The sequence below is a fragment of the Mycobacterium sp. SMC-19 genome (assembly GCF_045310815.1).
GTDB lineage: Bacteria > Actinomycetota > Actinomycetes > Mycobacteriales > Mycobacteriaceae > Mycobacterium.
Window position 1 is genome coordinate 165,040 of record NZ_JBJIAM010000002.1, and the last position, 113,868, is coordinate 278,907.

109 protein-coding genes and 1 pseudogene (2 of these 110 cut by a window edge) are annotated in these 113,868 nt (G+C 68.1%); 82 read left to right on the forward strand and 28 right to left on the reverse strand.

Going from position 1 to position 113,868, the window contains the following annotated elements; genetic code table 11:
- The 4 genes from secF to ACJH5R_RS04925 form a co-directional block, all read left to right on the forward strand.
- Window positions 1–348 carry the end of a protein translocase subunit SecF gene (gene secF / locus ACJH5R_RS04910; protein WP_406759248.1) on the forward strand. The gene continues 963 nt to the left of window position 1, outside the view, so the window shows 348 of its 1,311 coding nt (coding positions 964–1,311); its start codon lies off the left edge, out of view; it ends in the stop codon at window positions 346–348.
- 6 nt (window positions 349–354) lie between these two features.
- The gene (locus ACJH5R_RS04915; protein WP_406781412.1) at window positions 355–2,013 is read left to right on the forward strand and encodes an ABC transporter substrate-binding protein; all 1,659 of its coding nucleotides are present in this window, start codon (window positions 355–357) and stop codon (window positions 2,011–2,013) included.
- Window positions 2,010–2,552 carry an adenine phosphoribosyltransferase gene (locus ACJH5R_RS04920; protein WP_406781413.1) on the forward strand — a complete coding sequence of 181 codons (543 nt, stop codon included), beginning with the start codon at window positions 2,010–2,012 and terminating at the stop codon, window positions 2,550–2,552. Before ACJH5R_RS04915 ends, ACJH5R_RS04920 begins: the two co-directional genes overlap by 4 nt.
- Window positions 2,553–2,663: 111 nt before the next feature.
- Window positions 2,664–4,988, forward strand: coding sequence for a RelA/SpoT family protein (locus ACJH5R_RS04925; RefSeq protein ID WP_406759373.1), 2,325 nt, complete (start codon window positions 2,664–2,666; stop codon window positions 4,986–4,988).
- Window positions 4,989–5,079: 91 nt separating this feature from the next.
- On the opposite strand, the gene ACJH5R_RS04930 is transcribed toward ACJH5R_RS04925, so the two are convergent.
- On the reverse strand, window positions 5,080–5,976 hold the full coding sequence (locus ACJH5R_RS04930; protein WP_406781414.1) for a peptidylprolyl isomerase: 897 nt from the start codon (window positions 5,974–5,976) through the stop codon (window positions 5,080–5,082).
- Between the two features lie 109 nt (window positions 5,977–6,085).
- On the opposite strand from ACJH5R_RS04930, the gene ACJH5R_RS04935 reads away from it, so the two are divergent.
- The 4 genes from ACJH5R_RS04935 to ACJH5R_RS04950 all read left to right on the forward strand — a co-directional run bounded on the left by ACJH5R_RS04935 (window position 6,086) and on the right by ACJH5R_RS04950 (window position 9,643).
- Complete coding sequence (locus ACJH5R_RS04935) at window positions 6,086–6,763, forward strand: MBL fold metallo-hydrolase (protein WP_406781415.1); 678 nt, start codon at window positions 6,086–6,088, stop codon at window positions 6,761–6,763.
- On the forward strand, window positions 6,760–8,022 hold the full coding sequence (hisS, locus tag ACJH5R_RS04940) for a histidine--tRNA ligase (RefSeq protein WP_406759253.1): 1,263 nt from the start codon (window positions 6,760–6,762) through the stop codon (window positions 8,020–8,022). The genes ACJH5R_RS04935 and hisS overlap by 4 nt, the downstream gene beginning before the upstream one ends.
- An 86-nt stretch (window positions 8,023–8,108) precedes the next feature.
- A complete protein-coding gene (locus ACJH5R_RS04945) occupies window positions 8,109–9,026 on the forward strand; it encodes an endonuclease domain-containing protein (RefSeq protein ID WP_406781606.1) in 918 nt (305 codons plus the stop codon).
- Window positions 9,027–9,088: 62 nt separating this feature from the next.
- Window positions 9,089–9,643 carry a hypothetical protein gene (locus ACJH5R_RS04950; protein WP_406759254.1) on the forward strand — a complete coding sequence of 185 codons (555 nt, stop codon included), beginning with the start codon at window positions 9,089–9,091 and terminating at the stop codon, window positions 9,641–9,643.
- A 10-nt stretch (window positions 9,644–9,653) separates the two neighbouring features.
- On the opposite strand, the gene ACJH5R_RS04955 is transcribed toward ACJH5R_RS04950, so the two are convergent.
- Complete coding sequence (locus tag ACJH5R_RS04955) at window positions 9,654–9,995, reverse strand: gamma-glutamylcyclotransferase family protein (protein ID WP_406759255.1); 342 nt, start codon at window positions 9,993–9,995, stop codon at window positions 9,654–9,656.
- A complete protein-coding gene (locus tag ACJH5R_RS04960; RefSeq protein WP_406759256.1) occupies window positions 9,992–10,513 on the reverse strand; it encodes a helix-turn-helix domain-containing protein in 522 nt (173 codons plus the stop codon). The genes ACJH5R_RS04955 and ACJH5R_RS04960 overlap by 4 nt, the downstream gene beginning before the upstream one ends.
- 83 nt (window positions 10,514–10,596) lie before the next feature.
- On the opposite strand from ACJH5R_RS04960, the gene ACJH5R_RS04965 reads away from it, so the two are divergent.
- Together ACJH5R_RS04965 and ACJH5R_RS04970 are read left to right on the forward strand one after the other, a co-directional pair.
- Window positions 10,597–11,382: an aldolase gene (locus tag ACJH5R_RS04965; RefSeq protein ID WP_406759257.1), complete on the forward strand. Its 786-nt coding sequence runs from the start codon at window positions 10,597–10,599 to the stop codon at window positions 11,380–11,382.
- Between the two features lie 12 nt (window positions 11,383–11,394).
- Window positions 11,395–12,267 (forward strand): dihydrodipicolinate synthase family protein, encoded by an 873-nt coding sequence (locus ACJH5R_RS04970; protein WP_406759258.1) that lies wholly within the window; start codon window positions 11,395–11,397, stop codon window positions 12,265–12,267.
- A 7-nt stretch (window positions 12,268–12,274) separates the two neighbouring features.
- Here the strand turns inward: ACJH5R_RS04970 and ACJH5R_RS04975 are convergent, their stop codons facing one another.
- The gene (locus ACJH5R_RS04975) at window positions 12,275–13,150 is read right to left on the reverse strand and encodes a neutral zinc metallopeptidase (protein ID WP_406759259.1); all 876 of its coding nucleotides are present in this window, start codon (window positions 13,148–13,150) and stop codon (window positions 12,275–12,277) included.
- Window positions 13,151–13,642: 492 nt separating this feature from the next.
- On the opposite strand from ACJH5R_RS04975, the gene ACJH5R_RS04980 reads away from it, so the two are divergent.
- From ACJH5R_RS04980 to ACJH5R_RS04995, 4 genes are all read left to right on the forward strand, one after another.
- Window positions 13,643–13,942 carry a PE family protein gene (locus ACJH5R_RS04980; protein ID WP_406759260.1) on the forward strand — a complete coding sequence of 100 codons (300 nt, stop codon included), beginning with the start codon at window positions 13,643–13,645 and terminating at the stop codon, window positions 13,940–13,942.
- Between the two features lie 14 nt (window positions 13,943–13,956).
- Window positions 13,957–15,147, forward strand: coding sequence for a PPE family protein (locus ACJH5R_RS04985; protein WP_406759261.1), 1,191 nt, complete (start codon window positions 13,957–13,959; stop codon window positions 15,145–15,147).
- Window positions 15,148–15,229: 82 nt separating this feature from the next.
- On the forward strand, window positions 15,230–15,529 hold the full coding sequence (locus tag ACJH5R_RS04990; RefSeq protein WP_406757185.1) for a WXG100 family type VII secretion target: 300 nt from the start codon (window positions 15,230–15,232) through the stop codon (window positions 15,527–15,529).
- Window positions 15,530–15,549: 20 nt separating this feature from the next.
- Window positions 15,550–15,834: a WXG100 family type VII secretion target gene (locus tag ACJH5R_RS04995; RefSeq protein WP_047317298.1), complete on the forward strand. Its 285-nt coding sequence runs from the start codon at window positions 15,550–15,552 to the stop codon at window positions 15,832–15,834.
- Window positions 15,835–16,019: 185 nt separating this feature from the next.
- Here the strand turns inward: ACJH5R_RS04995 and ACJH5R_RS05000 are convergent, their stop codons facing one another.
- Window positions 16,020–17,117: a hypothetical protein gene (locus tag ACJH5R_RS05000; RefSeq protein WP_406759262.1), complete on the reverse strand. Its 1,098-nt coding sequence runs from the start codon at window positions 17,115–17,117 to the stop codon at window positions 16,020–16,022.
- Between the two features lie 108 nt (window positions 17,118–17,225).
- Here ACJH5R_RS05000 and aspS point away from each other — a divergent pair, with 108 nt between their 5' ends.
- Together aspS and ACJH5R_RS05010 are read left to right on the forward strand one after the other, a co-directional pair.
- Window positions 17,226–18,995, forward strand: a complete 1,770-nt coding sequence (aspS, locus tag ACJH5R_RS05005) for an aspartate--tRNA ligase (RefSeq protein ID WP_406759263.1) — start codon at window positions 17,226–17,228, stop codon at window positions 18,993–18,995.
- Window positions 18,996–19,041: 46 nt separating this feature from the next.
- Window positions 19,042–19,455: a PaaI family thioesterase gene (locus tag ACJH5R_RS05010; RefSeq protein WP_406759264.1), complete on the forward strand. Its 414-nt coding sequence runs from the start codon at window positions 19,042–19,044 to the stop codon at window positions 19,453–19,455.
- Window positions 19,456–19,458: 3 nt separating this feature from the next.
- On the opposite strand, the gene ACJH5R_RS05015 is transcribed toward ACJH5R_RS05010, so the two are convergent.
- Entirely contained in the window at window positions 19,459–19,887 is a 429-nt protein-coding gene (locus ACJH5R_RS05015) for a transglycosylase family protein (protein WP_406759265.1), read from the reverse strand.
- A 362-nt stretch (window positions 19,888–20,249) separates the two neighbouring features.
- Between ACJH5R_RS05015 and ACJH5R_RS05020 the strand changes: the two genes are divergently transcribed.
- From ACJH5R_RS05020 to ACJH5R_RS05030, 3 genes are all read left to right on the forward strand, one after another.
- Entirely contained in the window at window positions 20,250–21,092 is an 843-nt protein-coding gene (locus ACJH5R_RS05020; RefSeq protein WP_406759266.1) for a DUF3097 domain-containing protein, read from the forward strand.
- A gap of 108 nt (window positions 21,093–21,200) precedes the next feature.
- On the forward strand, window positions 21,201–22,310 hold the full coding sequence (locus ACJH5R_RS05025; RefSeq protein ID WP_406759267.1) for an NDMA-dependent alcohol dehydrogenase: 1,110 nt from the start codon (window positions 21,201–21,203) through the stop codon (window positions 22,308–22,310).
- Window positions 22,311–22,360: 50 nt separating this feature from the next.
- Window positions 22,361–23,698 (forward strand): replication-associated recombination protein A, encoded by a 1,338-nt coding sequence (locus ACJH5R_RS05030; RefSeq protein ID WP_406759268.1) that lies wholly within the window; start codon window positions 22,361–22,363, stop codon window positions 23,696–23,698.
- Between the two features lies 1 nt (window position 23,699).
- Here ACJH5R_RS05030 and ACJH5R_RS05035 read toward each other — a convergent pair whose 3' ends face one another.
- On the reverse strand, window positions 23,700–24,755 hold the full coding sequence (locus ACJH5R_RS05035; RefSeq protein ID WP_406781416.1) for a histidine phosphatase family protein: 1,056 nt from the start codon (window positions 24,753–24,755) through the stop codon (window positions 23,700–23,702).
- A gap of 135 nt (window positions 24,756–24,890) precedes the next feature.
- Window positions 24,891–25,550, reverse strand: a complete 660-nt coding sequence (locus ACJH5R_RS05040) for a GntR family transcriptional regulator (protein ID WP_406759270.1) — start codon at window positions 25,548–25,550, stop codon at window positions 24,891–24,893.
- Window positions 25,551–25,618: 68 nt separating this feature from the next.
- Here ACJH5R_RS05040 and ACJH5R_RS05045 point away from each other — a divergent pair, with 68 nt between their 5' ends.
- From ACJH5R_RS05045 to aroQ, 14 genes and pseudogenes are all read left to right on the forward strand, one after another.
- Window positions 25,619–26,974, forward strand: a complete 1,356-nt coding sequence (locus ACJH5R_RS05045) for an LLM class flavin-dependent oxidoreductase (RefSeq protein ID WP_406759271.1) — start codon at window positions 25,619–25,621, stop codon at window positions 26,972–26,974.
- A gap of 8 nt (window positions 26,975–26,982) precedes the next feature.
- A complete protein-coding gene (locus ACJH5R_RS05050; protein ID WP_406759375.1) occupies window positions 26,983–28,167 on the forward strand; it encodes a CaiB/BaiF CoA transferase family protein in 1,185 nt (394 codons plus the stop codon).
- Window positions 28,168–28,192: 25 nt separating this feature from the next.
- On the forward strand, window positions 28,193–29,098 hold the full coding sequence (locus ACJH5R_RS05055; protein WP_406781417.1) for an HpcH/HpaI aldolase/citrate lyase family protein: 906 nt from the start codon (window positions 28,193–28,195) through the stop codon (window positions 29,096–29,098).
- Between the two features lie 37 nt (window positions 29,099–29,135).
- Entirely contained in the window at window positions 29,136–29,534 is a 399-nt protein-coding gene (locus ACJH5R_RS05060) for a secondary thiamine-phosphate synthase enzyme YjbQ (protein ID WP_406759376.1), read from the forward strand.
- Window positions 29,535–29,618: 84 nt separating this feature from the next.
- Window positions 29,619–32,321 (forward strand): alanine--tRNA ligase, encoded by a 2,703-nt coding sequence (gene alaS / locus ACJH5R_RS05065; protein ID WP_406759273.1) that lies wholly within the window; start codon window positions 29,619–29,621, stop codon window positions 32,319–32,321.
- The gene (ruvX, locus tag ACJH5R_RS05070; protein WP_406759274.1) at window positions 32,318–32,851 is read left to right on the forward strand and encodes a Holliday junction resolvase RuvX; all 534 of its coding nucleotides are present in this window, start codon (window positions 32,318–32,320) and stop codon (window positions 32,849–32,851) included. Before alaS ends, ruvX begins: the two co-directional genes overlap by 4 nt.
- A 76-nt stretch (window positions 32,852–32,927) precedes the next feature.
- Window positions 32,928–34,118 carry an endolytic transglycosylase MltG gene (gene mltG / locus ACJH5R_RS05075; RefSeq protein WP_406759275.1) on the forward strand — a complete coding sequence of 397 codons (1,191 nt, stop codon included), beginning with the start codon at window positions 32,928–32,930 and terminating at the stop codon, window positions 34,116–34,118.
- Window positions 34,096–34,932, forward strand: a complete 837-nt coding sequence (locus ACJH5R_RS05080; RefSeq protein ID WP_406759276.1) for a shikimate dehydrogenase — start codon at window positions 34,096–34,098, stop codon at window positions 34,930–34,932. The genes mltG and ACJH5R_RS05080 overlap by 23 nt, the downstream gene beginning before the upstream one ends.
- Window positions 34,933–34,951: 19 nt before the next feature.
- Window positions 34,952–35,380, forward strand: coding sequence for a prepilin peptidase (locus ACJH5R_RS05085; RefSeq protein ID WP_406759377.1), 429 nt, complete (start codon window positions 34,952–34,954; stop codon window positions 35,378–35,380).
- Between the two features lie 185 nt (window positions 35,381–35,565).
- The gene (locus ACJH5R_RS05090) at window positions 35,566–35,949 is read left to right on the forward strand and encodes a hypothetical protein (RefSeq protein WP_406759277.1); all 384 of its coding nucleotides are present in this window, start codon (window positions 35,566–35,568) and stop codon (window positions 35,947–35,949) included.
- A 123-nt stretch (window positions 35,950–36,072) separates the two neighbouring features.
- Complete coding sequence (aroC, locus tag ACJH5R_RS05095) at window positions 36,073–37,290, forward strand: chorismate synthase (RefSeq protein WP_406759278.1); 1,218 nt, start codon at window positions 36,073–36,075, stop codon at window positions 37,288–37,290.
- 3 nt (window positions 37,291–37,293) lie between these two features.
- A pseudogene (locus ACJH5R_RS05100) lies at window positions 37,294–37,809 on the forward strand (shikimate kinase); the annotation flags it as partial.
- 101 nt (window positions 37,810–37,910) lie between these two features.
- Window positions 37,911–39,017 (forward strand): 3-dehydroquinate synthase, encoded by a 1,107-nt coding sequence (gene aroB / locus ACJH5R_RS05105; RefSeq protein ID WP_406759279.1) that lies wholly within the window; start codon window positions 37,911–37,913, stop codon window positions 39,015–39,017.
- Window positions 39,014–39,463 (forward strand): type II 3-dehydroquinate dehydratase, encoded by a 450-nt coding sequence (aroQ, locus tag ACJH5R_RS05110; RefSeq protein ID WP_406759280.1) that lies wholly within the window; start codon window positions 39,014–39,016, stop codon window positions 39,461–39,463. Before aroB ends, aroQ begins: the two co-directional genes overlap by 4 nt.
- On the opposite strand, the gene ACJH5R_RS05115 is transcribed toward aroQ, so the two are convergent.
- Entirely contained in the window at window positions 39,424–40,146 is a 723-nt protein-coding gene (locus ACJH5R_RS05115; protein WP_406759281.1) for a B-4DMT family transporter, read from the reverse strand. The genes aroQ and ACJH5R_RS05115 overlap by 40 nt on opposite strands.
- A 33-nt stretch (window positions 40,147–40,179) precedes the next feature.
- On the opposite strand from ACJH5R_RS05115, the gene ACJH5R_RS05120 reads away from it, so the two are divergent.
- The 13 genes from ACJH5R_RS05120 to ACJH5R_RS05180 all read left to right on the forward strand — a co-directional run bounded on the left by ACJH5R_RS05120 (window position 40,180) and on the right by ACJH5R_RS05180 (window position 54,450).
- On the forward strand, window positions 40,180–41,283 hold the full coding sequence (locus ACJH5R_RS05120; RefSeq protein ID WP_406759282.1) for a M24 family metallopeptidase: 1,104 nt from the start codon (window positions 40,180–40,182) through the stop codon (window positions 41,281–41,283).
- A 15-nt stretch (window positions 41,284–41,298) separates the two neighbouring features.
- A complete protein-coding gene (gene efp, locus ACJH5R_RS05125) occupies window positions 41,299–41,862 on the forward strand; it encodes an elongation factor P (RefSeq protein WP_024442176.1) in 564 nt (187 codons plus the stop codon).
- 2 nt (window positions 41,863–41,864) lie between these two features.
- Window positions 41,865–42,386: a transcription antitermination factor NusB gene (gene nusB, locus ACJH5R_RS05130; RefSeq protein ID WP_406759283.1), complete on the forward strand. Its 522-nt coding sequence runs from the start codon at window positions 41,865–41,867 to the stop codon at window positions 42,384–42,386.
- Window positions 42,387–42,473: 87 nt separating this feature from the next.
- Window positions 42,474–45,212 (forward strand): aminotransferase class I/II-fold pyridoxal phosphate-dependent enzyme, encoded by a 2,739-nt coding sequence (locus tag ACJH5R_RS05135; protein ID WP_406781418.1) that lies wholly within the window; start codon window positions 42,474–42,476, stop codon window positions 45,210–45,212.
- 171 nt (window positions 45,213–45,383) lie between these two features.
- Complete coding sequence (locus ACJH5R_RS05140) at window positions 45,384–46,124, forward strand: GntR family transcriptional regulator (protein ID WP_406781419.1); 741 nt, start codon at window positions 45,384–45,386, stop codon at window positions 46,122–46,124.
- The gene (locus ACJH5R_RS05145; RefSeq protein WP_406759286.1) at window positions 46,121–46,348 is read left to right on the forward strand and encodes a ferredoxin family protein; all 228 of its coding nucleotides are present in this window, start codon (window positions 46,121–46,123) and stop codon (window positions 46,346–46,348) included. The genes ACJH5R_RS05140 and ACJH5R_RS05145 overlap by 4 nt, the downstream gene beginning before the upstream one ends.
- Window positions 46,349–46,372: 24 nt before the next feature.
- Window positions 46,373–47,734 (forward strand): ABC transporter substrate-binding protein, encoded by a 1,362-nt coding sequence (locus ACJH5R_RS05150; protein WP_406781420.1) that lies wholly within the window; start codon window positions 46,373–46,375, stop codon window positions 47,732–47,734.
- Complete coding sequence (locus ACJH5R_RS05155; protein WP_406781421.1) at window positions 47,731–48,579, forward strand: ABC transporter permease; 849 nt, start codon at window positions 47,731–47,733, stop codon at window positions 48,577–48,579. Before ACJH5R_RS05150 ends, ACJH5R_RS05155 begins: the two co-directional genes overlap by 4 nt.
- Window positions 48,576–49,307: an ABC transporter ATP-binding protein gene (locus tag ACJH5R_RS05160; protein ID WP_406781422.1), complete on the forward strand. Its 732-nt coding sequence runs from the start codon at window positions 48,576–48,578 to the stop codon at window positions 49,305–49,307. The genes ACJH5R_RS05155 and ACJH5R_RS05160 overlap by 4 nt, the downstream gene beginning before the upstream one ends.
- Entirely contained in the window at window positions 49,304–52,015 is a 2,712-nt protein-coding gene (locus tag ACJH5R_RS05165; RefSeq protein WP_406781423.1) for a fumarate reductase/succinate dehydrogenase flavoprotein subunit, read from the forward strand. The genes ACJH5R_RS05160 and ACJH5R_RS05165 overlap by 4 nt, the downstream gene beginning before the upstream one ends.
- A 6-nt stretch (window positions 52,016–52,021) precedes the next feature.
- On the forward strand, window positions 52,022–52,600 hold the full coding sequence (locus tag ACJH5R_RS05170) for a TetR/AcrR family transcriptional regulator (RefSeq protein ID WP_406781424.1): 579 nt from the start codon (window positions 52,022–52,024) through the stop codon (window positions 52,598–52,600).
- Between the two features lie 42 nt (window positions 52,601–52,642).
- Window positions 52,643–53,794 carry an acyl-CoA dehydrogenase family protein gene (locus tag ACJH5R_RS05175; protein ID WP_406781607.1) on the forward strand — a complete coding sequence of 384 codons (1,152 nt, stop codon included), beginning with the start codon at window positions 52,643–52,645 and terminating at the stop codon, window positions 53,792–53,794.
- A 17-nt stretch (window positions 53,795–53,811) separates the two neighbouring features.
- Complete coding sequence (locus ACJH5R_RS05180; protein ID WP_406781425.1) at window positions 53,812–54,450, forward strand: FMN-dependent NADH-azoreductase; 639 nt, start codon at window positions 53,812–53,814, stop codon at window positions 54,448–54,450.
- Window positions 54,451–54,560: 110 nt separating this feature from the next.
- On the opposite strand, the gene ACJH5R_RS05185 is transcribed toward ACJH5R_RS05180, so the two are convergent.
- The gene (locus ACJH5R_RS05185; protein WP_406781426.1) at window positions 54,561–55,763 is read right to left on the reverse strand and encodes a serine hydrolase domain-containing protein; all 1,203 of its coding nucleotides are present in this window, start codon (window positions 55,761–55,763) and stop codon (window positions 54,561–54,563) included.
- Between the two features lie 207 nt (window positions 55,764–55,970).
- Between ACJH5R_RS05185 and pyrR the strand changes: the two genes are divergently transcribed.
- The 7 genes from pyrR to pyrF are packed head-to-tail and all read left to right on the forward strand — an operon-like array spanning window position 55,971 to window position 64,619.
- Window positions 55,971–56,543 carry a bifunctional pyr operon transcriptional regulator/uracil phosphoribosyltransferase PyrR gene (gene pyrR, locus ACJH5R_RS05190; RefSeq protein WP_406781427.1) on the forward strand — a complete coding sequence of 191 codons (573 nt, stop codon included), beginning with the start codon at window positions 55,971–55,973 and terminating at the stop codon, window positions 56,541–56,543.
- On the forward strand, window positions 56,540–57,511 hold the full coding sequence (locus ACJH5R_RS05195) for an aspartate carbamoyltransferase catalytic subunit (protein WP_406759295.1): 972 nt from the start codon (window positions 56,540–56,542) through the stop codon (window positions 57,509–57,511). The genes pyrR and ACJH5R_RS05195 overlap by 4 nt, the downstream gene beginning before the upstream one ends.
- Window positions 57,508–58,800 carry a dihydroorotase gene (locus tag ACJH5R_RS05200; protein ID WP_406759296.1) on the forward strand — a complete coding sequence of 431 codons (1,293 nt, stop codon included), beginning with the start codon at window positions 57,508–57,510 and terminating at the stop codon, window positions 58,798–58,800. Before ACJH5R_RS05195 ends, ACJH5R_RS05200 begins: the two co-directional genes overlap by 4 nt.
- A complete protein-coding gene (locus tag ACJH5R_RS05205) occupies window positions 58,797–59,324 on the forward strand; it encodes a transporter (RefSeq protein WP_406759297.1) in 528 nt (175 codons plus the stop codon). Before ACJH5R_RS05200 ends, ACJH5R_RS05205 begins: the two co-directional genes overlap by 4 nt.
- Window positions 59,321–60,442, forward strand: a complete 1,122-nt coding sequence (carA, locus tag ACJH5R_RS05210; protein ID WP_406781428.1) for a glutamine-hydrolyzing carbamoyl-phosphate synthase small subunit — start codon at window positions 59,321–59,323, stop codon at window positions 60,440–60,442. The genes ACJH5R_RS05205 and carA overlap by 4 nt, the downstream gene beginning before the upstream one ends.
- Window positions 60,442–63,783 (forward strand): carbamoyl-phosphate synthase large subunit, encoded by a 3,342-nt coding sequence (carB, locus tag ACJH5R_RS05215; protein ID WP_406781429.1) that lies wholly within the window; start codon window positions 60,442–60,444, stop codon window positions 63,781–63,783. The genes carA and carB overlap by 1 nt, the downstream gene beginning before the upstream one ends.
- 2 nt (window positions 63,784–63,785) lie before the next feature.
- On the forward strand, window positions 63,786–64,619 hold the full coding sequence (gene pyrF, locus ACJH5R_RS05220) for an orotidine-5'-phosphate decarboxylase (protein ID WP_406781608.1): 834 nt from the start codon (window positions 63,786–63,788) through the stop codon (window positions 64,617–64,619).
- A gap of 62 nt (window positions 64,620–64,681) precedes the next feature.
- On the opposite strand, the gene ACJH5R_RS05225 is transcribed toward pyrF, so the two are convergent.
- Window positions 64,682–65,116 carry a hypothetical protein gene (locus tag ACJH5R_RS05225; RefSeq protein WP_406781430.1) on the reverse strand — a complete coding sequence of 145 codons (435 nt, stop codon included), beginning with the start codon at window positions 65,114–65,116 and terminating at the stop codon, window positions 64,682–64,684.
- 773 nt (window positions 65,117–65,889) lie between these two features.
- Between ACJH5R_RS05225 and mihF the strand changes: the two genes are divergently transcribed.
- The 7 genes from mihF (at window position 65,890) to metK (ending at window position 71,946) form a co-directional block, all read left to right on the forward strand.
- Complete coding sequence (gene mihF, locus ACJH5R_RS05230) at window positions 65,890–66,207, forward strand: integration host factor, actinobacterial type (protein WP_003932123.1); 318 nt, start codon at window positions 65,890–65,892, stop codon at window positions 66,205–66,207.
- A 7-nt stretch (window positions 66,208–66,214) separates the two neighbouring features.
- Window positions 66,215–66,817, forward strand: a complete 603-nt coding sequence (gene gmk / locus ACJH5R_RS05235; RefSeq protein WP_406781431.1) for a guanylate kinase — start codon at window positions 66,215–66,217, stop codon at window positions 66,815–66,817.
- 94 nt (window positions 66,818–66,911) lie between these two features.
- Window positions 66,912–67,205 carry a DNA-directed RNA polymerase subunit omega gene (gene rpoZ / locus ACJH5R_RS05240; RefSeq protein ID WP_406781609.1) on the forward strand — a complete coding sequence of 98 codons (294 nt, stop codon included), beginning with the start codon at window positions 66,912–66,914 and terminating at the stop codon, window positions 67,203–67,205.
- Between the two features lie 28 nt (window positions 67,206–67,233).
- Window positions 67,234–68,481, forward strand: coding sequence for a bifunctional phosphopantothenoylcysteine decarboxylase/phosphopantothenate--cysteine ligase CoaBC (gene coaBC, locus ACJH5R_RS05245; protein ID WP_406759302.1), 1,248 nt, complete (start codon window positions 67,234–67,236; stop codon window positions 68,479–68,481).
- A gap of 83 nt (window positions 68,482–68,564) precedes the next feature.
- Entirely contained in the window at window positions 68,565–69,923 is a 1,359-nt protein-coding gene (hpnE, locus tag ACJH5R_RS05250; protein ID WP_406759303.1) for a hydroxysqualene dehydroxylase HpnE, read from the forward strand.
- Between the two features lie 26 nt (window positions 69,924–69,949).
- Complete coding sequence (locus tag ACJH5R_RS05255) at window positions 69,950–70,534, forward strand: TetR/AcrR family transcriptional regulator (protein WP_406781610.1); 585 nt, start codon at window positions 69,950–69,952, stop codon at window positions 70,532–70,534.
- A gap of 200 nt (window positions 70,535–70,734) precedes the next feature.
- A complete protein-coding gene (gene metK / locus ACJH5R_RS05260; protein WP_406759304.1) occupies window positions 70,735–71,946 on the forward strand; it encodes a methionine adenosyltransferase in 1,212 nt (403 codons plus the stop codon).
- An 80-nt stretch (window positions 71,947–72,026) separates the two neighbouring features.
- Here the strand turns inward: metK and ACJH5R_RS05265 are convergent, their stop codons facing one another.
- From ACJH5R_RS05265 to ACJH5R_RS05275, 3 genes are all read right to left on the reverse strand, one after another.
- A complete protein-coding gene (locus ACJH5R_RS05265; RefSeq protein ID WP_406781432.1) occupies window positions 72,027–73,631 on the reverse strand; it encodes a flavin-containing monooxygenase in 1,605 nt (534 codons plus the stop codon).
- Window positions 73,632–73,700: 69 nt separating this feature from the next.
- Window positions 73,701–74,087, reverse strand: coding sequence for a VOC family protein (locus ACJH5R_RS05270; RefSeq protein ID WP_406781433.1), 387 nt, complete (start codon window positions 74,085–74,087; stop codon window positions 73,701–73,703).
- A gap of 4 nt (window positions 74,088–74,091) precedes the next feature.
- Complete coding sequence (locus tag ACJH5R_RS05275) at window positions 74,092–75,018, reverse strand: alpha/beta hydrolase (RefSeq protein WP_406781434.1); 927 nt, start codon at window positions 75,016–75,018, stop codon at window positions 74,092–74,094.
- On the opposite strand from ACJH5R_RS05275, the gene ACJH5R_RS05280 reads away from it, so the two are divergent.
- The gene (locus ACJH5R_RS05280; protein WP_406781611.1) at window positions 75,017–75,739 is read left to right on the forward strand and encodes a lysoplasmalogenase; all 723 of its coding nucleotides are present in this window, start codon (window positions 75,017–75,019) and stop codon (window positions 75,737–75,739) included. The two genes, ACJH5R_RS05275 and ACJH5R_RS05280, sit on opposite strands and share 2 nt — an antisense overlap.
- A 13-nt stretch (window positions 75,740–75,752) precedes the next feature.
- Here the strand turns inward: ACJH5R_RS05280 and ACJH5R_RS05285 are convergent, their stop codons facing one another.
- Complete coding sequence (locus ACJH5R_RS05285) at window positions 75,753–77,108, reverse strand: DUF4226 domain-containing protein (protein ID WP_406781435.1); 1,356 nt, start codon at window positions 77,106–77,108, stop codon at window positions 75,753–75,755.
- A gap of 158 nt (window positions 77,109–77,266) precedes the next feature.
- On the opposite strand from ACJH5R_RS05285, the gene ACJH5R_RS05290 reads away from it, so the two are divergent.
- On the forward strand, window positions 77,267–79,210 hold the full coding sequence (locus ACJH5R_RS05290) for a primosomal protein N' (RefSeq protein WP_406781612.1): 1,944 nt from the start codon (window positions 77,267–77,269) through the stop codon (window positions 79,208–79,210).
- A gap of 19 nt (window positions 79,211–79,229) precedes the next feature.
- Here the strand turns inward: ACJH5R_RS05290 and ACJH5R_RS05295 are convergent, their stop codons facing one another.
- Complete coding sequence (locus tag ACJH5R_RS05295) at window positions 79,230–80,114, reverse strand: DUF732 domain-containing protein (protein ID WP_406781436.1); 885 nt, start codon at window positions 80,112–80,114, stop codon at window positions 79,230–79,232.
- A gap of 498 nt (window positions 80,115–80,612) precedes the next feature.
- Between ACJH5R_RS05295 and ACJH5R_RS05300 the strand changes: the two genes are divergently transcribed.
- Entirely contained in the window at window positions 80,613–81,497 is an 885-nt protein-coding gene (locus tag ACJH5R_RS05300; RefSeq protein ID WP_406781437.1) for a universal stress protein, read from the forward strand.
- A 60-nt stretch (window positions 81,498–81,557) separates the two neighbouring features.
- A complete protein-coding gene (locus ACJH5R_RS05305) occupies window positions 81,558–83,075 on the forward strand; it encodes an AAA family ATPase (RefSeq protein ID WP_406781613.1) in 1,518 nt (505 codons plus the stop codon).
- On the opposite strand, the gene ACJH5R_RS05310 is transcribed toward ACJH5R_RS05305, so the two are convergent.
- Both ACJH5R_RS05310 and ACJH5R_RS05315 read right to left on the reverse strand, forming a co-directional pair.
- Window positions 83,064–83,558, reverse strand: a complete 495-nt coding sequence (locus ACJH5R_RS05310) for a MarR family transcriptional regulator (RefSeq protein ID WP_406781438.1) — start codon at window positions 83,556–83,558, stop codon at window positions 83,064–83,066. The genes ACJH5R_RS05305 and ACJH5R_RS05310 overlap by 12 nt on opposite strands.
- Before the next feature lie 174 nt (window positions 83,559–83,732).
- Complete coding sequence (locus tag ACJH5R_RS05315; RefSeq protein ID WP_406759312.1) at window positions 83,733–84,551, reverse strand: class I SAM-dependent methyltransferase; 819 nt, start codon at window positions 84,549–84,551, stop codon at window positions 83,733–83,735.
- Window positions 84,552–84,805: 254 nt separating this feature from the next.
- On the opposite strand from ACJH5R_RS05315, the gene fmt reads away from it, so the two are divergent.
- Genes fmt through ribD form a run of 4 tightly spaced genes read left to right on the forward strand, consistent with a single transcriptional unit; the run spans window position 84,806 to window position 88,851 of the window.
- Window positions 84,806–85,738, forward strand: coding sequence for a methionyl-tRNA formyltransferase (gene fmt / locus ACJH5R_RS05320; RefSeq protein WP_406781439.1), 933 nt, complete (start codon window positions 84,806–84,808; stop codon window positions 85,736–85,738).
- Entirely contained in the window at window positions 85,735–87,141 is a 1,407-nt protein-coding gene (locus ACJH5R_RS05325; RefSeq protein ID WP_406781440.1) for an RsmB/NOP family class I SAM-dependent RNA methyltransferase, read from the forward strand. The genes fmt and ACJH5R_RS05325 overlap by 4 nt, the downstream gene beginning before the upstream one ends.
- 4 nt (window positions 87,142–87,145) lie before the next feature.
- Window positions 87,146–87,823, forward strand: coding sequence for a ribulose-phosphate 3-epimerase (rpe, locus tag ACJH5R_RS05330; protein WP_308483312.1), 678 nt, complete (start codon window positions 87,146–87,148; stop codon window positions 87,821–87,823).
- Window positions 87,820–88,851: a bifunctional diaminohydroxyphosphoribosylaminopyrimidine deaminase/5-amino-6-(5-phosphoribosylamino)uracil reductase RibD gene (gene ribD / locus ACJH5R_RS05335; protein WP_406781441.1), complete on the forward strand. Its 1,032-nt coding sequence runs from the start codon at window positions 87,820–87,822 to the stop codon at window positions 88,849–88,851. Before rpe ends, ribD begins: the two co-directional genes overlap by 4 nt.
- A 12-nt stretch (window positions 88,852–88,863) precedes the next feature.
- On the opposite strand, the gene ACJH5R_RS05340 is transcribed toward ribD, so the two are convergent.
- A complete protein-coding gene (locus ACJH5R_RS05340; RefSeq protein WP_406781442.1) occupies window positions 88,864–90,402 on the reverse strand; it encodes an MFS transporter in 1,539 nt (512 codons plus the stop codon).
- The gene (locus ACJH5R_RS05345; RefSeq protein ID WP_406759317.1) at window positions 90,402–91,100 is read right to left on the reverse strand and encodes an LppX_LprAFG lipoprotein; all 699 of its coding nucleotides are present in this window, start codon (window positions 91,098–91,100) and stop codon (window positions 90,402–90,404) included. Before ACJH5R_RS05345 ends, ACJH5R_RS05340 begins: the two co-directional genes overlap by 1 nt.
- Window positions 91,101–91,152: 52 nt before the next feature.
- Between ACJH5R_RS05345 and ACJH5R_RS05350 the strand changes: the two genes are divergently transcribed.
- The 8 genes from ACJH5R_RS05350 to whiA all read left to right on the forward strand — a co-directional run bounded on the left by ACJH5R_RS05350 (window position 91,153) and on the right by whiA (window position 99,039).
- The gene (locus ACJH5R_RS05350; protein WP_406759318.1) at window positions 91,153–91,761 is read left to right on the forward strand and encodes a riboflavin synthase; all 609 of its coding nucleotides are present in this window, start codon (window positions 91,153–91,155) and stop codon (window positions 91,759–91,761) included.
- A gap of 96 nt (window positions 91,762–91,857) precedes the next feature.
- On the forward strand, window positions 91,858–93,135 hold the full coding sequence (locus ACJH5R_RS05355) for a bifunctional 3,4-dihydroxy-2-butanone-4-phosphate synthase/GTP cyclohydrolase II (RefSeq protein WP_406759319.1): 1,278 nt from the start codon (window positions 91,858–91,860) through the stop codon (window positions 93,133–93,135).
- Complete coding sequence (gene ribH / locus ACJH5R_RS05360) at window positions 93,136–93,618, forward strand: 6,7-dimethyl-8-ribityllumazine synthase (protein WP_406759320.1); 483 nt, start codon at window positions 93,136–93,138, stop codon at window positions 93,616–93,618.
- 47 nt (window positions 93,619–93,665) lie between these two features.
- Window positions 93,666–94,088 (forward strand): PH domain-containing protein, encoded by a 423-nt coding sequence (locus ACJH5R_RS05365; protein WP_406759321.1) that lies wholly within the window; start codon window positions 93,666–93,668, stop codon window positions 94,086–94,088.
- A 10-nt stretch (window positions 94,089–94,098) separates the two neighbouring features.
- A complete protein-coding gene (uvrC, locus tag ACJH5R_RS05370; RefSeq protein ID WP_406759322.1) occupies window positions 94,099–96,057 on the forward strand; it encodes an excinuclease ABC subunit UvrC in 1,959 nt (652 codons plus the stop codon).
- Complete coding sequence (gene rapZ, locus ACJH5R_RS05375) at window positions 96,054–96,989, forward strand: RNase adapter RapZ (protein ID WP_406759323.1); 936 nt, start codon at window positions 96,054–96,056, stop codon at window positions 96,987–96,989. The genes uvrC and rapZ overlap by 4 nt, the downstream gene beginning before the upstream one ends.
- The gene (yvcK, locus tag ACJH5R_RS05380; RefSeq protein WP_406759324.1) at window positions 96,986–98,065 is read left to right on the forward strand and encodes a uridine diphosphate-N-acetylglucosamine-binding protein YvcK; all 1,080 of its coding nucleotides are present in this window, start codon (window positions 96,986–96,988) and stop codon (window positions 98,063–98,065) included. The genes rapZ and yvcK overlap by 4 nt, the downstream gene beginning before the upstream one ends.
- The gene (gene whiA, locus ACJH5R_RS05385) at window positions 98,062–99,039 is read left to right on the forward strand and encodes a DNA-binding protein WhiA (RefSeq protein WP_024443533.1); all 978 of its coding nucleotides are present in this window, start codon (window positions 98,062–98,064) and stop codon (window positions 99,037–99,039) included. The genes yvcK and whiA overlap by 4 nt, the downstream gene beginning before the upstream one ends.
- Window positions 99,040–99,065: 26 nt before the next feature.
- On the opposite strand, the gene ACJH5R_RS05390 is transcribed toward whiA, so the two are convergent.
- Window positions 99,066–100,598: a glycosyltransferase family 39 protein gene (locus tag ACJH5R_RS05390; RefSeq protein ID WP_406759325.1), complete on the reverse strand. Its 1,533-nt coding sequence runs from the start codon at window positions 100,596–100,598 to the stop codon at window positions 99,066–99,068.
- 205 nt (window positions 100,599–100,803) lie between these two features.
- On the opposite strand from ACJH5R_RS05390, the gene ACJH5R_RS05395 reads away from it, so the two are divergent.
- Window positions 100,804–102,582 (forward strand): DUF3556 domain-containing protein, encoded by a 1,779-nt coding sequence (locus tag ACJH5R_RS05395; RefSeq protein WP_406759326.1) that lies wholly within the window; start codon window positions 100,804–100,806, stop codon window positions 102,580–102,582.
- Here ACJH5R_RS05395 and ACJH5R_RS05400 read toward each other — a convergent pair.
- Window positions 102,526–103,029 (reverse strand): STAS/SEC14 domain-containing protein, encoded by a 504-nt coding sequence (locus tag ACJH5R_RS05400; protein WP_406781443.1) that lies wholly within the window; start codon window positions 103,027–103,029, stop codon window positions 102,526–102,528. The two genes, ACJH5R_RS05395 and ACJH5R_RS05400, sit on opposite strands and share 57 nt — an antisense overlap.
- 123 nt (window positions 103,030–103,152) lie before the next feature.
- Between ACJH5R_RS05400 and gap the strand changes: the two genes are divergently transcribed.
- Genes gap through secG form a run of 4 tightly spaced genes read left to right on the forward strand, consistent with a single transcriptional unit; the run spans window position 103,153 to window position 106,472 of the window.
- Window positions 103,153–104,175: a type I glyceraldehyde-3-phosphate dehydrogenase gene (gene gap, locus ACJH5R_RS05405; RefSeq protein WP_406781444.1), complete on the forward strand. Its 1,023-nt coding sequence runs from the start codon at window positions 103,153–103,155 to the stop codon at window positions 104,173–104,175.
- A gap of 13 nt (window positions 104,176–104,188) precedes the next feature.
- On the forward strand, window positions 104,189–105,427 hold the full coding sequence (locus tag ACJH5R_RS05410) for a phosphoglycerate kinase (RefSeq protein ID WP_406781445.1): 1,239 nt from the start codon (window positions 104,189–104,191) through the stop codon (window positions 105,425–105,427).
- Window positions 105,424–106,209, forward strand: a complete 786-nt coding sequence (gene tpiA, locus ACJH5R_RS05415; RefSeq protein WP_046283014.1) for a triose-phosphate isomerase — start codon at window positions 105,424–105,426, stop codon at window positions 106,207–106,209. The genes ACJH5R_RS05410 and tpiA overlap by 4 nt, the downstream gene beginning before the upstream one ends.
- 29 nt (window positions 106,210–106,238) lie before the next feature.
- Entirely contained in the window at window positions 106,239–106,472 is a 234-nt protein-coding gene (gene secG / locus ACJH5R_RS05420; protein WP_308483296.1) for a preprotein translocase subunit SecG, read from the forward strand.
- A 130-nt stretch (window positions 106,473–106,602) separates the two neighbouring features.
- On the opposite strand, the gene ACJH5R_RS05425 is transcribed toward secG, so the two are convergent.
- The 6 genes from ACJH5R_RS05425 to tkt are packed head-to-tail and all read right to left on the reverse strand — an operon-like array spanning window position 106,603 to window position 113,463.
- Window positions 106,603–107,001, reverse strand: coding sequence for an ATPase (locus ACJH5R_RS05425; protein ID WP_406781446.1), 399 nt, complete (start codon window positions 106,999–107,001; stop codon window positions 106,603–106,605).
- Window positions 107,002–107,014: 13 nt separating this feature from the next.
- Window positions 107,015–107,752, reverse strand: a complete 738-nt coding sequence (gene pgl / locus ACJH5R_RS05430) for a 6-phosphogluconolactonase (RefSeq protein WP_406781447.1) — start codon at window positions 107,750–107,752, stop codon at window positions 107,015–107,017.
- The gene (opcA, locus tag ACJH5R_RS05435; RefSeq protein WP_406781448.1) at window positions 107,749–108,660 is read right to left on the reverse strand and encodes a glucose-6-phosphate dehydrogenase assembly protein OpcA; all 912 of its coding nucleotides are present in this window, start codon (window positions 108,658–108,660) and stop codon (window positions 107,749–107,751) included. The genes pgl and opcA overlap by 4 nt, the downstream gene beginning before the upstream one ends.
- Entirely contained in the window at window positions 108,657–110,213 is a 1,557-nt protein-coding gene (gene zwf / locus ACJH5R_RS05440) for a glucose-6-phosphate dehydrogenase (RefSeq protein ID WP_406759332.1), read from the reverse strand. The genes opcA and zwf overlap by 4 nt, the downstream gene beginning before the upstream one ends.
- Before the next feature lie 4 nt (window positions 110,214–110,217).
- A complete protein-coding gene (tal, locus tag ACJH5R_RS05445; protein ID WP_406781449.1) occupies window positions 110,218–111,330 on the reverse strand; it encodes a transaldolase in 1,113 nt (370 codons plus the stop codon).
- Between the two features lie 33 nt (window positions 111,331–111,363).
- Entirely contained in the window at window positions 111,364–113,463 is a 2,100-nt protein-coding gene (gene tkt / locus ACJH5R_RS05450) for a transketolase (RefSeq protein ID WP_406759334.1), read from the reverse strand.
- Window positions 113,464–113,669: 206 nt separating this feature from the next.
- Between tkt and ACJH5R_RS05455 the strand changes: the two genes are divergently transcribed.
- Window positions 113,670–113,868, forward strand: the beginning of a protein-coding gene (locus ACJH5R_RS05455; protein WP_406781450.1) for a heme o synthase. 725 nt of this gene lie beyond the right edge of the window; 199 of the gene's 924 nt are visible here — the first part of the coding sequence; the start codon lies at window positions 113,670–113,672; the stop codon falls past the right edge of the window.

Genomic DNA, 113,868 nt, shown 5'->3' on the forward strand with positions numbered 1-113,868 from the left:
ACGCTGCAGGACCTCGCGCTGGTCCAGTTGGTCGGTGTTGTGGTCGGAACCTATTCGTCGATCTACCTGGCCACTCCGCTGCTGGTCAGTCTGCGGGAGCGCACCGAACTGGTGCAGAACCACACTCGCCGGGTGATGCGGCGGCGCAACGCCGCGGCCGGTTCGAAAGCGGCAGCGGCCGGCACGGACGTCGCGGAGGACCTCGACGGCACCGAAGACACCGTTGCCGGCGCAGACGCGGGCGCGGCGGCGACCGCGTCGGGCGCCCCGGCTCCCGGCGCAAAGCCGGTCCGCCCCACCAGCCGGCGCAGCCAGCGTCCGACCGGCAAGCCGGGCGCCGGTCGGTAACCGGCGATGGCGGCCCGCTGTCGGCACGCCGCGGCGTGGGTGGTGGCGATCATCACCGGCCTTGGCGCCTGGTCGGTGTCGGCGTGCACCAGTGCCACTGTCGATCAGATCGACTACGCCGTCGACGGCGGTCTGATCACCTACAACAACACCACCGTGGCCGGTGCGGCGTCGGCAGGACCGCAGGCGTTCTCCCGCACCCTGATCGGCTTCGGCTACCACGGTCCGGACGGCCAGATCGTCACCGACCACGACTTCGGCAGTATCTCCGTGGTGGGCCGCGCCCCGCTGGTGCTGGACTATCAGATCGCCGACGCGGCGGTGTACTCCGACGGCAAACCCATCACCTGTGACGACCTGGTGCTGGCGTGGGCGGCCCAGTCGGGCCGCTTCCCGGGTTTCGACGCCGCAAGCCGAGCGGGCTATCTCGACATCGAGAACATCGAGTGCCAGCCCGGTGAGAAGAAGGCGCGGGTGTCGTTCTTCGCCGACCGCAACATCGTCGACTACGAGGAACTGTTCACCGCGACCTCGATGATGCCGTCGCACATCATCGCCGACAAGCTCGGTGTGAACACCACCGACGCCGTGCTGGGCAAGCTCGGGCCCGCCGATGAGGTCATCGCCAAGATCGCGCAGGCCTGGAACACCACCTGGCAGCTCGGCCGCGACGTTGACCTGCGGTACTTCCCGTCGTCGGGGCCCTACAAGATCGACTCGGTGCTCGAAGGTGGCGCCGTGGTCCTGGTGGCCAACGATCTGTGGTGGGGTGCCAAGCCGGTCACCAAGCGGATCACGGTGTGGCCGCAGACCGCCGACATCGCCGACCGGGTCAACAAACGCGTCATCGAGGTCGTCGACGTGGCGACCGGATCCGCGGGGTCGCTGATCACCCCGGACGACTACCAGAGCAGTGACAGTCCCTCGGGTGGGATCGAGCAGCTCATCTTCGCCCCGTCAGGCCCACTGTCGGAGACTCCCGCACGCCGAGCGGTGGCCTGGTGCACCCCGCGCGACATCATCGCCCGCGATGCGGGGGTTCCGGTGGTCAATTCCCGGCTCAACACCGCCATGGACGACGCATTCGACCAGGCCGAGAACGTGCCCGAGGCCGAACAGTTCGCTCGGGCAAACCCCGATGCCGCCCGCGACGCGCTGGGCGGTAAGCCATTGACGGTGCGCATCGGCTACCGCGGTCCCAACACTCGGCTGGCCGCGGTGATCGGGGCGATCACCAGCTCATGCGCGCCTGCCGGCATCACCGTCACCGAGGTGGCCTCCGACAGCATCGGCCCGCTGGCACTGCGGGAAGGACAGATCGACGTGTTGCTCGCCAGCACCGGGGGATCCACCGGTAGCGGGTCGAGCGGATCGTCGGTGGTGGACGCCTACGAGTTGTTCAGCGGCAACGGCAACAACCTGTCCGGTTACCACAACGACCAGATCGACGGCGTCGTCTCCGCGTTGGCCATCACCGCCGATCCCGCGGAGATGGTCCGGCTGCTCGGCGAGAGCGCTCCGGTGTTGTGGGCCGATATGCCCACCCTGCCGCTGTATCGCCAGCAACGGACCCTGCTGTCGTCGAAGAAGACCTACGGTGTCGCTGCCAACCCCACCCGGTGGGGTGCGGGCTGGAACATGGACCGCTGGGAGCTGCAACAGTGAATGAGGCCGGGCCCGAGGCAGGCGCCGGTGAGATCATCGCGTCGCTCATTCGCGAGGTCGCGGACTTTCCCACGCCGGGAATCGCTTTCAAAGACCTGACCCCGGTCTTCGCCGACGCGGCCGGGCTGGCCGCGGTCACCGATGCGCTGGCTCGGGCCGCCGCCGGTGCGGATCTGGTGGCCGGTATCGACGCGCGGGGATTTCTGCTGGCCGGGGCGGTCGCCGACCGGCTCGGGGTTGGTGCGCTGGCGGTCCGCAAAGGCGGCAAACTGCCACCGCCGGTGCTCTCGGAGCGTTATCAGCTCGAGTACGGAACCGCGGTGCTGGAGATACCGGCCGACGGACTCGAGTTGGCCGGGCGCCGGGTGGTGATCCTCGACGACGTGCTGGCCACCGGCGGTACCCTGGCCGCGACGCAGCGTTTGCTGTGTCGGGCAGGAGCCGAGGTGGTTGCGGCGGCAGTGGTGCTGGAGCTGGCGGGCCTGGGCGGACGCGCCGCCGTGGCACCGTTGCAGCTGGCCAGCCTGCACCTGATTTAGTCGATATTCTCGTGGTCGGAGGTGAACACAGTGGGCCCTGAACAAGGCTTAGCGCAGGGCTCCGATCAGGGTTCAGGCCCCGAGCGGTACAGCGCTGACGCCAGCCAGCCGGTGGCGGTGTCGGAGGGGGTTGCCCAGGACGCGCCCTCCGAGCGCACCGATCTGCTGAAGGTCCCGACCAGTGCCTCCCGGCGGGTGCGGGCCCGGATCGCCCGGCGTATCACCGCCCAACGCGGTGCGCTGAGCCCGGTGCTGGAGCCGCTGGTGGCGGTGCACCGGCAGTACTATCCGAAAGCCAACCTGGCACTGCTCCAACGTGCCTACGAGGTCGCCGAGCAGCGGCACGCCTCCCAGCTGCGTCATTCGGGGGATCCCTACATCACCCACCCGGTGGCTGTCGCCACCATCCTGGCCGAACTGGGCATGGACACCATCACGCTGGTGGCCGCGCTGCTGCACGACACCGTCGAGGACACCGGCTACACGCTGACCGCGCTGGCTGCCGAGTTCGGTGACGAGGTTGCTCACCTGGTCGACGGGGTGACCAAGCTGGACAAGGTGGTGCTGGGCACCGCCGCCGAGGCCGAGACCATCCGCAAGATGGTCATCGCGATGGCACGTGACCCCCGGGTGCTGGTGATCAAGGTCGCCGACCGGCTGCACAACATGCGCACCATCCGCTTCCTGGCGCCCGAAAAGCAGGCCCGCAAGGCGCGCGAGACACTGGAAGTCATTGCGCCGCTGGCACATCGGCTCGGGATGGCGAACGTCAAATGGGAGCTCGAGGATCTGTCGTTCGCGATTCTGCACCCCAAGCGCTACGAGGAGATCGTGCGCCTGGTGGCCGACCGCGCGCCGTCCCGCGACACCTACCTGGCCAAGGTGCGCGCCGAGATCGTCAACACGCTGGCGAAGTCGAAGATCACCGCGACCGTCGAGGGCCGCCCCAAGCACTACTGGTCGATCTATCAGAAGATGATCGTGCGCGGCCGCGACTTCGACGACATCTACGACCTGGTGGGACTGCGGATCCTGTGCGACGAGATCCGGGACTGCTACGCCGCGGTCGGCGTCGTGCACTCGCTGTGGCAGCCGATGGCCGGCCGGTTCAAGGACTACATCGCCCAGCCGCGCTACGGGGTCTACCAGTCGCTGCACACCACGGTGATCGGCCCGGAGGGCAAGCCGCTGGAGATCCAGATCCGCACCCGGGAGATGCACCGCACCGCCGAATACGGCATCGCCGCACACTGGCGTTACAAAGAGGCCAAGGGCCGCAACGGTGTTCCGCACCTGAACACCGCCGCCGAGATCGACGACATGGCCTGGATGCGCCAGCTGCTGGACTGGCAGCGGGAAGCCGCCGACCCGGGCGAGTTCCTCGAATCGCTGCGCTACGACCTGGCCGTCAAAGAGATCTTCGTGTTCACCCCCAAGGGCGACGTGATCACGCTGCCCACCGGCTCCACGCCAGTGGACTTCGCCTACGCCGTGCACACCGAGGTCGGTCACCGCTGTATCGGTGCCCGGGTCAACGGCCGGCTGGTGGCGCTGGAGCGCAAGCTCGAGAACGGGGAAGTGGTCGAGGTTTTCACCTCGAAGGCACAGAACGCCGGGCCGTCGCGGGACTGGCAACAGTTCGTGGTGTCGCCGCGCGCCAAGGCCAAGATCCGCCAGTGGTTCGCCAAGGAGCGGCGCGAGGAGGCCCTGGAGTCCGGCAAGGACGCGATGGCCCGCGAAGTGCGCCGGGCGGGTTTACCGCTGCAACGCCTGGTCAACGGCGAGTCGATGGCGGCGGTGGCCCGCGAACTGCACTACAGCGATGTGTCCGCGCTCTACACCGCCGTCGGCGAGAACCACATCTCGGCGCACCATGTCGTGCAACGGCTGGTGGCCCAGCTCGGTGGCGTGGACCAGGCCGAGGACGACCTGGCCGAGCGCTCGACGCCGCTCACCATCCCGCGCCGCGAGCGTCACACCGACGACGTCGGCGTCGCGGTCCCCGGCGCCACCGGGGTGCTGACCAAACTGGCCAAGTGCTGCACTCCGGTGCCCGGCGACGAGATCATGGGTTTCGTCACCCGCGGCGGCGGGGTGTCGGTACACCGCACCGACTGCACCAATGCCGACGCGCTGCGCCAACAGGACGAACGGATCATCGAGGTCAAATGGGCGCCGTCGCCCTCCTCGGTGTTCTTGGTCGCCATCCAGGTCGAGGCACTGGACCGGCACCGGCTGCTGTCGGACATCACCAAGGTGCTCGCCGACGAGAAGGTCAACATCTTGTCGGCCTCGGTCACCACCTCACGCGACCGGGTGGCGATCAGCCGGTTCACCTTCGAGATGGGCGACCCAAAGCACCTGGGCCACCTGCTCAATGTGGTCCGCAACGTCGAGGGCGTCTACGACGTCTACCGGGTGACATCAGCGGCCTGACCGGGCTTCAACCCGCCGCGAGCGTGCGCAGTCGTACACGTGACGACGGCGTGTCGCCGTGCAGACGCGCACGCTCGCGCGAAAGGGCGCGCTAGTCGGCCCGCACCGACTTGACGGTCACCTTGGTGGCCGGTGGGCCGTCTTCGCCGCCGCCCTGCACGCCGGCCGCAGCGATCTTGTCCAAGGTGGCCAGGCCGTCGTCCTGGATCTTGCCGAACACCGTGTACTGCGGCGGCAGCATCGAGTCCTTGTAGACCAGGAAGAACTGGCTGCCGTTGGTGCCGGGCCCGGCGTTGGCCATCGCCACCGTGCCGCGGGGGTAGGTGACCGGCTGCTGAGCGGCGCGGTCGCCCAGGGAGTACTGGTCGGTGGGGTATTCGTTATCGAACTCATAGCCCGGGCCGCCGGTGCCGTCGCCGGCGGGATCCCCGCATTGCAGCACGCTCAGCATCGGCGACGTGGTGAGCCGGTGGCACTGAGTGTCGGAGAAGAAGTCCTTGGCCGCCAGGCTGATGAAGCTGTTGACGGTGCAAGGGGATTGGGCGTTGGTGAGCATCAACCCGATGGGGCCCTGGTCGGTCATCATCGAGACGCTGACCTCGGCCGGGTCGGTCGGGACTTTGCCGGACCGCGGCGGGTCGACGGGCTTGGTGGCCGGACGCGCCTTCGGGTACTGGCAGTCGGCGCCCAGCTGAGGCGATGCGGTGAACTTCGGCAGCTGCCCGGCGCTGCCGGTCGGTGCTCCGGAAGCGTCGGAGGAGTCCGCGGACTCCGAGGTGCTCGATTCTGACGAGCCGCTCGCGTTGACGTTGCCCGGATCGTTGTCGCGCAGCACGACGAACACCACCCCGGCGATCAGCAGCACCGCCGCCACGGCGCCGACGATCATCAGCAGTCGGCGCTGCTTGCGGGCTGCCTCGGCACGTTGCTGCACCTGTTGGTCCAGATTGCGCTTGGCGGCGGCACGCCGCTCTGAATTCGTGGGCACCGGCGGGAACCTCCTGGCTCGCTGACTGAGTCGGCCCTCAAGTCTGCCAGAGCGCGCCTGTGCCGCCCGCGTCACCGCCGACCGGGCGTGCAATGGGAAACTGGTCGGCGTGTTGGTCACCGGATTCCCCGCTGGGATGCTGGCGTGCAACTGCTATGTGTTGGCGCAGCGGCAGGGCTCGGACGCGATCGTCGTCGACCCCGGGCAGCGTGCGATGACCCGGCTGCGTCGTGTTCTCGACGAGAACCGGCTGACGCCGTCGGCGGTGCTGCTCACGCACGGGCACATCGACCACATCTGGTCGGCACAGAAGGTCTCCGACACCTACGGCTGTCCTACCTACATTCATCCCGAGGACCGATTCATGCTCACCGACCCGCTGCGCTCGCTTGGCACGGTGCCCGGACAGGCGCTGTTCGGTGTGCTGAGCAAGGCGATGTTCTCCGAGCCCAGGCAGCTGATCGAACTGGATCGCGACGGTGACAAAATCGGCCTGGGCGACACCACCGTCACCGTCGACCACACACCCGGGCATACCCGCGGTTCGGTGGTCTTCCGGGTCGAAGGTGATGCGGCCGAGGTGGTGTTCAGCGGCGACACCCTGTTTCAGAATTCGGTCGGCCGCACCGACCTGCCTGGCGGCAGCGGCCGCGATCTGTTGACCTCGATCGTCGATAAGCTGCTGTGTCTTGACGACGGATGCGTGGTGCTGCCCGGCCACGGACCCAAGACCACCATCGGCGCGGAGCGCCGTTACAACCCGTTCCTAGAAGGGCTCAGTGCGTGAGCACGTTTGCTGCACCCAAAGGGGTGCCCGACTACATTCCGCCGGCCTCGGCGGGCTTCATCGCGGTGCGTGACGGACTGCTGGCGGTCGCTCGCCGCGCCGGTTACGGCGACATCGAGCTGCCGATCTTTGAAGACACCGCACTGTTCGCCCGTGGGGTGGGGGAGTCCACCGACGTGGTCTCCAAAGAGATGTACACGTTTGCCGATCGCGGCGACCGTTCGGTGACCCTGCGGCCCGAGGGCACCGCGGGCGTGATGCGTGCGGTGATCGAGCACGGTCTGGACCGCGGTCAGCTGCCGGCCAAGCTCTGCTATTCGGGGCCGTTCTTCCGCTATGAGCGCCCGCAGGCCGGCCGTTATCGGCAGCTGCAACAGGTCGGGGTCGAAGCGATCGGGGTGGACGATCCGGCGCTGGACGCCGAGGTGATCGCCGTCGCCGATGCGGGCTTCCGCTCCCTGGGCCTCGATGGTTTCCGGCTGGAGATCACGTCCCTGGGCGACGACACCTGCCGCCCCGCGTATCGAGAGCTGCTGCAGCAGTTCCTGTTCGGGCTCGACCTCGACGAGGACACCCGCCAGCGCGCGCAGCTCAATCCGTTGCGGGTGCTCGACGACAAGCGCCCGCAGGTGCGTGAGATGACCGCTGACGCCCCGGTCATGCTCGACCATCTCTCGGACGCCGCCCGGACGCACTTCGACACCGTGCTGGCACACCTGGATGCGCTCGGGGTGCCGTATGTGGTCAACCCGCGGATGGTGCGCGGCCTGGACTACTACACCAAGACCACTTTCGAATTCGTGCACGACGGGTTGGGCGCGCAGTCGGGGATCGGTGGTGGCGGACGCTACGACGGGCTGATGCGCCAGCTCGGTGGACAGGACCTGTCCGGGATCGGCTTCGGCCTCGGGGTGGACCGCACCCTGCTCGCGCTGGCCGCCGAGGGCAAGACCGTCGGGCAGAGAGCCCGGTGCGAGGTGTTCGGGGTGGGTCTGTCCGAGTCGGCCAAGCTGCGGCTGGCGGTGATCGGCGCGCAGTTGCGGGCCGCCGGGGTGCGAGTGGACCTGGCCTACGGGGACCGTGGCCTCAAGGGCGCGATGCGCGCCGCCGACCGCTCCGGGGCGGTCATCGCGCTGGTCGCCGGGGACCGCGACCTGGAGGCAGGCACCGTCGGCGTCAAGAACCTGGCCACCGGGGAACAGGTCGACGTGCCGATCGACGACGTTGTCGCCGACGTACTGCGCCGAATGTCGCCTTAATGCACGGTTATCCACAGAACGGGTGACAGAAGTCGACACTCGGCACTCGGATGACGGCCCGAGGCGGCACTGTGACTGCCATGCCGATCCTCATACCGGATTCCACGTGGCCCTTCCTCGGCACTGAGGCGTTGGCGGCAGGTAGCGTGACGCGGCGGACGTTACGCAGTCGGTATCGGTCGATCTACCGCAACGTCTATCTGCCGAACGGCCAAGAGCTCACGCCGGTTACGCGTGCGGTGGCAGGCTGGCTGTGGTCGGGACGGACGGCGACCGTGGCCGGCTTGTCCGCGGCGGCCCTGCACCGATCACGGTGGCTCGATGCGCGGTTGCCGGCGGAACTGAACCGGAAGGCCGCCTCTGACGCCGAGGGGATTCTCATCCATCGTGAGCGGCTGGAACCCGACGAGACATGTCTGATCCGAGGGATACCGACCACCACAGCCGCACGGACCGCTTTCGACCTGGGCCGCAACAAAGGGCTGACCGGTGCCGTCATCCGCCTCGATGCCCTGGCGAATGCGACGAGGCTGGTCGCGGACGACATTTCCGCGCTGGCGCAACGCCACAGGGGTGCTCGCGGCCTGTTGCAGTTACGGCGCGCGATCACGCTGATGGACGGCGGCGCGGAATCCCCGCAGGAAACCCGGACGCGGCTGTTGCTGATACGCGGCGGACTCCCTCGCCCGATGACCCAAATCGTCGTGCGAGACGGCTTCGGCCGTCCCTGCGCTCGCATTGATATGGGCTGGCCCGAATACCAGGTCGGTGTGGAATTTGACGGCGCCCAGCACTGGACCGACCCCCGTCAGCGGACCGCTGACATCGATCGCTACGCGGAGTTGTCCGCACGCGGCTGGGTGATCGTCCGGGTCAGCAGCGACCTCCTTCGGTATCGACCGGGTGTGGTGCTTGCGCGGGTCAGGGCTGCGCTCCGGGCTGCCGGTTATACCGGGACGGATTTGAACGTCGACTTATTGCACACTCAGCACCTCGGGGCGTGACGCAAACCGACACTCTGCAACGCAGACCAGCCACTTGTGCCCCTCCGGTAGCGTGGCGCGGTATGACGATCATGCGGAACGTGACAGTCAAGTTCGGGACGGTGCTGCTGATGGCCGCCGCCGGAGTGGCAGCCAGCCACGCGACGTCACTTGCGGACCCGGAGACCAGCCCAGCCTCGCCCACCGAGAACCCGGCGGCATCGCCCACCGAGAATGCGGCACCCTCGCCGACGCCCACCCCGACGGAGAACGCGACCGAACCGTCGGCTGACGCCCCGAAGAAGAGCGCGACCGGCGGCCACGAGGTCACCTACACCATCACCGCCACCAGCGACCTGACCGGCAACATCTCCTACATCAAGACCGACCCGCCCAGCATGGCTGCCTACAACGCCAACTCCTCGGAATACCTCGAGACGGTTCGGGTGCCGATCGGCGGGGGATCACCGGTGGTCTACACCACCACGCTGGCCGACCCGAGTCAGTGGGCGCTGGTCACCGCCAGCGGTGGCTTGCGGATCAACCCGGAGTTCCACTGCGAGATCGCCGTCGACGGCGAAGTGGTGGTGTCGCAGCAGGGCGGCAGCGGAGTGTCCTGCTCTACCCGACCCTGGTGACGGATCCGGCTCAGCCGGCGAACACGTACACCCAGGCTTGCACGCCCGAACGCAGCGGCACCGAGATCCGCCGGTAGGCGTCGACTTCGTACTCGTCGGCGGCCGCCAGGTCGGCGGCGCTGATCGCGAAGACCATGCCGGGGACCGACGCGTCATGCGCGTCTGACGGACGCAGGATCGGATGACGGTCGCTGCCACTGACGGCCACCACGTGCGGATCGGTGATCGTCACGTAGTCCAGTTCGTAGCCGACGATCGCGTCGGGCCGGCCGTCGACTTCGCGCCCGAACGTGCTGCGTTGCACCTCCGGTAGCTGCAGGGTGCCGTAGGAGAACAGCAGTTCGGTGCTCACTGCGCTTCGGTTTCGGCGATGACGAGCACCTCGGCGGGATGCGGTCCGACCGTGCGGATGCGGTGGCTGATCGCAGCGTCGAAGTAGGCGCTGTCACCGGCCGTCAAAGTCCAGGTCGCATCGCCGTATTCCAGGTGGATCGTCCCGGCATGGACGAACACGAACTCCTGACCGTCATGCAGCGCGTGCAGGGGCTGAGCGTCATGGGTGGGGCGAACCATGAACGGGGACATCGATTTTCCCAGCATGTTCACGGCCATCGCCCGGTAGCGCTGCCGATCCTCGCTGCGGTCCGCGGCCCGGTCCACGGCGATCTTGTCTTCGTCGCCGCGCTCGGAGAACAGCTGCGCCACATCGACGTCCAGGGCCTGCGCCACCTTGATGGCCACCGCGATGGACGGTGTGCTGCGACTGCGTTCGATCTTGGACAGGTAGCTCTTGGTCAGCCCGGTCCGCTCGGCGAGGCCTTCGAGGGTGAGGCCTCGCTGCTTGCGGACGGCGCGCAGCAGTTGCGTCATGCATCCATGATGACACAGGAGATGACACAAAGTGTCCTATCGGCTATGGTCGTGTCATCCACTTCCGTCACCGAGGAGCTGCCATGGGCACCACGTTCGACGATTCCAAATCCGATCTCATGCATCGCGCGGAGCAACGCTTCGCGGAGAACTTCACCGGAGGTCAGTGGTCCACGCGCCAGAAACTGGCGCTGACCTGCCGCGCGCTGTCCGACCGCGGTCATGACTCCGGCCTGGCCGGACAGATCACCGCCCGTGCCGAGGCACCCGGGACCTACTACACCCAACGGCTCGGCCTGGGATTCGACGAGATCACCGACGCCAATCTTCTGCTCGTCGACGAAGACCTCAACGTGATCGAGGGCGAGGGGATGGCCAACCCCGCCAACCGATTCCACAGCTGGATCTACCGGGCTCGTCCCGATGTCCAGTGCATCGTGCATACCCACCCGTTTCATGTCGCGGCGCTGTCCATGCTGGAAACCCCGTTGATCGTCTCGCACATGGACACCACGCCGCTCTACGACGACTGTGCCTTCCTGCCGCTGTGGCCGGGGGTCCCGGTCGGAAACGAGGAGGGCGAGATCATCTCCGAGGCCATCGGTGACAAGAAGGCGATCCTGCTGGCGCACCACGGCCAGATCGTGGCCGGCGCCAGCGTGGAGGAGGCCTGTTCGCTGGCGGTGCTGATCGAGCGGGCCGCCGCACTGCAGCTGGCGGCCATGGCCGCCGGGACCGTCAAAGAACTCCCAGAGAAGCTGGCCCGCGAAGCCCACGACTGGACGTTGCTGCCCAAGCGCAGCCAGGCCAACTTCGCCTACTACGCCCGCCGGGCTCTGGCCGGCCACCCCGACGCGATCACCGGATAGAAGGAGTCCCACGTGGCAGCACAGTTATATGGAGTCATCGGCTACCCGGTGACGCCGTTCCGCGACGGCGGAATCGATACCGCGCTCCTGACCACCGTCATCGACCGTCTCGTCAAGGCCGGGGTGCATGCCATCGCCCCGCTGGGCAGCACCGGCGAGCTCGCCTACCTCGATGAGGACGAGTTCGACACCTGCGTCGACGCGTCGATCGCCGCGGTCGCCGGGCGCCTGCCGGTGCTGGTCGGGGTGTCGGATCTGACCACCGCGCGTACCGTGCGCCGCGCCCGCTATGCCGCGCAGGCCGGCGCCGACGCGGTGATGGTCTCGCCGGTGTCGTATTGGAAACTGTCCGAGCGCGAGATCACCGCGCACTACGCGGCCGTCTCGGACGCCATCGACATCGACATCGTGGCCTACAACAATCCGGCCACCTCCGGGATCGACATGAGGCCAGAGCTGCTGGTGGCCATGTTCGAGGGCATCGAACACGTGACCATGGTCAAGGAATCCACCGGCGATCTGAGCCGGATGCTGCGGATCGCCACGCTGTCCGACGGGCGCCTGCCGTTCTTCAACGGCAGCAATCCGCTGGTGCTCGATGCGCTGCGTGCCGGGGCGGCCGGCTGGTGCACCGCGGCACCCAACCTGCGCCCGCAGCCTTGCCTGGACCTCTACACCGCGGTCACCGCCGGTGAACTGGACAAGGCCCAGGCGTGCTACGACGACCTCAAGCCGCTGCTGGAGTTCATCGTGGCCGGCGGGCTGCCCACCACGGTCAAGGCCGGTCTGGAGATGCTCGGGGTGCCGGCCGGGGACCCGCGTCGCCCGCTGCTGCCGCTCGACGAAGCGGGCCGGGCCGAGCTGCGCGGGCTGCTTTCGCTGTGACCGGGGGCTAACCCAGGTCAGCGGCGGCGAAGGTGTCGCACTGGTTGGGGTCGCCGGTCTGATAGCCGACGGTGAACCAGTGCTGGCGCTGAGCCGACGCACCGTGGGTCCAGGACTCCGGATTGACCCGGCCGGTGGCGGCCTGCTGGATGCGGTCGTCACCCACCGAAGACGCCGCGGACAGGGCATCGCGGATGTCCTGGTCGGTCAGCGGCTGCAGGAACGGAACTCCGGTGCTCTCCTGCTTGGTCACCGACGCATAGTGCGCCCATACCCCGGCATAGCAGTCGGCCTGCAATTCGGTGCGGACCCCCGCACCGGTCGCGCCCTGCGCGCCGGTCTGGGCTCGGCCGAGCACGCCGAGCAGGTTCTGCACGTGGTGGCCGAACTCGTGGGCGACCACGTACTCCTGCGCGAGTGGCCCGCTACTGGAGCCGAACCGGTCGACGAGCACCGTGAAGAAGTCGGTGTCGAAGTAGGCCGTCTTGTCCGCGGGGCAGTAAAACGGTCCGACCGCGCTGCTGGCCGCGCCGCAGGCGGTGGACGTCTGTCCGCTGAACAGTTCTACGCGCGGACGCGTATAGCCGCGCAGCAGGTCCGACCACACCGCATCCACCGAGTTGGCCGTGGCAACCACCCGGCACTGCACGTAGGTGTTGGCGTCCTTGCCGGTACGGCATTTGTCGAGGTCGAAGCCCGGTGCCGTGTACTGGCCCGCATCGACGGGCTGCTGGCTGAGCACTTCGCCGGGGTCGGCCCCCAGCAACAGCGCCACCACCAGGATCACCAGTCCGGCAACGCCGCCGCCGATCGCAATCCCACGCCCGCCACCGCCCGAGGAGGTGGTGCTGGTATCGATCTGCATACCTTCGTTGAAGGTCATTGCACACTCCGTGGGGTTGTCCGTAGTTGCTGTGGCCCGCCGACCGATGGGGCACCTTAGCTTCGCATACCGGCAGCCGCCTCGATGCCGGGTTGAGCCCGGTTGAACGCGACAAATCCCACGTCTTGGCTAAGTGAAGACAGCGTTGTCTGACCAGATCCCAAACCTTTACTGAATGTTTGTTGCGCCGCTGTACCGCGAGGTCGCGGCGGTGTTACGTTCTGCATCCGGCCGCAATGGGACGCTTCCTACGACGGCCGCCGCAGCTATCTGCCCTACATTCCAGAGAGGTCGTCTGCTCGGTGAACGTTTCAACTCGCGCCCGCAGGGCTCGCCGGTGCGCCGGCGACGAGTTGTCGTTCGCCTCGGGCGCCCCAGCTTTATCAGACCGTTATTACAACTGTCCGCTAGAGTGACGCACGTCAAATATTGACGCAGACTTCGAATGCCCAACAGTTCACCGAGACGCTTGCAGGCCCCCCAGGAGGAACAATGTCGTTCGTAACCGCTCAGCCAGAGATTCTGACGGCGGCCGCCGGAAGCCTTTCCGGAATCGGCGACTCGATGACCGCCGGGGTTACCGCCGCTGCTATTCCCACCACGGGTGTGACCGCGCCTGCCGCCGACTTGGTGTCGGCGATGACTGCTGCCCAGTTCTCGGCCCACGGATCCCTGTTCCAGGAGGTCAGCGCGCAGGCGGCGGCGGTGCACCAGCAGATCGTGGCCACCTTGGGTGGCAACGCGAACGCTTACGCCTTCACCGAGGCTGTCAACGCCACGGCTGCTGGCTGAAGCGGGGCGCATCGATGAGCTTCAGCGTCTTTCCGCCCGAGATCAACTCCGGGCTTATCTATACCGGGCCCGGCTCGGGTCCGTTACTGGAAGCCGCGGCGGCGTGGTCCCAGCTTTCCAGCGAGTTGATGACGTCGGCGACCGCGACGCACTCGGTGATCGCCAACCTGGACTCGACCTGGACGGGAGCCGGCTCGGCTGCGGCGACGGCTTCGACCGCGCCGTATGTGGCCTGGCTGGAGCAGGCCTCGGCCACCGCCGCCACCAACGCTGCGCTGGCCACTCAGGCGGCCGGCCTGTTCGAGGCGGCGCGGGCCGCGTCGGTGCCCCCCGCGGTGATCGCGGCCAACCGGGCGATGCTGCTGGCACTGATCTCGACCAATTTCTTCGGTCAGAACACGCCGCTGATCCAGGCCACCGAGCACCAGTATGAAGTGATGTGGGCGACCGACGGCGCCGCGATGGACACTTACAGCGGGTCTGCGGAGGCCAATAACAACGCGCTGCAGCAGGTATCGAACCCACCGCAGTCCGCGAAGGCTTCGGCGACGCCGGGATCTGCCGAGGGCGGTCCCAACCCTGGCACCGGTACCGGCACCCCCACCACGCCCGGCTACGACTTCGCCACCGTCGGTGGGTTGCTCGACGCGATGGGTCTCCCGACGACGCTGCTCGGCGAGAAGGCCGCGGCCACCACGATCAACTCGGTGATGTCGCCCATCAGCTCGGCGAGTATGCCGATGATGATGTTGGTGAGGTTGCTGCCGATGCTGATGCAGTTCGCCCGAATGGGTGGTGCGGCCGGAGCGACGGGCGCGCTGGCCGGACAGACGGCCGCCGGGGGCGCCGGCACCCTGATGACCCAGATCGGCGACTTCGTCAACGACAAGCTCCAGGGCGCTGTCGGCGTGCTCGCCGGCCACTTCAGCTCGGCCACCAACGCCATCTCCGCCAAGCTCGGCCAAGCCGCCTCGATGGGCGCGCTGAAGGTGCCGGGAGCCTGGGCGTCGGCCGCCGACGGTATGGTCCGCGCCGCGCCGGTACTGCCTGCCACCACGGTCAGTGCCCCGATCCAGACCATGTCGGGAGGACTGCCGGGCGGCCCGTTCGGCCACGCCATGATGGGCGCGATGGCCGGCCGTGGAATGGGCGCGATCGCCGCCAAGGCCCCCAAGGTTATGCCCCGTTCGCCGGCTGGCGGGTAGCGGAAGGGGCCTGAACACACACGTGTCCGCCGGGTCGGCGCCCGGCTACCACAACGAATTGAAGAGCAAGAGGGAGAAGACCATGGCAACACGTTTTATGACTGATCCGGACGCGATGCGTTCGATGGCGGGCCGTTTTGATGTGCACGCGCAGACGGTGGAGGACGAGGCTCGTCGGATGTGGGCGTCCTCGACGAACATCTCCGGTGCGGGCTGGGGTGGTCTGGCGGAGCGGACCTCGATGGACACCATGGGTCAGATGCAGACCGCGTTTCGCAACATTGTGACCATGCTGCACGGTGTGCGTGATGGGCTGATTCGGGACGCGAACCACTACGAGCAGCAGGAAGCTGCGTCGCAGCAGATCCTGTCGGGCAGCTAGGCAGAGGGAGATACACGAACATGTCGATCAATTACCAGTTCGGTGATGTGGATGCCCACGGTGCGTTGATTCGTGCGCAGGCTGCTTCGTTGGAGGCTGAGCATCAGGCGATCGTTCACGATGTGCTGGCTGCCGGTGATTTTTGGGGTGGTGCTGGTTCGGTGGCGTGCCAGGAGTTTGTGGCGCAGTTGGGTCGCAACTTCGCGGTGATCTACGAGCAGGCCAACAGCCACGGTCAGAAGGTGCAGTCGGCCGGCAACAACATGGCCAACACCGACGCCTCGGTGGGCTCCAGCTGGGCCTGACCCAAGCCAATCTCAGTCAAGAAACCGGCGCAGCCTGCAGGCTGCGCCGGTTTCTTGCGTTCTACCGGGAGTGCGAACGGCGCTGGCGGGTGTCGGGCCGGTGTGCAGGGCGGCCTGGGCGTAACCGGAAGCGGCCGGGGCGAGTGTCCGCCCCGGCCGTCGCCGGCTTGGCTACCGCGTTGTGGTCAGCCCGTGATCGCTGCCGACGAGCATGCGCCCAGCACCGTGGTGGACAGGAACGTCGCGGCATTGGCCAGATAGTTGTCGTTCGGGTCGTAGGTCGGCAGCGCCAACACGAACGCCCGCCGGTACTGCGCGGACAGCTCCGCGAAGTCCTGCAGGGTGGGGTTGTTGCTGCGGCGACCCAGCTGCTGCATCTTGTTGGCCAGGCTGATCATGATGGGCCCGACGGCCAGGTTGACCGCCTTCTGCTGCGGGTTCCAGTAGGTCCCCGGGATGCTGGGGTCGATCCCGTGCCATTCGGCGGCGTCGACACCGAACTTATCCAGCGTGGCCTTCCAGTCCGCGCATACCGGATTAGATCCGGTCAAATAGCGCTGCGGGTTGGCGGGGTTGCCCGGCGAGGCCGTCTTGGTGGGTGAGGTCTGCGATTCGACGAGCGGCGCGCGGGTTGCTGCCGATCCGTTGTTGGCGGCCGCGCAGATCGCGGCCAGGGCCGAAGCGGCGCTGTGCGCGGTGCCGGCCAACGCGGCGTCCCGCTCGGTGTAGGTGGGAATGTGCTCGACGAAGGTCCGGGCATAGGCGATGAACTGCTCATAGAGCTCGCGCATCACCCGGTGTGGAGTCAGCTTCACTAGGCCGACGGTCTGGGCGGCGGCGTTGCGGACCACCTGGCCGGCGGCCAGGTACTGCTTCTTCTGCTCGTCACTCCACGCCGAAGCCGGAATCGACTGATCGCGCTCATTCCACTTGCCCTGGCCCAGCATCGACAACGTGCTGGACAAGTTGCCGCTGATCGATGTCCACGCGGTGCAACTGGGGTCATCCATGATGATCGAGACCGGACCGGTGTCGTCCGCGCTGGCGATGCCCGAGGTCGCCGCGCTGCGGCTGGAGGCCGAGCCGTCCAGCGAACCCTTGCCGGGGTCGCCGCCCAGCAGCACCACCGCTACCAACACCAGAGCGACCACGGCCAGCACGACTACCGCGGCCAACCCCCATTTGAGGTTCTTGTTCTGTTTGGGGGCAGCGGCTTCGTCGTAGTCCTCGTCTTCGTCCTCGTCGTCGTAGTCAAAGTCGAGGTCATCGGTGCCGTCAGTCACAGTGAGCCAGCTTAAAGCACCGACCGGCGCGGGGCAGTGTCACGAGGGGGCTCTAGACTTGGCGACGGTCGAACCGTTACCGAACAATCCGTCACCAAGGGGGTATTCGTGCTGCGCAGCCACGACGCCGGCTCACTGCGGGCCACCGACGCCGGGCGCAGTGTCACGCTTGCCGGTTGGGTGGCGCGCCGACGTGACCATGGCGGCGTCATCTTCATTGACCTGCGCGATGCTTCCGGGGTGGCGCAGGTGGTGTTCCGCGACCCCGCCGTGCTGGAACAGGCACACCGCTTGCGGGCCGAGTTCTGCGTCGCGGTCACCGGTGTCGTCGAGGTCCGCCCCGAGGGCAATGAGAATCCCGATCTGCCCACCGGGGCCATCGAGATCAACGCGACCGGACTGACGGTTCTCAACGAGTCTGCCGCCCTGCCGTTTCAGCTCGACGAGTCCGCCGGCGAGGAAGCCCGGCTCAAGCACCGTTACCTGGATCTGCGCCGGGAAGACGGACCCGGCGCGGCGTTGCGCCTTCGTTCGGCGGCCAACGCGGCAGCCCGTTCGGTGCTGGCCGAGCAGAAGTTCGTCGAGATAGAAACGCCCACGCTGACCCGCTCGACCCCGGAGGGCGCCCGCGACTTCCTGGTTCCGGCGCGGCTGCAGCCCGGCTCGTTCTACGCGCTGCCACAGAGCCCGCAGCTGTTCAAGCAGCTGCTGATGGTGGCCGGCATGGAGCGCTACTACCAGATCGCGCGCTGCTACCGCGACGAGGACTTCCGCGCTGATCGCCAGCCGGAGTTCACTCAGCTGGACCTGGAGATGAGCTTCGTCGACTCCGAAGATGTGATGGGCATCGCCGAACAGGTACTCAAGGCGCTGTGGGCCCTGATCGGCTACGACCTGCCGCTGCCGCTGCCCCGGATGACCTACGCCGACGCGATGCGCCGGTTCGGCTCCGACAAGCCCGATCTGCGATTCGGCCTGGAACTGGTGGAGTGCACTGAGTTCTTCTCTGACACCACCTTCCGGGTCTTCCAGGCCCCCTACGTGGGCGCTGTCGTCATGCCGGGCGGGGCGTCGCAGCCGCGTCGCACGCTGGACGGCTGGCAGGAGTGGGCCAAGCAGCGCGGGGCCAAGGGCCTGGCGTACGTGCTGGTGGGCGAGGATGGCGAGCTGTCCGGTCCGGTGGCCAAGAACCTGACCGACGCTGAGCGCGCCGGGCTGGCCGGGCACGTCGGAGCCGCCCCGGGGGATTGCATCTTCTTTGCGGCCGGGCCGGCCAAGGGATCCCGGGCATTGCTGGGGGCGGCTCGTGGTGAGATCGCCCGCCGCCTGGACCTGATCGACCCGGATGCCTGGGCGTTCACCTGGGTGGTCGACCCGCCGCTGTTCGAGCCCGCCGGCGACGCCACTGCCGCCGGTGACGTAGCGGTCGGTACCGGAGCCTGGACCGCGGTGCACCACGCCTTCACCTCGCCCAAGCCGGAGTACGCCGGCAGCGTGGAGACCGACCCCGGTGCGGTGCTCGCGGACGCCTACGACGTGGTGTGCAACGGCAACGAGATCGGCGGCGGTTCGATCCGTATCCACCGCCGCGACATTCAGCAGCAGGTCTTCCAGGTGATGGGGATCGACGAGGCGGCGGCGCAGGAGAAGTTCGGCTTCCTGCTTGACGCGTTCAGCTTCGGCGCACCACCGCACGGTGGGCTGGCGTTCGGCTGGGACCGGGTGGTGGCATTGCTGGCCGGGGTGGAGTCCATCCGCGAGGTCATCGCCTTCCCGAAGTCCGGCGGCGGCATCGACCCGCTGACCGACGCGCCGGCGCCGATCACCGCGGCGCAGCGCAAGGAAGCCGGGATCGACGCAGTGCCTCAGCAGCGCTGAGGCGGGCGCCTAGACAGCGGCGCGACTGTCGGCGAGGCTGACAGGCATGGATTCGGCTGAGTTCGCCCGATTGGTCGTTGCCAACATGCCCTTCGCGGCGGCGCTGGAGATCGAGATCGCTGAACTGTCACCGCAAGAGGTGCGCGCGACCATGGCATGGGCCCCGGAGCGCTGCACCACCGGCGGGATGTTGCACGGGGGAGCGCTGATGGCGTTCGCCGACACCGCCGGAGCGGTATGCGCGGTGGTCAATCTGCCGCAGGGTGCGAGCACCTCGACCATAGAGTCGAAGACCAACTTCTTCCGCGCGGTGCGCGATGGCGCGGTGACTGCGACCAGCATTCCGCTGCATGTAGGGCGGACGACGATCGTCGTGCAGACCGACTTGAGCGACGACAACGGCAAGCTGGTCGCCCGGGTCACCCAGACCCAGGCGGTGTTGTCGCCGAAGCCGCAGTAGGGCTCACCAGAACGGTTTGAGCAGCTGGCGCATGGCCGGCGGCACCCAGCCTTTCACCGACGACGGGAATACGCGTCCCGGTCCGCATTTCGGCCAGGCATACGGGCCCTGCTCATCGAGCACCCGAGTGGCGACGGCAATCTGTTCTTCCCGCGATGCCTTCGCCGGAGATCCCACACCGCCGAATGCGCGCCACGTCGATGGCTTGAACTGCAGGCCACCGTAGAAACCGTTGCCGGTATCGGCGGCCCAGTTGCCGCCCGATTCGCATTGTGCGACCGCATCCCAGCCCATCGCCATGTTGTCCGCATGGGCCACTCCTGCCGAGGACAGCAGCGTGCCCACAATCCCCCCGGTGATCAGCCCGGACGTGGCCCAAGTCAGTTGCCGCCGTCCAAGCTGCACGACACGCCGTGCCGTGTTCCGGTACATATCACAACCTCCGTGATAGGTGTCTATCAGTGAGGTTTCCGAGCATAACGCGATAAATGATGAAATTGCACATTTTGGTCACCTAAAGATGCAAATGAGTTTGCTGTTATAAATTGAGGCAAAAGTAAACAACAGTTGTTTGAGTTAACGAAGTTGTGATTGTTACATATGTTGCGAGAGATCTCTTAGAAATTAAGAGAATTTTGAGTTACCAATGTTTCTGAAGTGACTGTTGGGACTGCAGTGGTGGTTGGTACTCGCGGAGTGCGCGCCCTCTGCCGCGGCGCTAGCCGAGAAAAAATTGACGGAATCGCGCGCCCGGTTCCCCGGCGGCACGGCCGGACGCCCCTAGGCTGCCTCGGGTGGCCGACCGCTATGGAACCGACATCCTCGCCGAGAACCCGCACAGCGCCCGCAAAGTCCGCTCGGTCGAGGTGCCGGTGGAACGCGGCATGGTGGTCGAAGACGCCCAAACCGGCTATGTCGGTGCCGTCGTGCGGGTCGCCTACGGACGGATGGACCTTGAGGACCGGCACGGCCGCACCCGCGGATTCCCCGTCGGCCCCGGCTACCTGATCGACGGCAAACCGGTGATTCTGACCGAGCCGCGCCCGACCGCACCTACGGGCCCGGCCCGGACGGCGTCGGGTTCGGTGGCGGTGCGCGGCGCGCGCGCGAAGGTCGCGCTGGCCAGCCGGATCTACGTCGAGGGTCGCCACGACGCCGAACTCGTCGAGCAGGTCTGGGGCGAGGATCTGCGCATCGAAGGTGTGGTGGTCGAATACCTCGGCGGCATCGACGACCTGGCCGGCATCGTCGCCGAATTCCAGCCCGGGCCTGGCCGACGACTCGGGGTACTGGTCGACCACCTGGTGGACGGATCCAAGGAGACCCGCATCGCCGAGGCCGTGCGCCGCGGGCCAGGAGGTGCCCACACCCTGATCGTCGGGCATCCCTACGTCGACATCTGGCAGGCGGTGAAGCCGGGCCGGCTCGGCTTGCAGACGTGGCCGAAGATCCCGCGCAACGTGGAGTGGAAGCACGGGATCTGCGCCGCGCTGGGCTGGCCGCACGCCGGACAGGCCGACATCGCCGCCGCCTGGCAGCGCATCCGGGGCCGGGTGCGGGACTGGACCGACCTGGAACCGGAGCTGATCGGCCGGGTCGAGGAGTTGATCGACTTCGTGACGCAACCCGGCGGTTAGCGAGCGTCGACGCAGGAGAGGCGAAGCTGGACCGGCGTGGCAATTTGGCGGTTAGCAATCCGGTTGAATCGGGCCACCGTGGCCGCCTGAGCCGGTTGGATGGCAGGCATGAAAACAATTGCCGCCGTGGCGCATGCGCCCAACCAGCCCTTCGAGATCATGGAGCTGGACCTGGACGGGCCCGGTCCGGGCGAGGTGCTGATCAAGTTCACCGCGGCCGGACTGTGTCATTCGGACCTGCACCTGGCCGACGGTGACTGGCCGTCGCGGTTCCCGATCGTCGGCGGGCACGAGGGCTCCGGGATCATCGAGGACGTCGGCCCCGGGGTCACCAAGGTCAAGCCCGGGGATCACGTGGTGTGCTGCTTCATCCCCAGCTGCGGGTCCTGTCGCTACTGCTCGACCGGACGGCAGAACCTGTGCGACATGGGGGCCACCATCCTGGAGGGCTGTATGCCCGACGGCACGTTCCGATTCCACGCGGGCGGGACCGATTACGGCGGGTTCTGCATGCTGGGCACCTTCGCCGAGCGGGCGACGGTCTCGCAGCACTCGGTGGTCAAGGTCGATGATTGGCTGCCGTTGGAGACCGCGGTGCTGGCCGGCTGCGGGGTGCCCACCGGCTGGGCGACGGCCAACTATGACGGCGGGGTGCGTGCCGGGGACACCGTGGTCGTCTACGGCATCGGCGGCGTAGGCATCAATGCCGTGCAGGGCGCCGCGCATGCCGGCGCCAAGTACGTAGTGGCGGTCGATCCGGTGGAGTTCAAACGCGAGACCGCCTTGAAGCTGGGCGCCACGCACGCGTTCGCCACCGCGGATGAGGCGATGGCCAAGATCGCCGAGCTGACCTGGGGTCAGATGGCCGACCAGGCGCTGATCACCGTCGGCGACCTCGGTGAGGCCGTCACGACCGCCGCGATCAACACCGTCGGCAAGGGCGGCACCGTCGTGATCGCGGCGATGGCTCGGTTGGAGGACCTCGACGTGCAGGTGTCGGGCACCATGTTGGCGCTGTTCGGCAAGACGATCAAAGGGACGCTGTTCGGAGGGGCGAACCCGCAGTACGACATCGTGCGACTGCTGCGCCTCTACGACGCCGGCCAGCTCAAGCTCGACGAGCTGGTGACCCGGCGCTACACCCTGGAGCAGGTCAACGAGGGTTACCAGGATCTGCGTGACGGCAAGAACATCCGGGGGGTGATCGTGCACCGCTGACGTGGCGGCGCCGCCGGGGCGGGTGACAGCGGGCGGCGGGTGCGCGTGGTATGCCTGAAGTCGTGTCCGATGGACTGTTCGACCTCAGCGGTGCGCCGGCGCCCGAACCGAATGGGCCCGGCGCGGCCGCCACGCCGTTGGCGGTGCGGATGCGGCCCGCGTCCCTGGACGAGGTGGTCGGCCAGGATCACCTGCTGGGGCAGGGCTCTCCGCTGCGCCGGCTGGTCGACGGTTCCGGGGCGGCCTCGGTCATCCTCTACGGTCCGCCCGGCACCGGAAAGACCACGCTGGCCTCGCTGATCTCCGGCGCCACCGGCCGCCGGTTCGAGGCGCTCTCGGCGCTGAGTGCCGGGGTCAAAGAGGTGCGGGCCGTGATCGACACCGCGCGGCGCGCGGCCGCTTACGGCGAGCAGACCGTGTTGTTCATCGATGAGGTGCACCGGTTCTCCAAAACCCAGCAGGACGCGTTGCTGGCCGCGGTGGAAAACCGGGTGGTGCTGCTGGTGGCGGCCACCACCGAGAACCCGTCGTTCTCGGTGGTGGCGCCGCTGCTGAGCCGGTCGCTGATCCTGCAGCTGAGGCCGCTGGAGCCCGAGGACATCGCCAGAGTGGTGCGTCGCGCCATCGACGACGAACGCGGCCTGGCCGGACGTATCGAGGTGGCGCCCGACGCCGTCGACCTACTGGTCCGGCTGGCCGCCGGCGACGCCCGCCGGGCCTTGACCGCGCTGGAAGTGGCCGCTGAGGCGGGCAAGCGGGTAACCGTCGAGATCGTCGAGGGATCGCTGGATCAGGCCGCGGTGCGTTATGACCGGGACGGCGATCAGCACTACGACGTCATCAGTGCGTTCATCAAGTCGGTGCGCGGCTCCGACGTCGACGCCGCGCTGCACTACCTGGCGCGGATGCTGGTCGCGGGGGAGGACCCGCGGTTCATCGCCCGCCGGCTGATGATTCTGGCCAGCGAGGACATCGGGATGGGCGACCCGACCGCGCTGCAGACCGCGGTAGCCGCCGCGCAGACCGTCGCACTGATCGGCATGCCCGAGGCGCAACTGACCCTGGCCCACGCCACCGTGCACCTGGCGACCGCGCCGAAGTCCAACGCGGTGACCACCGCGTTGGGCGCGGCGATGGCCGACATCAGGGCAGGCAAAGCCGGGGCGGTTCCGGCGCACCTGCGCGACGGGCACTACGCCGGAGCGCAGTCACTGGGCAATGCGGTCGGCTATCGATACGCCCACGATCATCCGGACGGCGTTGTGCCGCAACAATATCCACCCGACGATCTGGTCGGGGTGGACTACTACCAGCCGACCGGCAGGGGAGCCGAACGCGAGATCGCCGGGCGGTTGGCGCGGTTGCGGGCGATCATCCGGCGCCGCTAGCTCACCAGGTGCCGGCGGCGAGGTCGGCGAACAGGTTGTTCAGCGTGTCCGGAAGTGCTTCCAGCGCCGTGGAGATGCCGGTCAGGCCGTCCTGGAATGCCGCGGTGAGCGCCGTCGAGTCACCCGAGATCAGGGCGTCGACAACGTGATCGACTGCCACCTGCGGAGGCAGCACCAGGTCGCGCCAGATCAGGAACGCATCGCCCAGCACGCCCGGATTCTCCGGGACCTCTTGCCCGGCCCAACTGAGCAGCGTCCAGCCGTCCTCGGGGTTGCCCGCGAGCTGGATCAGCCCGGCGTTCGGGACCAGCCCGGGCGATCCGCCGTTCTGTAACGACGAGATCAGCTCGTTGACCAGCGCCATCGGATCGGGGTTCTTCACGTTGAGCATGGTCCAGATCATCATCGACGCTTCGCTGGTGTAGCCCACGGCGGTGATGTTGCCGTCGTCGCCGACCACCGGATTGGCCAGCGCGCCGGCATACATCGCGTTGATGGCCTCGGTGTAGTTGTCGTTGACCACCACCCCGTTGTACTCGTCGGCGCCGGGAATCTGAAAGGCGTTGACCAGGCCCAACATCCACAGCACTACGGCCAGGTCGTAGTAGATGCCGCCGAGGCTCAGCACCGGTTGGTTGGCGAAGATCCCGCCGTCGACCTCGACCAGCCCGTTGAGGATCTGCGGGTCCATGCCCTGAAGCATGGCGAATGGCACCGCGGTGTCCTGGGCGTCGGTGTCCGGTCCGGAGAACAGTCCGGCGACGTGGCCGGGACCGCCGACCTGGCCGAAGATCAGGTTGGCGGTGTCGATCGCCTGCTGCTTGCCCAGATCGCTGATCCCCGCCCCGGGGAACTCCGGGGAGAACGGGATCCGTGAGTTGGCGGGCGCCATGTCCTCGGCGTGCCGGACGATGTCGATGACGATGTCTTGGGCGGTCAGCGCGATGTCTGCGACGACATGCGCCGGCAGCGGCGGCGGAGCGGCTATCGGCGTGATCAGGCTGGCGCCCAGCAGCGTGATCCCGGCGGTGGTGCAGCAGTAGGACTTGTTGACCATCTCAAGCCTCCAACATCGCTGTAAGCAGTGTCACGGAGTTCGCTCATGAAAAACCCAGGCGAGGGTAGCAATCCGGGTCGGCGACGATCGAGGCTTTCAGTGGCTGCGGCGGCTATTGCCAGCAAACGCGCAGAGTCAGCCCGCCGAGCCGGCCTGGCTCAGCCAATCGGCCAGCGAGCGTCCGGCGTCGAGGACGTGTTGCTCGGCGATGGCGCGCGACGCCTCCGCGTCCCCGGCGGCCAGCGCCGCGACCAGCTTGCGATGGTCTTCCAGTGAATGGTGCTCGTGTTCGGGGAACACCGTCAGGAAGTTCGTCGGTACCACCCGCGCCGCGTGCCGGATCTGGATGAGCAGCTGCGGCGAATGCGCGGCCCGATGAATCTCCTGGTGGAACTCCCAGTTGGCGTCGCCGATGGCGTCCGAGCCACGCAGCTCCTCGACTTCGGCGACCAGCGTGCGCAGACGCTCGACGTCGGCGGGGGTGATCCGCTCGGCGGCCCAGGCCGCGGCCTGGCCGGTCAGCACGCCCAGGATGGTGAAGCTGTCCAGCACGTCCTCGGGGCGGATGCCGATCACCGTGACGCCGCTGCGCGGCGCAACCTCCACTAGGCCCTCGTAGGACAACTCCAGCAGGGCCTCGCGGACGGGCGTGCGGCTGGTGGCGAATTCCGTGGTGATGGCGTCGAGGTCGAGGCGGGTTCCGGGCGCCAGTTCACCGGTGAGGATGCGATTGCGCAGCTCGCGGGCCGCGCGCTCGCGCACGGTGCCCCCGATGTCGACATTGTTGGCCGCCACAGGCCGAAGCGTACACGTTTTGAAATCCAATAGTTGATATCTGATATATCAGATGGTAGGTATGGGGCATGATGAAACGGACCGATCGGATGGCGCTGGTCGCCTTCATGCAAGCCGGCAACGCCTCGGTGTACGCCGGCTCGTGGCGCCATCCCGCCACCGAGCACGGCTACCTCGACGCCTCGTACTACGCCAAGATCGGTCGGCAGCTCGAAGAGGGCTGCTTCGACCTGATGTTCTTCGACGACCGACTCGCCATGCCGGGCATCTACGGCGGCTCGGTCGCCGACGCGGTCCGCTACGGCGCGCGGCCGGTGAAGCTGGATCTGTCCGTCGTGCTCGGCGTCCTCGCCCAGGCGACCTCGAAGATCGGCCTGGGCGCCACGTACTCCACCACCTATTACCCGCCGTTCCACGTGGCCCGCACGTTCGCCAGCCTCGACCACCTCTCGGGCGGCCGGGCGGCGTGGAACGTGGTGACCTCGGTCAATGACAGTGAGGCCCACAACTACGGCCTGGAAAGCCATCTGAGCCACGACGAACGCTACGACCGCGCCGACGAGTTCCTCGACGTCGTCGCCGGGCTCTGGGACACCTGGGAAGACGGCGCGATCGTGGCCGATCGCGGGGCCGGCATCTTCGCCGACCCGGCCAAGGTTCACGAGCTCAACCACATCGGTGAGTACTTCTCCTCGCGTGGCCCCTTGACCGTGCCGCGCACCCCGCAGGGCCGCCCGGTGATCCTGCAGGCCGGATCGTCAGGCCGGGGCCGTGATTTCGCGTCCCGCTGGGCGGATCTGATCTTCACCGGCGACCCGGGCATCGAGGTGGCGCGCAGTCACTACGCCGATCAGAAGGAACGGATCGGTGAGTCGGGGCGTGACCCGGCCACGGTGAAGCTCTGCCCGATGGCCTACGCGGTGGTCGGCGAGACCGAGGCGCAGGCCAAAGACCGCGAGCAGATCCTGCTCAACGACCTGGTGCACCCGATGGCGTCGCTCACGCTGCTTTCCGAGCTGATGAACTACGACTTCGCGCAGCACAACCTCGACGATCCGATCACCGACGAGTTGATCGCCTCGGTCTCGGGAATCCGCGGCCTGGTGCAGAATCTGCGCACCCACATCGGCGGTGACATCACACTGCGCGACCTGGCCGGGCATCGGGCCACGCTGCTGCAGGGACCGCGTTTCGTCGGTACCGGAGTCCAGGTCGCCGATCAGATGGAGGAGTGGTTCCACGGCGGAGCCTGTGACGGATTCGTCTTGGCCGCAACGCATTCGCCGGGATCCTACGAGGACGTGGTCCGGATGGTGGTTCCTGAGCTGCAGCGTCGTGGACTGTTCCGCACCCGCTATGAAGGCAATACCCTGCGCGAGCATTTGGGCCTGCCCCGGCCCGCAGCGGCCGCCGTACCGGCATGACGGGGGCGATGCTGCACGGCATCCGGGTGCTCGACCTGGCCAGCTTGGCGGCGGCGCCGCTGGTGGCCACCTACCTCGGTGAGTTCGGTGCCGATGTCATCAAGGTCGAGCAACCCGGCTCCGGGGACCCCATTCGCAGCTGGGGCAACCAGCGTGACGGGGTCGGGCTGATGTGGAAGTCGGTGTCGCGCAACAAGCGCTCGATCACCTGCAACCTGCGGGTGCCCGAAGGCCAGGAGTTGGTGCGCAAACTGGTGGCCGGCGCCGACGTGGTGATCGCGAACACCCGGCCACAGACCCTGCGCGGTTGGAGGTTGGACTACGAGGCGTTGCGGGCGGTCAACGACCGCATCGTGATGCTGCACATCACCGGGTTCGGGCTTTCGGGTCCGAAGAGTGAACGGCCTGGCTTCGGGACCCTCGGTGAGGCGATGAGTGGATTCGCCAACATCACCGGTGAAGCTGACGGGCCGCCCACTCTGCCGCCGTTCATGCTGGCCGACGGTGTCGCGTCGCTCAACGCCGCCTACGCGGTGATGATGGCGCTGTATCACCGTGACGTGCACGGCGGACCGGGGCAGCTGATCGACGTCAACCTCGTCGACCCGCTGGCCCGCCTGCTGGAGCAGACACTGCTCGGCTACGACCAACTCGGGCTGGTGCCGACCCGGGCCGGCAACCGTTGGGACATCTCGGCGCCGCGCAACACCTACCGCACGGCCGACGGCCGCTGGCTGGCCATGTCGGGCAGTTCACCGGCGTTGGCGCTGCGGGTGTTTCGGGCGATCGGGCGCACCGACCTGGTCGACGACACGGACTTCAGCGACCCGCAGCGCCGGCTGGCCCGTGCCCGAGAAGTCGACCAGGTGGTCGCCGATTGGGTGGCGACCAGGACCCTGGATGAGGCCATGGCGGTGTTCGACGCCGAACAGGTCGCGGCCGCCGCGGTGTACGACATCACCGACCTGGTCGCCGACGAGCAGCTGACGCACCGCGGGGTCTTCGTCCAGATCGATGACGACGAACTGGGCGCCATGACCGTCCAGGCTCCGGTGCCGCGCTTCTCCGACGCGACCGGACGCGTTGAACACCTGGGCCCGCGCCTGGGAGAGCACAACGCCGAGGTTTATCGCGAACTGCTCGACCTGACCTCATCCGACATCGACGACCTGCACGCCCGCGGCGTGTTGTGACCCCGAACCTCAAGGAGATCGCCCCATGCTTTTGCGCCGTTCCGAGTTGGCCGTACCTGCCGCCAACGACAACATGTTCGCCAAGGCGGCTGCCTCACAGGCCGACCTTGTCTTCCTCGACCTGGAGGATGCGACCGCGCCCGCCGAGAAAGTCGGCGCCCGCGCCAAGGTCATCACCGCGCTGAACGAACTGGACTGGGGGCGCACCGCGCGGGCCATCCGGATCAACGGACTGGACACCCAGTGGTGCCACGACGACATCATCGAGGTAGTCACCGCCGCGGGCCGCAACCTGGACACCATCGTGGTCCCCAAGGCCTGCACCGCCCGCGACGTCTGGTGGGTGGACCTGCTGCTCACCCAGCTGGAGGCCAAACTCGGTCTGAATCGCCAGATCCGCCTCGAGGTGCTCATCGAGGAGGTCGAGGGGTTGGCCAATGCCGAGGAGATCGCCAAGGCCAGCCCGCGGATCGACGCGCTGATCTTCGGGGTCGGCGACTTCTCGCTGTCGCAGGGGGCGCGGGTGGACACCAACTTCGTCCCGATCTGGGACTACCCGGGCGACTTCTGGCACTACGCCCGCAACAAGGTGATGGTCGCGGCTCGCATCGCCGGTATCGACGCCATCGACTCGCCCTACCCCGACTACGGCGACCTGGGCGGCTACGAGTCCGAGGCCCGCAGGTCTTCGCTGTACGGCTTCACCGGCAAGTGGGCGATCCATCCCACCCAGATACCGGTCGCCAACAGGGTGTTCTCGCCGACCGCCCAGGAGGTCGCACTTGCCGAACGCAACATGGCCGCCTACCGCGACGGGGAGGCGAAGGGGCTAGGGGCAGTCGGGGTCGACGGCGTGCTGGTCGACGCCGCGCACGTGAAGATGGCGCAGCGCACCCTGGCGCGGGTGGCGATGATCAACTGGAAGTGCTGATCGGGTAGCTCCTACCCTGGAACTCGTGAACACCCAAGTGCTCGACATCGACACCGCCCGGCGTCGCACCGTCGACCTCACCGATCAGGTGCGGTCGTTCTGCGCCGGCCACGGTGACGGGCTGTGCAACGTCTTCGTACCGCATGCGACAGCTGGGGTCGCGATCATCGAGACCGGCGCCGGATCCGACTCCGACCTGGTCGACACGCTGGAGCGGCTGCTGCCGCGCGATGACCGATACCGGCACGCGCACGGATCGCCGGGACACGGCGCCGATCACGTGCTGCCGGCGATCGTCGCACCGTCGATCACGGTTCCGGTGGCCGACGGTGAACCGCTACTGGGCATCTGGCAGTCGGTGGTCCTGGTCGACCTGAACCGCGACAACCCTCGCCGAAGTGTGCGATTGAGCTTTGTCGGCGGCGGCGCCACCTGAGGATCCTTGCCTGCTGAGAACACGATCGGCAGCCCGGTACTGTAGTGCCGTCTAAATGGGCGAGACGGCGGGAAGCGATAGATAGTGCAGACACACGAGATCAGGAAACGCTTCCTCGATCACTTCGTGAAAGCGGGCCACACCGAGGTGCCGAGCGCTTCGGTGATCCTGGATGACCCCAACTTGTTGTTCATCAACGCCGGCATGGTGCAGTTCGTGCCGTTCTTCCTGGGCCAGCGCACCCCGCCGTATGCCACCGCCACCAGCATCCAGAAGTGCATCCGGACCCCGGATATCGACGAGGTGGGCATCACCACCCGGCACAACACCTTCTTCCAGATGGCCGGCAACTTCTCGTTCGGCGACTACTTCAAGCGCGGGGCGATCGAGCTGGCCTGGACGTTGCTGACGGGCAGCGTCTCCGACGGCGGTTACGGACTGGACCCCGAACGGATATGGGCCACGGTCTATCTCGACGACGACGAGGCCATCGCGCTGTGGCAGGAGATCGCCGGAATGCCGCTCGAGCGGATTCAGCGCCGCGGTATGGCCGACAACTACTGGTCGATGGGCATCCCCGGGCCGTGTGGTCCGTCATCGGAGATCTACTACGACCGCGGCCCGGAGTTCGGTGTCGACGGCGGCCCGGTCGCCAACGAGGATCGCTACATCGAGATCTGGAACCTCGTGTTCATGCAGAACGAGCGCGGCGAGGGCACCTCCAAGGAGGACTTCGAGATCCTCGGGCCGCTGCCGCGGCAGAACATCGACACCGGGATGGGCATCGAGCGGGTCGCGTTCCTGCTCCAGGGCGTGCACAACGTCTACGAGACCGACCTGGTTCGCCCGGTCATCGATCTGGTAGCCACCCGCGCGCCGCGTGGCTATAACACCGGCAACGACGCCGACGACGTGCGTTACCGGATCATCGCCGACCACTCCCGCACCGCGGCCATCCTGATCGGCGACGGGGTGAGCCCCGGCAACGACGGCCGCGGCTACGTGCTGCGCCGGCTGCTGCGCCGGGTGATCCGCTCGGCCAAGCTGTTGGGCATCGACGACGCAATCGTCGGTGATCTGATGGCGACGGTGCGCGACGCGATGGGCCCGTCGTATCCGGAACTGGTCACCGACTTCGACCGGATCAACCGGATCGCGGTCGCCGAGGAGACCGCGTTCAACCGCACCCTGGCCTCAGGCTCGAAGCTGTTCGAGGACGCCGCGGCGGCCACTCGGTCCGCCGGGGTCACGGTGCTGTCGGGCAGCGACGCCTTCGCCTTGCACGACACCTACGGTTTCCCGATCGAACTCACCCTGGAAATGGCCTCTGAGGCCGGCCTGCAGGTCGACGAGGCCGGGTTCCGCAGCTTGATGGCCGAGCAGCGCCAGCGCGCCAAAGCCGACGCCGCCGCGCGCAAGCACGCCCACGCCGACCTGAGCGCCTACCGGGAACTGATCGACGCCGGCCCCACCGAGTTCACCGGCTTCAACGAGCTCACCACCGAAGCGCGCATCCTGGGCATCTTCGTCGACGGCAAGCGTGTACCGGTGGTGTCGCACGAGGACCAGAAGGGCATGGCCGCGGACAACGTCGAGCTGGTGCTGGACCGCACGCCGCTCTACGCCGAGGCCGGCGGGCAGATCGCCGACGCCGGCACCATCAGCGCCGGAACGGCCCGAGCGGCCGTCACCGACGTGCAGAAGATCGCCCAGACGCTGTTCGTGCACCGGGTCAACGTCACCTCCGGTGAATTCGTAGAAGGTGACACCGTCACCGCGGCGGTGGACCAGGCCTGGCGAAAGGGCGCCACGCAGGGCCACTCGGGTACACATATGGTGCACGCCGCGCTGCGACAAGTATTGGGCCCCAACGCCGTTCAGGCAGGATCGCTGAACCGGCCGGGCTATCTGCGATTCGACTTCAACTGGCAGGGCGCGCTCACCGACGACCAGCGTCAGCAAGTCGAGGAAGTCACCAACGAGGCGGTCCAGGCCGACTTCGAGGTGCACACCTTCACCGAAGACCTGGAGAAGGCCAAGAGTATGGGCGCCATGGCGATGTTCGGTGAGAAGTATCCCGAGAAGGTGCGAGTCGTCGAGATCGGCGGGCCGTTCTCACTGGAACTGTGTGGCGGCACCCATGTGCACAATTCGGCGCAGATCGGTCCGGTCACCATCCTGGGTGAATCGTCGGTGGGCTCCGGGGTGCGCCGCGTCGAGGCCTACGTCGGGCTGGAGTCGTTCCGGCATCTGGCCAAGGAGCGGGCGCTGATGGCCGGGCTGGCCTCCTCGCTCAAGGTGCCGTCGGAGGAGGTGCCGGCCCGGGTGGCAAACCTGGTCGAGCGTCTCAAGGCCGCCGAGAAGGAACTTGACCGCGCCCGGCTGGCAAATGCCCGCGCCGCTGCGTCGAATGCCGCCGCCAGCGCCGAACAAATCGGTAACGTGCGCCTGGTGGCGCAGCGGATGACGGGTGGGATCGGCGGTGGCGACCTGCGTTCGCTGGTCGGCGACATCCGCGGCAAGCTGGGCGAGGAGCCCGCAGTGGTGGCGTTGATCGCCGACGGTTCGGATTCGCAAGGCAGCGTTCCGTATGTCGTCGCCGCCAACGCTGCCGCACAAGAGCTCGGGTTGCGCGCTGACGACCTGGTCAAAGACCTGGCGGCGGCGGTATCAGGCCGCGGCGGCGGCAAAGCCGACCTGGCACAGGGCTCCGGAAAGGACTCCACCGGGATCGATGCCGCGCTGGCGGCGGTCCGCGCGGCGGTCGCCCGGAGCACGCCGGCGTGACCTCACCCCACCATCGCACCCCGGACCGGCCCGGCGGGCCGGACGATCCCGGCCGCGGACGACGGCTCGGGGTGGATGTGGGCAGTGTGCGTATCGGGGTGTCGTGCAGCGACCCCGACGGACTGTTGGCGACGCCGGTGGAAACCGTGCGCCGACACGCATCCGGTTCGCACCTGCGTCGGCTGGCCGACCTGGCCGACGAATACGACGTCGTCGAAGTGGTGGTGGGGTTGCCCCGCACCCTGGCCGACCGAGCTGGCTCGGCCGCCGAGGACGCCATCGCGGTGGCAGACGACCTGGTCCGGGTCCTGGCCGGGCGCCGTCGGCTCGCCCCGGTGCGGCTGGCCGACGAACGCCTGAGCACCGTCAGCGCGGCCCGGTCACTGCATGAGGCCGGGGTGCGCTCCAAACATCAGCGTTCGGTGATCGACCAGGCCGCCGCGGTGACGATCCTGCAGAGCTGGCTCGACCAGCGCCGGGCCCTGTGCTCACCGGCCCCGGCTGCGCCGACGGAGGACAACGGTGTCTGATCAACGACCCGGGACGGCTCACGACAAGCCCGGGAACAAGGCCCAACCGGTAGCGGTCGGACCCCCGAGGCGCCGGATGAGCCGCACCGAGCGGGCCCGTGAGAACCGCCGGCGGCGCCAGCACAACCGGCACCGCCGGCTGGCCCGCGGACTTGGTGTCGCCCTGGTCGTCCTGGTCGGAATCGCCGGCGTTTTCCTGGCCTCCAAGCTCTGGCACTCCAGCGGTCCCGTCGTCGACTTCACCGGCGAGGGCGGCCAGCAGGTACTGATCGAGGTGCACGAGGGCGACTTCACCACCGCGATCGCGGAAACGATGCTCGATGCCGGGGTGATCGCCAACGTCGGAACGTTCCTCACTGCCGCGCAGGGCAACGCCGCCATCGCGGCGATCCAGCCTGGCTTCTACCGGCTGCGGGCGGAGATCCCGGCCGCCACAGCGGTACAGCAGCTCACCGACCCGAAGAATCGGGTGGGCAAGCTGGTGATTCCGGAGGGTCGTCAGCTCGACGACACCACCGACATGAAGACCGACCGGGTGACCCCGGGGGTGTTCACCCTGATCGCCGAGGCCAGCTGCCTGGACCTCAACGACGATCATCACTGTCTCAAGGCCCAGGACCTGCGTCGCGCTGCGGAGACCGAGACACCGCAGTCGCTGTCCGTGCCGGAGTGGGCGCTCGGTCCGGTCAGCAAGATGGGCCGCGATCACCGCCGCATCGAGGGCCTGATCACGGCGGGCACCTGGAACGTCGACCCGACCGCGCCGGCACCGACCGTGCTGGCGAAACTGATCAGCCAGAGCAGTGCGGAGCTGGATAGGTCCGGCCTTTCCGGCACCGCCGAGCAGTTGGGCATGACTCCCTACGAGATGCTGGTGGTGGCATCGCTGGTGCAACGCGAAGCCCTGCCGCACGACTTCGCCAAAGTCGCCAGGGTGATCGACAACCGGCTGGGGGAGCCGCAGCGGCTGGAGTTCGACTCGACGGTCAACTATCCGCTGGACCGCCAGGAGGTGGCTACCACCGACGCCGATCGGGCCAAGGTGACGCCGTGGAACACCTACGCCTCCGATGGTCTGCCCGCCACCCCGATCTGCTCACCGGGAGTGGACGCGCTGCATGCCGCCGAGCATCCCGAGCCCGGCGACTGGCTGTACTTCGTGACGATCGACAAGGACGGCACCACTCTGTTCACCCACAACTATCAGCAGCATCTGAACAACATCGAGATGGCGCTGGACAACGGTGTCCTCGACAGCTCCCGCTGACCTCGGGCCACGCCGGGCCGCGGTGCTGGGTTCGCCGATCGCCCACTCGCGGTCACCTCAGCTGCATCTGGCGGCCTACCGGGCGCTCGGCCTGCAGGGCTGGACCTATGAGCGCATTGAGTGCGGGGCCGAGGAGTTGCCGGCGCTGGTTGCCGGCTTCGGACCGGAATGGGTCGGCGTCTCGGTCACCATGCCGGGCAAATTCGCGGCCCTGGCGTTTGCCGACGAACGCACCCGGCGCGCCGAGCGCATCGGCTCGGCGAACACGCTGGTTCGCACGGCAACCGGATGGTTGGCCGACAACACCGACGCCGACGGGGTGAGTGGGGCGCTCGCTTCGGCCGGTCCGGTGTCGGGCGCAGCGATCGTGCTGGGCTCTGGCGGCACCGCCCCGGCCGCGGTGGTGGCACTGGCCGAACTGGGTGCCGACCACATCACGGTGGCCGCCCGCAACGCCGACAACGCCGCCAGGGTGGTGGCCTTGGCCACCGAAGCCGGTGTGTCGGCTCGCGTCTGCGCACTCGATGGCCCCGACCTGGCCGCGGCGGCCACCGATGCCTCGGTGCTGGTCAGCACACTTCCGGCCGACGTCGCCGCCCGGTGTGCGCCGGTCCTGGCCGGGGTGCCGGTGCTGCTGGACGCCATCTACGACCCGTGGCCGACGCCGCTGGCAGCGGCGGTGGCGACCGCCGGCGGCACCGTGATCAGCGGCCTGCAGATGCTGTTGCACCAGGCGTTCACTCAGGTCGAGCTGTTCACCGGTCGGCCCGCGCCCCGCGCGGAGATGACTTGCGCGGTGGCCGACCTCGCCTGAGCATGGCGCCATGGACGGGATGGAGGCGGTGGGGGCGGCTTCAGTGCTGGTGTGGCTGACCCTGCTGAGTGGCTACGACATCCGGCAGCGGCGGCTGCCGAATTGGTTGACGCTGCCCGCGGCGGTGCTGGTGCCGGCGGTGGCGGCCGCGGTCGGCAGAGGGCCCGCGGCGCTGGTCGGCGCGGCGGCTCTGACCGGGGTCTACCTGGTCGTCCACCTGATCGCCCCGGCAGGATTGGGTGCCGGCGACGTCAAGCTGGCCGTCGCGCTCGGCGCGCTGACCGGCTCCTTCGGTGCCGACGTGTGGCTGCTGGCCGCGGTGTCCGCGCCCCTGCTGACCGCGCTGTGCGGGCTGGGCGTGGCCATGGCGGGCCGCGGGCGGACGGTGCCGCACGGACCGTCGATGTGCCTGGCCAGCGCGGCGGCAGCGGCACTGGGGATGGCCTGAACCGGGTGTGTGCCGACGGCCATTCGCGGGATAAAGCTCAGGGAACGCAAATTAACGTCGACTGTGACCTTGCCAGGAAACGTTTGCCGCTCAGCCCATTATTAGGTAGCATCGACCGTATTGAACTGCTGCTGACCGGTGCGTAGCCAGAGGGGGTGACCGTGAAGCGAGCTGTAGTTGGGGGCGTGGCAGCTGCTGTGGTTGCCGTCGGTGGGGGCATCGTTCTTGCCAGCAACATGGCATCACCGTCGCTGCCTGACGTGCAGGTTCCGGCGATTCAGCTGTCCAGCGCCGAAGGAAACGACGCCACCGTGCAGTGGCTGGACCTGTTTGCGCAGACCTCAGCCGCTAACGCGGACTCCTTCGGCGGCTACCTGCTGGACCCGAGTTCCGCTGTCCCGCCGGGTGAATCGCCGTTAGTGCTGATCGACCCGGAGACCTCCGCGGAGGACTTCGACCAGATCCTCGACGGGGTGGTCGGCAATGCGGGTAGTCAGCTCAACGCGGTGACCTCACCCAGCAACGGCCCCGACGCCGTCACCTACCTGATCCTCAAAAACGGTTCCTGAACCCGGCTAACGGGTCGCGAACCGGATCGAATCCCGGTTGTCGCTGCGCTGAGCAGCGTGTGTGGGCAACCGTAAACTCCTCCAAGCCCGGGCGGGCCTGACCGGCATGGGAAGATGGGACACGTGTTGCGTTGGATAACCGCCGGGGAATCGCACGGTCGCGCGTTGGTGGCCATGGTCGAGGGCATGGTCGCCGGAGTGGCCGTCACCTCGGCTGACATCGCCGATCAGCTGGCTCGCCGCCGGCTGGGGTACGGCCGCGGGGCCCGGATGAAGTTCGAGGCCGACGCGGTCACCGTGCTGTCCGGGGTGCGCCACGGCATCACCCTGGGCGGTCCGATCGCCGTCGAGATCGGCAACACCGAGTGGCCCAAGTGGGAAACGGTGATGGCGACCGATCCGGTCGACCCGGCAGTGCTGGACAGCGAGGGTGGCGCCCGCAACGCGCCGCTGACCCGGCCACGGCCCGGCCACGCCGACTTCGCCGGCATGCTCAAGTACGGCTTCGACGACGCTCGCCCGGTACTCGAACGTGCCAGCGCACGCGAGACGGCCGCCCGCGTCACCGCGGGCACCATTGCGCGGGCATTCCTGGACCAGGCCCTGGGCGTCCAGGTGATCTCCCACGTGATCTCGATCGGCGCCTCCGATCCCTACGACGGTCCGGTGCCGCAACCGGCCGACCTGGCCGCTATCGATGCCAGCCCGGTGCGGGCCTTCGGCGCGGGCGCTCAGGAATCCATGATCGCCGAGATCGAGGCGGCCAAGGCCGACGGCGACACCCTGGGCGGTGTCGTCGAGGTGGTCGTGTCGGGCCTGCCGATCGGCCTGGGCTCATTCATCAGCGGTGATGACCGCCTCGACAGTCAACTGGCTGCGGCGATCATGGGCATCCAGGCCATCAAGGGTGTCGAGATCGGTGACGGTTTCACCACCGCCCGCCGGCGCGGCAGTGCGGCCCATGACGAGATGTACCCCGGCCCCGATGGAGTGGTGCGCTCCACCAACCGGGCCGGCGGGCTGGAGGGCGGTATGACCAACGGGCTGCCGCTGCGGGTGCGTGCGGCGATGAAGCCGATCTCCACGGTGCCGCGGGCACTGGCCACCGTCGACATGGCCACCGGCGAGGAAGCGGTCGCGATTCATCAGCGCTCCGACGTGTGCGCGGTGCCGGCCGCCGGTGTGGTGGCTGAAGCCATGGTGGCATTGGTGCTGGCCCGCGCCGCGCTGGACAAGTTCGGTGGCGACTCGCTGACCGAAACCCGGCGCAACATCGAGGCCTACCGACGTTCGGTCGCCGACCGCGTGCCCGCGGGCGACCAGGAACGGGCCTCGGGGTAGCCCATGGCGCCCAGAGCGGTTCTGGTGGGGTTGCCCGGGGCGGGCAAGTCCACGATAGGACGGCGCCTGGCCAAGGCCCTCGACGTTGAGATGCTCGACACCGATGCCGCCATCGAGGCTCGCACCGGCCGCACCATCGCCGACATCTTCGCCACCGACGGCGAACCCGAATTCCGCCGCATCGAGGAAGACGTGATTCGGGAGGCGCTGGACGAGCATGCCGGTGTGCTGTCGCTTGGCGGGGGAGCCGTCACCACCCCCGGGGTGCGCGATGCGCTGGCCGGACACACGGTGGTGTTCCTGGAGATCAGCGCCGCCGAAGGCGTGCGGCGCACCAGCGGCAGCACGGTCCGGCCCCTGCTCGCCGGTCCCGGCCGGGCCGAGAAGTTTCGCGAGCTGATGTCGCAGCGGGTGCCGCTGTACCGCAGGCTAGCGACGATCCGCGTCAACACCAACCGGCGTAACCCGGGTGCGGTGGTGCGCTATATCGTGTCTCGGCTGGAGGCCGGAGCACCCGCCGGCCGGACACAACCACAACCGGCGGCACCAGGCCCTGCCGCCCCGCCGGTTACCCCGCCCACACCCGCCACCCTGGCCGCCCGACAGACCGGAGGACGCAAGTGACCGACATTCCCGAGCCGATCACCGTGACGGTGGCCACCGACCCGCCGTACCCGGTGGTGATCGGTAAAGGCCTACTCGGTGATCTCGCCGGGTTGCTTGCCGGGCGCAACAAGGTCGCGATCCTGCACCAGCCGACCATGGAAGCGACCGCGGAGGGTATCCGAACGTACTTGGCCGACAAGGGGATCGAGGCGCACCGCATCGAGATCCCGGACGCCGAGGACGGAAAATCGCTGCAGGTGCTGGGCTTCATCTGGGACGTGCTGGGCCGCATCGGCCTGGACCGACGCGACGCCCTGGTCAGCCTCGGCGGCGGCGCCGCGACCGACGTCGCGGGATTCGCGGCGGCGACCTGGCTGCGCGGTATTTCGATCGTGCATGTGCCCACCACATTGCTGGCCATGGTGGACGCCGCGGTCGGCGGCAAGACAGGAATCAACACCGAAGCCGGCAAGAACCTGGTCGGTGCGTTCCATCAGCCCGCCGCCGTCGTCGTCGACCTGGCCACCCTGGAGACGTTGCCGCAGCGCGAGATCGTCGCGGGCATGCCGGAGATCGTCAAAGCCGGCTTCATCGCCGATCCGGTGATCCTGGACCTGATCGAGGCCGATCCGGTGGCGGCGATGGATCCGGCGGGAGAGGTGCTGGGCGAGCTGATCAGGCGTGCCATCACCGTCAAGGCCGAGGTGGTCGCCGCCGACGAGAAAGAGTCGGACCTTCGCGAGATCCTCAACTACGGCCACACTCTGGCGCACGCGATCGAAGCGCTGGAGCACTACCAATGGCGCCACGGCGACGCGGTGTCCGTGGGATTGGTGTTCGCCGCCGAGCTGGCCCGCATCACCGGACGCCTCGACGACGCGACCGCGGACCGGCATCGCTCGATCCTGCTGTCGCTCGGGCTGCCGGTCAGCTACTACGAGGACGCGCTGCCCGCGCTGCTGGAATACATGATGGGGGACAAGAAGACTCGGGCCGGGGTACTGCGGTTCGTGGTGCTCGACGGTCTGGCGAAGCCGGGCCGGCTGGAAGGACCCGACCCGATGCTGCTGGCGGCCGCCTACGACGAGGTGGGACGGCGATTCCGATTGGAGCGGCGATGAACCGGATCAACGTCATCAACGGCCCTAACCTGCAGCGGTTGGGCCGGCGTGAGCCGGATGTCTACGGCAGCACCAGCTATGCGGACCTAGAGGCGTTGATCGAGCGTGAAGCGGCCGAACTCGGGGTCGACGTCGTGGTGCGCCAAAGCGACAGCGAAGCCGAGCTGCTGGAGTGGATTCATTCCGCGGCCGACGCCGCCGAACCGGTGATCCTCAACGCCGGCGGCCTGACCCACACCTCGGTGGCGCTGCGTGACGCCTGCGCTGAACTGCCCGCCCCGCTCATCGAGCTGCACATCTCCAATGTGCATGCCCGCGAAGACTTTCGGCGGCACTCCTACCTGAGCCCGATTGCCAACGGGGTGATCGTCGGCTTCGGGGTGCGCGGTTACCTGCTGGCGCTGCGCTACTTGGTCGAGTCGTCGGAGGGCGAGTCGTCCGACTGAGCTTCGGTGACGCCAGTGTCCTCGATCACCGGGATCTCGGTGGTGGCGTCGGCGTCGGCCGGGATCTCCTCGGTGGTGAAGCCCCCAGATAGACCGGCGGGGCTGCCCAGCGTCGCGTCGACGGCAGGCGCGGCGGCCTCGGTCTGCGCGGCGCCGGCCTCTTCGGCGGCCAGCGCGGGAGCGCCGACGGTGGCGAACACGTCGGTCGCCGGCTGGCTCTCGGCCTCGGCGGCCGGGACCGGGCGGCGCTCGGGATGCTTCTCGTACTCCTTGTCGATGGCGCGGCGACCCAGCGCCACGGCGGCCACTGCCACCACGAAGACCAGTAGCGCGGTGAAGGCCGCGAAGCTGGTCAGCTCGTTGAAGAACGTGCTGATGTAGAGCGCCTTGTCGACCTGGCCGATGAGCCATGAGACGAACCCGCTGAGCAGCCCGGCGACCAGGCCGGCACCCAGCCAGGTCATGGCGAGGTCAGCGCGTCGGTCCGGATCGGCGGTGGCCTTGGCGTCCGCGCGGCCGTCGGAACGGCCCCAGACGAATACCGCGATCGCGAACAAGATCATCAACGCCAGGCTGATCAGACCGGCCTGCGCCTCGAAGGCGTTGATCAGCACCCCCTGGATGAGGCGGACCACGACCATCAGTGCAGCGAACACCAGCCCGCGCAGAAACCACTTGCTCATGGGGCCACAGCGTAGCGAGTACCGTCACACCGCGTGACACATTCCTCCCGTCGGGCGCGTCTGAGTGCCGAGATCTGCGCCGCAGACCTGGACGCGATGCTGGTCACCGACCTGATCAACGTGCGCTATCTGTCCGGATTCACCGGGTCGGCCGGGGCCCTGCTGGTCTATGCCGACGATCGGCCGCCGGTGCTGGCGACCGACGGCCGCTATCGCACTCAGGCTGCCCGGCAGGCCCCCGACCTGCAGGTCGCGATCGAACGGGCCGGAGCCCGGTACCTGGTCACGCAGGCTGCGGCGGCTGGCGCGCGCCGGGTGGGATTTGAGGGTCACGTGGTCACCGTGGACGGATACGAGGCGTTGTCGGCGGCCCTGTGCGGGATCGAGGACGCCGTCGAGCTGGTGCGGGCCTCGAACACCGTGGAGGCGCTGCGCGAGGTCAAAGACGCCGGCGAGGTGGCCCTGTTGCGGCTGGCCTGCGAGGCTGCCGACGCGGCCCTGGGTGAACTGGTGGAGCGCGGCGGCCTGCGGCCGGGGCGCACCGAACGTGAGGTCCGACGGGAACTGGAGGCCCTGATGCTCGACCACGGCGCGGACGCCGCGTCGTTCGAGACCATCGTGGCCACCGGCCCCAACTCGGCGATTCCGCATCACCGGCCCACCGACGCGGTGCTGGCCGCCGGCGACTTCGTCAAGATCGACTTCGGCGCGCTGGTGGCCGGTTATCACTCCGACATGACCCGCACCTTCGTGCTGGGGCCGCCCGCCGACTGGCAACGCGAGATCTACCAGGTGGTCGAAGCGGCGCAGCGGGCCGGTCGCGAGGCGTTGCAACCGGGTGCGGAACTGCGCGACGTCGACGCGGCCGCGCGCACGGTGATCGCCGAGGCCGGCTACGCCGAGACCTTCGGCCACGGCCTCGGTCACGGGGTCGGGCTGCGGATTCACGAAGCGCCGGGAATCAATGCGGCGGCCGACGGTACACTGCTTGCCGGTGCTGTGGTGACCGTAGAGCCCGGCGTCTATCTGGCTGATCGTGGCGGGGTCCGTATCGAGGACACGCTCGTGGTCGCTGATACTGCCGGGCAGGCCCCGGACCTGCTGACTCGGTTCCCCAAGGAACTGACCATTCTCTAGGAGACGTGAACGACCGTGGCTTCAACTGCTGACTTCAAGAACGGGCTGGTGCTGGTGATCGACGGCCAGCTGTGGCAGATCACCGAGTTTCAGCACGTCAAGCCGGGCAAGGGTCCGGCCTTCGTGCGCACCAAGCTCAAGAATGTGGTGTCGGGCAAGGTCGTGGACAAGACCTACAACGCCGGTGTGAAGGTGGAGACCGCCACCGTCGACCGCCGCGACGCCACCTACCTGTACCGCGACGGCAACGACTTCGTGTTTATGGACAGCGAGGACTACGAGCAGCACCCGCTGCCCGAATCGCTGGTCGGCGACTCGGCGAACTACCTGCTGGAGAGCATGCTGGTGCAGATCGCCTTCCACAACGGGGTCCCGCTGTACCTGGAGCTGCCGGTCAGCGTCGAGCTGGAGGTCACCCACACCGAGCCCGGCCTGCAGGGCGACCGGTCCAGCGCGGGCACCAAGCCGGCCACCATGGAGACCGGCGCCCAGATCAACGTGCCGCTGTTCATCAACACCGGAGACAAGCTGAAGGTCGACACCCGCGACGGCAGCTACCTGGGACGGGTTAACTCCTGACCATGCCTGCTGGCAAGCCGGTTAAAGGCCGGCACCAAGCCCGTAAGCGTGCCGTTGACGTGCTCTTCGAGTCCGAAGCCCGGGGCCTGACCCCGGCGCAGGGCGCGGAGCTGCGAACGGCACTGGCCAGTGAGCAGCCCGACGTGTCACCGCTGCACCCGTACACCGTCACGGTGGCCCGAGGGGTGACCGAGCACGCCGCCCATATCGACGACCTGATCACCTCGCACCTGCAGGGCTGGAAACTGGAGCGGCTGCCGGCGGTGGACCGGGCGATTCTGCGGGTGGCGATCTGGGAGTTGCTGCACGCCGACGACGTGCCGGAGCCGGTCGCCGTGGACGAAGCGGTCAAGCTGGCCAAGGAGTTGTCCACCGACGAGTCGCCCGGATTCGTCAACGGCGTGCTCGGCCAGGTGATGCTGGTGACCCCGCAGCTGCGGGCCGCGTCGCTGGCCGTTCGCGGGGCGACTGAACCTGCGGCCGCATCCGGTGAGCCCGACTCCGAAGCCACCCCGCAGGACTGATCGCCGCGCTCTCGCGAGCCTGCCGGCTGAGGGGGCCGGGGGTCGCTAAACCGGCCGGGCCGCGTCAAGATCATGCAGACTGGCCCCATGGGCCAAGATTGGGACGCACGGAACCGGAGACTGAGAGTATCGGCGTTGGCGGCGGTGGCGAACCCGTCGTATTCACGGGTGGACACCTGGAACCTGCTGGACGACGCGTGTCGGGAGTTGGCTGCGGTCGACCGCGCCGGCATGGATACCACCCGTCAATATGCGCAGGTCAAGCGCCTGATGCAACGACTGGCGGCCTACGAGCGATATTGGTTGTTCCCCGGTGCGGGAAGGCTGACGGCGTTTCGCAATTACCTCGAAGGCATGGCGACGGTGTCGCTGACCGAGCAGGTATCGCTGGTGGTGCGGCTGCTGTCGGACTATGGGGACCGGGCGGCGTTGTTCGACATCGGTTCACCGTTGGCCGATCAGGAATTGGTGGCGCAGGCCCGGCGGCAGCAGTTCTACACCGTGCTGCTTGCCGACGACTCGCCACCTGAAGCACCGGAAAGCCTGGCGGAAAGCCTTCGCGCACTGCGTAACGTCGACGATGACGTGCAGATCGAGCTGTTGGTGGCTTCCAGCGTCGAGGACGCCATCACTGCCGTAGCGCTCAACGGTGAGATTCAGGCGGCGATCGTCCGGCATGACCTTCCGTTGCGATCGCGCGACCGGGTCCCGTTGATGAACACACTTTTGGGCGCCAACGACGACGCGGGAGTCGTCGATGGCAGCCACGATGCAATCGAGTGCGGCGAATGGATGCGGCTGCTGCGCCCCCACATCGACCTGTACATGCTGACTGACGAATCAATCGCCGCGGACACCGAGGCAGAACCCGACGTCTACGACCGCACCTTCTACCGGCTCAACGACGTCACCGATCTGCACAGCACGGTGCTGGCCGGAATCCGGAAACGCTACGCCACACCGTATTTCGATGCGTTGCGGGCTTACGCTGCCGAGCCGGTCGGTCAGTTCCACGCGCTGCCAGTGGCGCGCGGCGCCAGCATCTTCAATTCCCGCTCGCTGCAGGACATGGGGGAGTTCTACGGCCGCAACATCTTCATGGCCGAAACCTCGTCGACTTCCGGCGGGTTGGACTCGCTGCTGGACCCCCATGGCACTATCCGGGTGGCGATGAACAAGGCCGCCAAGACCTGGAACGCCGACCATACCTACTTCGTCACCAACGGGACCTCGACGGCTAACAAGATCGTGGGGCAGGCGTTGACCCGGCCCGGTGACATCGTGCTGATCGACCGGAACTGTCACAAGTCGCATCACTACAGCCTGGTGTTGGCCGGTGCTTATCCGATGTATCTGGACGCCTACCCGTTGGCGCCTACGGCGATATACGGCGCGGTGTCGTTGCACACCATCAAGCGGGCGTTGCTGGACCTGGAGGCTGCCGGCCAGCTGCACCGGGTCCGGATGTTGTCTTTGACCAACTGCACATTCGACGGCGTTGTCTATAACCCTCAACGGGTGATGGAGGAAGTCCTGGCGATCAAGCCGGACATCTGCTTCCTTTGGGATGAGGCCTGGTACGCGTTTGCGACTGCGGTGCCGTGGGCCCGGCAACGCACCGCCATGGTTGCCGCCGAACGCCTGGAGAGCATGCTCGGCTCACCGCGATATGCCAACGAGTACCAAGCTTGGCGCGAATCCATGCAAGGAATTGATCGCGACCAGTGGAGCGAGCACCGACTGCTGCCCGCCCCATCGTCACGGGTGCGGGTCTATGCGACCCACTCCACGCACAAGTCACTGTCGGCCCTGCGGCAGGCGTCGATGATCCACGTCCGGGATAAGGACTTCAACGCGCTGGCGCGTGATGCGTTCGCTGAGGCGTTTTTGACTCACACCTCCACCTCTCCGAATCAGCAGCTGCTCGCTTCACTGGACCTGGCCCGCCGCCAGGTCGACATCGAAGGGTTTGACATAGTCCGGCGGGTTTACGACATGGCGCTGGTGTTTCGCCACCGGGTTCGAAAAGACCGGCTGATCAACAAATGGTTCCGGATTCTCGATGAGGACGATCTGGTGCCCGACGAGTTCCGGACTTCCACGGTCAATTCCTACCGTCAGGTCCGCCAGGGCGGGCTGGCGGAGTGGAACGAGGCCTGGCGTTCCGACGAATTCGTGTTGGACCCGACCCGGGTAACGCTGTTCGTGGGTCAGACCGGGATGAACGGCTACGAGTTCCGCGAGAAGGTCCTGATGGATCGCTTCGGCATCCAGATCAACAAGACCTCTATCAACTCTGTGCTGTTGATCTTCACCATTGGCGTCACCTGGTCCAGCGTGCACTATCTGCTCGACGCATTGCGCCGGGTGGCCGGCGAACTGGACCGGGCCTGGGCGGCGGCCAGCAGCGAAGATCGGGCGTTGCAGCAGCGCAAAACCGTTGAGATCACCGAAGACCTGCCGCCGCTGCCGGACTTCAGCGAGTTCGCCCCGGCGTTTCGTCCCGGCGGTGCCAGCACATTCGGTGACATGCGATTGGCGTTTTACGCTGGCTATGAGGAGTCCGATCGCGAATATGTGATGCTCGGCGACGCCGGCCGCCGGGTCGCCGACGGCAAGACCCTGGTCTCGACCACCTTCGTCGTGCCGTACCCGCCCGGCTTCCCGGTGCTGGTTCCCGGTCAGGTGATCTCCAAGGAGATTCTGTACTTCCTGGCCGAACTCGACGTGAAAGAGATTCACGGCTACAACCCCGAGCTGGGGTTGGCGGTGTTCACTCCCGAGGCCCTGGCTCGCTATGCGCGGGCACCGGACGTGGCCGGTTAGCCTCACCGCGATTGTTACCCGGGCCGCGGGTGCCGCGGCGGCGCAATGCGCTCACACCACGAGGTTTCCGCTGGCAGCCCGCAGCGGGTGGGTGGCGCAATGAGTTTCGCCCCCGATCAGCGGAATTCGCAGCTCTGGGGCCGCCGGGGCGGCGGCCCTTAGCGTGTCTGCATGGCCGAAGCCCACGTCGCATCGCAGCCGATTCGCCGCGCGGATCGGGCCCGGCAGGTTGCCGACGTGCTGCGCCATCAGATCCATGCCGGCGCCTACGACGACGGGCTGCCCGGCGAGCCGGAGCTGGCCATTGAATTCGTCGTCTCCCGCAACATCGTTCGTGAGGCACTGGCGGCGCTGAAAGCCGAAGGGCTGATCCACCGCGGTCCGAGAACCGGCACCCACGTAGCCCAGCACAAATACGACCACGGACTGGACTCACTGCGCGGCCTGCAGGAGACCTTTGATGCGCAAGAAGTGCGCAACGAGGTTCGGGTGGCGACGACGGTGGACGCTCCGCCGTCGGTCGCCCGGCGCCTGGGCCTGGGCGCCGCTGCCCAGGTGGTCTTCATCGAACGACTGCGCTACCTCGGTGACGTGCCGCTGAGCCTGGATCAGACCTATCTGTCACCCGATATCGGCGCTGCTGTGCTGGCCCACCCCTTGGAGTCCAACGACGTGTTTCCGCTGATCGAACAGATCAGCGGCCAGCGCCTGGGCGATGCGACCCTGGCGCTGGAGGCGATTCCCGCCGATCCGCACACCGCGGCGATCCTGCAGCTTCCCGGTGGCTCGGCCCTGCTGATGCTGGAACGGCTCACCAGCCTGGAGGACGGCCGGCCCGTCGATCTCGAATACATCCGGATGCGCGGTGACCGCGTCACCATGCGCGGCACCCTGACAAGGAGCTATCCATGACACTGGTCAACGGCCGTGCCGACGTCCCTGTGACGATCGATGAATCACTGTGCATCTCCGGCTGCACGCTGTGCGTCGACATCTGCCCGCTGGATTCTCTGGCGATCAACCCGGAGAACGGCAAGGCGTTCATGCACGTCGACGAGTGCTGGTACTGCGGACCGTGTGCGGCGCGCTGTCCGACCGGCGCCGTCACCGTCAACATGCCTTATCTCATTCGCTGAATGCATTGACCATCAAGGTGTTTCATGAAGAGATTCCTCATTCTGCTGACCAGCGTCGTCCTCGCCGTGGCCGGATGCTCGCTGGATTCCACGACGGCGGGTGATTCCGTCGACGTGGTGGTGGGTTATCAGTCCAAGACGATCAACACCGCGACCGCGGGCACGTTGCTGCACGCTCGCGGCTACCTGGAGCGCCGGCTCGCCGACATCACCGACCGGACGGGAACTCGCTACCGGGTCGACTGGCAGGACTACGACACCGGGGCGCCGATCACCGCGCAGATGCTCGCCGAGAAGATCGACATCGGCTCGATGGGGGATTACCCCATGCTGGTCAACGGCGTCCGAACGCGGGCCAACGAGCAGGCCCGCACCGCGATCGTTTCGGTGACCGGCTACCACCCCGCCGGCGCGCTGAACATGGTGGTGGTGAGCCCCGAATCCCGTGCGGACACACTGGCCGACCTGGCCGGGGCCAAGGTATCGGCCAGTGTGGGCTCGGCCGGCCACGGCACGTTGCTGCGCGCACTGGCCGAGACCGGAACCGGCGTCGAGGTGCTCAACCAGCAGCCGCAGGTGGGCGCCTCAGCGCTGGAATCCGGTCAGGTTCAAGGCCTGTCACAATTCGTGGCCTGGCCCGGCCTGCTGGTGTATCAGGACAGGGCACGCCTGCTCTACGACGGCGCCGAACTCAACTACCCGACCCTGCACGGGGTGGTGGTGCGCCGAAGCTATGCGCGGGCGCACCCAGAAGTGCTCGACGCGTTCCTGCAAGCCCAGCTGGATGCCACCGACTTCCTGAAACGCAAGCCGCTGGAGGCGGCCCGGATCGTCGCCGAGGGCAGCGGGCTGCCGCAGGAAGTCGTCTACCTCTACAACGGGCCGGGCGGCACCTCGTTCGACGCCACCCTCAAGCCGCAGCTGGTCGCCGCGTTGAAGAACGACGTGCCCTACCTCAAGTCGATCGGCGACTTCGCCGAGCTGGACGACTTCGACGTGGATGGGTTCGTCGACGACAGGCCGCTGCGCGCGGCGTTCGATGCGCGAAAGCTGGACTACGCCAAGACAGTTGCCGAGATCGACAAACCCAGGACGGTCGGCGGCGAGCTTTGGCTGGATGGATCCGAAACCACCGTGGCGGTACCGGATTCCGACGCGCTGCTGGACGCCGTGCGGGCCGCGACCGAGCGCGGCGATCACCTGCGGGCCGCCTATGTCCACGATGCCGAACTGGGCACTCGATGGTTCGCCGACAAATCGGCGTGGGTTCGCGACGGTACGCACTACCTGCCCTTCGACACGACCGCCGGGGCGCGGCGCTATGTCACCGCACATCCTGGCGGCGTTGTGGTGGATTACCGGCAGGCCCTGGCGGGTGCGGCATGACCGCGGTCCTCACCGGCGCCCCGGCCGCGTCTGCGCCGGTCGGCGCGGTACCGCGCCGGGCCCGGACACTACAGCGGTCGTGGCTGCTGCGGCTGGTCTCGGTGGCGGCCGCACTGGGGCTGTGGCAGTTGCTGACCGTCGCCGACGTGCGGTGGTGGCTGCGGTTCGACACGCTGCCCACCGTCGATGAGGTCTTCACCACGTTGGTGCGCCGGTTGGGCACCGAGGTGTACTGGCTGGATCTGGCCCAGTCGCTGATCCGGATTCTCACCGGATTCGGTCTGGCCGCGACGGTCGGCGTCGCCACCGGCATCCTGCTGGGCAGATCGCGGGTGGCCGCCGACGTGGTGGGCCCCCTCACCGAACTGATTCGGCCGATCCCGGCCATCGCGCTGGTTCCGGTCGCGATCCTGCTCTTCCCGGCCAGCGAACAGGGCATCGTGTTCATCACGTTCCTGGCCGCCTTCTTCCCGATCTTGGTCAGCACCCGCCACGCGGTGCGCGCGCTGCCCACACTGTGGGAGGACTCGGTCCGGACCCTGGGCGGCGGACGCTGGGATGTGTTGAGCCAGGTGGTGATTCCGGGCATCGCGCCGGGCGTGTTCGGCGGGCTCTCGGTCGGCATGGGCGTGTCGTGGATCTGCGTGATCTCCGCGGAGATGATCTCCGGGCGCCTGGGCATCGGATATCGCACCTGGCAGGCCTACACCGTGCTGGCCTACCCGGACGTGTTCGTCGGCATCATCACCATCGGCGTGCTGGGGTTCGCCACCTCGGCTGCGGTGGAGACGGTCGGGCGTCGGCTTACCCGCTGGCTGCCGCGCAGTGCGGAGAACGGGCGATGACGGTCGGCATGAGCCTGACGCTGGACCGGGTCCGGCTGTCTTACACCGATTCTCCGGTGATCGACGAGCTGAGCCTGGCCGTGCGCCCGGGCGAGATCCTGGTGCTGACCGGTCCGTCCGGCTGTGGCAAGTCGACGGTGCTGCGCGCACTGGCAGGGTTGCTGCTTCCCGATCAGGGGCGGGTGCTGGCCGACGGCGCCGAGGTGCGGACCACCTCGCGGGACCGTGGCGTGGTGTTTCAGGACAACGCGCTGCTGCCGTGGCGTTCGGTGCGCTCCAACATCGAGCTGGCGCTGCGGCTGCGCGGGGTGCCGCGCAGCGGGCGGCGGGCCCAAGCCGACCGGTGGATCGCCGAGCTGGGACTGACCGGTTTCGGCGACTATCTGCCGAAAAGCCTCTCCGGCGGGATGCGGCAACGGGTTCAGCTGGCCCGCGGCCTGGCCGGTGCGCCCCGCGCGGTGATGATGGACGAACCGTTCGGGGCGCTGGACAGCGCCACCCGCGCTGCCATGCAGGCGCTGCTGATCACCACCTGGCGGTCCCACCCGACCACGCTCGTGTTCGTCACCCATGACGTCGACGAGGCATTGGCACTGGGAGACCGGGTGGCGGTGCTGGGGCGCGCCGGACAGTCGCTGCGGGCGCTTGTGGAGGTCCCCGAACCCCGCAGTGGCCGAGCAGAGCCCGGACTGCGTGCCGCCATCCTCACCGCATTGGAGCACTCATGACGCAGACGCCCTTGCCGATTCCTGATGTTGCGACACCACAGCGACTGGACTGCGACGTGCTGGTGATCGGCGGCGGCACCGCCGGCACCATGGCCGCGCTCACCGCCGCCGAGCACGGCGCCCAGGTGCTGCTGCTGGAGAAGGCCCACGTGCGGCACTCCGGCGCGCTGGCCATGGGTATGGACGGCGTCAACAACGCCGTCATTCCCGGCAAGGCCGAACCCGAGGACTACGTCGCCGAGATCACCCGGGCCAACGACGGAATCGTCAACCAGCGCACCATCTATCAGACCGCCACCCGCGGCTTCGCGATGGTGCAGCGGCTGGAACGCTACGGAGTGAAGTTCGAAAAAGACGAGCACGGCGAGTACGCGGTACGCCGCGTACACCGGTCTGGCTCCTACGTGTTGCCGATGCCCGAGGGCAAGGACGTCAAGAAGGCGCTCTATCGGGTGCTGCGGCAACGCTCGATGCGCGAGAGAATCCGCATCGAGAACCGGCTGATGCCGGTGCGGGTGCTCACCCGGGACGGCCGGGCGGTCGGCGCCGCCGCATTGCACACCCGCACCGGCGAATTCGTGGCCGTCGCCGCCAAGGCGGTGATCCTGGCCACCGGGCCGTGTGGGCGCCTTGGGCTGCCGGCGTCGGGCTACCTGTATGGCACGTACGAGAATCCGACCAACGCCGGCGACGGTTACTCGATGGCCTATCACGCCGGCGCCGAACTGTCCGGTATCGAATGCTTCCAGGTCAACCCATTGATCAAGGACTACAACGGGCCCGCCTGCGCCTACGTGGCCAACCCGTTCGGCGGCTATCAGGTGAACTCGCTGGGGGAGCGCTTCGTCGACTCCGACTACTGGTCCGGGCAGATGATGGCCGAGGTCAAATCCGAGATCGACTCGGCGCGCGGGCCGATCTACCTCAAGGTGTCGCACCTGCCCGACGAGACGCTCTCGGCGCTGGAGAACATCCTGCACACCACCGAGCGGCCCACCCGGGGGACCTTTCACGCCAACCGCGGTCACGACTACCGCACCCACGATATCGAGATGCACATCTCCGAGATCGGTTTGTGCTCGGGGCATTCCGCATCGGGGGTGTGGGTCGACGAGAATGCCCGCACCACGGTTCCGGGGCTGTACGCCGCAGGCGACCTGGCCTGCGTGCCGCACAATTACATGATCGGCGCGTTCGTGTTCGGCGACCTAGCAGGTGCGGATGCGGCAGCCACGCTGGGCGAGGTCGCGGCGCCGCAGGACCTGCCGGCCGACCAGCTCGCCGAGGCCCATGAGCTGATCTATCGCCCGTTGAGCCACCCCGACGGTCCTCCGCAGCCGCAGGTGGAATACAAGCTGCGCCGGTTCGTCAACGACTACGTGGCGCCGCCGAAATCGGCTGCCAAACTGTCGTTGGCGGTGCAGACCTTCGAGCGGATGCGCGGCGAGATCGCCCAGATGGGCGCCCGCAACCCGCACGAGCTGATGCGCGCCGTCGAGGTGTCCTTCATCCGGGACTGCGCGGAGCTGGCCGCCCGCTCTTCGCTGACCCGTACCGAGTCCCGCTGGGGCCTCTACCACGAGCGTGCCGACCTGCCCGGCCGTGACGACGCCCAGTGGGGCTACCACCTCAACGTGCGCAAACGTGCCGACGGCGCCATGGAATTCCTCAAGCGGCCGGTTGCGCCCTACTTCGTGGCCGTCCCCGAGCTCGATGGGCTGCCCCCGACGGATCAGTCGGTGCATGCGGTCTCCCAGCCGCCGCTGTTGGGAGGCCAGGCACCGGCGACCGCGGGGTCGCGCGTTGCGGCACCGACTGCGGTGCACCCGCCGTCGCCGCGTATCGCTGCGGTCGTCGCGCTCGAGGAGCCGACGTTGGCCGATCTGGCCGGTTTCCTGGGGGATCCCGATCCGGCGGTGCGCCGTACCGCGGTCGCCGCGCTGAGCGAGCACACTCCCGACGGCTATGCCGCTGCGCTGTTCGGAGCGCTCGCCGATGCTGACGCCGCGGTGCGCCGGACGGCTGCCGACGGAGCACGGGAGCTCGTCGAAGTGGTTGCGGACCCTCAGTTGGCGGCTGCGCAACTGAACTCGCTGGACCCGGTGGTACGGGCCTGTGTGGTGTACCTGTTGTCCAGCCGGCGAATCGGAGCCCCGGCCGACTACCGAGACGCACTGGCCGACCCCGACCACCGCGTGCGGATCGAAGCGGTGCGCGCCCTGGTCTCGGTCGACGACGCGGCGACGGTGGCGATCGGCGCCGGCGACGGCAACCGCGAAGTGCGCATCGCCGCGGCCAACGCCTTGGCGACATTGCGCGCCGGGGCCGATACCGTGCGGGGCCTGATCGGCGACCCGGACCCGCTGGTCCGTGCGGCCGCGCTGGCCGCGCTCGGCGAGATCGGCTGCGGGCCGCAGGACCTCGCCGTCGTCACACCGGCACTGCGCGAGTCGGCATGGCAGGTGCGGGTCGGCGCGGCCCGCGCGCTGGTCGGTGCGGACGCCGAGGCGGCGGTGCCGCTGCTGACCGTGGCACTGGAGGACCCGCATCTCGACGTGCGCAAAGCCGCTGTGCTGGGGCTGACCCGCTGGGCCGAATCCAACGTCGCCGCCCACGATGCGCTGGGGATCGCGGTCAAGGACAACGACGCCGACGTTCGCGCATACGCGCGTCGGGCCTTGCAGGAGGCGGCCGGGTCAGTACGCTGACTCGGCATGGCCACGTCGGGCGCAGTTGGCGGGTCGGGTGGCAATCCCCGGCTGTCCGTGCAGGACTGGGTGCAGGCTGGTTTCCGGATTCTGTCCGAAGACGGGCTCAAGGCGCTGACCATCGACCGGCTCTGCAAGCGGCTGGGGGTCACCAAGGGCAGCTTCTACTGGCATTTCGCCGATATGAAGGCTTACCGGCAGGCGCTGGTCGACACCTGGGCCGCCGTGCGCGACTCCGACCGCGGCGACTTCGATGCGTTGCTGGAACTGCCGCCGCGTGAGCGGTTGTCGCGCATGATGACCGCGTTGGTGGGACCCGCCCATTGGATGCTCGAACGCGCAATGCGCGAATGGGCGCGCTCGGAGGACAGCGTCGCCGTGGCGGTACGCAGCTCGGATCGGCGGGTGCTCAAAGCGGTTCGGCAGGCGTTTCTCGACGACGGCTTCGACGCAGACGAGGCCGACATGCGTGCCAACGCAACATTCGCCGCCGGGATCGGGTTTCTGCATCTGTCCGGTGCCGCGCCCAGCTCACGGGCGGCTGGGCGGCGGGAACAGTTCCTGGATGTCATGCTGCGACACTGACCTCCATACCAAAAGGTATGGTACGGTCCGGGCATGGCGACCATGACGGCACCGTTGGTGACCGAGGAATTCATCTCCCAACTTGCGCAACGCGCCGCGGCAGCCGAAGAGCTGCGCCGCCTGCCGGCGGAAACCGTCGAGGATTTCCACAAGTCCGGACTGGCCGGCCTGCTTTTGCCGGCGCGCTACGGCGGGCGGCAGGCCGAGTTTCCCGAGATCCTCGACCCGATCCGGCGCATGGCGCACGGCTGCGCATCGAGCGCTTGGACGCTCGGGTTCTACATGCTGCACAACTGGATGCTGGCGCTCTTCGGTGAGCAGGCCCAGGACGAGGTGTTCGCCGCCGGGCCGGTGCTGTGCCCGGCGCCGTTGGCGCCGACCGGACGCGGCGTGCCCGACGGTGACGGAATCCGGCTGTCCGGGCGATGGTCGTGGGCGACCGGGGTCATGGACGCCGACTGGATCATGGTCGGGGCGATCTGCGGGCCCGACGACTCTCCCTACCCGGCGCTGGTGCTGCTCCCGGCCACCGATATTCGCGTCGAGGACGTCTGGCACACCGCGGGCATGCGGGCCACCGGTTCCAACGATGTCGTCATCGAGGATGTGGCCGTCCCGTCGCACCGGTTGGTCAAGGTCGTCGACATTTACTCCGGTACCGCCCCCGGCGCCGAGCTGCACGACGCGTCGGCGTACCGGTGGCCGATGGTCCCGGCGCTGGCCCTGGTCGCCGCGATGCCTGCCCTCGGGTCGGCCGAATGGGTCGCGGACCTGTTCGCCGAGCGGTTGGCCGAACGGGTCCTGGCGTATTCCGGTGCCGCGCAGAAGAACCAGCCGGCGGCCCAGATTCGTCTGGGTGATGCGCGGGTTCGGCTGCGTGCACTGCGCGGCCTGCTCGCCGACACCGTCGGCCGGATTCAAGACGCGGTGGACGCGCGGGAGCGGATCGGCCGCCCGGTTCGGGCCGACGCCCGGGCGGCGGCCGCGCATATCGTGCACGAATCCCGGTCCGTGATAGCCGATCTGCTCGAAGCCTCCGGTGCCAGTGCGCAGTTCGTGAGCAACCCGCTGCAGCGTGCCAAACGCGATGTCGACGTGATCTGCGGGCACGTAGTCTTCGACTACGACGTGGCGCGCGAGTTGTCTGGCGCACTCGAGGCCGGCGTGAAGATCTCACCGATCTCGATGATCTGACCGACGTAAAGGACACCATGAAAACTCTGTGGGTGGAGGCGAGTCCGAAGCAAGAACACTCGCTGTCCTCGGCACTGACCCAGGCCTTCCTGGACGCCGCGCCCGCGGCCGCGGTCGGCGAGGTCGAACGGTTCTCGGTGTGGACCGACGAGATGTTGGTGTTCGGCCGCGACGCCGCTTTCGCCAAGTTCGCTCCGCTCTACGGCGAACGCCGTACCCCCGAGCAGAAGCAGATCTGGTCGGACGTGCTGGTCGAAATCGAGCGGGTCCGCTCGTTCGATCGGCTGGTCGTGTCGTCGCCGATGTGGAATTGGCATGTGCCGCATGCGCTCAAGGCCTGGATCGACGTCATCGTGCAACCGATGGCCAGCTTCACGCTCAACGAGCGCGGCGAACACGTGGGCACACTGGGGGAGGGCAAGCCGCTGCAGCTCATCTTGACCCGCTCCAGTGCCTACGACGGCGACCGCGCCGACCTGCAGGACTTCCAGCGGCCCTACCTGGAGTACGTGTTCACCATGCTGGGCTACCGCGTCCAGACCCTGGTCTTCGAGCCGACCACGCGGTGGACCCCCGAGGAGCGGGCGCAGATGCGCGATGCCGCGCTGGAGAAGGCCCGGTTGGCGGGGACGCGTCTCGCAGCGGAGAGCCGCTAGCGCAGAAACGTGCCGAGTGTGCGGTTTGGTCGGCGAAATCGTCGTCCGGCCTACCAAACCGCACACTCGATGCACGCCTGAGGCTCAACGGTCTTACCGCCAGCTCGGGCTCACAACCCCAGGGCCGCGTAGGTCCGGCGGACGAACTTGGGCTGCGCCACCCGCAGTTTGGCGATCGAGGTATTGCCGGCGACCGCGACGGCCATATCGGTGGACAGCGTCGGGGAGTTCTGGACCAGATAGATCAGGATCAGGTCCGCCGCCGGATCCGCCTGCCACCAGGTGCCGTAGGCGCCCGGCCAGCCGAACGCTCCCGCACCGCCCGGCCCGAACAGCGGCTGGGACTTCGCCGGGTCGGTCACCACCGACAGATTGAGCCCGAACCCGCGCCCGACCCAGAACGGGGCGCCCAGGAACGGGTGCCGCTTCTGGTCGTCGGTGAGTTGGTCGGTGCGCATCGCCCGCGCCGAGGAGGCCGAGAGCACCCGGGTGCCGTCGAACATGCCGTCGGCCAGCAACATGCGGGCGAAGGCCAGATAGTCGTCGGCGGTCGACATCAGGCCGCCCCCGGCGTTGGGAAACGCCGGCATCGCGATCGGTACCGGCCCCATCGCATCGTCGCGCAGCGTGTCTCCGTCGACGCGGTACATGGTGGCGCTGCGCCCGCGTGCCTGCGGGGTGACGCAGAAACCGGTGTCGGCCATCCCCAGCGGGCCCAGGATCCGTTCCTCGATCACCTGTGGCAGCGGCTTGCCCTCGATCCGCGACAGCAGCGCGCCCAGCACGTCAGTGCCGTGGCCGTAGGTGACTCGCTCACCGGGCTGGTCCACCAGGGGAAGCGCAGCCAGTGCCGTCAGCCAGGCTTCGGGTCCGCGTCCGAAGGGCAGCCGCTGATACTCCCGCGCGATGGGGCCGGGAACGGAGAATCCGTAGCCGATGCCGCAGCGGTGCGTCATCAGATCCTCGACCGTGAGCGCTCGCCGTGCCGCGGTGGTGGCCTCCAGCGAGCCGGCCGGCTCCACCAGCACCCGCGGTGCGGCGAGCTCCGGCAACCAGTGCGCGATGGGGTCGGTCAGTCGCAGCCGGCCTTCGTCGACCAGCGTCATCGCGGCGGCGATGGTGACCGGCTTGGTCATGGAGGCGATCCGGAACACCGTGTCGCGGGTCATCGGCAGGCCGGCGCCGACATCGCGATGGCCGATCTCGTTGACCTGCAGCACCGTGCCGCGCTGCCAGACGAGTGTCACCACGCCGGCGAGCAGGCCGGTGTCGCAGGCCTCGCGCAGCGGCGCCTGATTGGGGTCGAGATTCACCCGGTCAGGTTAGCGGCGCTATCTCGCCAGCGGCGTCGCTGCCTCCCTCCGCGAGGGTGCGTGTCTGTACACCGACACGCCGCATTACGCGTACAGCCGCGCACGCTCGCGCAAGGCAACCGCTCGGCGGATGTTAGGCTACGCGGCAGTTCGACATCCTTTAACGATCCGTCCTGCGAGGCGGAGAAGGAGGTCCTGCGGTTTCGCATGGGCGCTGCCGGTAATTCCAGCACCGACCGGGAATTGATGTCCTCGGCGGATGTGGGTCGCACCGTTTCTCGGATCGCACATCAGATCATCGAGAAGACGGCTTTAGACGACCCCGATAGAGCCAACGCCCCGCGCGTCGTGTTGTTGGGTATTCCCACCCGCGGCGTCACCCTGGCCCAGCGGCTGGCCGGCAAGATCAGCGAATTCTGCGGTGTCGACGTCGCGCACGGCGCGCTGGACATCACCTTGTACCGCGACGACCTGATGCGTCAGCCCCCGCGGCCCCTGGAACCCACCTCGATCCCGGCCGGCGGCATCGATGACGCGTGCGTGATCCTGGTCGACGACGTGCTCTTCGCCGGTCGATCGGTGCGGGCCGCACTGGACGCGCTGCGCGACGTGGGCCGGCCCCGGATCGTGCAGCTGGCGGTGCTGGTGGATCGCGGCCATCGGGAGCTGCCGGTGCGCGCCGACTACGTCGGCAAGAACGTGCCGACCGCCCGCGGCGAAAGCGTGCACGTCTTACTGGCTGAACACGACGGTCGCGACCAGGTGGTGATTACTCGATGAGCACCAGGCATCTGTTGGCAGCCGGCGACTTGAGCCGCGATGAGGCCACCGCGATCCTCGACGACGCCGACCGCTTCGCCCAGGCGCTGGTGGGGCGCGAGGTCAAGAAGCTGCCCACCCTGCGCGGGCGCACCGTGATCACCATGTTCTACGAGAACTCCACCCGGACCAGGGTCTCCTTCGAGGTGGCCGGTAAGTGGATGAGCGCCGACGTGATCAACGTGTCCGCGTCGGGTTCCTCGGTGAACAAGGGGGAGTCGCTGCGCGACACCGCGTTCACCCTGCGGGCCGCCGGCGCCGACGCGCTGATCATCCGTCACCCGGCTTCGGGTGCGGCACACCTGCTCTCGGAATGGACCGGAGCCGCCGAAGACGGCGGTCCCGCGGTGATCAACGCCGGTGACGGCACCCATGAACACCCCACCCAGGCCTTGCTCGACGCGCTCACCGTGCGTCAGCGCCTGGGCGGTATCGAAGGCCGCCGCGTCGTCATTGTCGGCGACATCGTGCACAGCCGGGTGGCCCGCTCCAACGTGAGTCTGTTGTCGACCCTGGGCGCCGAGGTGGTGCTGGTGGCTCCGCCGACGCTGTTGCCGGTCGGGGTGGCCGACTGGCCGGTGACGGTCTCGCATGACTTAGACGCCGAGTTGCCGGCCGCCGACGCGGTGTTGATGCTGCGGGTGCAGGCTGAACGGATGACCGGCGGATTCTTCCCGTCGACGCGGGAGTACTCGGTGCGCTACGGGCTGAGCGAGAAGCGCCGGGCGATGCTCGCCGACCACGCCGTGGTGCTGCACCCCGGCCCGATGCTGCGCGGCATGGAGATCTCCTCGTCGGTGGCGGACTCGTCGCAATCCGCGGTGCTGCAACAGGTTTCCAACGGTGTCCATGTGCGCATGGCGGTGCTGTTCCATCTGCTGGTGGGCAGTGAATCCACGGGGTCGGCGGGAGAGGAAGCGGCGCTGTGAGCGTGCTGATCCGCGGAGTGCGGTGTTACGGCGAAGGTGACCAGGTCGATGTGCTGGTGACCGACGGCCAGATCGCGCAGATCGGTACCGGTCTGTCCGTACCGGATGACTGCGAGGTCATTGACGCGCCCGGACAGGTGTTGCTGCCGGGCTTCGTCGACCTGCACACCCACCTGCGTGAACCGGGACGCGAATACGCCGAGGACATCGAAACCGGCTCGGCGGCGGCGGCCCTGGGTGGCTACACCGCGGTGTTCGCGATGGCCAACACCGATCCGGTGGCCGACTCTCCGGTGGTCACCGACCATGTCTGGCAGCGCGGACAGCAGGTCGGCCTGGTCGACGTGCACCCGGTCGGCGCCGTCACGGTTGGACTGGGCGGCACCCAGCTGACCGAGATGGGCATGATGGCCGCCGGTACCGCGGGCGTTCGGATGTTCTCCGACGACGGCGTCTGTGTTGATCACCCCCTGGTGATGCGACGCGCGCTGGAGTACGCGACCGGACTGGGGGTGTTGATCGCCCAGCACGCCGAGGAACCTCGGCTGACTGTCGGCTCGGTCGCCCATGAGGGGCCCAACGCCGCCCGGCTGGGCTTGGCCGGCTGGCCGCGGGTCGCCGAAGAATCGATCGTGGCTCGGGACATCCTGCTGGCCCGCGACGCGGGCGCCCGCCTGCACATCTGCCATGCGTCCACCGCCGGAACGGTGGAGCTTCTGAAATGGGCTAAGGCGCAAGGCATCTCGGTGACCGCAGAAGTCACCCCGCATCATCTGATGCTCGATGACAGTCGACTGGCCGACTACGACGGACGCAACCGGGTCAACCCGCCGCTGCGCGAGGCCAGTGACACAGTCGCCCTGCGCCGCGCCCTGGCCGACGGCGTCATCGACTGTGTGGCTACCGATCACGCCCCGCACGCTGATCATGAGAAGTGCTGCGAGTTTTCCATCGCTCGGCCCGGGATGCTGGGCCTGCAGACCGCGCTGTCGGTAGTGGTGGCCACCATGGTGCAGACCGGCCTGTTGACCTGGCGCGACGTGGCCCGGGTGATGAGCGAGCGGCCGGCCCAAATCGTCGGTCTGCCCGACCAGGGCCGCCCGCTGGAGGTGGGCGAGCCGGCCAACCTGACCGTGGTCGATCCCGACACGACCTGGGTGGTCACCGGTGCGCAGCTGGCCAGCCGCTCGGACAACACCCCCTATGAAGAGATGACCTTGCCCGCGACCGTCACCGCGACCCTGCTGCGTGGCCGGATCACCGCCCGGGACGGAAAGAGCCCGGCATGAATACCCCCACGTTGATCGGCTCGCTGGTCTTCGCTTTTCTGCTGGTGGTGCTGATCGGCGTGGTGATCCGGCTGATGATGCGCGGTTGGCGCCGTCGCGGCCAACTGCAGGACGCGCTGATCGGGACACTGCCGACGGTGCCCGACACGGTGGGGGCGCCGACCGTGGCTGCCACCCGCGGGCAGTACCTGGGGTGCACGCTGGCCCCGAAGTGGAACGACCGGGTGGTGGTCGGAGACCTGGGCTATCGCACCAAGGCGGTGCTGACCCGCTACCCCGAGGGGATCATGGTGCAGCGCAGCGGCGCCCGGCCGATCTGGATCCCCGCAGACACGGTGATCGCGGTCCGCACCGAACGCGGTATCGCCGGGCGCACTATTCCTTCTTTCCCCACCCGACCCTACGACGGAGTGCTGGCGATCCGCTGGCGACTGCCGTCGGGCACCGAGATAGACACCGGCTTCCGCGCGGACGACCGCGCCGAGCACAGCCGCTGGTTAGAAGAAGAGGAAGACGACAGATGAACTCGCGAGCGGTGCTGGTTCTCGAGGACGGCCGGACGTTCACCGGAACGCCGTTCGGGGCCGTGGGACAGACCCTGGGTGAGGCGGTGTTCTCCACCGGGATGTCCGGCTACCAGGAGACCCTGACCGACCCCAGCTATCACCGGCAGATCGTGGTGGCCACCGCCCCGCAGATCGGCAACACCGGCTGGAACCGCGAGGACGGGGAGAGCCGCGACGAAAAGATCTGGGTGGCCGGCTATGTCGTGCGCGACCCGTCGCCGCGGGCGTCGAATTGGCGGGCCACCGGCACGCTGGACGACGAGCTGATCCGCCAGGGCATCGTCGGAATCGCCGGGGTCGACACCCGGACCATCGTGCGTCACCTGCGCAATCACGGATCGATGAAGGCCGGGGTGTTCTCCGGTGACGCGCTGGCATCGCCGGATGAGCTGGTGACCCGGGTCCGCGAGCAGCCGTCGATGCTCGGCGCCGATCTTGCCGGCCAGGTCAGCACCGACGCGGGATACGTGGTGGAACCCGAGGGCGCGCACCGGTTCACCATCGCCGCGCTGGACCTGGGCATCAAGACCAATACCCCACGCAACTTCTCGCGGCGCGGAATCCGCAGCCACGTACTGCCGTCGTCGGTGGACTTCGCGGCGATCGCCGACCTGAAGCCGGACGGGGTGTTCCTGTCCAACGGGCCCGGGGACCCGGCCACCGCGGAGGCGATGGTGGCGTTGACCCGCGAGGTGCTCGGTGCCGGAATCCCGCTGTTCGGAATCTGTTTCGGAAACCAGATCCTGGGCCGGGCGCTGGGGCTGAGTACCTACAAGATGACGTTCGGCCACCGCGGCATCAACATCCCGGTGATCGACCACGCCACCGGCCGGGTGGCGGTGACCGCGCAGAACCACGGCTTCGCCCTGGAAGGCGAAGCGGGCCAGCGCTTCGACACCGACTTCGGCCCGGCGGTGGTCAGTCACACCTGCGCCAACGACGGAGTCGTCGAGGGCGTCAAGCTCGCCAACGGCCGGGCGTTCTCGGTGCAGTACCACCCGGAAGCCGCGGCCGGACCGCACGACGCGGAATACCTGTTCGACCAGTTCGTCGACCTGATGGCAGGGGAGAAGTAATGCCGCGCCGTAGTGACCTGCGCCATGTCCTGGTGATCGGCTCCGGGCCGATCGTGATCGGACAAGCGTGTGAATTCGACTATTCGGGAACCCAGGCCTGCCGGGTGCTCAAGGCCGAAGGCCTGCAGGTGAGCCTGGTCAACTCCAATCCGGCCACCATCATGACCGACCCCGAGTACGCCGACAACACCTACGTCGAGCCCATCACCTGGGAGTTCGTCGAAAAGGTGCTCGCTCAGCAAGCCGAGCGCGGCAACAAGGTCGACGCCCTGCTGGCCACACTGGGCGGGCAGACCGCACTGAACACCGCGGTGGCCCTGCACGAGCACGGGGTGCTGGAGCGGTACGGAGTGGAGCTGATCGGCGCCGACTTCGAGGCGATCCAGCGTGGCGAAGACCGCCAGCAGTTCAAGGACATCGTTGCCAAGGTCGGCGGCGAGTCGGCGCGTTCCCGGGTCTGCTACACCATGGCCGAGGTCGAAGAGACCGTCGCCGAACTCGGGCTGCCCGTCGTCGTTCGCCCCTCCTTCACCATGGGTGGCCTGGGATCGGGACTGGCGGCCAGCCTCGACGAGGTAGCGCGGATGGCCGGTGACGGCCTGGCCGCCTCCCCGACGGCCAACGTCCTGATCGAAGAATCCATCTACGGGTGGAAGGAATTCGAGCTCGAGTTGATGCGCGACGGCAACGACAACGTCGTCGTGGTCTGCTCGATCGAGAACGTCGACCCGATGGGCGTGCACACCGGCGACTCGGTGACCGTCGCACCGGCGATGACGCTGACCGACCGCGAATACCAGAAGATGCGTGACCTGGGGATCGCGATCCTGCGCGAGGTCGGGGTGGATACCGGCGGTTGCAACATCCAGTTCGCGGTCAACCCCCAAGACGGCCGACTCATCGTGATCGAGATGAACCCGCGGGTCTCGCGATCCAGCGCGCTGGCGTCGAAGGCGACCGGTTTCCCGATCGCCAAGATCGCCGCCAAGCTCGCGATCGGCTACACCCTCGACGAGATCATCAACGACATCACCAAAGAGACCCCGGCCTGCTTCGAGCCGGCACTGGACTACGTCGTGGTCAAGGCACCGCGCTTCGCGTTCGAGAAGTTCCCCGGCGCCGACCCGCGGCTGACCACCACCATGAAGTCGGTGGGCGAAGCGATGTCGTTGGGCCGCAACTTCATCGAGTCGCTCGGCAAGGTGATGCGCTCGCTGGAAACCGATCGTGCCGGGTTCTGGACCAAACCGGATCCCGAAGGCAGCGCCGACGACGCGCTGGCGCGGTTGCGGGTGCCCACCGAGGGCCGGCTCTATGACATCGAGCTGGCGCTGCGCCTGGGCGCCACCGTGGAAGCGGTCGCCGAGGCCTCCGGGGTGGACCCGTGGTTCGTTGAGCAGATCAACGGCCTGGTGGCGCTGCGCACCGAGGTCGTCGACACCCCGGTGCTCGACGCGGACCTGCTGCGCCGCTGCAAGTACAGCGGCCTGTCGGATCATCAGATCGCCGTGCTGCGCCCGGAACTGGCCGGCGAGGACGGGGTGCGGCTGCTGCGCGACCGGCTGGGCATCCACCCGGTTTTCAAGACCGTCGACACCTGCGCAGCAGAGTTCGAGTCCAAGACGCCGTATCACTACAGCACCTTCGAGCTCGACCCCGCCGCCGAGACCGAGGTGGCAGCCCAGGACGTCAAACCCAAGGTGCTCATCCTGGGGTCCGGACCCAACCGGATCGGCCAGGGCATCGAGTTCGACTACAGCTGCGTGCACGCCGCGATCACCTTGAGCCAGGCCGGGTTCGAGACGGTGATGATCAACTGCAACCCCGAGACGGTGTCCACCGACTACGACACCGCCGACCGGCTCTACTTCGAACCGTTGACGTTCGAAGACGTGCTCGAGGTGTACTACGCCGAACAGCAGTCGGGCCAGGGCGGACCCGGCGTGGTCGGCGTGATCGTCCAGCTCGGCGGGCAGACCCCGCTGCGGCTGGCCCAGCGGCTGGCCGCCGCCGGAGTGCCGATCGTCGGGACCAGCCCGGAAGCCATCGACCTGGCCGAGGACCGCGGCGCGTTCGGCGATGTGCTGACCACCGCCGGGCTTCCTGCGCCGCGGTACGGCACCGCCACGACCTTCGAGCAGGCCAAACGGATCGCCGCCGACATCGGCTACCCGGTCCTGGTGCGTCCGTCGTACGTGCTGGGCGGGCGGGGCATGGAGATCGTCTACGACGAAGAGACTCTGCACGGCTACATCACCCGGGCCACCCAGCTGTCGCCGGAGCATCCGGTGCTGGTCGACCGGTTCCTGGAAGACGCGATCGAGATCGACGTCGACGCGCTGTGCGACGGCAGCGAGGTCTACATCGGCGGCATCATGGAGCACATCGAGGAAGCCGGCATCCACTCCGGCGACTCGGCCTGCGCACTGCCACCGGTGACGCTGGGGCGCAGCGACATCGAAAAGGTGCGGCGTGCCACTGAGGCCATCGCCCACGGCGTCGGGGTGGTGGGGCTGCTCAACGTGCAGTTCGCCCTCAAAGACGACGTGCTCTACGTCCTGGAGGCCAACCCGCGGGCCAGCCGGACGGTGCCGTTCGTGTCCAAGGCCACCGCGGTGCCGCTGGCCAAGGCCTGCGCGCGCGTCATGCTGGGCACCACGATCGCCGAACTGCGAGCCGAGGGCCTGTTGGCCGCCTCGGGGGACGGGGCCACGGTCGGCCCGAACGCCCCCATCGCGGTCAAGGAGGCCGTGCTGCCGTTCCACCGCTTCCGCCGCGCGGACGGCTCCGGCATCGACTCACTGCTCGGCCCGGAGATGAAGTCCACCGGTGAGGTGATGGGCATCGACCGTGACTTCGGCACCGCGTTCGCCAAGAGCCAGACCGCCGCCTACGGCTCGCTACCGGCCCAGGGCACGGTCTTCGTGTCGGTGGCCAACCACGACAAGCGTTCGCTGGTGTTTCCGGTCAAACGGCTCGCTGACTTGGGATTCCGGGTCCTGGCCACCGAGGGAACCGCGGAAATGCTGCGCCGCAACGGTATTCCATGCGATGTGGTGCGCAAGAATTTCGAGGAGCCCAGTCCACAGCGCCCGGAGCTGACCGCGGTGGACGCGATCCGCGCCGGGGAGGTGGACCTGGTGATCAACACCCCGTACGGCAACTCCGGCCCGCGGGTGGACGGCTACGAGATCCGTTCGGCAGCGGTCAGCGTGAACATCCCATGCATCACCACCGTCCAGGGCGCGGCCGCGGCGGTGCAGGGCATCGAGGCCGGCATCCGGGGCGATATCGGGGTGCGTTCCCTGCAGGAACTGCACAGCACCCTCGGCGGGCAGTAGTGATCCCGGGGTTCGGTGCGCGCCTGGCCGACGCGATGGCGGCCCGCGGGCCACTGTGCCTGGGCATCGACCCGCACCCCGAACTGCTGACCGCCTGGGGCCTGCCCACGACCCCGGACGGTCTGGCGGTGTTCAGCGAGACGTGCGTGACGGCGTTCGCCGGGTTCGCCGTCGTCAAGCCGCAGGTGGCGTTCTTCGAGGCGTACGGATCGGCCGGCTTCGCCGTGCTGGAGCGCACCATAGCGGCGCTGCGCGAGGCCGATGTGCTGGTGCTGGCCGACGCCAAACGCGGTGACATCGGCTCGACCATGGCCGCTTACGCGGCAGCCTGGGCCGGACAGTCGCCGTTGGCCGCCGACGCGGTGACGGCTTCGCCCTACCTGGGCTTCGGGTCATTGCAGCCGCTGCTGGAGACCGCCGCGCAGCATCGGCGGGGTGTGTTCGTGTTGGCGGCCACCTCGAACCCGGAGGGGGCGAGCGTGCAGCGGGCCGAGGATGCGGACGGCCGCACCGTGGCGCAGGCGATCGTCGACGCGGCCGCGGAAGCGAACAAAGCCGAGGGTGCGGCGGGACTGGGCTCGATCGGCGTCGTGGTGGGCGCCACGCTGCGCGAGGTGCCCGATCTGAGTGCCCTGGGTGGGCCAGTGCTGGTGCCGGGCGTTGGGGCCCAGGGCGGCCGCCCAGAGGCCCTTGCCGGGCTCGGAGGGGCCGCTGCGGGCACTTTGCTGCCGGCGGTTTCGCGCGAGGTGCTGCGGGCCGGCCCGGATGCCGGTGCGCTGCGTGCCGCCGCTGAGCGGCTGCGGGACGCCGTGGCCTACTTGGCCGCCGCGGGATAACTCGCGACAGGGCCTGCGTAGCCGCCCGACGAGGGGCGCCCACGCAGGCCCTGGATTGCCAGCTACCGGCCGCCGAAGTTGACGCCCCCACCGGTGTTGGCGTTGTAGCCGCCGCCGAAGGGCCCCATGTTGACGTCGGCGCCGTTGTTCTGGCCGCCGCCGGCGCCGATTCCGTTGGGGCCGAAGTTGAAGCCGCCGTTTCGGCCGACATTCATACCTCCGCCGAACGGCCCCATGTTGACGTCGGCGCTGTTGTTTTGGCCGCCGCCGGCGCCGATTCCGTTGGGGCCGAAGTTGAAGCCGCCGTTGTTGCCGGCATTCATACCTCCGCCGAAGGGCCCCATGTTGACATTCACCCCGCCGTTGTTGCCGGCGCCACCGGTGATTCCGTCATGGGGCTCGGCGCTGGCCGCGCCGATCCCGAAAGCGCCGAGGGCCAACACCGCGGCCGCCGTAAGAGCCCACCGGCCAGCACGGCAGACTGTCGCGATCGTCATGAATTCCCACTTTCTCTACCGAAACGGTATTCAGCGGAAATGTTCATAGTCATACCCCCCATAAACACCCCCGGGTGGACCACCCACCTGGCCGGCACATTAAGCGGCTAACCCGCGACTTCGAACGTTCAAATGTAGAAACTCCCTGAATAGTTGCTGTCAGTCCATCGGGTTCCCGAATTCCTGTTCCGTGGCGCGCCACCAGGGCCTGCGCGCAGAAATACCAGGCTCGCGGTTGCGGGGTTTTCAGCGCGCGAAGCCGCGTGCGCCCGCGGGACGGACACGACCATTTCGGTGCCGTGTAGGTGGCGGAACAGGGTGATCGCCCACCTACTCGAGGTGACGGCGTTGGTCGATGGACCCCGATGGGAGAGGGCGCCGGCTGACCAAACTCGGCCTCGACACGCCCGACACGCCGCGAGGTGCGAAGTCACTGGCATGAATGTCCGGTCACATCACGAAGGCCCTTGCCGCGCCCGCGGCGCGGGCTCCGATCCGGCCGACCGGAAAGAACAAAAGGCTAGCTCAGAGCGGTTTTCCGGGCCGGGTCGTCGGGGATCGCGATTCATCCGGGGCGGGCTGACCGATGGTGGCCGACTCGGCTTGGACGGCGCCGCGCCCAAACCCCATACGCTGGGCATTTGTAGCCGGAAACGGGGGGGTGGGGTTAGATTTCGTCAGACGGCGTGGGTACGGTCGTCGTCTCTGGCCGAAGTACCTGGCCGGGACAAGGAAAACATCGACGTTGTCGATGATGACGAGACGGAGGAATCGTGGCCCTTCCCCAGTTGACCGACGAGCAGCGCGCCGCCGCGTTGGAGAAGGCGGCGGCCGCACGTCGGGCCCGAGCGGAGCTCAAGGACCGGCTGAAGCGTGGCGGCACCAATCTCAAGCAGGTGCTCAAGGACGCCGAGACCGACGAGGTCCTTGGCAAGATGAAGGTGTCTGCGCTGCTGGAGGCGTTGCCGAAGGTCGGCAAGGTCAAGGCGCAGGAGATCATGACCGAGCTGGAGATCGCCCCCACCCGCCGGCTGCGCGGCCTGGGCGACCGGCAGCGCAAGGCGCTGCTGGAGAAGTTCGACTTCTCCTGACTCGGCAGTGACTACCGGTGGAGGGCCGGGCAGCGGAAACGCGGGACGCGTTGTAGTGCTGTCCGGCCCATCCGCGGTCGGTAAGTCGAGCGTGGTCCGGTGCCTGCGAGAGCGGGTACCGGACCTGTACTTCAGTGTGTCGGCCACCACCCGGGCGCCCAGGCCCGGGGAGGTGGACGGCGTCGACTACCGATTTGTTTCGCCGGCGGAGTTCGACCGGCTAGTTGAGAAAAATGAGCTGCTGGAGTGGGCCGATATTCACGGCGGCCTGCAGCGCTCAGGTACGCCGGCGGCCCCCGTCGTAGACGCCACGCGTTCCGGCCGGCCCGTTCTGATCGAGGTCGACCTGGCCGGGGCCCGGGCCATCAAGAAGGCCCTACCGGAGGCTGTCACGGTGTTTCTGGCCCCGCCGGACTGGGAGACCTTGCAGGCCAGACTGGCCGGCCGCGGCACCGAAACCGCGGAGGTCATGCAACGCCGATTGGCCACCGCACGCACCGAGTTGGCGGCGCAGGGAGACTTCGACGCCGTCGTGGTCAACGGTCGATTGGAAACAGCCTGCTCAGAATTGGTATCCTTGCTGGTGGATACCGCACCGGGCGCGGTCTGATTTACCCGGACGACAACCAGCAGGCGCGACCCGCCCCCAGCCAAAGAGCTTCAGGAGATTGTCTTAAGTGAGTACCTCGCAGACCAACTCGGCCGTGGTGACCGACGCCGACGAGTTCGACCCGGCGTCGATCGGCGGTTACGACACGCCCCTCGGCATCACCAACCCGCCCATCGACGAGCTGCTGCAGCGTGCATCGAGCAAGTACGCGCTGGTGATCTACGCGGCCAAGCGTGCGCGCCAGATCAACGACTACTACAACCAGCTCGGTGAGGGCATCCTCGAATACGTCGGGCCGCTGGTCGAGCCCGGCCTGCAGGAGAAGCCGCTGTCGATCGCGCTGCGCGAGATCCACGGCGACCTGCTCGAATACACCGAAGGCGAGTAGCCGGAGCCGGGCAGGACGGGTCATACCGGTGGGCCAGAAACGGGTCGTCGTCGGTGTCTCCGGAGGCATCGCCGCATACAAGGCGTGCACCGTGGTCCGACAGCTGGCCGAGGCCGGCCATTCGGTTCGCGTCGTCCCGACTGAGTCCGCCCTGCGCTTCGTGGGGGCAGCGACCTTCGAGGCGCTCTCGGGCCAGCCGGTCGACACCGGGGTGTTCGATGACGTGCCCCGCGTCCCGCATGTGGCGATCGGCCAGCAGGCTGACTTGGTGGTGGTGGCGCCGGCCACCGCTGATCTGTTGGCTCGCGCCGTCGCCGGCCGCGCCGACGATCTGCTGACCGCCACCCTGCTCACCGCCCGCTGTCCGGTGCTGTTCGCCCCGGCCATGCACACCGAGATGTGGCAGCATCCGGCCACCGTCGCCAATGTGGCGACGCTGCGGGAACGCGGCGCAGTGGTCCTCGAGCCCGCGTCGGGCCGGTTGACCGGCGCCGACACCGGCCCCGGTCGGCTGCCCGAGGCCGAAGAGATCAACACCTTCGCCTCGCTGCTGCTGGAGCGGGCCGACGCGTTGCCACACGACCTGGCGGGACAGAAGGTACTGGTGACCGCGGGCGGCACCCGCGAGCCCATCGACCCGGTCCGGTTCATCGGTAACCGCAGTTCGGGCAAGCAGGGTTACGCGGTGGCCCGGGTGGCGGCCCAACGGGGCGCGGAGGTCACCCTGATCGCCGCGCACACCGCGGGGCTGATCGATCCGGCCGGCGTCCACGTGGTGCACGTCAGCTCGGCCCAACAGCTGCATGACGCGGTGTCCAAGCACGCCCCCGAGGCGCACGTGCTGGTGATGGCCGCTGCCGTCGCCGATTTCCGCCCGGTGCGGGTGGCGCAGTCCAAGATCAAAAAGGGCCCCGACAGCGCGGGGGAGCCCACCATCGAACTGGTCCGCAACGACGACGTGCTGGCCGGGGCGGTCCGCGCCCGCACCGACGGGCAGCTGCCCAATATGCGGGCCATCGTCGGCTTCGCCGCGGAGACCGGCGATGAGAACGGCGACGTGCTGTTCCATGCCCGGGCGAAGTTGCGTCGCAAGGGATGTGACCTGTTGGTGGTCAACGCGGTCGGGGACGGCCGGGCGTTCGAGGTCGACCACAACGACGGGTGGCTGCTGGCCGCGGACGGAACCGAGTCCGCCCTGGAGTCGGGCTCCAAGACCTTGATGGCCAGCCGCATTGTGGACGCGATCGCGGCGTTCCTCGGCAGCAACCGCGGCTAAGGCGGCCCTTTTCATCGGATCGTTGACCGCTCATTGCACCTGGACTAACTTTCAAATCGTAAGTTAATCGAGAGGGGTCGGGCGTGGACGATCGTCGCTACGTGGTGATCGGGGGCGGCCTGGCCGGGCTGGCCGCAGCGGTCTGGTTGGCCGAGGCCGGCAAGAAGGTGACGCTGCTGGAGCGGCGTGGGCGCCTCGGCGGGCGCACCCAGGCGATGCAGGTGCAGGGGATAGCGGACCTCGCGGACAACGGCCAGCATGTGATCGCCAGCGGCTACGACCACCTGTTTCGCTACCTGACCAGCGTCGGAACCCGATCGATGGTTGAGTTTCCGACCGGCGGAACGCTGCGTTGGCCCGGCGGGGCGGCCACCACCATGGTGACCCGCGGACTGGGAGCGGTGCGGACGCTGTTCGGGCCACACCCCGACGCGAGCCTGCTCGACCGGCTGCGGACCGCCGCGGCGACCGTGCGCCTGACCGCGGAGGCGCTGTTTCAACCCGCCGATCTGCCCGATCTGACCACCGACCAGTGGCTCCGCCGCGTCGGGATGCCCGCCAAGGCCCGGGAGGCGGTGTGGGACTGGCTGGCCCTCGGCATCGCCGCCGAGCCGGTGGACCGGGGTTCGGCGAAAGTCTTCGCCGATGTCCTTGCCACCGGAATCCGCCTCGGCCTGCGCCACCGCAGTGCGGTGACGATCGGTTATCCCACCACCGATCTCGACACGCTCTATATCTCCGGCGCACTGGCCGTTTTCGAGCGGCTCGGCGTGGACGTGCGCTATCGCGCAGTGGCCCGGCGAATCGTGGTGGAGGACAATGCCGTTCGTGCCGTCCAGTTGGCAGACGGCACTGAGGTGCCAGCGGACGCGGTGGTGTGTGCGGTGCCCAACTCGAACATCGCCGGCTTGCTCGACGACCTGCCCGAGCACGCCGAAATTTACGCCGCGGCAGAAAAATTGCATTACACACCGATTGTGAGCACCAACCTCTACCTGGACCGGCCGCTGGGCACCGAGGCGGCGATGGAATCGGTGATCGGCGGCACGGGCGTCATCGATGAGGTGTTCGACCGTCAGCGGATGCAGCGCCGCGATCCAGGCGGCGCCTGGCTGTATTGCCTGACCACCAGCGGTGCCTACGAACAGATTCACCGGTCCAACGAACAGATCGTGGCCGAACAGATGGACATGCTGCGCCGCTACTATCCGGCCGCGGCCGAGGCGAACGTGGTGGCCGCGCAGGTGGTCAAGATGCCCAAAGCCACCTTTTCGCAGGTTGTGGGCACTGAAGGGCTGCGCCCCGATCAGCGCACCTCGGTGCCGAGCCTGGTGCTCGCCGGAGACTGGACCCGTACCGACTGGTCGGCGACCATGGAGAGCGCCGCGCAGAGCGCGGCCCGCGCGGTGGAGTTGCTGCTCGAGCTGCCGGCATCCACGTGAGCGCGCGGCCGGAGCCGAAGCGGCGGATGTCGGCGCAGGCTCGGCGGATGCAGTTGCTCGACCACGCCCGTGACATCGTCGCGGCCGAGGGCTTCGCCGCGGTGACCTTCGAACGGGTGGCCCGCTCCGCGCAGGTGACCCGGACCGTGATGTACCAGAACTTCGGCGATCTGGCCGGACTGATGACGGCCCTGCTCGACCGTGAAGCGGCGATCGCGTTTGCCGGAATGCGCAGCGTGGACGGTCCGCTCGGCGACGACCCGGACGCGCTGGGCCGCGGCATCCTGGCCTATCTGCATGCGGCGCCAATGAGTTGGCACATCATCCTCAGCCCGCCCGCCGGCGCCCCGCCGCAATTGGCGGCCCGCACCGAAGCGGGCCGCCGCTATGCACGGACCATCGCCGCACGGCGGCTGTCCCGGCTAGCCGGCCACCCGATCGATGCCGACGGTGTGACCATGCGGCTGCTGTTGTCCGCATTGGAAGAACTGGCCCTGCTCCATCTCACCGACCCGCGCACCCACCCGGATGAATTGGTACTGACTTATCTGCGGTCACTGGTCGGCTGGGCAGTCCGGGTCGAGACGGCGACGCCGGTGACTGATCGGTAGAGTAGGCGGTCGCAGGGCCGAGTCGTTCGGGATTCTCGTCGTGGGGGATGTTGTCGAGAACCTTCTGGGCGCGGGGCAGCGCAGCCATTTCCCGGCCCACGGCGCGGGGGGTGGGCACCGGGCTGCCAAGCTCTCCCAAGGACCGCACGGCTATATTAGCCCGAGCTAACTTTTGGATCGATTACCCGGAAGGCGACATTGTGAGCGAAAAGGGACGGCTGTTCACCAGCGAGTCGGTGACTGAAGGCCACCCCGACAAGATCTGTGACGCCATCAGCGACTCGGTGCTCGACGCGCTGCTCGCCGATGACCCTCGCTCACGTGTCGCGGTGGAGACCCTGGTCACCACCGGCCAGGTGCACGTGGTCGGTGAGGTGACGACCAACGCCCGCGAGGCGTTCGCCAACATCACCAACACCGTGCGCGAGCGCATCCTGGAGATCGGCTACGACTCGTCGGACAAGGGCTTTGACGGCGCGAGCTGCGGGGTCAACATCGGCATCGGCGCACAGTCGCCCGACATCGCCCAGGGTGTCGACACCGCGCATGAAGCCCGCGTCGAGGGCGCGGCCGACCCGCTGGACTCTCAGGGCGCCGGCGACCAGGGCTTGATGTTCGGCTACGCGATCGCCGACACCCCGGAGCTGATGCCGCTGCCCATCGCGCTGGCCCACCGGCTCTCGCGGCGGCTGACCGAGGTCCGCAAGAACGGCACGCTGGACTACCTGCGCCCGGACGGCAAGACCCAGGTCACCATCGAGTACGAGGACGACGTCCCGACCCGGCTGGACACCGTGGTGATCTCCACGCAGCACGCCGAGGGCATCGACCTGGTCAAGACCCTGGACCCGGACCTGCGGGAGCACGTGATCTCCACGGTGCTTGCCGAGCTCGCCCACGAGACGCTGGATTCCTCGTCGACCCGTGTGCTGATCAACCCGACCGGCAACTTCGTCGTCGGCGGCCCGATGGGCGACGCCGGCCTGACCGGCCGCAAGATCATCGTCGACACCTACGGCGGCTGGGCTCGCCACGGCGGCGGCGCCTTCTCCGGTAAGGACCCGTCGAAGGTGGACCGCTCGGCCGCGTACGCGATGCGCTGGGTGGCCAAGAACATCGTCGCCGCGGGCTTGGCGCAGCGCGTCGAGGTCCAGGTCGCCTACGCCATCGGCAAGGCCGCGCCGGTCGGTCTGTTCATCGAGACCTTCGGCACGGCCACCGTCGACCCGGTCAAGATCGAGAAGATCGTGCCGGAGGTCTTCGACCTGCGCCCGGGCGCGATCGTGCGTGACCTGGACCTGCTGCGTCCGATCTACGCACCGACCGCGGCGTACGGTCACTTCGGTCGCACCGACATCGAACTGCCGTGGGAGCAGCTGGACAAGGTCGACGACCTCAAGCGCGCCATCTAGTTGACTGGCCGCCGCCGAGCGTGAAGGCAGCTTCACGCTCGGCGCCGGACGTGAAGCCAGCTTCACGCTCGGGCGGGGGACTAGGCGCTGAACCGGTAATCGTCGAGGTCGAAGCGCCGGCTGCGCCAGTAGGCCTCCACCGTGGTGGTGGGCCGCAACGGGACATCGCCGTGCTTGTCGAAGTAGTAGCTGTTGGCAGACTTGCAGCTGTCCTGCCAGAACACCTGCCGGTGGCGTTTGCGCATCATCTCGTCGAAGTAGCGGGCGTTGGCCGCCTCGGAGATCTCGATCCGGGTCGCCCCACGGCCGCGAGCGCTCGTCAGGCACCGCACGATGTGGTGGGTCTGCGCTTCGACCAGCGCGAAATACGACGACCCGACGTAGCCGTAAGGGCCGAAGACGCTGAACAAGTTGGGGAACCCGGGGATGCTGACCCCCTCGTAGGCCTGCAGTCGATGCTCGTCCCAGAACCGGGCCAGTGTCTGGCCCCCGGCCCCGGTGACGGCGAAGGTGGGGATGTTGTCGCTGTCCATCACTTTGAACCCGGTCGCCAAGATCAGCACGTCCACCTCGTGGGACGTCCCGTCGGCGGTGACGACGCCGGTGGGGCTGATCCGGTCGATGGGGTCGACCACCAGGTGGACGTTCTCGCGGTTGAACGTCGACAGGTAGGTGTTGTGGAAGCCGGGGCGCTTGCAGCCGACGGCGTAGCGCGGGGTGAGCTGCTTACGCAGTTCCGGATCGTGCACCTGCCGGCGCAGGTACGCCCGCCCGGCCGACTCCATCCGCTTGGCCAGTGGAAACACCGTGAAATACTGCGCCGCGATGGGGAAGGTCGCCTCGACGTAGGCCTGACTGGCCAGCCGTTGCAGGGCCTTGCCACCGGGAATCCGCATCGCCCAGCGGATCGGAGCGGCCAGCGGCACATCGAATTTCGGGAAACACCAGATCGGTGTCCGCTGAAAGACGGTGAGCGAGGAAACCTTCGGCGCGATCTCCGGGATCACCTGCACTGCCGAGGCTCCGGTGCCGATCACCGCCACCCGCTTGCCGGTCAGGTCTTGCGAGTGGTCCCAGCGGGCGGTGTGGATCGTCACCCCGGCGAAGGTGTCGACACCGGCGATGTCAGGCAGGTTCGGGGTGGTCAGCACGCCGCTGGCATTGATCAGAAACCGCGCCGTGATGGGTCCCGGTTGATGCGGCGGTTCCAGCTTCGCCTCTCCTTCGTCGAGCCTCGCTGAACCGCTCGGCTGATGCGGCGGTCCCAGCTTCGCCTCTCCTTCGTCGAGCCTCGCTGAACCGCCGGGTTGATGCGAGTCGGTGTGCACCCGCCACCAGCCGTGTTCCTCGTCGAATTCCGCGGCAAGCACCTTGGTGGCGAACCGGATTCGCGAGCGCAGACCGTACTTGTCGACGCAGTGCTCGGCGTAGGCCTTGAGCTCCCCGCCGGGGGCATACGTGCGCGACCAGTCCGGGCTCTGCTCGAATGAGAACTGGTAGGAGAACGACGGGATGTCCACGGCGATACCCGGATAGGTGTTCCAGTGCCAGGTGCCGCCGACCCCGTCGCCGGCTTCGATGATCACATAGTCCGTCATCCCGGCACGGTCGAGGTTGATCGCCGCTCCGATGCCGGAGAATCCGGCGCCGACGATCAGAATCTCGTGGTCGGGTTCCTCGCTCACGGTCTGCTCCTCGTCGCTGGTGTCGATTGAGGTCGACGCTAGCGCGCACGCGGGGGGACCGCGCTCGGGTTACGGCAAATCTTGTGGCGTCAGGCGCCACGGCGGATTGCGGCGGGCTTCGCCGGCATGAAACAGGCACAGCCGGTGGCCGTCGGGGTCGTTGAGTCGGGCCTCGCGCCACAGCCACGGCATGTCGGTCGGTGCTTGGGTGAACTCAACCGAATCGCGCAACCGCTGGTATTGCTCGTCCAGATCGTCGGTCTCGAAATAGATGGTCACCTGCTCGCCGGCGGTGACGTCGCTGACGCGCTCCAGCGAAAAGGTGCTGTCCCCGTCCGGGCACTCGAACCGCAGGTAGTCGTCCGTCTTGACGATCAGCCGTAGGCCCAGCAGCAGGTAGAACCGCTCGGCGCGGTCCAAGTCGGTGCTGCCGGCGGTGACCTGGTTCAGCCGCATCGCGTCACGCCAGGGCAGCGCGCAAAGCGGCCAGCCCGCGGTCGGCGGCCTCGGTGGCCACCGGGATCACTCCGGCGTAGCCCAGGTAACCGTGAACCAGGGTCTCGGCGTTGTGCACCTGCACCGGAACCCCCGCAGCGGCCAGCAACTCGCCGTAACGGATGCCGTCGTCGCGCAGCGGGTCGTGGCCGGCGACCGCGATGTAGGCCGGAGGCAGATCGGACAGATTCTCGGCCCGCGCGGGCGCCAGCATCGCCGGCGGGCTGCTCAGATCGAGGTCCCCGGCGTAGGCGCGCGTCAACGCGGCGATCGCGGCGCTGTCGATGATCGGCGCGTGGGCGTTCTCGGTGAACGACGGCAGGCTGCCGTCGTACGTGGTGGCCGGGTACCACAGCAGCTGGAACGCGATCGCCGGGCCGCCGGCGTCACGGGCCAGCTGGCAGACCACCGCGGCCAGATTCCCGCCCGCCGAATCCCCGGCCACCGCCAGCTTCGACGGGTCCACGCCCAGCTCGGAGGCGTGTGCCGCCACCCATTCGGTGGCCGCCATCGCGTCCTCGACGGCGGCCGGGAACAGGTTCTCCGGGGCCAACCGGTAGTCGACGGACACCACCACCGCGCCCGCGTCGGCGGCATGCATGCGCGCGGTGCCGTCGTGGGTGTTGAGGTCGCCGGCGACGAAGCCGCCGCCGTGGAAGAACACCACCACCGGCGCGGCGCCCGATTCGGTGCCCGCCGGCCGGTAGATGCGTATCGGCAGGTCGCCACCCGGTCCGTCGATCACCCGATCCTCGCTGGGCAGCTCCGGGTGTACCGGCCGATGGGGCAGGTCGCGCATCGCGCGACGCGCTGCTTCGGCGCCGTCGTCCAGTGTCAGTCGGAACGGGATGGCTTCCAGTACCTTCAGCACTATGGGGTCGATTGCTGGCATAGAAACACCGTACGCAACCAGACGAGTCTTCACCGGCTGGGCAGCGGCGGGATGGCTCGGAGTGGCTTACGGGATCTTCCTGACGGTGGTGGCATTGCGCTCTGGGCCAGGAGAGGCGCTGACCGGGCAATGGGTCGGGCAGCCGGCCTTCAAGGCGGCGATGGCGGTGCTGTTGGTATTCGCCGCGGCGGCGCACCCCATCCTGCGGGAGGCACGCTGGCTGATCCCCGCCCTGATCTTCTCGGCGACCGGCGACTGGCTCTTGGCGATCCCGTGGTGGGAACCGTCCTTCGTCGCGGGACTGGCCGCTTTCCTGGTGGCGCACCTGTGTTTTCTCGGCGCATTGCTGCCGCTGGCGGTGGTGTCGCGCGGCCGGCTGGTCGGGGCGGGGCTGGTGGGGGTGAGCTGCCTGGTGTTGTTGGCGTGGTTCTGGCCCGGCATGGCCCGCGAGGGCATGACGCTGCCGGTGACGGTGTACGTCGGGGTGCTCGGTGCGATGGTGTGCGTCGCGCTGCTGGCGAAGCTGCCCACGCCCTGGACCGCGGTCGGCGCGGTCTGTTTCGCGGTATCGGATGCCATGATCGGAGCCAGCCAGTTCGTGTTGGGCAATGAACTGCTGGCGGTGCCGATCTGGTGGGCCTATGCGGCGGCACAGCTGCTGATCACGGCCGGGTTCTTCTTCGGCCGGTCCGCCGACGCCGAGCAGGCGGCGTCGGACTGACATTCGCCGCCGCTCAGTGTCGGTGGCCGCCGGTCCCGGGGCGCAGTCGTTCCGGATCGAAGGCGGGCAGTCGACGGCGGTGTGGCGCGGTCATGTGGTGGTTCGCCAGCGCATCGCCGTGGCCCGAGGCGATGTCGCCGATGCTGTACAGCGACTCGCCCTGGGGAGCGAAGTAGGAGCTGTGGCCGCTCAAGGGCCACGCCACGCCGCGGCTCTCGGCTTTGAACCGGGTGGACCCGTAGCCGTCTGCGGCCGGATCGGCGCCGAGCCCGACCGTTGCCGACGTTGCCGGCAGGGGTAGTTGCGGCTGGCCACCGAAACCGGTGATCGGATCCGACGATGCCGCCCCCACATAGACATGCCCTCCCGCGGGCAGGTGAAAGTCGTTGGCGCTGCGGGCCAGGTCGGTTCCCGGTGAGCCCACGAGCACTACGTCGTCGGCGCACAACCCCGCCGAGGCCGCGGCGTCGGCCACCGTTGTCGACCCATAGGAGTGCCCGATCACGGTGACGTGCGAGGCGCCGACGTGCGACGCAGTCAGGGCGCGGACATCGGCGGCCAGCAGCCGGCCCCCGGCCCGAGCAGCGGCCGGTTGCGTCACTGCCGGATCGAACAGGCTGTCCGGCGCGCGATACCCCATCCACACCACGACCGAATTGCTGCGGCCGGGATCGGACCCGACCACCTCGTGATAGACATTGCGCCCGTCCGGGTGCGACAGGTAGCCGTCGCGGACGCTGCTGTGCGCGCCGGGCACCAAGATGGTGATGTTGTCAGCGACGTCGGGATCACCGATCGCGATCGCGGCCCGTCCGCGCCCGCCGAACGCTGCCGGTTCGTAGGTGAGTAGCAGCGCGGGGGCCGTGCCGGCGCAGTTGGCTGCCAGCCCGTCGCGGACCCGCAGCGCGTTTTCGTAACGCACGATCTCGGCAGCACTGACCGCCGAAGTCGCGTTGACCACCCGGCGAATATCCTCGGCCAGTGCCTGCCGGTTGAGCTGGTCGCGGACTCGAGCCGGAACACCGTAGCCGGCACCGGCCGAGCGCAACAGCGCCACCTGGAGCCGGTTGTCCGCGGCGGCGTCGGCGAGCACCCGGCGGATCTCTCGGGCCTTGGCGGCCAAAAAGAGCTGGAACTGGCGGACGCCGGTGGGGGTGTCCCACACCGGTGTCCACCGATCGGCCAGCGCGTCATGGATCTCGCCGTGGATGGCATCGAGGTGGCGGCGGCCCGCGCGGGCGTGATCGGCGGCGTCGCGCACCGTGGCGGCCAGCACGTGATCGGTCAGTTGGGCAGTCTGCATCCGCGAGGCAAGGTCTGTTTCACGGTCTCGTGCCGTGACCGCGTGGGCCCCGCACTGTTCGGGCATACCGCAGCAACGTAATTCAGCGCAGCTGGGATCGTCCCCGCCGATCCACAGCTCGCATCGCCTGTGATCCGGCGTCGGCGGCGGTCGGCGGTGTCTGCTAGACCTGCGTGGTGAGTGTCGACGATGAACCCAACGAGCCCATCGCTCGGGTGCTGCCGATGCTCTCGGTGCCGCACCTGGACCGTGAGTTCGACTATCTGGTCACACCAGAGCAGTCCGAGGGCGCTCGACCCGGGGCGCGGGTGCGAGTGCGCTTCCACGGCCGGCTGGTTGACGCCTTCGTCTGGGAGCGTCGTGCCGACACCGACCATGTCGGTCGGCTGGGCCGGCTGGAGCGGGTGGTCTCGGCCGAACCGGTGCTCACCAGCGAGGTCCGCCGACTGGTGGAAGCGGTGGCCGCGCGCTACGCCGGCAGCCGGGCCGATGTGCTGAGGCTGGCGGTGCCGCCGCGACATGCCCGGGTGGAACGCGCGGTGGTGACGCCGCCCGAACCGCCAGTCGTCGCCCCGGTCGACCCCGCGGGCTGGCAGCGTTACGGGGCGGGCGGATCGTTCTTTGCGGCGCTGGGCGAAGGCCGGGCCGCGCGGGCGGTGTGGCAGGTGCTGCCCGGCGATTCGTGGACCGACCGGTTCGTCGACGCGGCCGCCCAGACGGTCCGCGCCGGCCGCACCGCCCTGGCGATCGTGCCCGACCAGCGCGACGTCGACGCGCTGTGCCGGACCGCGACGGCCCGAATCGACGAATCGGCGGTCGTGGCACTGTCCGCGGGACTGGGCCCGGCCACTCGTTACCGGCGCTGGCTGTCGGTGCTGCGTGGCGGGGCGCGGCTGGTGATCGGCACGCGCAGTGCGGTGTTCGCCCCGCTGGCCGACCTCGGCCTGGTGATGGTCTGGGATGACGGCGACGACTCCCTGGCGGAGCCGCGGGCGCCCTATCCGCACGCCCGTGAGGTGGCGATGCTGCGGGCCCACCTGGCGGGTTGCGCTGCCCTGATCGGCGGGTACGCCCGCACCACCGAGGCGCACGCTTTGGTGGGCAGCGGCTGGGCGCACGACGTGGTGGCATCGCGGGCGGCGCTGCGGACGGCCGCGCCGCGGGTAGTGGCCCTCGACGACACCGGATATGCCGAGGAGCGCGACGCCGCGGCGCGCAGCGCCAGACTGCCGACGGTCGCCCTGCAGAGCGCGCGCAGCGCCCTCGCCGCCGGGGCGCCGGTCCTGGTGCAGGTGCCCCGGCGGGGCTACGTGCCGTCGCTGTCCTGTGGGCGCTGCCGCACGATCGCCCGCTGTCGGCACTGCACCGGACCGTTGTCGCTGCCGGAGCGCGGTGGTACGGCCCTGTGCCGCTGGTGCGGGCGGGCCGACCCGGCCCTGCGGTGTGCGCGCTGCGGGTCGGATGCCGTGCGTGCGGTGGTCATCGGCGCCCGGCGCACCGCCGAAGAACTTGGCCGCGCCTTTCCGGGCACCCCGGTCGTCACCTCCGCCGGTGACACCATCGTCGACTGCATCGAGGACGGCGCGGCCCTGGTGATCGCCACGCCCGGGGCCGAACCCCGCGCCCCGCACGGCTACGGCGCAGCGTTGCTGCTGGACAGCTGGGCGCTGCTGGGCCGCCAGGATCTGCGCGCGGCCGAGGACACGCTGCGGCGCTGGATGGCAGCGGCGGCGCTGGTGCGCGACCGCGGATCCGGCGGGCTGGTGACCGCGGTCGCCGAATCGTCGATTCCGACGGTGCAGGCCCTGATCCGGTGGGATCCGATCGGCCACGCCGACGCCGAGCTGGCCACCCGAGCCGAGGTGGGGCTACCGCCCGCGGTACACATCGCGGCCCTCGACGGTGATCCGGAGTCGGTGACGGCGCTGCTGGAGCAGGCGCGGCTGCCCGACGGCGCCGACCTGCTCGGGCCGGTGCCACTGCCGCCGGGGGTGCGGCGTCCGGCCGGTGTCCCCGACGAACTGAATGTCATCCGGATGCTGGTCCGGGTGGGACGCGATCACGGTCTGGCGCTGGCCTCGGCGCTGCGGCACAGCATCGGGGTGCTCAGCGCGCGCGGATCGCATCACCCGGTGCGGGTGCAGATCGATCCGCTGCACATCGGTTAGCGAGCGGGCCGGGCCGGTCTCACCACGGCACGAGTTGGATCATGCCGGGCGCCCTGGGCTGCGCCGGCGGGGGTTCTGCGGGACTGCCATTGTCGGCGTTCCCACCGCCGCCCTCGCCGCCTGGACCGCCGTTCCCCCCGCCGCTGCCGCCGGTGGCACCGCCCGGCTGTGGACCTGCGGGTGCCGGTAGGTCTTGCGGTGGCGGTGGTGGCTGCTGCGGTGGCGGCGGCTGCGGCGGCGCCTCTGGGGGAGGCGGTGGTAATTGCTGTGGTGGCGGTGGCGGCTGTTGTCGGGGCGCTGGTTTCGGGACGGCGCCGGGCGAGCGGGGGATCTTCGCCTTGGGCGCCTTGGGCGGCGGAATCTTCGGCGGTTTCGGCTGCGACGCGTCACCTGTGGCTATGTCACCGACCGGTGAGCCGAGCGCTGCACCAATAGCGTCGGGGGTGTTGCCGCCCGAGACGGCCGTTCGGTAGTTCGCCACCACCACCAGAGGGGCGGGTTCATGGGATTGCCGAGTGCGGCTGGCCGCCAGCGAGGCGATCTTGCCTTGATCGCCCGGACAGTAGACCTGCACCGCCGCCGCGATGAATCGGCTCATGGTGGCCGACAGTCGATCCGACTGTTCGCGTAGGTCCGGGTTCATTCCGTAGGCATCGTTGTTCAATCCGTCCAGCACGGTCTGCGCCGGTATGCCGTCGTCGAGTTTGAGGCAGACCTTATGGCCGGCGGCGACGACGGTCGCAATGTTGTCCATGGCGGGAATTTGTTTCTCTTGGAGCACCGCCAGAAATTGATCGTCCTGACTCGGATCCGCTGCTGCAACGCCGTACGACAGCATTGCGACGCCGATCGCCGTCGCCGCGACAATCGTGACGGCGTGGCACGTGGTGCTCGGGGTGAACATGGCACGGTCCTCCGTTCGTGTCCGGACCGTGCCCGTCACCGGCCGCTGGGTGGGGAGGCCGCCACCGTTGCCTGAATTGACAATTGACCCAGGCAGAGGAAAACGGGCGGGGCGGTGGACGTTGTCTCCGCCGGAACTGTTTGTCGCTGCTGCGTGTGGTTGCTGGTCCGCGTCAGAGCGCAGCATGGGCATCTCGCAGAACTAGGCGAGAACCTGCGCGTCGCTACGTGGGCTTGCCGCGATGGAACATCTGTTGCGCCTCCGTTTGATGGGCGGTGGCTGTCGACTCGGCAGCTGCCGTATTAAATCGTATACCGATATTTCATCACCGGAATTGGTATTGCCGCAAGAGTTTGTCGGTCGTCATCTCGCGAGAAGAGGCCGACGAAGCGGAGATTGAGGCCCAACGGCCCTGCCGAATCGCCCCGTTTCGCAGTAATTTTGAGGGTGAGTCGGCTAGCCGGCTGGCCGGCCGATCAACATGGTTGGAGGGCTGTGATGTCACAAGTCAGAACGACACCCGGAATCGTGGTGGGTGTAGACGGATCGCCTGAATCCGACGCGGCGGTGGCTTGGGCGACGCACGAGGCGATCATGCGCCAATTGCCGATCACATTGCTGCATGTGGTGACTCCCCTGGAGACCGGTTGGCCCCCTGGGCCGGTAGTCGAGGGGATGCCCAGCTGGCAGGCCGACGAGGCGAACAAAATCCTGACGCGGGCCCGCAATGTGGTCGACGCCAGCCGGGGCGACGCCGCGCCGCCCGTGGTGCACGCCGAGATGGTCTACGCCCAGGTGGTCTCGACGCTGATCGGTGTCACTCGAAGCTGCTGGCTGACTGTCGTCGGCTCAACGGGATTGGGCGCGATCGGCCGCCTGCTGCTGGGCTCGGTGAGTACCAGCCTGATTCACCATGCACAGGGCCCGGTTGCGGTCATTCGCACCGATCGGGCTTGCGCGACAGATGCTCCAGTGGTGGTGGGTATCGATGGTTCGCCGGCCTCGGAGCGGGCAACGGCGCTGGCCTTTGACGAAGCTTCGTGCCGCGGAGTGCCGCTGGTGGCATTGCACGCGTGGAGTGACGTCGGAGTCATGCCGATCCTCAACGTGGACCGGCGCGATTATGAAGTCCAGGGACACGAGGTTCTCGCCGAACGCCTTGCGGGTTACCAGGAGCAATATCCCGATGTCTCGGTCGAGCGACGGGTGGTCTGTGACCACCCCGCCCGCTGGTTGATCAAGGCGGCCGAGCAGGCTCAGCTGGTGGTGGTCGGCAGCCGCGGTCGTGGTGGATTCGCCAGTCAGCTCTTGGGGTCGGTCAGTTCCGCGGTGGTTCAAGCCGCAGGGATTCCGGTGATCGTGGTCCGTCCCGCCTCGACATGACCTTCGACCACGCGGGGGCGGTCCGTTGACCGCCCCCAGACCCGGCCGCGATGGTTAACACTGGATGCCATGGAGTTCGACACCCACGGCGACGCGGATGCGCCGAAAGCGGCGCCCTACGTCGCGGCCCACGAGACGCACTCCGGCGTGGTCGTCTTGGCCGGCGATCGCGCCTACAAGGCCAAGAAGCCGGTGCAGACCGACTTTCTGGACTTCCGGACGGTCGAGCAGCGCGAAGAGGCGTGCACGCGGGAAGTTCAACTCAACAGCCGAATTGCCGCTGACAGCTACTTCGGGGTTGCCCATCTCAGTGGCGCTTCCGGAGCGGCCCCCGAACCGATCATCGTGATGCGGCGCTATCACGACGACGACCGGTTGGCGTCGTTGGTCAAGCGCGGCGCACCCGTGGAAGCGGTGCTCGACAGCATCGCCGGCGTGCTGGCCGACTTCCACGATCGTGCCGATCGCGGCCGACGAATCAGCCTGCAGGGTAAGCCCGAGGCGATCTACCAACGGTGGTTCGACAACTTCCCGACACTGCACCGCCATGCCGACACGGCGGTGCCCGCCGAGTCGGTGCGGCGCGTTGAGGACCTCGCCGCCGCGTACCTTGCCGGCCGGGCGGATCTGTTCGCTCAGCGCATCGACGAGGGCTGCATAGTCGATGGCCATGCCGACCTGCTCGCCGACGACATCTTCTGGACCGACAACCGGCCGGTGCTGCTCGACTGCCTGGAGTTCAGTGACGACCTGCGCTTCGTCGACCGCATCGACGACGCTGCGTTCCTTGCCATGGATCTGGAGTTCCTCGGACGCAAGGATCTTGCCGACTACTTCCTGGACCGCTACGCCGGCTATTCGGGCGACACCGCGCCGTCGTCGCTGCGGGATTTCTATATCGCCTACCGTGCGGCCGTGCGGGCCAAGGTCGACTGCGTGCAGCTGACCCAGGGCAAGTCCGGGGCCGAGGCGGCAGCGGCCCGCCACCTGGCCATCGCGCTGAACCATCTCGAGAGCGGCGCCATTCGACTGGCGCTGGTCGGTGGGGGTCCCGGAACCGGGAAATCCACGCTGGCCCGAAAACTCGCAGAAGAGGTCGGGGCTGTGACGCTGTCCACCGATGACGTGCGTAAGGAACTGCACGAGTCCGGGCAGCTCAGTGGGGAGCCCGGCTCCCTCGGCGCCGGTTTGTACGCCCCGGCCAATGTCGCCGCCGTCTACCGGGCGATCCTGCATCGGGCGGGTCGGTACCTGGCCGGCGGTCAGTCGGTGATCCTCGACGGGACCTGGCGCGATCCGCAGGTCCGCGCCGAGGCGCTCCGCCTAGCGATCGACAAACACGCCGCGACCACCGAGATTCAGTGTGTGGTGCCCGATGATGTCGCCGCCGACAGAATCAGAAGCAGGACACCGGGGAACTCCGATGCGACACCGCAGATCGCGGCGGCACTGACCGCTCAAGACTTCGAGTGGGACACCGCGCACCGTGTCGACACGGCGCGACCGCTCGATGATTGCGTGCGGGAGGCTCAGGAGCTGTGGCGCGCCGCCATCCCGACGGCGGGGCTAACGCACTGAGATATCGACGTCGTCCAGCTGCGCGGCGGGTTCCCCGCCAGCCGCGGTGAACGCGCTCAGGGCATTTACCAGCCCGCGGCGCTCCTTGGTCGGCAACGTCTCCACGATGCGGGCGATTGCTCCACGTCGCTGGGCGGTGACCTGACGCACGACGTCGCGCCCGCGTGGCGTCAGGTCGGCGACCAGTTCGCGTCGTGACGTGGGGTGCGGCAGTCGATCGATCAGCCCCGCGCCGACGAGTCGATCGACCATCCGCCCGGTCGTTGAGGGCTGGACGCCAAGCAGGCTTGCAAGTGTCGCCAGGTTCATTGCGCCGCGGTTAGAGAGGATCACCAGTGTCCGGAACTGGGGGATCGTGATGGCCTCGTTCACTTGGGCGATCGACTGTGCCGAGATGGCCACCAACAGTCGTGAGGCGGTGAGCAGTGCATCGGTGATCGCATCGACGGAGTCGTCGCGTGCCGCCACGTCTGCCATGGCCATCAGCACTTCCTCGGGTCAGGTCCCGCCGGACAAGATCAGTTAGTAAGAGCCATTGTTACATGGCAATACTGTTGCAATAAGCATGATTTGTGGGTCCACGAGGGTGATAGCCCTGGCCGCCGGCTGTGTCTGATTGCTGGCCGGCCAGGGCGCCGGGGAGGGCTACTTCGGAGCTCATTGCTTTCGCGCGGTGAGAAGCAGGTACTGCCAGCCCATGACTCCGTGGTGCAGATGATGTTGAGCGAGTTCGGTGAGTTGGGCGTCGAGAGCGGCGACCAGCGTGGGATTGTTGCCGATGGTGCGGTAGGCGTCGATGGTCGGACCGTAGTGGGTCTTGAAGTAGTCGTGAACTGCCTGGGCGGTGGCAAAACGGTCCACCACAAGCATGCATCGCCGGGCTTGGATGATGCTGGCTCCGGCGCCGAAGAGATTGCCGACGTAGTCGTCCCGCCCCCACAACGCCGCTGGTGGGATGCCTGGAGTCTGGGTGGGGCGATAGGGCCTGATCGCCGCCAGCATCCGCCCGAAGAACCCTTCCGGAGTCCAGTTCGCCAGCGCAATCGTGCCGCCGGGGCGGCAGACCCGGATCAGCTCATCGGCAGCGCGTTGGTGATCAGGAGCGAACATCACCCCGATCCCCGACAGGACCGCGTCGAACTCGTTGTCGGCGAACGGCAATGCCTGTGCATCGGCCTCTCGCCACTGGATCGCCACGTTGTGCTCGATGGTCCGCAACTGCGATCGTTGCAGCAATTCCGGGGTGAGGTCGCTGGAAACCACGGTCGCGCCGGTCAGCGCGGCCGGGATCGAGATGTTGCCAGATCCGGCCGCCACGTCTAGTACACGATCACCTGCCCTGATACCGCTGGCATCAACCAGAACCGGGCCGATCGGAGCCATGACCTGTTCGGCCATCAGCGCGTAATCGCCCATCGCCCACATATTCCGGTGGTTCGTGAGGCTTTCCGCCGCGGTGGGGTAGTCAACGGTCATCTGGGCCTCCTGTTGAGGGGATGTGGTGTGCCGACGCCGTTGTCGCGCGGCTCGTCGCGCTACCGCGAGATCAATGCCGCTCCTTTCAGTGATAGTTGTAAATAGTTGCTATACGCAATAGTAGTTATCTGCTAATGATCTGTGGGGTGTCTGTGCCCACGTAGGAGCGGCACGTATCGATGGGAATGCCCGGATTTGGCTGGGCCTTTCCCGTGCTGGCGAAACGCCCTAAGCGACTTCCCTAAACTGTCCCGGTGCGCATTGTCTTCGCCGGCACCCCGGAAACCGCGTTGCCGTCGTTGCAACGGCTGATCGACTCGCCGCGCCACGACGTGGTGGCGGTCCTGACCCGGCCCGACGCGGCGTCCGGCCGGCGGGGGACCCCGCAGCCGTCTCCGGTTGCCCGCCTGGCCCTCGACCACGGCATTCCGGTGCTGCGGCCGGCCCAGCCCAACGCACCTGAGTCGGTGGCGGAGCTGACCGAACTGGCGCCGGAGTGCTGCCCGGTGGTGGCCTATGGGGCGCTACTGCGCGACGCGTTGCTGGCGGTGCCGACGCACGGCTGGGTCAACCTGCACTTCTCCCTGCTGCCGGCCTGGCGTGGTGCGGCCCCGGTGCAGGCCGCGATCGCCGCCGGTGACGAGTTGACGGGCGCGACGACGTTTCAGATCGAGCCGGAACTGGACTCCGGGCCGGTCTACGGGGTCGTGACCGAGACGATCCGGGCCGATGACACCGCGGGTGAACTGCTGGGCCGGCTGGCGGTTTCGGGTGCCGAACTGCTGGCGGCGACCCTCGACGGCATCGCAGACGGAGCGCTGCACGCGGTGCCGCAACCGAGCGATGGGGTCAGCTACGCATCGAAGATCAGCGTCGATGACGCACGGGTGCGCTGGGAGCTTCCGGCCGCGGTGATCGAGCGCCGAATCCGCGCCGTCACCCCGAATCCGGGTTCTTGGACCATGATCGGCGACCTGCGCGTCAGAGTCGGTCCCGTCGGACTTGCCGATGATGGGCCAGCAGGACTGCCCCCCGGGGATATTCATGTCGACCGGCGACACGTGTGGGTCGGTACCGGCTCGGTTCCGGTGCGGTTGGGTCAGATCCAGCCACCCGGAAAGAAGCTCATGGACGCCGCGGACTGGGCGCGCGGCGCCCGGCTCGACGCCGAGGTGCGGGCGTCATGACCGGACCGCAACGCGGGCAGCGTCGGCCACAGCGTCCCCAGGACGGCCCACGCAAATCCCGCCGCAAGCCCCTGGACCCGGCTCGCCGCGCCGCATTCGATGTGCTGCAGGCGGTTTCTCAACGCGATGCCTACGCCAACCTGGCGCTTCCGGCGCTGCTGGCCGAACGCGGAATCACCGGCCGCGACGCCGCTTTCGCCACGGAACTGACCTATGGCACCTGCCGGGTGCGTGGACTGCTCGACGCCATCATCGGCGCGGCGGCGCAGCGCGAGCCCGAGACGATCGACCCCGTGCTGCTGGATCTGCTGCGGCTGGGCAGCTATCAGCTATTGCGGACCCGAGTCGAACCGCACGCCGCGGTGTCGACCACAGTCGATCAGGCTGCCCTCGAATTCGACTCCGCGCGAGGGGGTTTCGTCAACGGCGTGCTGCGTACCATCAGTACGCGCGACGAGCAATCCTGGACCGCGGAACTGGCACCGCACGCCGACAGTGACCCGATCGGCCACGCCGCCTTCATCCGTGCCCATCCCCGCTGGATCGCGCAGGCGTTCGCCGACGCGCTGGGGGCCGCTGCCGGTGAACTCGACGCGGTGCTGGCCAGTGACGACGAGCGCCCCCGGGTGCACCTCGCGGCGCGGCCGGGCGCCCTGACCGCGGCCGAGTTGGCCGCCGAGGTGGACGGCGAGATCGGCCGGTATTCGCCCTACGCCGTCTATCTGCCTGGCGGTGACCCCGGAAAGCTCGAGGCGGTGCGTGCCGGTCAGGCCCTGGTCCAAGACGAGGGCAGCCAGCTGGTGGCACGCGCGCTCGCGCTGGCCCCGGTCGACGGTGACACCGGCCGGTGGCTGGACCTGTGTGCCGGACCGGGCGGCAAGACGGCGCTGCTGGCCGCGCTCGGTGCACAGACCGGGGCGCGGGTGACCGCGGTGGAGCAGGCCCCGCATCGGGCCGCAATGGTCGCCGAGAACACCCGCGGCCTGGACGTGGAGGTGCTGACCGCCGACGGCCGCGATTCAGGCCTGCACCCCGGCTTCGACCGGGTGCTGGTCGACGCGCCCTGCACCGGCCTGGGCGCCCTGCGCCGGCGGCCCGAAGCCCGTTGGCGCCGTCTGCCTGCCGACATCCCGGTACTGGCGAAACTGCAGCGTGAATTGCTGGCAGCGGCGATCGGACTGACCCGGCCGGGGGGAGTGGTGCTGTACGCGACATGCTCGCCGCACCTGGCCGAAACGGTCGGTGTGGTGGCTGACGCACTGCGGCGGTATTCGGTGCGGGCGTTGGACACTCGGGAGCTGTTCGCGCCGGTCGAGGAGCTCGGAGACGGACCGCACGTGCAGCTGTGGCCGCACCGGCACGGGACCGACGCCATGTTCGCTGCGGCGCTACAAGTAATCTGAGCGCATGTCACGAGCCATGATCGCGCCGTCGATCCTGTCGGCCGATTTCGCCCGCCTCGCCGATGAGGTCGCCGCTGTCAAGGGTGCGGACTGGCTGCACGTTGATGTGATGGACGCCCATTTCGTTCCGAACCTGACCCTGGGCCTGCCGGTGGTACAGAGTCTGCTGGCGGCCACCGACATCCCGATGGACTGCCATCTGATGATCGAGGATCCGGGCCGCTGGGCGCCGCCCTACGCCGAGGCCGGCGCCTACAACGTCACGTTCCACGCCGAGGCCACCGACAACCCGGTCGCCGTTGCCCGCGACATCCGCGCCGCCGGCGCCAAAGCCGGACTCAGCATCAAGCCCGGCACGCCACTGGAGCCCTACCTGGAGATCCTGCGGGACTTCGACACCCTGCTGGTGATGTCGGTGGAGCCCGGGTTCGGCGGGCAGTCCTTCATTCCCGAGGTGCTCAGCAAGGTGCGCGCCGTGCGCAAGCTGGTCGATTCCGGGGAGCTGAGCATCCTGGTGGAGATCGACGGCGGCATCAACGCCGACACCGTCGAACAGGCCGCGGAAGCCGGCGTCGACTGCTTCGTCGCCGGCTCGGCCGTCTACAGCGCCGCTGACCCGGGCGCCGCCGTTGAATCACTGCGCCGTCAGGCTCTGGCGGCGTCACCGCACCTGCGCGCATGAGCGCCAAAGGCGACGGCGAGCATGCCGTCGACCATGACGCCGCGATGCTGTTGGCGATCGAACAGGCGCAGCGGGTCAAGGGCAACACCTACCCCAATCCACCGGTGGGCGCGGTCATTCTGGACCGCGACGGCCGGGTGGTCGGCGTCGGGGGGACCCGCCCGACCGGTGAGGCGCACGCCGAGGTGGTGGCGCTGCGCCGGGCCGGTGAGCTGAGCGTCGGCGGTACAGCGGTCGTCACGCTCGAGCCGTGCAATCACCACGGCAGAACCCCGCCGTGCGTTGATGCGCTGCTGGCCGCTGGGGTGGCGCAGGTGGTCTACGCCGTTGCGGACCCCAACCCGGACGCGGGGGGCGGGGCGGCACGACTGGCCGATGCGGGCGTTCAGGTGATCTCCGGGGTGCAGGCCACAGCCGTGAGCACCGGGCCGTTGCGGGAGTGGCTGCACAAGCAGCGCACCGGCCGGCCGCACGTCACGTGGAAATACGCCACCAGCATCGACGGTCGCAGCGCGGCCGCCGACGGTTCCAGCCAGTGGATCACCAGCGAGGCGGCCCGGGCCGACCTGCACCGCCGTCGGGCGGCAGCCGACGCCATCGTGGTCGGCACCGGCACCGTGCTCGTCGACGACCCCACACTGACGGCACGGCTGCCCGACGGCACCCTGGCCGACCGTCAGCCGTTGCGGGTGGTGGTGGGCCAGCGGGAGGTCTCCGCGGACGCGCACGTGCTCAACGACGACTCGCGCACCATGGTGATCCGTACCCACGACCCGGCCGAGGTACTGCGGGCGCTTTCAGACCGCACCGATGTGCTGCTCGAGGGCGGCCCCACGTTGGCCGGGGCATTCCTGCGGGCGGGAGCGATCGACCGCATCCTGGCCTACGTGGCGCCGATCCTGCTGGGCGGACCGGTCACCGCCGTCGACGACGTGGGCGTGCCCAACATCGCCCGGGCACTGCGCTGGCGATTCGACACCATGGAGCAGATCGGCCCCGATCTGCTGCTCAGCTTGGTGCCGCACTAGCGGCCACACCGCTCACCGCGAGATGGCGGCCTCCGGCTCGGGCACTTCGGGATCTTCGGCGTGAACGTCGTTGCTGCCGATGAACAATCCGAGCACCGCGCCCACCACACAGATGATGGCGGTGATCCCGAAGATCTCGCCGTACATCATCGCGAAGGCCAGCTTGGAGTTGGCCGCGGTGCCGGCCATCTTCTCGGCCAGGCTGCCGCCGGGCATCTTGGGCAGGCCGGCCAGGATCTGGTTGAACCGGTACAGGCCCCACGCCGACAGGGCGGCCATGCCGATCAGCATTCCGGTCATCCGGGCCACCACCACGCCCGCCGCGGCGATGCCGTGCTCCCGCGGCGGCACCACGCGCATGACCGCTGAGGTCAGCGGGCCGATCACCACGCCCAGACCGAAGCCGGCCAGGATCTGGTCGGTGTGTGCCGCCGGAAGGCTCAGGCCGAGCACCTCGTGGTGGTAGGCCATCAGGTCCACCGGCCACTTCGAGATCAGCCAGTAGCCCCCGGCGGCGATCAGCAGCCCGACGAACGTCACCAGCCGGTCACCGACCGTGGTGGCTATCGCGCCGCCCACCACGGCGCCGATGGGCAGGGCTGCCAGGAACCACAGCAGCAGCATCGCCGCCTCGTTCTGGGTCTTTCCGAGCACGCCCTGGCCGAACAGCTCGACGTCAACCAGGGTGACCATCAACGCGGCTCCGGCACACAGCGAGGAGCCCAGTGCGGCCAGAAACGGGCCCATCCGGGCGCCGGCCGGGTCGAGCAGCTTCGTCGGCGATTTGATCTCCCAGACCACGAACGCCACCAGCGCGATCGCCGCAACCAACAGGTACGCGGCACCGTGGTTGGGCAGCGCCTGCTTGGCGCTGGGGTCGGGGTTGTACAGACCGATCGTCAGCAGACCCAGGATCACCGCCAGCAGCAGTCCGCCGACCACATCGACACGCTCTCGGGGGCCGTCCGTGGACTGCGGCGGCAGACTGAAGTGGATCAGCACCATGGCCAGCACGGTCAGCGGCACGTTGATCCAGAACACGTCACGCCAGCTGGTCAGCGCCCAGACGATGAAGATGCCGTACAGCGGACCCAGCACGCTGCCCAGTTCCTGGGCGCCGGCGATCCAGCCCAACACCGCCGACCGGCGGCGTTGCGCCCACAGGTCGGCACCGAGGGCGAACGTCACCGGCAACAGCGCCCCGGCCGCAACACCCTGGATGGTGCGGCCGACTACCAGCATCGTCAGGTCGGTCGACATTGCCGTCACCACCGAGCCGATGGCGAACGTAGCCAGGCTGACCTGCAGCAGCAGCTTGCGGCCGAACCGGTCGGAGGCCCGGCCCAGCAGCGGCATCGCGGCGATGTAGCCGAGCAGGTAACAGGTGATGATCGGGGTCAGCTGCTGGATCTTGTTGATCGGGATGCCCACACCCGCCGGCTGCGGAGCCATGATGTCGCGCATGATCGTGACCACGACATAGGTGTCGAGGGCTCCGAGCAGGACGGCGAGGCTACCCGCGCTGATCGCCAGCGTGCGGTTGACCCGCATTACGCTCCCGCCGGCTTCTCAATCGTGACCGGCGCGTTCCAGTTCGACAGGGTCATCTGGATGGAGTTGCCCGCGCTGGGGTTGAGCTGGGCCTGGACCAGCTGGTGGTCGCCATCCTCTTGGATCCAGACCGTGGCCGGCGTCGGCGCGGTGGCCTTCAGCTGCGGCGCGAGGGCGTTCACGGCGTCGACGGACGCGTTGCCGGTGACCCGGACGGCCTTCTGGCCGTTGATGGTGTCGCGGCCGGCGGCCTTCGCGTCAGCCAGGTTGGACAGCATGTTGGCCAAGCCCTTCTCCGGGCTCAGAATCGCGGCAACGTCGTAGATCTTGTCGGCGGAGCCGTAGTTGTCGTAGTCGTCGCCGGTGATCGCCGCGTAGAGGTCGCCGTCGATCACGATGAACTTGGCGTCGACATCCGAGCCCAGCATCATGATGGTCGCGCTGCCCTTGGCCGCGGTGGTCGGCTGGGTGGTCAGGTCACCCTCGAGGGTCTTGACCGGGAGGTTCTTGATCTGGCCGGTCACCGAGAGCGCCAGGTGCGCGCTCTTGAGGTTGGCGGTGGTGGTGGCCGATTCCTTGACCAGCGTCGTCGCGTCCGGCAACGGTCCGCCGGCATCCTTGGAAGAACAGCCGGCGAACAGCGCGGCGGCAGTGGTCGCGGTGGCCAGGGCGATGAGAAGTCTGCGCATGGGGGACATCGTATAGAGGCCGCCGGATCGAGGTAGGGCAGCGTAGACATAGCCTGTTGTGATGTTCACCGGAATCGTCGAGGAGCTGGGCGAGCTGGTCGGCCGGGAGGATCTCGCCGACGCTGCGCGCCTGGTCATCCAGGGTCCCACCGTCACCTCCGACGCACGCCACGGCGACTCGATCGCCGTCAACGGCGTGTGCCTGACCGTGGTCGAGGTACAACCCGGCGGCCGGTTCAGCGCCGACGTGATGCGCGAGACGCTGGAACGGTCCAGTCTGGGATCGTTGCAGGTCGGCAGCCCGGTGAACCTGGAACGTGCGGCCGCGCTGAACAGCAGACTGGGCGGCCACATCGTGCAGGGCCACGTCGACGGGACCGGGCAGGTCCTGGCCCGCACCCGCGGGCAGCACTGGGAAGTGGTGCGGATCGGGTTGCCGGCGTCGCTGGCGCGCTACGTGGTGGAGAAGGGCTCTATCACCGTGGACGGAACCTCGCTGACGGTGTCCGGGCTGGGTGCTGACCCCGACGATTTCTTTGAAGTCTCGCTGATTCCGACCACGCTGGAGCTGACCACCCTGGGACGGGCGCCGGTCGGCACGGTGGTCAATCTCGAGGTGGACGTGATCGCCAAGTACGTCGAGCGACTGGTGACAAAGCCCACGGAATGAGTCCACGGCGCGAACCGTGGGTCCGGGGTGGTTCATACTGGATGGGCGGGTTGCGCCGACGGGGCGCTTTCCGACGGCGAAACCAAGGTGGCACAGATGACGAAGTTGGACACCGTCGAGCGGGCGGTTGCCGACATCGCGGCCGGCAAGGCCGTCGTCGTCATCGACGACGAAGACCGCGAGAACGAAGGCGATCTGATCTTCGCCGCCGAGAAGGCCACCCCCGAGCTGGTGGCGTTCATGGTCCGCTACACCTCCGGCTATCTGTGCGTGCCCCTGGACGGCGCCATCTGCGACCGGCTGGGCCTGCTGCCGATGTATGCGGTGAACCAGGACAAGCACGGCACCGCCTACACCGTCACCGTCGACGCGAAAAACAACGTGGGGACCGGGATTTCGGCTTCCGACCGGGCCACCACGATGCGGCTGTTGGCCGACCCGGGTAGTGTCGCCGACGACTTCACCCGTCCGGGTCACGTGGTGCCGCTGCGGGCCAAGGACGGTGGGGTACTGCGCCGGCCCGGCCACACCGAGGCCGCCGTCGACCTGGCCCGGATGGCCGGCCTGCAGCCCGCCGGCGCGATCTGCGAGATCGTCAGCCAGAAGGACGAGGGCGCCATGGCCCAGACCGAAGAGCTGCGGGTCTTCGCCGACGAGCACGGCCTGGCCCTGATCTCCATCGCCGACATGATCGAGTGGCGGCGCAAGCACGAAAAGCACATCGAGCGGGTCGCTGAGGCTCGCATCCCGACCCGCCACGGCGAGTTCCGGGCGGTCGGCTACACCAGCATCTACGAGGACGTCGAGCATGTCGCGCTGGTTCGCGGCGAGATCGCCGGGCCGAACAACGACGGCGACGACGTGCTGGTTCGCGTGCACTCGGAGTGCCTGACCGGCGACGTTTTCGGCTCCCGGCGCTGCGACTGTGGACCGCAGCTGGACGCGGCACTGGCGATGGTCGCGCAGGAGGGCCGCGGGGTGGTGCTCTACATGCGCGGGCACGAGGGGCGCGGCATCGGGCTGCTGCACAAGCTGCAGGCCTACCAGCTGCAGGACGCCGGCGACGACACCGTCGACGCCAACCTCAAACTGGGGCTGCCGGCCGACGCCCGCGACTACGGAATCGGGGCGCAGATCCTTTCGGATCTCGGTGTTCGTTCGATGCGGCTGCTCACCAACAACCCGGCCAAGCGCGTCGGGCTGGACGGCTACGGCCTGCACATCATCGAGCGGGTGCCGCTGCCGGTGCGAGCCAACTCCGAGAACATCCGCTACCTGCTGACCAAGCGTGACCGGATGGGTCATGAACTGACCGGCTTGGAGGATTTCGACGAATCCTCCCACCTGCCGGACGAGTTCGGCGGGGCGCTGTAGATGAGTCCAGCCGCAGGAGTGCCGGATATGCCGGCGCTCGACGCCTCTGGTGTGCGTCTGGCGATCGTGGCCAGCACCTGGCACACCCGTATCTGTGACGCACTGCTGGCCGGGGCCCGCAAGGTGGCCGCCGACGCAGGTATCGCCGAACCGACGGTGGTCCGGGTGCTCGGGGCGATCGAGATCCCGGTGGTGGCGCAGGAAGTGGCCCGAAACCATGACGCCGTCGTCGCTTTGGGAGTCGTGATCCGTGGCGCCACACCGCATTTCGACTATGTGTGTGACGCAGTGACCCAGGGCCTGACCCGGGTGTCGCTGGACGCGTCGACCCCGGTGGCCAACGGCGTGCTCACCGTCAACGATGAGGCGCAGGCGCTGGACCGCGCCGGATTGCCCGACTCGACCGAGGACAAGGGTGCTCAGGCAGCTGCCGCAGCGCTCAGTACGGCGCTGACCCTGCGCGAGCTTCGCGCCGCGCTGTGACGCCCGGGGCCGGATCCCCGCGCTGGGATCTTCAGGTACGTCCGCGCATGATGCGCTTTGGCGTATGGATCGTCGCGATCCTGATCGTGACCATCCACGTCGTGGTGAGCGTGTTGCTGACAATCCGCGCCAGCGGCGTGATCTTTCGTACCTATGACCGGGTGGCGGTCGTGGTGTTGGGCCTGATCGTGGCCGGCGCGCTGCTGCTGTTGACGCGGGCCCGCGTGCGGGCGGGCGAATCCGGGGTGTCGGTCCGCAACGCGCTCGGGGACCGGCTGGTTCCCTGGTCCGAGGTCGTCGGCGTGTCCTTCCCGGCGGGCAAGCGCTGGGCCCGGCTGGAGTTGCCCGACGACGAATACATTCCGCTGGTGGCCATCCAGTCCGCCGACAAAGAGCACGCCGTGCAGGCCATGCGGGAGTTGCGGGCCCTGGTCGTGCGCTACCGGCCCGCCCCACCGCCCGCCGGTTAGCCTTGTAGTCGTGCCAGACCCCGCGACCTATCGTCCGGCGCCCGGGTCCATTCCCCTCGCGCCCGGCGTCTACCGGTTCGTCGACCCGCACGGCCGGGTCATCTATGTGGGCAAGGCGAAAAGCCTGCGGTCGCGGCTGACGTCGTACTTCGCCGACATCGCCGGCCTGCACCCGCGGACCCGCCAGATGGTGACTACCGCCGCCAAGGTGGAGTGGACGGTGGTGGGCACCGAGGTCGAGGCACTCCAGCTGGAATACAACTGGATCAAGGAGTTCGACCCGCGGTTCAACGTCCGCTACCGCGACGACAAGACCTACCCGGTGCTGGCGGTCACCAGAGGCGAGGAGTACCCGCGGCTGATGGTCTACCGCGGGCCGCGCCGCAAGGGGGTGCGCTACTTCGGGCCGTACTCGCACGCCTGGGCGATTCGCGAGACCCTGGACCTGCTGCTGCGGGTCTTTCCGGCCCGCACCTGTTCGGCCGGTGTGTTCAAGCGTCACCAGCAGATCGGCCGGCCCTGCCTGCTCGGCTACATCGGCAAGTGCTCGGCGCCGTGCATCGGCCGGGTCAGCGCGCCAGAGCACCGGCGGATCGTGGACGACTTCTGCGACTTCCTCGCCGGCAAGACCGACCGGCTGGTCCGCAGTCTCGAGCAGCAGATGCTGGCGGCCTCCGATGAACTGGACTTCGAGCGGGCCGCACGCCTGCGCGACGACGTCGCCGCGCTGAAACGCGCCCTGGAGAAGCAGGCCGTGGTGCTCGGCGACGGCACCGACGCCGACGTGGTTGCATTCGCCGACGACGAACTGGAAGCAGCCGTTCAGGTGTTTCACGTGCGCGGCGGACGGGTGCGCGGCCAACGCGGCTGGATCGTTGAGAAGCCCGGCGACCCCGGCGATGCCGAGAGCTCGCTGGAACAGCTGGTCGAGCAGTTCGTCACCCAGTTCTACGGCGACCAGGCCGAATTGGAAGGCGCGGCCGACGAGCCGACCAACCCGGTACCGCGCGAGGTGCTGGTGCCCTGCCTGCCGGCAAACGCCGACGAGCTGACCAGCTGGCTCTCTGAGCTGCGGGGCTCACGGGTCTCGCTGCGGGTGCCGCTGCGCGGCGACAAGCGGGTGCTGGCTGAGACCGTCGAGCGCAATGCCAAAGATGCGCTGCAGCAACACAAGATGAAGCGGGCCGGGGATTTCACGGCCAGATCTGCTGCACTGCAGAACATTCAGGAGTCCCTGGGCCTGCCCGACGCTCCGTTGCGCATCGAGTGCGTCGACATCAGTCATGTGCAGGGCACCGACGTGGTCGGGTCGCTGGTGGTGTTCGAGGACGGATTGCCCCGCAAGTCGGACTACCGTCATTTCGCGATTCGGGAGGCCGCCGGCGAGGGGCGCTCCGATGATGTGGCCTCGATCGCCGAAGTGACCCGTCGTCGGTTCCGTCGGCATCTGGACGCCGAAGTTCTTGCCCCGGAAGGAAAATCGCGTAAGTTCGCCTATCCGCCCAATCTCTACGTGGTGGACGGCGGCGCCCCGCAGGTCAATGCCGCAGCGGCGGTGCTGGCCGAGCTGGGCATCACCGATGTCGCGACCATCGGCCTGGCCAAACGGCTGGAGGAGGTGTGGGTGCCCTCCGAGCCGGACCCGATCATCCTGCCGAGACAGAGCGAAGGGCTCTACCTGTTGCAGCGGATTCGGGACGAGGCGCACCGGTTCGCGATCACCTACCACCGCAGTAAGCGGTCCAAGCGGATGACGGAGTCGGTGCTGGATGCGGTGCCTGGGCTCGGCGAGCATCGGCGCAAGGTGCTGATCTCCCATTTCGGTTCGGTGGCACGACTGAAAGGGGCTACCGTCGAAGAGCTCACCTCCATCCCGGGAATCGGTGCGGCGACCGCCGCCGCTGTTCTCGAGGCGCTGGGAGCTGACGGTGCGGCGGGTGCCGCTGAACAGCAACGGATGTCGGGATGACTACGGACTCACCGAACGGCGTGCGGGAGCGCGATGTTGGCGGCCCCGGAGACGGCGCCGGTATCGACGTTGTCTTGGTGACCGGACTGTCCGGAGCGGGGCGCGGCACCGCGGCGAAAGTACTGGAGGACCTCGGCTGGTACGTCGCCGACAACCTGCCACCGGACCTGATCACCCGCATGGTGGATCTGGGGCTGGCGGCCGGTTCCCGGATCACCCAGCTGGCGGTCGTGATGGATGTGCGCTCGGCCGGTTTCACCGGCGACCTGGACTCGGTGCGTACCGAACTGGCCACCCGCGGCATCAACCCGCGCGTGCTGTTCATGGAGGCCAGCGACGACGTACTGATCCGCCGCTACGAGCACAACCGCCGCAGTCACCCTCTGCAGGGTCAGCAGACCCTCACCGAGGGCATCGCGGCCGAGCGGATCATGCTGGCGCCGGTGCGCGCGGTCGCCGACCTTGTCATCGATACCTCGGTGCTCAGCGTGCGCGAACTGCGCGAGAGCATCGAGGAGATGTTCGGCGGTGACGCCGTCATCGCTCCCACGTCCATCACGGTGGAGTCCTTCGGTTTCAAGTACGGCCTACCGATGGACGCCGACATGGTCATGGACGTGCGCTTCCTGCCCAACCCGCACTGGGTCGACGAACTACGTCCACACACCGGGCAGCATCCGGCGGTGCGCGACTATGTGCTGAGCCAGCCGGGCGCCGATGAGTTCCTTGCCGGCTACCACCGGTTGCTGGCCCTGGTGGTCGGCGGCTACAGACGAGAGGGAAAGCGGTACATGACCCTGGCCATCGGGTGCACCGGCGGCAAGCACCGCAGCGTGGCCATCGCCGAGGCGTTGGCGCGGCTGTTGGATTCCCAGGACGGCAACGACGAGCTTTCGGTGCGGGTGCTGCACCGGGATCTGGGCCGCGAATGAGCGTTGAGCCCGCGAATGGCAACCCGAGCATCGTCGCGCTCGGTGGTGGGCACGGCCTGTACGCGACACTGTCGGCCGCCCGCCGGCTGACACCCCACGTCACTGCGGTGGTGACCGTTGCCGACGACGGCGGCTCCTCGGGCCGGCTGCGCGGTGAACTGGACGTGGTGCCGCCCGGGGACCTGCGCATGGCACTGGCGGCGCTGGCCTCGGACACCCCGACGGGCCAGCTGTGGGCGACCATCTTGCAGCACCGCTTCGGCGGCAGCGGCGCCCTCGCGGGGCATCCGATCGGCAACCTGCTGCTGGCCGGCCTCAACGAGGTGCTCGCCGACCCGGTCGCCGCACTCGACGAACTCGGCCGGATGCTGGGCGTCAAGGGGCGGGTGCTGCCGATGTGCCCGATCGCGCTGCAGATCGAAGCCGACGTGGCCGGGCTGGAAGCCGACCCGCGACTGTTCCGGCTGATTCGGGGGCAGGTGGCCATCGCGACCACCCCGGGGAAGGTGCGCCGGGTGCGGCTGCTGCCCGGCAATCCGCCGGCGACCCGCCAAGCGGTGGACGCCATCATGTCCGCGGACCTGGTGGTGCTCGGCCCGGGCTCGTGGTTCACCAGCGTGATCCCGCACCTGCTGGTCCCGGGATTGGCGTCGGCGCTGCAGAACACCACCGCCCGCCGCGCCCTGGTGCTCAACCTGGTGGCCGAACCGGGGGAGACCGCGGGGTTCTCCGTGGAGCGCCACCTACACGTATTGGCGCAACATGCGCCCGGTTTCACCGTGGACCACATCATCATCGATGCAGGCCGGGTGCCCAGTGAGCGCGAACGCGAGCAGCTGCGGCGTGCCGCCACATTGTTCGCTGCCGAGGTTCAGTTCGTGGACGTGGCCCGACCTGGTACACCTTTACATGACCCAGGAAAGTTGGCAGCGGCGCTGGACGGGGTTCGGAGCATCGACGCATCGACGTTGACCGTTCCGACACCGGTCGCGACGCAGGCCGAGGGCGGGGGCCGGCAATCCGGCGTGAGTGGACCGAGCAGGCTCGGGCCGGGAGGTGACAAGCCGTGGCGATGACGGCCGAAGTCAAGGACGAGCTGAGCCGTCTCGTGGTCAGTTCGGTGAGCGCGCGTCGCGCCGAGGTCGCGGCACTGCTGCGATTCGCCGGCGGGCTGCACATCGTGGCCGGTCGAGTCGTGGTCGAAGCCGAGGTGGACCTGGGGGTCATTGCGCGGCGGCTGCGCAAGGACATCTTCGACCTGTACGGCTACAACGCGATCGTGCATGTGCTGACGGCCAGTGGGATGCGCAAGAGTACCCGCTATGTGCTGCGCGTGACGAAGGACGGCGAAGCGCTGGCTCGCCAGACCGGGTTGTTGGACCTGCGCGGTCGCCCGGTGCGCGGTCTGCCTGCCCAGGTCGTCGGCGGCAGTGTCGCCGACGCCGAAGCCGCCTGGCGGGGAGCGTTTTTGGCGCACGGATCCCTGACCGAGCCCGGTCGCTCGTCGGCCCTGGAGGTGGGCTGCCCGGGCCCGGAGGCTGCCCTGGCGCTGGTCGGCGCGGCGCGGCGGCTCGGGGTCAGTGCCAAGGCCCGCGAGGTGCGGGGCGCGGATCGAGTCGTGGTGCGCGATGGCGAGGCGATCGGTGCGCTGCTGACCCGGATGGGTGCTCAGGACACCCGGCTGGTCTGGGAGGAGCGCCGGATCCGCCGCGAGGTGCGGGCGACCGCCAACCGGCTGGCCAACTTTGACGACGCGAACCTGCGCCGCTCCGCGCGGGCGGCCGTGGCGGCGGCGGCGCGGGTGGAACGGGCACTGGCGATCCTCGGCGACACCGTGCCCGATCACCTGGCCTCGGCGGGAAAGCTGCGGGTCGAGCACCGGCAGGCCTCCCTGGAGGAACTGGGCCGGCTGGCTGACCCGCCGATGACTAAAGACGCGGTGGCAGGGCGCATCCGGCGGCTGTTGTCGATGGCCGACCGCAAGGCCAAGCAGGACGGAATTCCCGACACCGAGTCCGCGGTCACCCCGGAGTTATTGGAAGACGCCTAGCCAAGCTGGCGCCTCGGCGATAGCCGTCAGTGGAAATGACTGAGCGACGGCCACATTTCGGCCCAGCTACCGCGCGGCTGCTGACACAGATAGATCGTGCGGTCGGTTTCCCAGGTGTGTCTGCCGTCGTCTGCGATAACAGTCGCCAAGGGTGTGACCTGCGACCAGTAGTCCAGCAGGTAACTGCGCGGGAAGTCGCCGACGCAGACCACGGTGTCCGGGCGGCCTTTCGGCGGACCCCACAGGGCGTAGTTGTTATGTGCGCTGTAAACCGGGTGCCGAAGGTCGGCGGCGGGCCCGAGGATGGTCAATGCACCGGCTTCGGTGTAGTAACCGGTGAAGATCGGAACGCGGGCGGGCAGGGAGGACGTTGCGGCAACCACCTGTTTGGCGAACTGCGGCCAGCCGTAAGTCGAGGCAAGCCATGGGTTGATCTGGCGCAATGCCTGGGCTGTCGAGACCGGAAGCACCGGCAGGCACAGCAGCACCGCGCCCACGAAAGACACCGCGAGCGTGGCCGCCCATCGCAGTGGCGGCCAGGCGCTTTCGCCCGGCTGGTCGGGACGCGAGCGGGCCATACGTGCGGATTCGACATACACCGCCCCGGCCGCGAACAGCACCGCGAATACCGGGGCGGCGTAGTAGGGCCTGCCGCTGGTGCAGGTGAAGACGACCACGGCCACGGCGACCACCGCCAATGCCCACCGATGCTCACGCCGGGCCGGTGAAGCCAGCCACCGGATCCCCGATACCCACAGCACCACCAGCAGCGGGCCGGCCAGTCCGATGGTCAGCAGCGGCAGTTGTACCAGCGAATCCAGAGTGTCGCGCGAATGTTGCGAGATCATCCGTGCGAACTGCAGATTCGGCCACCCATGCGCGGCCATCCACCAAAGATTCGGAGCGGCCAGCAGCAACGTAACGCCGGCGGCAAGCCAGGGGCCCGGCGTACGCAGCGCCGCACGCCGAAACATCACCAGGCCCACGGCGATTCCGGCAATCAGTACTACGGCGGTGTGCTTGTTCTCCAGCCCGATGCCGGCGACCGCGCCGGCAAGCAGCCACGGGGCTGCGGTGCCCAGGCGCAGTGCTCGCGCGACCAGTGCGAGCGCGGCCAGCCAGAGCAGTTGATCGGTGACCGTCGGGCCGAAATACATGGACAGGCCGACGAATGCCGGACAGGCTGCCACCGCAGCGGCGGCGATGACCTGTGCCAGACGCCGGCCGCCGAATTCCGCCGTCAGCAGTGCCGCCGACACGATGCAACCGACGTGTGCGGCGATGGCGAACAACCGCAGCGTCAGCAGACCACCGCCCGGGACCGCTTCGGCGATGTGCGCCAGCAGGGGCACCAGCGGGGGTTGGTCGACATATCCCCACGCCAGGTGGCGACCGCAGATGACGAAATAGAACTCGTCGGGGAACCAGCCATATCTGGTCGCTACCGCTAGGTGCACTGCGGCGGCCGTGGCCGCGACGATCGCCACCGGCAGCCGGGCCATCTTCGGCACCGGCTGCTGCGTCACCGCCAGGGAACCCGCACTCGTTGAATCGCTCACTGACCTGCCGCCGTCGACTGATACAGCGCACATCAGAGGATGCCCGCGGATGGAAGAAATTCTCTGACGCCAGATCCTAAGCCGGATACCGGGGCCGATAGGCCGTGGCCGGGCGGTGCGCTTCGTCGAGCAAACCGAAACTCCCATCCCGCGGCTGCGCCGACCGCTATAACTGAACGCGGCACACGCAGGGAGTGAGGACAGTATGGGGTTCATCAAACCGTCGGTTCCCGACGTCGACCCCGAAACATGGCGCGCCACCGGTTGGGCGACCCGGATCCAGGTCTGCAGCAGGCACTGGGCCGAACAGGGCTTCGGCACCCCGTCGGGGGTCTACCTGATCTACCTGCTCAAGATCGCGGCCTACGCCGTGGGCGCCGCGGCGGTCATCGCCCTGACGCCGGGCCTGGGCGGGCTCGGCCGCATCGCCGATTGGTGGACGCAGCCGATCGTCTATCAGAAGCTTGTCGTCTTCAGCCTGCTGTTCGAGATTCTGGGCCTGGGCTGCGGCTCCGGTCCGCTGACCGCGCGGTTCTGGCCGCCGATCGGCGGCATCTTGTACTGGTTGCGGCCCAACACAATCCGGTTGCCGCCGTGGCCCGGCAAGGTCCCGTTCACCCGCGGCGACACTCGCACCGTGATCGATGTCGTGCTGTATGCCGCGGTGCTGTGCTCCGGTATCTGGGCGTTGCTGTCAGGCGGGCAGGGCGATCCCGGCCCGGTGGGTCTGCTTGACCCGATGCTGGTGGTGCCGATGATCGTCGCCCTGGTTCTGCTGGGCCTGCGGGACAAGACGATTTTCCTGGCCGCCCGCGCCGAGCACTACGGTCTGACGCTGGTCGTCTTCTTCTTTCCCTATGTCGACCAGATGGCCGCGTTCAAGCTCATCATCCTCGGGCTGTGGTGGGGTGCGGCCACATCCAAGCTCAACCATCATTTTCCCTACGTGGTCGCGGTGATGACGAGCAACAACGCCCTGCTGCGCTCGAAGATCTTCACCGGCCTCAAGCACCTGATGTACCGCGATCACATCAACGACCTGCGGCCCACCCGGATACCGCAGCTGATGGCACACGTCGGTGGCACCACGGCCGAATTCGTCGTGCCGGCGCTACTGGTGCTCGTCGCCGGAGATCACCCGTGGCGGTGGTTCCTGATCGCCTTCATGGTGATCTTCCACCTCAACATCCTGTCCAACCTCCCGATGGGAGTCCCGTTGGAATGGAACGTGTTCTTTCTCTTCTCCCTGTTCTTCCTGTTCGGACAGCACCCCGAAGTCAGCGTCTACGACCTGCGGTCGCCGCTGTTGGCGGCCATCCTGTTCGCCGGCCTGATCGCGATTCCGGTCGCCGGAAACATGTTTCCGCAGCAGATTTCGTTCCTTCCGGCCATGCGCTATTACGCCGGAAACTGGGCGGCGAGTTTCTGGTGCTTCCGCGCCGGTACCGAGGACATCGTGGAGGCCAATGTGGTCAAGAGCTCGGCACTGGTCATCAACCAGTTGGCGAAGTTCTACGACCAGGCCACCGCCGATCTGGTCGCCGACAAAGTCCCGGGGGCATTCCGTGCCATGCACCTGCAGGGCCGGGCGCTGAACGGCCTACTGCCCCGAGCGGTGGACGACGTGGCCGACTACAACATCCGCGACGGCGAGATCATCGCCGGTCCGCTGATCGGGTGGAACTTCGGTGAAGGCCACCTGCACAACGAGCAGCTGCTCGCGGCCGTGCAGCGTCGCTGCGACTTCGCCGAGGGGGACCTGCGGGTGATCGTGCTCGAAGGCCAACCCATCCATCGGAAAGAACAGGCCTATCGGATTGTCGACGCCAAATCCGGGCTGATCGAAGCCGGTTATGTGGCCGTGGCCGACATGCTCAGTCGCCAGCCGTGGCCCGAACCCGGCGACGAGCTCCCGGTCCGGATCACGTCACAGGGGGCGCCGCGGCGGCGAGCCACCGGGGTTATTGAGTCGCGAGAAAATTAGTGGGCCCAGGCTCGCGACCGCAGCTGCCACGCCACCGAGGTAGGCCTTCGTCATCGCGCCGATCGAAACAGGTGGGCACTCCGGAAGCGATGTCAGCCAAGTGACCGCAGCGTCGCGCTGCCGGTCCGGGTATACCCGGACCGGACAGGGCATGTACTCGCCGATGCGCCGGGCAGGCGTCGCGATCCAGCCGATGTCGCTGACCACCGCGCAACTGTCCAGCAGCTGCGCATAGGTCAAGCCCAGCCGGGTGTCGGCCCACAGCGCTCCCGGCGTGATGCGCGCGAAGCCCGGACCGAATTGGTAGAGCAGCCGCATTCGGCGTCCCGAAGTACGCGCCTGCTCAACCAGCGGCGCAAACACTCGTCGGTAATCGTCGGCCGTGACGGTCCCGACGGCTTCCAGAACGTCGATGGAGCCGGCGCGGACGGTGAGTTGTCTGAGCACAACAATCACCTCCCGCGCCACGCTACCTCCGGCAACTGGTCAGGGCCCGTGCGGTCGCGAAACGGTGCCCACTAGGCTGGCTGTCGGCGTACATCAAACATTGAGTGACACGAGGAGAGACCAGTGACGGTCCGGGTAGGCGTGAACGGCTTCGGCCGCATCGGGCGCAACTTCTTCAGGGCATTGGACGCACAGAAAGCCCTGGGCAACAACACCGACATCGAGATCGTCGCGGTCAACGACCTGACCGACAACGCCAGCCTGGCGCACCTGCTGAAGTTCGACTCGATCCTGGGTCGGCTGCCCCACGACGTCAGCCTCGAAGGCGACGACACGATCGTCGTCGGCAATACCAAGATCAAGGCCCTCGAGGTCAAGGAAGGCCCGGCGGCCCTGCCCTGGGGTGACCTGGGCGTCGACGTCGTCGTCGAGTCCACCGGCATCTTCACCAACGCCGCCAAGGCCAAGGGCCACCTGGACGCGGGCGCCAAGAAGGTCATCATCTCGGCGCCGGCCACCGATGAGGACATCACCATCGTGCTGGGCGTCAACGACGACAAGTACGACGGCAGCCAGAACATCATCTCCAACGCCTCGTGCACCACGAACTGCCTCGGCCCGCTGGCCAAGGTGCTCAACGACGAGTTCGGCATCGTCAAGGGCCTGATGACCACCATCCACGCCTACACCCAGGACCAGAACCTGCAGGACGGCCCGCACAGCGACCTGCGTCGCGCCCGCGCCGCCGCGGTCAACATCGTGCCCACCGGCACCGGCGCCGCCAAGGCGATCGGCCTGGTGCTTCCCGAGCTGAAGGGCAAGCTGGACGGTTACGCGCTGCGGGTGCCGATCCCCACCGGCTCGGTCACCGACCTGACCGCAGAGCTGGCCAAGTCGGCGTCGGTCGCTGACATCAACGCCGCCATGAAGGCCGCCGCCGAGGGGCCGATGAAGGGCATCCTGAAGTACTACGACGCCCCGATCGTGTCGAGCGACATCGTCACCGACCCGCACTCGTCGCTGTACGACTCCGGGCTCACCAAGGTCATCGACAACCAGGCCAAGGTGGTCTCCTGGTACGACAACGAGTGGGGTTACTCCAACCGTCTGGTCGACCTGATCGCCCTCGTCGGCAAGTCGCTGTAACGCGATCGTGGCTGTGTCTTCGGTCAAGGCTGTTTCAGAACTGATCGCCGAGGGTGTTTCGGGTCGGGGCGTGCTGGTGCGCTCCGACCTGAACGTCCCGCTCGACGATGGAAAGATCACCGACCTGGGCCGGATCACCGCATCGGTGCCCACCCTGCGTGCACTGGTCGACGCCGGCGCCAAGGTCGTGGTGACCGCCCACCTGGGCCGCCCCAAGGACGGCCCGGACCCCAAGCTGTCGCTGGCGCCGGTCGCTGCCGCGCTCGGCGAGCAGTTGGGCCGGCACGTCCAGCTGGCCGGAGACGTGGTCGGCACCGACGCCCTGGCCCGCGCCGAGGGCCTGACCGACGGCGACGTGCTGCTGCTGGAGAACATCCGCTTCGATCCGCGGGAGACCAGCAAGGACGACAACGAGCGCCTGACTCTGGCCCGGGCGCTGGCCGAGCTGGTCGCCGCGCCGGACGGTTCGCCGGGGGCGTTCGTCTCCGACGGATTCGGTGTGGTGCACCGCAAGCAGGCCTCCGTCTACGACGTCGCCACGTTGCTTCCGTCGTACGCCGGGACCCTGGTCGCGGCCGAGATCCAGGTACTGCAGCAACTGACCGAGTCCACCGAGCGGCCCTACGCCGTAGTGCTGGGCGGGTCGAAGGTCTCCGACAAGCTGGGCGTGATCAAGTCGCTGGCGACCAAGGCCGATTCCATCGTGATCGGCGGCGGCATGTGCTTCACCTTCCTGGCCGCCCAAGGCCTTCAGGTCGGGACCTCGCTGCTGGAGGCCGACATGGTGGACACCTGCCGGCAACTGCTGGATGACTACGCCGACGTGCTGCGGCTGCCGGTGGACATCGTCGTCGCCGACAAGTTCGATGCCGCCGCCACCGGCGAGACCGTCGCTGCGGACGCCATTCCGGACGGCAAGATGGGCCTGGACATCGGCCCGGGTTCGGTGGAGCGGTTCGCCGCACTGCTGTCCAACGCCAAGACCATCTTCTGGAACGGGCCGATGGGCGTGTTCGAGTTCCCGGCGTTTGCGGCCGGCACCAGGGGAGTGGCCGAGGCGATCGCGGCGGCCACGGCCAAGCGCGCGTTCAGCGTTGTCGGTGGGGGCGACTCTGCCGCGGCGGTACGGGCTCTGGGTCTGCCGGAGGACGGTTTCTCGCACATCTCCACCGGCGGCGGGGCGTCCTTGGAATACCTTGAGGGCAAAGCACTGCCGGGCCTGCAGGTCTTGGAAACCGGAGGAGCGTCATGAGTCGTAAGCCGCTGATCGCCGGCAACTGGAAGATGAACCTCAACCACTTTGAGGCCATCGCCCTGGTGCAGAAGGTGGCATTCGCGCTGCCGGACAAGTACTTCGACAAGGTCGATGTCACGGTGCTGCCACCGTTCACCGACCTGCGCAGCGTGCAGACCCTGGTCGATGGGGACAAGCTTCGGCTGACCTTCGGCGCCCAGGACGTCTCGCAGCACGACGCGGGCGCCTACACCGGCGAGGTCAGCGGGGCGTTCCTGGCCAAGCTGGGCTGCACCTTCGTCGTCGTCGGGCACTCCGAACGGCGCAGCTACCACGGTGAGGACGACGCGCTGGTCGCCGCAAAGGCCGCCGCCGCACTCAAGCACGGCCTGACCCCGATCATCTGCATCGGCGAGCACCTGGAGATCCGGGAGGCCGGCAGCCACGTCGAGCATTGCCTGGAGCAGTTGCGCGGCTCCCTGGCCGGGCTGAGCGCCGAGCAGATCGGTGCGAGCGTCATCGCCTATGAACCGGTCTGGGCCATCGGCACCGGCCGGGTGGCCGGTGCGGCCGACGCGCAGGAGGTGTGTGCGGCCGTGCGTGCCGAGCTGGGCAAGCTCGCCTCGCCCAAGATCGCCGACACTGTCCGGGTGCTCTACGGCGGTTCGGTCAACGCCAAGAACGTCGGCGAATTGATCGGTCAGCCCGACGTGGACGGCGGCCTGGTCGGCGGGGCCTCGCTCGATGGTGAGCAGTTCGCGATGCTGGCGGCACTGGCCGCCGGTGGGCCGTTGCCGTGATGCGCCAGGGCGAACGGTAGGGTAGCGGCATGATCTTGACGCTGCAGATTCTCTTGGTGATCACCAGCCTGCTGGTGATTCTGCTGGTGCTGCTGCACCGCGCCAAGGGCGGCGGCCTGTCGACCCTGTTCGGTGGCGGTGTGCAGTCCAGCCTCTCCGGCTCGACCGTGGTCGAGAAGAACCTGGACCGGCTGACCTATTTCGTCATCGCCATCTGGCTGATCTCGATCATCGCCGTCGGCCTGCTCATCAAATACCAGTAAGCCGGGCGAGCCGGCCCGCGAGGTTGTCTCCGAGATTGCATTGATGCAGGTTTTTCCTCGGATTTTCCTGCGTCAGTGCAATCTCGCGGCTCGACCAGCTCAACTCCGGCTCAACCAGCCCAACTTCGGCTCAGCGCACCACCCGGTTACGCATCGCGTTGAACATGCCGCGCACCGCATTCTCGGTCGCCGCCAGCGGTGACATGGCCGTCTCGCCGACTTCGACCAGGTAGTCGATCCGGTTGACGATGGCCTCCACCGGCTCGATCAGCGTGACCAGGCGACGGGCCAGATCATCCAGGCCCGCCATGGTCTCCTCAAGATGGTCCAGACCGCCGCCGAGGCGTTCGATCGTGGAGTTGAGATTCGCCAATGAGCTGTTGAGTTCATTCATGGTGTTACCCAGCCCGCCGAGCACATCCTCGAGCTGCCCGACCGTCACGTCGGCGTTCAGCGCCGCCTGAGCCAAGGTCTTGAGCCGTTTGCGTTCCGTGCCGGTGCCCGAGTTTCTGTCTGCCATAGCGCTCATTATGACGTGCGCACTAGCCGGGAAGCTGCGATGCGGCCGCTTCGTCGAGTAGCCACACCGTCTGTTCGCGCCCGGTAGCACCGGCAGCGGGCACTGCGACCGGGTCGGCGCCACCGACCGCTGCGGCGACCGCCTCGGCCTTGGACTCCCCGGCCACCACCAGCCACACCTCGCGGGAACGCCGGATGGCGGGCAGTGTCAGGGTGATTCGGCGCGGGGGAGGCTTGGGCGAATCGGGCACCCCGACCACCAGTCGGGTGCTCTCCTGGACCGCCGCGGTGTCGGGAAACAGCGAGTTGATGTGGCCCTCGGCGCCCATGCCCAGCAGGTGCACGTCGAAATCGGGCGCGGGCTGGCCCGGTTCGGCATTGGCCGCCAGTACTTCCTGGTAGCCCTGCGCGGCGGCGTCGAGGTCGTCGCCGTATTCACCGTCGCTGGCCGGCATGGCGTGCAGATTGGCGGCCGGGATCTCGATGCGGCCCAACAGCGCTTCGCGCGCCTGCTTGTCGTTGCGGTCGGCGTCGGCGGCCGGAACGAAGCGGTCGTCACCGAAGAACAGATGCACCTTTGTCCAGTCGATCCGCGCGGCATGCTCGCCGAGGCGATGCAGCAGCGCGATGCCGTTGCCACCGCCGGTCAGCACGACCAAGGCTCGCCCCCGGGCGGCGATGGCCGACTCGACGGCATCGGCCAGCCGGTCACCGGCGGCGGCGACCAGCGCGTCGGCGTCGGGGTAGGTCGCAACGATCACAGATACTCCACTTCTTCCAGGCCCGTCAGCGCGGCGCCGTATATGACGTCGGGATCCAGTCGGCGCAGATCTTCCGCCAGGCACTCCGCGGTCACCCGGCGAGGCAGCGGCACCAGGCCCGCGGGCTTCCCGGTGCGGCTCAAGGTGGCGGTGACCCCTTCCTGCGGCCGGCTCAGCGCCACGGTCTCACTGTCGCGGGTCAATTCGATCTTCAGCTCGCCGACCGCGCGCCGCACCGGACCGTCGATGCGACTGGCCAGCCAGCCGGCCAGGATGTCCAGGGCCGGCTCGGTGGCCAGCCCGGAGACCACCGCCGAGCGAATCGGCTCGTACGGCGGCTGATCCAGCGCGGAGGCGAGCAGGGCCCGCCAGTAGGTGATGCGACTCCATGACAGGTCGGTGTCGCCGGCGGTGTAGCCGTCGCGGCGGCTGTTGATCGCTGCCCGGGGATCGGGGGCGTTGGTGGCGTCGGTGATTCGCCGCAACGCCAGCGCCCCGAGCGGGTCGGTGGCCGGTGCCGCCGGTGCGACGTCGGGCCACCACGCGACCACCGGGATGTCGGGCAGCAGGAAAGGCACGACGACGGCGTCGGCGTGTCCGGCCAGCGGGCCGTAGAGCCGCAGCACCACCACCTCACTGGCGCCGGCGTCGCCGAACATCCGCACTTCGGCATCCAGGCGGGACTCACCGGCATCGGGGTCTCCGCTGACCACCGCGATCACCCGGCTCGGGTGTTCCTGGCTGGCGATGTTGGCCGCCTCGATGGATTCATCGAGCAGTGCATCGGTTTCCAATGCGATGATCAGCGTCAGCACCCGGCCCGTTGTCGCCGCACCGACCTGCTCGCGGATCGCGTTGAGCTTCTTGTTGATCGCGGTGGTGGTGGTGTTCGGCAGCTCGATGATCATGGGCGCCGCCATTCCCGGCCGGAACGCGTGAGCATCTCGAACGCCGACTGCGGCCCCCAGCTTCCGGCCACATACGGCTCGGGCTTGCCGTGCTCGGCCCAGTTCTCGAGCACCGGATCGAGGATCTCCCAAGATAATTCGACTTCGGCGTTGACCGGGAACAGCGAGGGCTCACCCAACAGCACATCGAGGATCAGCCGTTCGTAGGCCTCGGGGGAATCCTCGGAGAACGCCGATCCGTAGGAGAAGTCCATGTTGACGTCGCGGACCTCCATCAGGTGCCCGGGCACCTTGGAGCCGAACCGCAGCGTGATCCCCTCGTCGGGCTGCACCCGGATCACCAAGGCGTTCTTGCCCAGTTCGTCGGTCATGGTGTCGTCGAAGGGCAGGTGCGGTGCGCGCTTGAATACCAGCGCGATCTCGGTCACCCGCCGCCCCAGGCGCTTGCCGGTGCGCAGGTAGAACGGCACGCCGGCCCAGCGCCTCGTGTCGACTTCCAGGGTGATCGCCGCGAAGGTCTCGGTCCGCGAATCGTGGGCGAACCCCTCCTCGTCGAGCAGTCCCACGACATGCTCGCCGCCCTGCCACCCGGCCGCGTACTGGCCGCGGGAGGTGGTCTCATCCAGCGGCTGCGCCAGCCGGGTCGCCGAGAGCACCTTGATCTTCTCGGCCTGCAGTTCGGCGGGGGAGAAGTTCACCGGCTCCTCCATCGCGGTGAGCGCCAGCAACTGCAGCAGGTGGTTCTGGATCACGTCCCGCGCCGCGCCGATGCCGTCGTAGTAGCCGGCGCGCCCGCCCAAGCCGATGTCTTCGGCCATGGTGATCTGCACATGGTCGACGTAGTGGGCGTTCCAGATCGGGTCGAACAGCTGGTTGGCGAAGCGCAGCGCCAGGATGTTCTGGACGGTCTCCTTGCCCAGGTAGTGGTCGATCCGGAACACCGACTCCTCGGGAAACACGCTGTTGACCACGCCGTTGAGTTCGACCGCACTGGTCAGGTCATGACCGAAGGGCTTCTCGATCACCACCCGGCTCCACCGGCCATCGCGCGGCCGGGCCAGTCCGGTGGAGTGCAGCTTCTCGCAGACCACCGGGAACGCACCGGGCGGGATCGACAGGTAGAAGGCGTGGTTGCCGCCGGTGCCGCGCTCGGCGTCGAGCTCCTCGAGGGTCTTTGCCAACCGGGCGAAAGCCTCGTCGTCATCGAATGTGCCGGTGACGAAACGGAATCCGGACGCCAGCCGGTCCCACACCACCTGACGGAACGGGGTCCGGGCATGCTCTTTGACGGCCTGGTAGACCACGTCGGCGAAGTCCTCGTCGGCCCAGTCCCGGCGGGCGAACCCGACCAGCGCAAAGGTCGCCGGCAGCAACCCGCGGTTGGCCAGGTCGTAGATGGCCGGCATCAGCTTGCGCCGGGCCAGGTCGCCGGTGACCCCGAAAATCACCACGCCGCAGGGGCCGGCGATGCGGGGCAGGCGTTTGTCTCGCTTGTCTCGCAGCGGGTTCTGCCACCCCGGGGGGGTGTTTCGCGCTGCCCCGGCGCCGGCCATCAGATCACTTGGCCTCTTCGAGCCGCGTTGCCGTAGCGTCCAGCAGTTCGCCCCAGGACGCTTCGAACTTCTCGACGCCCTCGTTCTCCAGCACCACGAACACGTCGGTCAGGTCGATGCCCACCGCGGCGAGTTGGTCGAACACCTGCTGGGACGCCGACGCGGTTCCGGCGATGGTGTTGCCGGTGATGTCCCCATGGTCGGCGACTGCGTCCAGCGTCGGTTCGGGCATGGTGTTGACGGTATGCGCCGCAACCAATTCGGTGACGTACAGGGTGTCCGGATAGTCCGGGTTCTTGACCCCGGTCGACGCCCACAACGGGCGCTGCACCCGGGCGCCGTCGGCCGCCAGGGCGGCGAAGCGCTGACCGCCGAAGACCTCTTCGTAGGCGGCGTAGGCCAGCCGGGCGTTGGCGAGACCGGCCTTGCCGCGCAGCGCCAGGGCCTCGGCCGAGCCGATCTGCTCCAGCCGGGCGTCGATCTCGGTGTCCACCCGGGACACGAAGAACGACGCCACCGAGTGGATCTTGGCGAGGTCATGCCCGGCGGCCTTCCCGGCCTCCAGGCCGGCCAGGTAGGCGTCCATCACCTCGCGGTGCCGCTCTACAGAGAAGATCAGCGTGACGTTGACCGAAATCCCTTCGGCCAGTACCGCCGTGATGGCCGGCAGGCCCGCTTTGGTGGCCGGAATCTTGATGAACAGGTTCGGCCGGTCGACGATCTTCCACAGTTCGACGGCCTGGGCCACGGTCTTGTCGGTGTCATGGGCCAGACGCGGATCGACCTCGATCGATACCCGTCCGTCCACGCCGTCGGTCGCCTCCCACGCTGCAGCGAGCACGTCGCAGGCGTTGCGGACGTCGTCGGTGGTGACGGTGCGGATCACCGCGTCCACGTCGGCGCCGCGAGCGGCCAGCTCGGCGAGCTGCTGGTCGTAGGCATGGCCCTTCTCCAGCGCCTTCTGGAAGATGGTCGGGTTGGTGGTAACCCCGACCACGCTGCGGGTGGCGACGAGTTCGGCCAGGTTGCCCGAGGTCAGCCGGTCACGGGACAGATCATCGAGCCACACCGACACGCCAGCGGCGCTGAGAGCGGCAAGCTTCGGGTTCTGAGTCATGTTGCGCTCCTTCTCAATCGGATTCGATTGACGTCAGTTTTCCAGGGTCCGCGTCGCGGCGGCGACGACGGCCTCCGCGGTCAGACCGAACTCACGGAACAGCGTTTGGTAGTCGGCGGATTCGCCGTAGTGCTCGATCGACACGATCTCGCCGGTGTCGCCGACGATCTTGTGCCAGCACTGTGCGATACCGGCTTCAACCGCCACCCGAGCGGACACCGACGGCGGCAACACCGCGTCGCGGTAGTCGGCCGGCTGCGATTCGAACCACTCCAGACACGTCATCGACACCACGCGGGCGTTGATGTCCTGGGCCGCCAACAGTTTCTGCGCCTCGACCGCGAGCTGGACCTCCGACCCGGTGGCGATCAGCACCACGTCGGGGTCGTCGGCACCGGCGGCGTCGAGGCCGCCCAGCACGTAGCCCCCGCGTGCGACACCTTCGGCGTCGGTGCCCTCGAGGATCGGCACGTTCTGCCGGGTCAGGATCAGTCCGACCGGCCCGCTGCTCGCCCCGCGGGCCAGCACGGTGCGCCACGCGTAGGCCGTCTCGTTGGCGTCCGCCGGACGCACCACCGACAGTCGGGGGATGGCCCGCAATGCCGCCAGGTGCTCGATCGGCTGGTGCGTCGGACCGTCTTCGCCGAGACCGATCGAGTCGTGCGTCCACACGTAGATCGGGTCGATGTCCATCAGCGCCGCCAACCGCACTGCGGGCCGCATGTAGTCGGAGAACTGCAGGAACGTGCCGCCGTAGGCGCGGGTGGGTCCGTGTAGCACGATCCCGGACAGGATCGAGCCCATGGCGTGCTCACGGATGCCGAAGTGCAGGGTGCGGCCGTACGGGTCGGCGGTGTACTCGCCGGTGGAGATCGACGCCGGTCCGAACGACTTCACGCCATCCATGGTGGTGTTGTTGCTGCCCGCCAGATCGGCTGAGCCGCCCCACAATTCGGGAAGCCTGGCGCCCACTGCGTTGAGCACCTTGCCGGAAGCGGCGCGGGTGGCAACGGCCTTGGAGCCGGGCTCCCAGTGCGGCAGCTCGGCGTCCCAGCCGTCGGGCAGTTCACCGGCGAGCAGGCGGTCCAGCAGCGCCTTGCGCTCCGGCTCGCGGGCGGCCCACGATTCGAACTGCGCCTGCCAGTCGGCGTGGGCCTGCTTGCCGCGCGCCACCAGGGCGCGGGTGTGGGTGATCACGTCTTCGCGGACGTCGAACGCCTTGTCCGGGTCGAACCCGAGCGCGGTCTTGGTGGCGGCCACCTCGTCGCCGCCGAGCGCCGAACCGTGGATGGCGCCGGTGTTCATCTTGCCCGGGGACGGGTAGCCGATGATCGTGCGCAGCGAGATGAACGACGGCTTGTCGGTGACGGCTTTCGCCGCCGCGATCGCCTCCTCGATGCCGGTCACGTTCTCGCCGCCCTCGACCTCCTGGACGTGCCAGCCGTAGGACCGGTAGCGGGCCGCGGTGTCCTCGCAGAGTGCGATCGCGGTGTCGTCCTCGATGGAGATCTTGTTGTGGTCGTAGAACACGATGAGGTTGCCCAGCTGCTGAACGCCGGCCAGCGAGGAGGCCTCACTGGTGACGCCCTCCTGGATGTCGCCGTCGGAGGCGATCACGTAGACGAAGTGGTCGAACGGGCTCTCGCCAGGCGCGGTGTCGGGGTCGAACAGCCCGCGCTCGTAGCGTGCGGCCATCGCCATGCCGACCGCCGAGGCCAGGCCCTGACCGAGCGGGCCGGTGGTGATCTCCACACCCTTGGTGTGGCGGAACTCCGGATGGCCCGGGGTCTTGGAACCCCAGGTGCGCAGTGCCTCGATGTCGGCCAGCTCCAGACCGAAACCGCCCAGGTAGAGCTGGATGTACAGGGTCAGGCTGGAGTGTCCGCAGGACAGCACGAACCGGTCGCGACCCAGCCACTCGGTGTCGGACGGGTCGTGGCGCATCACCCGCTGAAACAGCGTGTAGGCCAGTGGCGCCAGGCTCATCGCGGTTCCCGGGTGGCCGTTGCCGACCTTCTGCACCGCGTCAGCTGCCAGCACCCGGGCGGTGTCGACTGCGGTGGAGTCGATCTCGGCCCAGTCTGCGGGGTGGTGCGGTTGGGTAAGAGCGGAGATCTCTGCAGCAGTGGTCACGAACGTCGGGTCCTCATCTTCGAGATAGGTCTTCAAAACAAGCCGGGCTGATTCTCACCCTAATGCGGGCATGTGCAGTGTTGCAGGTCCGGTCGCCGTGTGGATTCGCCGTGAATTGACCCTGCGATTCGGACGACCTGGCCAGGCGGTCTACCATCGTCCGTAGTAGAAGCTGCCGTCGCAGCTGCCATCCTAGGAGTCTTCACGTGAGTATTCGCGAGCGCGCCCAGCCGCGCCGAATACGCGCTGTGCGCAACACGTTGTTGGCGTACCTGTCGCTGACCAAGCCGCGGATCATCGAGTTGTTGCTGGTCACGACCATTCCGGCGATGCTGTTGGCCGACCGCGGCACGGTGAATCCGTTGTTGATCTTCAACACGCTGATCGGCGGGATGCTGGCCGCCG

Excerpts from the sequence above, each read along its gene's own strand:
- ACJH5R_RS05295 (WP_406781436.1), bottom strand. The coding sequence starts at position 80,114 with ATGTTCACCCCGAGCACCACGTGCCACGCCGTCACGATTGTCGCGGCG.
- yvcK (WP_406759324.1), top strand. The coding sequence starts at position 96,986 with ATGAGCGTTGAGCCCGCGAATGGCAACCCGAGCATCGTCGCGCTCGGT.
- ACJH5R_RS05085 (WP_406759377.1), top strand. The coding sequence starts at position 34,952 with ATGGAGGCGGTGGGGGCGGCTTCAGTGCTGGTGTGGCTGACCCTGCTG.
- ACJH5R_RS04980 (WP_406759260.1), top strand. The coding sequence starts at position 13,643 with ATGTCGTTCGTAACCGCTCAGCCAGAGATTCTGACGGCGGCCGCCGGA.
- ACJH5R_RS05395 (WP_406759326.1), top strand. The coding sequence starts at position 100,804 with ATGGGGTTCATCAAACCGTCGGTTCCCGACGTCGACCCCGAAACATGG.
- rpe (WP_308483312.1), top strand. The coding sequence starts at position 87,146 with ATGTCACGAGCCATGATCGCGCCGTCGATCCTGTCGGCCGATTTCGCC.
- ACJH5R_RS05180 (WP_406781425.1), top strand. The coding sequence starts at position 53,812 with ATGAAAACTCTGTGGGTGGAGGCGAGTCCGAAGCAAGAACACTCGCTG.
- ACJH5R_RS05270 (WP_406781433.1), bottom strand. The coding sequence starts at position 74,087 with ATGCGGCTGAACCAGGTCACCGCCGGCAGCACCGACTTGGACCGCGCC.
- ACJH5R_RS05135 (WP_406781418.1), top strand. The coding sequence starts at position 42,474 with ATGGGCCAAGATTGGGACGCACGGAACCGGAGACTGAGAGTATCGGCG.
- ACJH5R_RS05055 (WP_406781417.1), top strand. The coding sequence starts at position 28,193 with ATGCTTTTGCGCCGTTCCGAGTTGGCCGTACCTGCCGCCAACGACAAC.
- ACJH5R_RS05175 (WP_406781607.1), top strand. The coding sequence starts at position 52,643 with ATGACGGCACCGTTGGTGACCGAGGAATTCATCTCCCAACTTGCGCAA.
- ACJH5R_RS05255 (WP_406781610.1), top strand. The coding sequence starts at position 69,950 with ATGTCGGCGCAGGCTCGGCGGATGCAGTTGCTCGACCACGCCCGTGAC.
- opcA (WP_406781448.1), bottom strand. The coding sequence starts at position 108,660 with ATGATCATCGAGCTGCCGAACACCACCACCACCGCGATCAACAAGAAG.
- whiA (WP_024443533.1), top strand. The coding sequence starts at position 98,062 with ATGACGGCCGAAGTCAAGGACGAGCTGAGCCGTCTCGTGGTCAGTTCG.
- ACJH5R_RS05170 (WP_406781424.1), top strand. The coding sequence starts at position 52,022 with ATGGCCACGTCGGGCGCAGTTGGCGGGTCGGGTGGCAATCCCCGGCTG.
- ACJH5R_RS04960 (WP_406759256.1), bottom strand. The coding sequence starts at position 10,513 with ATGACGCAACTGCTGCGCGCCGTCCGCAAGCAGCGAGGCCTCACCCTC.
- ACJH5R_RS05345 (WP_406759317.1), bottom strand. The coding sequence starts at position 91,100 with ATGTCCCCCATGCGCAGACTTCTCATCGCCCTGGCCACCGCGACCACT.
- ACJH5R_RS05325 (WP_406781440.1), top strand. The coding sequence starts at position 85,735 with ATGACCGGACCGCAACGCGGGCAGCGTCGGCCACAGCGTCCCCAGGAC.
- ACJH5R_RS05275 (WP_406781434.1), bottom strand. The coding sequence starts at position 75,018 with ATGCCAGCAATCGACCCCATAGTGCTGAAGGTACTGGAAGCCATCCCG.
- ACJH5R_RS05355 (WP_406759319.1), top strand. The coding sequence starts at position 91,858 with ATGACGAAGTTGGACACCGTCGAGCGGGCGGTTGCCGACATCGCGGCC.
- ACJH5R_RS05035 (WP_406781416.1), bottom strand. The coding sequence starts at position 24,755 with ATGGTCAACAAGTCCTACTGCTGCACCACCGCCGGGATCACGCTGCTG.
- ACJH5R_RS04950 (WP_406759254.1), top strand. The coding sequence starts at position 9,089 with ATGACGATCATGCGGAACGTGACAGTCAAGTTCGGGACGGTGCTGCTG.
- ACJH5R_RS05045 (WP_406759271.1), top strand. The coding sequence starts at position 25,619 with ATGATGAAACGGACCGATCGGATGGCGCTGGTCGCCTTCATGCAAGCC.
- ACJH5R_RS05155 (WP_406781421.1), top strand. The coding sequence starts at position 47,731 with ATGACCGCGGTCCTCACCGGCGCCCCGGCCGCGTCTGCGCCGGTCGGC.
- carB (WP_406781429.1), top strand. The coding sequence starts at position 60,442 with ATGCCGCGCCGTAGTGACCTGCGCCATGTCCTGGTGATCGGCTCCGGG.
- tal (WP_406781449.1), bottom strand. The coding sequence starts at position 111,330 with ATGACTCAGAACCCGAAGCTTGCCGCTCTCAGCGCCGCTGGCGTGTCG.
- ACJH5R_RS04990 (WP_406757185.1), top strand. The coding sequence starts at position 15,230 with ATGGCAACACGTTTTATGACTGATCCGGACGCGATGCGTTCGATGGCG.
- ACJH5R_RS05010 (WP_406759264.1), top strand. The coding sequence starts at position 19,042 with ATGGATTCGGCTGAGTTCGCCCGATTGGTCGTTGCCAACATGCCCTTC.
- ACJH5R_RS05140 (WP_406781419.1), top strand. The coding sequence starts at position 45,384 with ATGGCCGAAGCCCACGTCGCATCGCAGCCGATTCGCCGCGCGGATCGG.
- ACJH5R_RS05165 (WP_406781423.1), top strand. The coding sequence starts at position 49,304 with ATGACGCAGACGCCCTTGCCGATTCCTGATGTTGCGACACCACAGCGA.
- aroQ (WP_406759280.1), top strand. The coding sequence starts at position 39,014 with ATGAACCGGATCAACGTCATCAACGGCCCTAACCTGCAGCGGTTGGGC.
- ACJH5R_RS05015 (WP_406759265.1), bottom strand. The coding sequence starts at position 19,887 with ATGTACCGGAACACGGCACGGCGTGTCGTGCAGCTTGGACGGCGGCAA.
- tpiA (WP_046283014.1), top strand. The coding sequence starts at position 105,424 with ATGAGTCGTAAGCCGCTGATCGCCGGCAACTGGAAGATGAACCTCAAC.
- ACJH5R_RS05145 (WP_406759286.1), top strand. The coding sequence starts at position 46,121 with ATGACACTGGTCAACGGCCGTGCCGACGTCCCTGTGACGATCGATGAA.
- ACJH5R_RS05350 (WP_406759318.1), top strand. The coding sequence starts at position 91,153 with ATGTTCACCGGAATCGTCGAGGAGCTGGGCGAGCTGGTCGGCCGGGAG.
- ACJH5R_RS05030 (WP_406759268.1), top strand. The coding sequence starts at position 22,361 with ATGCCTGAAGTCGTGTCCGATGGACTGTTCGACCTCAGCGGTGCGCCG.
- secG (WP_308483296.1), top strand. The coding sequence starts at position 106,239 with ATGATCTTGACGCTGCAGATTCTCTTGGTGATCACCAGCCTGCTGGTG.
- ACJH5R_RS05150 (WP_406781420.1), top strand. The coding sequence starts at position 46,373 with ATGAAGAGATTCCTCATTCTGCTGACCAGCGTCGTCCTCGCCGTGGCC.
- mltG (WP_406759275.1), top strand. The coding sequence starts at position 32,928 with ATGAGCCGCACCGAGCGGGCCCGTGAGAACCGCCGGCGGCGCCAGCAC.
- ACJH5R_RS05340 (WP_406781442.1), bottom strand. The coding sequence starts at position 90,402 with ATGCGGGTCAACCGCACGCTGGCGATCAGCGCGGGTAGCCTCGCCGTC.
- ACJH5R_RS04915 (WP_406781412.1), top strand. The coding sequence starts at position 355 with ATGGCGGCCCGCTGTCGGCACGCCGCGGCGTGGGTGGTGGCGATCATC.
- pyrR (WP_406781427.1), top strand. The coding sequence starts at position 55,971 with ATGGGCGCTGCCGGTAATTCCAGCACCGACCGGGAATTGATGTCCTCG.
- ACJH5R_RS05025 (WP_406759267.1), top strand. The coding sequence starts at position 21,201 with ATGAAAACAATTGCCGCCGTGGCGCATGCGCCCAACCAGCCCTTCGAG.
- ACJH5R_RS05115 (WP_406759281.1), bottom strand. The coding sequence starts at position 40,146 with ATGAGCAAGTGGTTTCTGCGCGGGCTGGTGTTCGCTGCACTGATGGTC.
- ACJH5R_RS04975 (WP_406759259.1), bottom strand. The coding sequence starts at position 13,150 with ATGACCTTCAACGAAGGTATGCAGATCGATACCAGCACCACCTCCTCG.
- ribD (WP_406781441.1), top strand. The coding sequence starts at position 87,820 with ATGAGCGCCAAAGGCGACGGCGAGCATGCCGTCGACCATGACGCCGCG.
- ACJH5R_RS05290 (WP_406781612.1), top strand. The coding sequence starts at position 77,267 with ATGCTCTCGGTGCCGCACCTGGACCGTGAGTTCGACTATCTGGTCACA.
- rapZ (WP_406759323.1), top strand. The coding sequence starts at position 96,054 with ATGACTACGGACTCACCGAACGGCGTGCGGGAGCGCGATGTTGGCGGC.
- ACJH5R_RS05195 (WP_406759295.1), top strand. The coding sequence starts at position 56,540 with ATGAGCACCAGGCATCTGTTGGCAGCCGGCGACTTGAGCCGCGATGAG.
- ACJH5R_RS05300 (WP_406781437.1), top strand. The coding sequence starts at position 80,613 with ATGTCACAAGTCAGAACGACACCCGGAATCGTGGTGGGTGTAGACGGA.
- ACJH5R_RS05285 (WP_406781435.1), bottom strand. The coding sequence starts at position 77,108 with ATGCCCGAACAGTGCGGGGCCCACGCGGTCACGGCACGAGACCGTGAA.
- ACJH5R_RS05205 (WP_406759297.1), top strand. The coding sequence starts at position 58,797 with ATGAATACCCCCACGTTGATCGGCTCGCTGGTCTTCGCTTTTCTGCTG.
- ACJH5R_RS05160 (WP_406781422.1), top strand. The coding sequence starts at position 48,576 with ATGACGGTCGGCATGAGCCTGACGCTGGACCGGGTCCGGCTGTCTTAC.
- ACJH5R_RS05365 (WP_406759321.1), top strand. The coding sequence starts at position 93,666 with ATGATGCGCTTTGGCGTATGGATCGTCGCGATCCTGATCGTGACCATC.
- ACJH5R_RS04965 (WP_406759257.1), top strand. The coding sequence starts at position 10,597 with ATGGGCACCACGTTCGACGATTCCAAATCCGATCTCATGCATCGCGCG.
- ACJH5R_RS04995 (WP_047317298.1), top strand. The coding sequence starts at position 15,550 with ATGTCGATCAATTACCAGTTCGGTGATGTGGATGCCCACGGTGCGTTG.
- ACJH5R_RS05425 (WP_406781446.1), bottom strand. The coding sequence starts at position 107,001 with ATGAGCGCTATGGCAGACAGAAACTCGGGCACCGGCACGGAACGCAAA.
- nusB (WP_406759283.1), top strand. The coding sequence starts at position 41,865 with ATGCCTGCTGGCAAGCCGGTTAAAGGCCGGCACCAAGCCCGTAAGCGT.
- zwf (WP_406759332.1), bottom strand. The coding sequence starts at position 110,213 with ATGGCCGGCGCCGGGGCAGCGCGAAACACCCCCCCGGGGTGGCAGAAC.
- carA (WP_406781428.1), top strand. The coding sequence starts at position 59,321 with ATGAACTCGCGAGCGGTGCTGGTTCTCGAGGACGGCCGGACGTTCACC.
- ACJH5R_RS04985 (WP_406759261.1), top strand. The coding sequence starts at position 13,957 with ATGAGCTTCAGCGTCTTTCCGCCCGAGATCAACTCCGGGCTTATCTAT.
- ribH (WP_406759320.1), top strand. The coding sequence starts at position 93,136 with ATGAGTCCAGCCGCAGGAGTGCCGGATATGCCGGCGCTCGACGCCTCT.
- ACJH5R_RS05050 (WP_406759375.1), top strand. The coding sequence starts at position 26,983 with ATGCTGCACGGCATCCGGGTGCTCGACCTGGCCAGCTTGGCGGCGGCG.
- ACJH5R_RS05225 (WP_406781430.1), bottom strand. The coding sequence starts at position 65,116 with ATGACGATCGCGACAGTCTGCCGTGCTGGCCGGTGGGCTCTTACGGCG.
- ACJH5R_RS05315 (WP_406759312.1), bottom strand. The coding sequence starts at position 84,551 with ATGACCGTTGACTACCCCACCGCGGCGGAAAGCCTCACGAACCACCGG.
- ACJH5R_RS05310 (WP_406781438.1), bottom strand. The coding sequence starts at position 83,558 with ATGGCCATGGCAGACGTGGCGGCACGCGACGACTCCGTCGATGCGATC.